The following is a 115,343-nucleotide window of genomic DNA, read 5'->3' as shown; positions in this document are numbered from 1 at the left end:
ATGTCAATTATAATAAGATCGTACTTATCTTTTGTTTTTAGAACAAATTCAAATGCATCATCAATAACAACTTCCAATTCCTTAATTTGGTAAAGATTAAAATACTTATTAGCAATTTGAATCATATCTGGATCGATTTCTACTCCAGTTATTCTTTCCTTGTATTCAATCTCATTTACTAATGTTTTAACGACACTTCCGCCAGCAACTCCCAATAAAAGAATGTGCTCCATTTCTTTAATTTTCTGATAACCAATATTCCTAAGTCCGTATCTTAATATACGTTGCAAACTTCCGTATGAATAATTTGTGTTTTCAGTGTCTAATACTAATTCTCCATTTGCCCACGTGACCTCGATCATTTTGCTTCTGGCCGATTTTTTCTTAAATATTTTTATTGGAATTATGTAACTGAAAAATTTTTGAATCATTTTTTATGCTTTTACTCAAATTTACCATTAAATCTTTTATTTTGCACCAAATATTAAACCTTTAATGAAAAAACTATTATACAAATTCATATTTTTTAAGCTAATGGGCTGGAAAATAGTAGGTATAGAAAATGCCGAAGTAAAAAAATGCATACTAATGGTAATGCCACATACAAGTAATCATGATTTTTATATCGGACTTTTCACTCGCGGAATTTCGGGACTACAGATGAATTGGGTAGGAAAGAAGGAGTTATTTAAATTTCCTTTTGGTTATTATTTTAGAAATGTTGGCGGAGAACCTTTAGATCGCTCTGGAGGATTAAATAAAGTAGATTCTATTGCAGCTATTTTTGACAGAAAAGAAATCTTTCGTTTGGCGGTTGCACCAGAAGGAACTAGAAAAGAAGTAAAAGAAATAAAAACGGGATTTTATTTTATAGCACTTAAAGCGAATGTGCCAATTGTTCCGGTAGCTTTTGATTGGGGTAAGAAAGAAGTAAATCTTGGAGCGCCATTTTATCCGACTGGAAATTATGAAGCCGATTTTGAAGTTTTGAAAAAACACTATATTGGTGTTTTAGGAAAAATTCCGCAAAATGGGATAAAACTATAATTTTTGAGATTTTTTTCAAACGCGTGAGAATCGCGTATTTGAAATTTTTTTGAACAGAGAGTCAAATATGCGCTAAATTTTGCATTATGGTGCATAAGCTTTAAAAGTGCCATTTTTGTAAAATAAAACTATTTTTTCAATTTCATCATCTTCTAAATCAAAGTTTGCATTTTTAGGATTTGGTATTTTTTTTGTTTCCGTTTTTTCTTCTGCATTCACTTTTATAGTAGAAAACAAATCTGTGCTTTGATGTTGATTTTGTAAAATAGGAGCGGAGGTTTGCTGAACTTCCTGAACAGTTTGCTCATTGCTTTTTGGAAAAACTCCTCTTCCAATTAAAATCCAATACAGATCAACATCAGGGAAAACCTCCAGAATTTTCATTACAAAATCTAAACTAGGTTTGTTTCTTCCAGACAAGAGATGAGACATACTAGAACGCTGTACACCAATTTTATCAGCAAAGGCTGATGCATTTAAACCGTAATAATCCAATACGGTTTCGAGTCTTTTAACAAAATCATCGATGTTTACCATTGTAAATTTAGATTTTAATTTTTCGTATTTACAAATGTAAACAAAAACAAGCATACTCCAATCTTGCTGTTGCAATTTTAAAAGTACTTTAGTTTTATGTTAAATATAAAATTTATATGATAACATATAAGTTATTGAAATTAATATAATTATGTCATAAAAAGCAAACTAATTAGCTCTATTGAAACCAGTTGAAGCTTTAACTAATAAAAACTTTATAAAACTGTTTACAAATCTAAATTATTAAACACTTCTTTAATTTACAATTGTAAAAATAAAGATATTTACTTTTGTAAACTAATCGAAACACAATGAATTTAGAACAGCTTTTTATACAATACAAAGAAAAGTCCATATCTGGAAGATATCTTACTCTAGACCATATTAAACCGCTTTTGGATAAGTTGAATACAAATGGTCAAGTACAGATTATTGGCACATCTGTTTTAGGCGAACCTATATATAGTTACCAAATCGGAACCGGAAAGACACGTGCTTATTTATGGTCGCAAATGCACGGAAATGAAAGTACGACGACCAAAGCTTTATTTGATTTCATTAATTTATTAAATGATGACACGGATTTTGCAAAGAAAATGCGAGATACTTTTACATTTTACTGTATTCCGATCCTTAATCCAGATGGCGCAAGACTTTACACTCGTGCAAATGCTAATGAAATAGACCTAAATCGTGATTCGCAAGACTTATCACAGCCAGAAAGCAAAGTATTGCGTGAAGTATTTGAGAAATTCAAACCTGATTTTTGTTTTAATCTTCATGACCAACGCACCATCTTTGGAGCAGGCACAACCGGAAAACCAGCAACAGTTTCTTTTTTAGCTCCATCATATAATGAGGAAAGAGAAGTAAACGATAATAGATTGAAAGCGATAAATATCATTGCTGGAATCAATGAAGAGCTTCAGAAATACATTCCAGGACAAGTTGGCCGTTTTGATGACTCGTTCAATATTAATTGTATAGGGGACACTTTTCAATTTTTAGGAGTTCCAACTATCTTATTTGAAGCAGGACACTTTCCAGGCGACTACGAGCGCGAAATTACTAGGAAATTCATCTTTTTCTCGTTAATTTTAAGCTTCAAACTGATTTTCGAAAACGATTTAGTTGACAATAGATTTGGTGAATATTTGAATATTTCACAAAATAATGTGGTTTTTTATGATTTTATGTATAAAAATGTCAAAATAAATTATGATGGTATCGAAATTATTACGAATTTTGTCGCACAATACAAAGAAGAATTAATCGAAAATAAGATTCATTTTAATGCTTACATAGTTGAAGTAGGCGAGTTGGAAAATTATTTTGGACATTACGAATACGATGCAAAAGGCGCAGAATATTCCGACGATTTCCAAAATCTTCCTAAAATGGGTCAAAAAGCAAATTTTTATTTAAATAAAAATGTTAAATTTGTTAACGGATTAATAAAAAGTTAATTTTTATGTGAATTTGTTGTTTTTTATATATAATTTTATACTTTGTAATAGCAATTAGTAATATTAATTAAACAATTATGAGTAAATTTCGTTTAGATGAAGTAGATCACCAGATTTTAGATATGTTAATAGACAATACGAGAGTTCCGTTTACTGACATTGCAAAAAAACTATTGATTTCTGCTGGTACAGTACACGTTAGAGTTAAAAAGATGGAGGATGCCGGTATTATCATGGGATCTTCATTAGCCTTGGATTACGATAAATTAGGTTATTCATTTATTGCTTATGTTGGGGTTTTCCTTAACAATACATCTCAAACTAAATTTGTATTGGAGAGAATCAATCAAATTCCATTCGTAACTGTAGCTTCTGTAACTACAGGAAAATTCAACATCTTTTGCAAAATTAGAGCAAAAGACACTAAACACGCGAAAGAAGTTATCTTCATGATCGACGATATTGATGGTGTTTACAGAACAGAAACTATGATTTCATTAGAGGAAAGTATTAACGATAAGAAGCGTTTGATGCATACTATTTTCAAAAATATGTAAGAATTTCTCTTGAATGCTATATTAAAATATAACCTCAAGTTTATTCTTGGGGTTTTTTTATGACTAATTAACCAACCAACTATAACACGATTATGTATACGTTGCCAAAAATTGAGCGTTTTAATCAAGACGTTCTCTCAAAATACCACATTTATAATAGTGTTTTTATAACATTACCCTTTGATTCTATCGATAACACAGGAGTTTTACTCCCTTTATTTACAGAAACTTGCGAAACGGGCTTTAAAAAACAGGAAACTCCAAAAGAAATTGTAGATTTCTTCTCTAATAAATTCTTAAGTAACGCTTCTGAAGCTGAAAAAATCGACCTTATGTTTCGATTTATTCAATATATAGAGCGCCAAATTGTATTATTTGATGCTATTGAAGATGCTGCTTTTCCTGAAGTAAATAATATGGAAGGGCGTGGGTCTCTTCGTGACATTAAAGAAAAATCAGATGCCAAAGAAAAAGATGACGAATTAATAGAATTCTTAGAAAACTTCAACGTTCGTACCGTTTTAACAGCGCATCCAACTCAGTTCTATCCTGGTCCTGTTTTAGGAATTATAAATGACTTGACAGAAGCAATTCGTAAAAATGATCTTTTGGAGATTAAACAATTGCTGGCTCAATTAGGAAAAACTCCTTTTATTCAGAAAGAAAAACCAAATCCTTACGATGAAGCGGTAAGTTTAATTTGGTACCTAGAAAATGTATTTTATGCTACAGCAGGAGAAATTGTACATTATCTGCAAAAAAATATTGCAGAAGGAAATCCGATTCAAAATCAGTTAATCAAACTTGGTTTCTGGCCAGGAGGTGACCGCGATGGAAATCCTTTTGTTACTACAGACATTACACTTAAAGTTGCAGATCGTTTGCGAACTTCAATTTTGAAGTGTTATTATGTAGAAATGAGAAATCTAAAACGTAAGCTAACTTTCTCAGGAGTAGATACTTTAGTATCAGAACTTGAACATAAACTTTACCGTTCTGTATTCTACTCTAAAGGGGATATTTTTATCACTTTAGAAGAATTATCTACGCAATTAGAGAAAATCCGAACTATAATTATTGAGAAACATCAGTCATTATATTTGGATGAATTAGAAGCGCTTTTAGTAAAAATCAATTTATTTGGTTTTCATTTTGCAACTTTAGATATTCGTCAAAACAGCAAAATTCATAATGCAGTTTTCAAAGATGTAGTAAATTACTATCTGAATTCTGGTTCAGATATTTTTCCTAAAAATTATTTCGAATTAACAGAAGATCAAAAAATTGATGTTTTATCGAAAGTTAAAGGGAATTTAAATCCAGCTGATTTTGAAAGTGAAATTACAAGATATACTTTGGAATCTGTTCAAGCTATTAAAACCATTCAGCAAAATAATGGCGAAGAAGGAGCAAATCGTTATATTATTAGTAATAACGAAAGTGCCTTGAATGTCATGGAAACTTTTGCTATGATTCGTTTGAATAATTGGGAAAAACCAACAGTAGATATTATTCCGCTTTTTGAATCTGTAGACGATTTACAAAATGCGCATTCTATAATGGAACAGTTGTATACTAATCCAGAATATGCTAAACATTTGAAATCTAGAGGAAACAAACAAACAATCATGCTTGGATTCTCTGACGGAACTAAAGATGGTGGTTATTTAATGGCTAACTGGAGTATTTATCAAGCTAAAATTTCATTGACAAAAATCTCTAGAGAATACGGAATTAAAGCTATTTTCTTTGATGGACGTGGTGGGCCTCCGGCTCGTGGCGGTGGAAAAACACATAAATTCTATGCGTCTCTAGGACCAAAAATCGAAAATAATGAAATTCAGATTACAGTTCAAGGTCAGACCATTAGCTCTAATTTTGGAACATTAGATTCTTGCCGTTATAATATTGAAAACTTGTTGAGTGCTGGTGTTACAAATCAAGTTTTCAGTAAAGAGAAAAATGAATTAACTGCAGATGAGACTCAAGTTCTTACTGATTTGGCTAATTTAGGTTATGAAAAATATTTAAGTTTTAAGAATCATCCAAAGTTTATTCCGTACTTAGAAAAAATGAGTACGTTAAAATATTACTCAAAAACTAATATTGGAAGCCGTCCTTCAAAAAGAAGCAAATCTGAATCATTAGATTTTGCTGATTTAAGAGCAATTCCGTTTGTGGGTTCATGGAGTCAGTTAAAACAAAACGTTCCAGGATTTTTTGGAGTAGGTTCAGCTTTAAAACATTTTGAAGAATCTGGGCAATGGGATAAAGTAAGTGATTTGTATCATAATTCATTATTTTTCAAAACATTGCTTGAAAATAGTATGATGTCGTTAGCAAAATCTTTCTTGCCATTGACAGCTTATATGAAAAATGATCCTGAATTTGGTGAATTCTGGCAGATCATTTATGACGAGTTCTCAGAAACAAAACGTCTTTTATTAAAAATTGCAGATCACAAAACTTTGATGGAAAATTATCCTGATGGTATTGCTTCAATTCAAATCAGAGAACGTATAGTTTTACCTTTATTGACAATTCAACAATATGCTTTATTGAGAATCAATGAGTTAAATAAAGAGCAAACTCCTGATGAAGAATTAATTAAAGTTTATGAGAAAATCGTAACAAGATCTTTATTTGGAAATACTAACGCAAGTAGAAATTCAGCTTAAAATATAAAAAATGAAAGCAGCAGAATTATTAGATAACGAATATTCAGGTCATTTTGGAACCTACGTCAAAGCAGCTGGAGATGGAATTTTGATTGAAGAATTAGAAATTTCGCTTCACGAGTTTATCCGATTTGTGCAAAATATTCCAATGGATAAATTTGATTATCGCTACGAAGAAGGGAAGTGGACAATCAAAGATATTATCCAGCATGTTATTGATACAGAAAGGATTTTTGCTTATCGTGCTTTGCGATTTTCAAGAAACGATAAAACGCCTTTACCAAGTTTTGAAGAAAGCGATTATGCAGACAATACAGATTCAAACAAGAGAAGCATTCAAGATTTGCTTACTGAATTTTCAGCTGTAAGACATTCAACTTTATTGTTTTACAAAAGTTTGTCAGAAGAACAGTTAAAGAGAATTGGTACAGCGTCTAATAATCCAATTTCTGTTCGTGCTTTAGGTTTTGTAATGATTGGACATCAGAAACATCATCAAAAAGTTTTTGAGGAAAGATATTTATAAAAAAGGAATATTTGAAAATTTAAAATCCCAAATTCCAATTTCGTTGGAGTTTGGGATTTTTTATTGATGTAAACCCGACAGGTTTTTAAAACCTGTCGGGTTTGGTGCTTAACTAATCTTTGTGGAATTTCTAGTGCGATCTTTCCTTCGTCAAGATGACAAAACTCATTTAAGTTTTCTCTCCAAAAAAGCCAAACCAAATCGAATCTTATCATAAGACATTTTTTCTTCGAAAAAATCGTAGTAAGGTCTTAATGCATTTGGATTCTCTAATTCTATCTGAGCTTTTTCAATTTTTAGAATTTCATCTTCAGATACAAATTGGCTTAAGTCGATATCATTTCCATCAATGTATAATTTAGCCAAATGAGAAATAATGGTAGTTTCTCCTAAATTTCGTTGTCCTGCGATCTCTTCAACAGAAAGTCCCCCTTGAAATAATTCTAATGTTTTTTTATAAGTGTTATCTTTTTTTTCTTTTTTAACAACCGATTTGTTTCGTTGAAATTCAATTATTGCTTTTATGAAATCGTCTCCATATTTTTCGAGTTTTACTTTACCAACACCTTCAACAGCAAGGAATTCTTCATCTGTTACAGGTTTTAGAATTTCCATTTGCCTTAACGCAGCATCACTAAAAATAACATAAGCAGGTACTTCTTCTTCTTTGGCAATTTCGTAGCGCAATTTTCTAAGTGTTTCAAAAAGCGAGTTTTTCTCAGTCTTGACTTTAGTTTCTTTTATTTGATTTTTGTCAATTACTTTTTTCACAACAGTTGTTAGTTTTACTTGTTCACCTTCAAACAAAACTTTTTTTGCAAAAGAAGTAAGCAGAATTTTATTATGTTGATGAAAGGCAATCTCGCAATATCCTAAATTGATGAGCTGAATAAGATATTGATTCCAATCGTACCAAGAAACGTCGTGGCCAATTCCGTACGTTTTCAGCTCTTGATAATTTTTTTCGTAAATATACGCGTTTCTCGAGCCTCTCAAGAAATCGACAATAACAGCAAGTGGTTCAGATTCTTTTAAACGCACAATAGCAGACAAGGCCTTTTGCGCGAGAATCGTCCCATCAAAAAAAGTTGGCGGATTTTTGCAAATATCGCAGTTTCCACAATTCTCCGTAACCAATTCACCAAAATAAGACAAAAGAATTTTTCTGCGACAGCTTACAGCATCCGCATATTGCTTCATACGATCTAACTTTGCAAGCTGAATATCGGAGTTCAATCCTTCGGAAGCAAATTTCTGCAATTGAATTACATCGGCGTAACTTTCAAATAAAACGGTTTCGGCTGGAAGACCGTCACGTCCAGCACGCCCGATTTCCTGATAATAACCTTCAATGTTTTTTGGTAAGTTATAATGAATCACCCAACGAACATTTGATTTGTCAATTCCCATTCCAAAAGCAATTGTAGCGCAAACTACTTGACAGTCATCATTTATAAATTGATCTTGAGTTTTAGCACGCGTTTCATTATCTAAACCAGCATGATAGGCTTTTGCTTCGATGCCATTCTTCTTTAATTTTTCAGCAAGTTCTTCTGTCGTTTTACGACTTAAGCAATAAATTATTCCAGACTCATTGGGTTTATTTTCAATAAAATCAATTATTTGTTTAACGCGATCCAAAGCTGGACGAACTTCTAAACTTAAATTTTTACGATCAAAAGACGCAATAAATGTCTTTGGATTCTTAAGATTTAATTGTTTAGATATATCTGTTCGCGTTGCTTTGTCAGCCGTGGCAGTCAAAGCTAAGATTGGAGTAGAAGGGAAGCGGCTTTTTAAATATCCTAAATTAGTATAAGCAGGTCTAAAATCATGTCCCCAAGACGAAATACAATGCGCTTCATCAATTGCTATTAAACTAATATTCAACTCATTGAAAGCCATATCTAAGTAAGAAAGACTTTCGGGAGCGATATAAACTAATTTAAAATGATTTGATTTTAAGTTGTCTATATAATATTGCTGTTCTTGCGATGATTGAGAACTATTAATGTAACAAGCTGATATTCCGTTGGTTTTCAAACTATCAACCTGATCTTTCATTAATGCAATCAAAGGCGATATTACAACTGTAATTCCTGGCAAAATTAGAGCCGGAAGCTGAAAACATATTGATTTTCCTCCTCCAGTTGGCATAATAGCCAAGGTATCTTGACCAGATAATATGGTATTAATTATAGTTTCTTGATTTGGTCTAAATTTTTCGAAACCAAAATTTTCTTTTAATGTGGTATGTAGAATTTCTGAAGTCATAGGCATATATTTTTATTCAAGATTTAAATGTAAAAATAATCCTATAAAAATAAAAATTTAAATTAGTTTTGTTATTATGCGTATCATAAAAAAAGGAACTCCAAATAGAGTTCCTTTTATTTATTAAAAAGAAAATGAATTAATCTTCATCATCTTCGTCTTCTTCATCATAATCAGTGTCTGCTTTATCGTCATCATCGTCATCATCGTCACCACCGTCAGTATCTGGTTTGTCATGATTATCATCATCGTCGTCATCGTCGTCGTTACTAATATCATCATCAAGATCCAAACCTTTAACTGGTGCAATTGCATCTACATCAACATCTAAATCGTCATCTTCATCGTAGTTTTCAATTCTGTCAGCCAGTTTAGTACTAATTTTTACTAAGTAAATAGTGTCTTCAGTACGAACTTCAACAGCTTCGACCAATTCGTTTTTAGCATTTCTAAAACGGATTACATCCGAATCATCATAACCATCAGGAAATTTTTCAACCAAAAGGTTTAAAATTTCGTTGGTAAGTTTAGCGTAGTCTACTATAACTCTTTTCATAAATTATCTTATAAATCTAATAAGTATGCAAAAATTAACGGAGCAACAATTGTAGCATCCGATTCAATAATAAATTTAGGGGTTTTGATGTCTAATTTACCCCAAGTGATTTTTTCATTTGGAACTGCCCCAGAGTAAGAACCATAACTAGTTGTTGAATCTGAGATTTGGCAGAAATAACTCCAAAATGGAACATCGTGCATTTCCATATCTTGATATAGCATTGGAACAACGCAGATAGGGAAGTCACCCGCGATACCACCACCGATTTGGAAGAATCCAATTCCGTTTGAACTGTTTTTAGAATACCAATCCGCAAGGAAAGTCATGTATTCAATTCCAGATTTCATGGTAGATGCTTTTAAATCTCCTTTAATTACGTATGAAGCAAAGATATTACCCATTGTACTATCTTCCCATCCTGGAACGATAATAGGTAAATTTTTCTCTGCAGCTGCATACATCCAGCTATCTTTTAGATCAATTTCGTAGTATTCTTCTAAAACGCCAGACAATAACATTTTGTACATAAATTCGTGTGGGAAGTAACGCTCACCTTTGTCGTCAGCATCTTTCCAAATTTTGTAAATATGTTTTTGTAAACGACGGAAAGCTTCATGCTCAGGAATACACGTATCTGTAACACGGTTTAGTCCTCTTTCTAATAAAGCCCATTCGTCTTCTGGTGTTAAATCACGGTAGTTAGGAACTCTCTCGTAGTGAGAATGAGCTACTAAATTCATGATATCTTCTTCTAAGTTTGCTCCAGTACATGAAATAATATGCACTTTGTCTTGTCTGATTACTTCGGCAAAAATTTTACCAATTTCTGCTGTACTCATTGCGCCAGCCATACTTACCAGCATCTTAGCACCATCAGCTAATTGCTGCTCGTATGCCTTTGCAGCATCTACTAATGAAGCAGAGTTAAAATGCAAATAGTGTTTTTCAATAAACTGACTGATTGGTCCTTTCATTTTTTTTGTTTTTTTTTGAATTAAAAAGTTTAACCTTTTTGGATGTTAATGCAAATTAAGAATTTTAAACAAATTTCTTTCACTTAATCTGCCGTTTTTTATAACTTTTTTTTGTAGCCTAAAATCTTTAAAACATCGTCTGAAGTCTGTTGTTCTGAGAAAACCTCGGTTGCCAGAATTCCATTTTCATCACGATCAATTAAGATGTGTTTTGGCTGCGGAATCAGACAGTGGTGTAAACCGCCGTATCCTCCAATTGTTTCTTGATAAGCGCCAGTATTAAAGAATCCGATGTATAATGGTTTCTCTTTGCTGTACTTAGGCAGGTAAATTGCATTCATGTTTTGCTCAGAGTTGTAATAGTCGTCACTATCACAAGTCAGACCTCCCAACAGTACCCGCTCGTAAGTATCATTCCAGCGATTAATAGCCAGCATGATAAAACGTTTATTTATAGCCCAAGTATCTGGTAAAGTGGTAATGAAAGATGAGTCGATCATATTCCATTTTTCTCTATCATTTTGTTGTTTTTGATACAAAATCTGATAGATTGCACCACCGCTTTCACCTACTGTAAATGATCCAAATTCCGTAAAAATATTTGGAACATCAACTTCAGCTTCATCACAAGCAATTTTAATTTGATTGATAATTTCATCAATCATATATTGATAATCATACTCAAAAGCAAGTGAGTTTTTGATAGGGAAACCACCGCCAATGTTTAGTCCGTCTAGTGTAGGACATTCTCTTTTAAGAGCAATGTAAACTTTAATACATTTTACAAGCTCATTCCAATAATATGATGTATCGTTTATTCCGGTATTGATAAAAAAGTGAAGCATTTTAAGCTCTAATTTATCATTCTCCTGAATTTGTTTTTTATAGAAAGAAACTATGTTTTTATAACCAATACCTAATCTAGAAGTATAGAACTCAAATTTAGGCTCTTCTTCAGCAGCAATACGGATTCCGATTTTGAATTTTCCTTTAATTTCTGCTTGAAGCAAATCTAACTCTTCGTAATTATCAATAATCGGAATAGTATTTTTATGTCCGTTATTAATTAATCTTGCGATGTTATTGATGTACTCGTCTCTTTTAAAACCATTGCAAATTACATATGTACTTTTGTTGATTTTACCATTTTCTAATAAATTCTCAACAATATTCACATCAAAAGCAGATGAAGTTTCGATATGGATGTTATTCTTGAAAGCTTCATTCATAATATATTCAAAATGAGAGCTTTTTGTGCAATAACAGTAATAGTATTTTGCGTCGTATTTATTCTTTTCCATCGACTTTCTGAACCAAGCTTTTGCTTTGTTGATGTTTTCAGAAATCTGAGGCAAATAAGTAAATTTTAATGGCGTACCATACTGTTCAACCAATTTCATTAAATCGATATTGTGAAACAATAGGTTGTCTTTGTTTAATTTAAATTCCTCTTGCGGAAAGTAATATGTTTGGTTTATTAGATCAGAATATTTTGTATTCATTTATTTATCAATATTTTAGAGATTGTAATTTTATTTAATTTTAGGTTTTTGGGGACTTAATCTTAAATTCAAACTCTAATATTGGCAAATATAATAGGCAGTTTTTCATGCTCCGCTTTTGTACATTGGAAAACATCAAAACAAAATGGGCTTTTACTATTATAAAAACGATTCAACATTCTTAATAAAGAAGTGTTGAGCCTGTTTCTGTAAGAGCTAAAGTGCCTTTGCTGATTGTTTGTTTTCATGGGGCAAATGTAAAAAATAATATATACCAAATGCAATGCTTTTGATTAAAAAAAGTTTAAGATTTATAATCGTCAAACGCTTCTAGAATCAATTTATTTTCAACGGATTGGTTAATTTTTATTTTTCCGATTCCTTCAATCAATGCAAATTGAATTAAACCGTATTCATTTTTTTTGTCGTGAATTAACAATTCTAAGATCGGATCGATGTCTTTTTCCTCAAAAATTACATCATCATAGATATCTTTAATAACTGCTTTAATTTCTCTATATTCTTCTTCAGAGATTAATCCTTTTTGTAGCGAAATATAACTTTCCAAAATCATTCCAACAGCAATAGCTTCTCCGTGCAGTAAAGTTGTTTTTTCTTCACTTTCTAGAAAGTATCCTTCAATAGCGTGACCTAGCGTATGTCCGAAGTTTAGAGCTTTACGGATATTTTTCTCTGTTGGATCCTGAATAACGATTTCATTTTTAATTTCAACAGAACGATAAATCAATTGGTCTAATTCATCAAAAACAATTGATTTTAAATCTGAAAATTGTCTCCAATATGGCGCATCGTATATTAAACCGTGCTTTAGCATTTCTGCCAAACCAGAACGCATTTCGCTTTGAGGTAAAGTTTCTAGATATTGCGTATCAATTAAAACCATTTGCGGCACATTGATAACTCCGATCTGATTTTTAAGATTTCCTAAGTCAACACCTGTTTTTCCTCCAACAGAAGCATCAACCATAGATAATAATGTAGTTGGGATATTAATAAAGTCTACGCCTCTTTTAAAAGTAGAAGCAACAAAACCGCCTAAGTCTGTAACAACACCACCTCCTAAATTAATAATAAGCGATTTTCTATCAGCTCCAAGTTCTGTCAAGATATTCCAGATCTCAATACAGGTTTCTATATTTTTGTTTGCTTCTCCAGCTTCAAATTCTATGATTTCTATTGCTAAATCAGTTTCTAAAAGCGGAATAAATTTAGATAAGCAATATTCATTAGTCTGATCATCAACAATTATAAATATATTAGAATATTTACTTTCTCTTAAATGTTTATTTAAAGCTTCGTAAGCATTCTCATTAAAATGCACGAGATAATTATTGGCTTGAATAGATTGCATAGTTCTTTTAGTTAATTTAAAGCGCAAAAATAAGGCATTTTTACCTTAATAATATTCAAACTTTAAGGCTAATTTGTGTAAAATGCGGGTTTGCTTCTTTAAAATTAAGATAAAATTCTTTTAAGTAGTAAACATTTACTTCATAAATTTATGCTTTTGACATTCTTATTAACAATATACAAAAATTTGATGCCGTTTGATAAAGAATATTCAAAACACTCTCTATATTTGCATAAAAAATAAAACTTAATGGAAAAGATATTCGACAACACTCAAGTTGCGTTTTCACTAAAAAGCGACACAGAGCTTGATAGAGCTTATTTCCTTTTCAAAATGATTGACAGCGAACCTCTTGTAAGAATTGGTACAGCTGTAACTAATTTTGCAATTAAAGCTCATTTACCAGTAGAAGGATTAATTCGTGCAACTGTTTTTGACCATTTTTGTGGTGGTGTAAACGAAAATGACTGTCTTACTGTTGTAGACAAAATGTTTACAAAAGGAGTTTCTTCAGTTTTAGATTATTCTGTTGAAGGAAAAGAAGAAGAAGAGCAGTTTGATGCCGCTTTAGAAATGACTTTAAGAACAATCGATTTTGCTAAAGAACGTTTGGCAATTCCATTTGCAGTTTTTAAACCAACTGGTTTAGGCCGTTTCGAATTATATGAGAAATTAGGAGAAAAACAAACTCTTAACCCTGCAGAACAAGCAGAATGGGATAGAGTAGTAGCTCGTTTTGATAAAGTTTGCAGTGAAGCGCATAAAAAAGATGTAGCTTTATTAATTGACGGTGAGGAAAGCTGGATGCAGGATGCTGCTGATGATTTGGTTACCGACATGATGCGTAAATACAATAAAGAAAAAGCAATTGTATTTAATACTTTACAAATGTACCGTTGGGATCGTTTAGATTATTTGAAAAAAATTCACGAAGTTGCAAAAACTGAAGGTTTCTATATCGGAATGAAATTGGTTCGTGGCGCTTATATGGAAAAAGAAAACAAAAGAGCAGAAGAAAAAGGCTATGTTTCTCCAATTTGCGTTTCTAAAGAAGCTACAGATGTAAATTATGATAATGCTGTACAATATATGTTAGAGCATATTGACAAAATGGCCATTTTTGCAGGAACTCATAATGAATTAAGTTCATACAAATTAATGGAAATGATGGCAGAAAAAGGAATCGCTAAAAATGATTCTAGAATCTGGTTTGGACAATTATATGGAATGAGTGATAATATTAGTTATAACTTAGCAGAAAATGGTTATAACGATGCTAAATACTTACCATTTGGACCTGTAAAAGATGTTATGCCGTACTTAATTCGTCGTGCAGAAGAAAACACTTCGGTTGCTGGGCAAACAAGTCGCGAATTATCTATGATTAAAGCAGAACGCAAGAGAAGAAAAGGAAAATAATTTTTAGTTTTCAATTTTCTGTCTCAGTTTAGAGATAAAAAAAACTCCAATCTTTTTTGATTGGAGTTTTTTTTATCAATTGAGCGGAGTCTAGATCCTTTTATGAATTACTAAACTGTAAATTACTCAAGTTTTTATAAATTCCGTTTTCCAAGCTTATTAATTCTTGGTGCGTTCCTTCTTCTGAAATTTTTCCGTTGTCAAGAACTAGAATTTTATCTGCATTTCTAATTGTCGAAAGACGGTGAGCAATAATAATACTTGTTCTTCCTTCCATTAACACTTCTAAAGCTTCTTGAACAAGTTTTTCGCTTTCGCTATCTAAAGACGATGTAGCTTCATCCAAAATCAAAATACTTGGATTTTTAAGCAATGCTCTCGCAATTGCAATACGCTGACGCTGACCTCCAGAAAGTTTAACGCCTCGTTCTCCAACCAAAGTTTCGAATTTCTCAGGAAAACCATCCACAAAATTATAAGCGTTGGCTTGTTTTGCGGCTGTGATAATCTCTTCTTCAGTAGCATTCGGATTTCCGTAAGCAATATTTTCTCTAATTGTTCCTCCAAATAAAATTACGTCTTGAGGAACGATACTCATATTTCCGCGAAGATCTTCTAAATCATAATCCTGAATATTTTTACCATCAACTAATATTTGTCCAGAAGTTATGTCGTAAAAACGCAATAAAAGAGAAGAAATAGTAGATTTTCCTGCACCACTTGGTCCTACGATTGCAATTTTTTGTCCAAATTCAGCAGTAAAATTAACATCTTTTAAAACCTGAACTTCTTTTCTTGAAGGATAACTAAAAGCAACATTATTGAAAGAAACGTTTCCTTTAATTTTTTCAACTGCCGAAAGTCTTGGTTTAGCATTAATTTCTTCAGGAGTTTCTTCTAATAATTCAAAAACACGTTCTGTTGCACCAACTGCTTTTTGGATCTGCGCATACATTTCTGCAATTCCGCCAAAAGAAGCTCCAATAAAAGTAGTATACAATACAAACGAAATTAAATCACCAACACCTTCAACTTCTCCTTTAATTGTTAGTGTAATTCCGTACCAAACAACAGCAACAACACATCCGAAAAGGCAAAGTATAATAAATGAAGCGAAGTAACCTCTGTATTGACCACCTTTAATGGCAATTTTTACAATTTCTCTAATCTTGTTTTTATAGCGTTGAATTTCGTACCATTCGTTAGCAAATGCTTTTACATTACTAATCCCTTGTAATGTTTCTTCAACAATAACTTGACTTTCAGCAACTTTATCTTGTGTTTTTTTTCCGTATTTACGAATGAATCTTCCAAAGATTACAGCAGCAACCGCCACAACAGGTACAATTGCTAACATCATTAAAGTTAATTTTGGACTAATGCTTCCTAAAATTATAAAACCTCCAATAATTAGAATAAACTGACGTAAAAACTCTGCAATGGTCGTACTAAATGTATCTTGCAATTGCGAAATATCTGCGCTTATTCTACTATTAAGTTCTCCAACGCGTTTTTGCGAATAAAATGACATTGGTAATTTTATCAAATTCTCATATAAAGCAAAACGAATGTTTGAAAGCGAGTTTTCTGTAAAATTTACAAACAATGAAATTCTAAAAAAAGAGAAAATAGCCTGAAGTCCTAGAATTGCCATTAAACCAAGAGCTATTTCATTTGCTTTTGAAAGGTCTTTATTGGTAACACAATCTACTAACATTCCCATTAATTTAGGAAAGGCTAGGGCAGTGGCACTTGTTAAAAATAAGAATATCAAACCAAGGAAGAATTTCCATTTATGGTTTTTAGCATATTTAAAAATTCGGAGAGCTTTTTGAAGGGAGTTAGAGTTTAATTTAGCTTTAGGTAAATCATTTTCTTGAAATCTTGCCATTTGAATATACAATTAAGGTACGCAAAGGTATAACTATAGCAAATGATTACAAAAAGAATATCTTCATTTAGTCTCAAGGCATTCAATTTTTAACTAAATTTTAAAAAATAGACATTTTTACTCATTTTTAATTCATTGATAAATAGAATTCTAAAAATTTTATTAGATCTTTTTTTTACTTTTTTCAAAAAAAGACTTGGAAATATAAAATCTAGCTGTATATTTGCACTCGCAATCACAAACGATAGCAACCTAGTAAAATAGGGCGATTAGCTCAGCTGGTTCAGAGCACCTCGTTTACACCGAGGGGGTCGGGGGTTCGAACCCCTCATCGCCCACAAAACTCCTTAACTAATTAAGGAGTTTTTTTTTGATTTTCTTGAATGTAATGGTTTATGCTTTACACTCAAATTTTGGGGAGATACTCAAGCGGCCAACGAGGGCAGACTGTAAATCTGCTGTGTGAACTTCGCAGGTTCGAATCCTGCTCTCCCCACAAAAACAAAAAAGCCTGTAAATCTAAGAATATACAGGCTTTTATTTTTTTTTTATAAGCTTATTTTATTGTTATACTTCCACATTTAATTTCTTTATCTCTTAATTTACAATAGAAATTAAAATACTGATTTTTAAAACGAGTAAATTATAGAATAGTTCCTATATTTAAACGAAAAAAAACTTATTTAAGTTTTCAACTTCAATCTGAAATCTAAATCTTGAACACAAAAATTGGCAAAACAGAAATCTAACCTAAACTGGTATTTTATATTTACAGGAATTTTAATATTGTATTTAAGTTTATCCTATAATCTGACATCTAAAAAACCAGAGTTACAAGAAATTAGAGTAGAACTAAAAAATGATATCGCCAGTGCAAAGGGCAGAGGTACTTCTGATTATAAATTTTGGACAAAAACCTTTGAGAATCGATTTAATATCTTGAATGCAAGTGTATCTAAAGAAAAACAGGATGTTGTATCAAATTTAAAACAAGGCCAAAAGGTCGATTTATTAATTAAATCATCAGATTTTAAAAAACTTTCTGAAGGCAAAGAAGATGTAACTGTAATCGGGCTTAGTTTAAATGGAAATTCATTAATGACGCAAGATGAATTTTATCATAATCGAGAATTATACAAAATTCGACAAAGAACAACAGCGTTTTTTTTAGCCTTTATGTTATTTTTAAACGGTTTGACAAAAATTCCTCAGAAAGTGAATTATATTATCATTGGAGTTTTTATTGCTGTGATAATTATTATGCGATTTTTTGAAATAGGTATTTATTAAAATTATAAATGTTTTAAAAATAGTATAGACTTTAATTACTGATTGCTTTTTTCCTTTTAAAAACAAAATCATATTGATTGATTGTAGTTTTAAATGTTTCGGTTTCAAATTCATATATCGGTTTTTTATATATAAATTCATTGGTCTGAAAATGATAGTGATAAAAAAAGCCGTTTTTTATCTGAACATTCGTTTCAAGAACGGTTATCAAAAAAGTTTCTTTTGTGTTATAATCCATTACAGTTGTTAAACAGATAAATTTGTAAAGTTCATCATTAAACGGCTCAATTTTCAGTTCTATTTTAGAACCAACTGGCATCCAATCAGTCATATTGTAATTAATTCTTAACTGACCTGTTTCTTTAAGCGAAATCCAATCGCCAAGCAATTCGTCTGCACTTACAATGCTAAGCTCATAAAAGGTTTCGAATTTTAATCCGTTTAAAATTGCATTAAAAATATCTGTTACATAAATCTTATTTTCAAGTTGCTCATAGATTATTCGTCCAATTTTCTTGCGATCTTGATTTAAGAACAATTTTGATTGTAATACTTGATTAAGATCATTAGACACTAAATTAAATCTGTTAGAATTAATTGACTCAAATATTTTTATGAATAAAGCTTTGTTCTCCTGATTCAGAACGCTGTTTAAATTTAATTCGTTAAAACTGCCATATCTGAGTTTTTCATTAAATTCAGATAATAATGTATTGTATTCTGAAGGCAGTAATTCTTCAAATTCAGGATGGTTTAGCAATTCGAATAGAATGAAAAATACAAATTTTCGTTCGGTAAATGTCTGGTCAAATATTCTTAATATGTTCATTTTTAGATTTTATGAAAGCAAATAGTACTTGTGAATTTCTTTATTAAAAAAATGCATCAAAGCTTTCTTTTTTCGCTTTTTGATACTTTTCGATATCAGTATTTAAAAATCCGCTGTCTTTTAAAAATTGCAATGGATCTTTTAAATTCAATATATCATCTATTGCCTTTTGCTTGTCTTTTTGTTTATTAAAATAAGATTCAATTATTTTATATCCAATCCAATATCCTAAATCATTTGGTCTGTCATCTTTTTTTGAAGTTCCATACAACCAATCTTGATAATCGGTATTTTTTAATCTTGTTACAAATTCTTGGCACAATTTATCTTGATTTTGCGCTCCATATTTATACGAAAACTGATTAATTGATTCTCCAGAAATAAGTTCGCCAATAAAATCTGCACCACCTTCCATTAAACACCATTTTAAGAGCATGTCTTTACCAGTTATGTTTTGCTGATAATGTATTAGTTCGTGCGCAATTAAGCCCGAAATTCCATCTAGATTTTGAAGCTTTTCAATTCCAATAATAACTCCTTCAGGAGCAGAGGTTCCACCCGAATTAAATCTTCCGTAAACAAAATAAATAGGAGGGAATTTTGCTTTTGGATACCAATATTTTAATGAGCTGTAAATAGCTTTCACTCGCTTTTCTTTAGAAGAAAGACCATCTAAAACATTTCTCGAAGACTCGTAACCTACTTTTCTTTTTTTTACAACTGTAAAAAGAGAGTCAGCATTAATAATTCTGTTTTCAGTAAAAGCTTTAACTCCAGGAGAACCTTTTTGAATGTACTCCACAAATGGATTGTCTTTTGATTTGTCCATTTTGTCAAAAGCTATCCAGAAATTATCTGAATCTTTAGTTTCAAATACTGCATCTAAAGGATTGTCTGAGAAATTACTTTGTCCAAAAACAGGAACTTGAATGTAAATTATGGCAAATAGAATAATAAATTTAAGCTTCATGGGATTTCTTTAAAGGAGTTATCTGTATTTTTCTAAAATTAAACACATTAGAAAAATATTCTTTTTCTTTATCTTCTAGAATTAGCAAACCGTTACAATACGTTATTTCAAATCGGGCACTTTCTAGAAATAAATGTTTTAATCTATAATTATAATCGAGTTCTTTCTCAATCGCGCTAATGATGTTTACAGATTCTTCTTGCTCAATTTTAAACCATTCACCAATTTCTATTGTTTTTTTGATACTAAAAGGCAGTTCTACATCATCATATTTCCTTTTAAATAAACTCAAGCAAAAATGATAAACCGTTTCCTCTGGCACTAAAAGCATTTTTTCATCAAAATGCAGATTATACGTAATTCTAAAATTCGTTTCATCTTCGAGCTGAATGCTAATTTTATTTACTTCATTCACAAAAATGGTTGAATTCGAGAAAGTATCAGATTCGTGATTGAAACACTCTGATAAAATTTTTAAATTTTCGATAATTGGTTTATCCATTACGCAGGAAGATTGATTTTTCGGAGCACTTATTACAGCAAATTTTGGTTTGCTTTGATCTTATTTGTTTTTATCAAAATCATCGGGCCACAATCCAAATTTAACCATGTTACCACGATATTTTTCTAACTCTTTCTCTTTAACCAACTTTTTCCATTCTTCATTTTCCATAGATTTTTGATAAAAAGAGGATACTTTTTGTGATTTTGAATAATTATTAATCTCAATCCTTTTATTGATTCTAACTTTTTGATCGGAAGTTAAATTAACAGCAATCTGTTTCCACAAATCGGATATTGGATTTTTTTCAACAAGTTGAGCCAATAATTCTATTTCCTGATCATTCAGGTTTTTTGGAAAATCGTCCGGACTAAAATCTTTCATAAAATATTTCGTTTAATTCTCTATCGTTCATCAAAATATTCATAACCAGGACTCCCTAAATATCTTTTTCTAACGTCGGGTAATTCAAATCTGGTTTTTAAATTTATAAAACGTTTCTTTGCGTGGTAAAAGACTTGTATTTTAAATTTTCATCCTTAAAAATTAACGCTTTTATAGAAGTATTCATTGTAAAATAAGTAATACTTATAAAATCTCCAGTTTCGATTTTCTGATAGTCTCTTTCATAAATAGAAACATTTCTGTATTTCTCTTCAATTGGAGAATAAATTGTTATTTCATGAGAAATTGTATCCGAATCATAACCTTCATGAGTTACAATCTCTTTTTTTAAAACTTTCACATTTCCCTCTATCTTTTTTTGAAAAAACAAACCTCGTTTTCTTTCTAAAACCGTTATCAATGCTTGGATGGTAATATAGATCCAGAAACCAAAAACTACCAATATCATCAAAATTGCAAATCCTTTGTCTTCATTATCCTGCTTTTGTACGGCTAGATAAATTAGATAAATTGGCAGAACTATAGAAAAGAGAGCTAAAAGAACTAATAAAATATATCCTTTCTTCAATTTTCGTTTAAGAAATTTTATATCCTCAGTATTTAATTCTTTAATTTCTAGAATTTCTTGCATTGAATAACTTACTATTTATATACGCTAATATAAGCGAAATCCTCTTACTAATATTTTAATATTTATAAAATAAAGCTTCATGCAACTATTGCAGATTATCATAAAAAGCAATATATTACATTCAATCAAAATTAAAATTATGGAACAACAAAAAGACTGGTCAATAGATGAAATTCAGAATGTTTGGAAACTGGTTTCGAAACTTCATGACGGACAAAAATATGGTGGATTTAATGAAGGCGATAGAGTAGAATATCTTAATCATATTGGAAGTGTTGTTTTTGAAGTTCTAAATGCTCTTCGATTTACAGAAAACATGAATGCTGATCTAGCCATTAAATGTGCGATGCTTCATGATACGATAGAAGATACAGAAATAAAATACGAAAAAGTAATGGAACTGTTTGGAAATGATGTAGCTTCTGGAGTACTTGCTTTAACAAAAAACGATAAAATCGAAGATTCATCTGAAAAAATGATGGACAGTTTAAGAAGAATCAAACAACAGCCTAAAGAAGTTTGGGCAGTAAAGATGGCTGACAGAATTTCAAATCTATACCAACCGCCTTTTTATTGGAATGATGACAAAAAACTATATTACATTACTGAAGCAGAAATCATTCATAATGAACTAAAAGAAGGAAACGAATATTTAGCAAACCGATTGAAACTTAAAATAAATGAATATCATCGGTTTTTGAGTTCTAATCAAGTAATATAATAAAAAAACTCCTCAATTTGCTTGAGGAGTTTTATCTTACATGTTTATTCTTTTCCCAATTTCTTCTGCTATTAATTTTGCTGCAACTGGTGACCAATGAGTGTCGCCAAAATAATATATATCTTTTTTATTTCTCATATTTTTTGACAATAGCTCTTTTGAATCTATATAAATATAATTCTTATTAACCTTTTTTAAATTTTCAAAGAAAAGAGGTTTTACAAAATTTGTCTTATCTTCAATGTACGAATAATACATGTCATATTTATCGGGTGCTGGCAGTACAATTAATTTTACATTTTTCTGTTCAAGTTTCTTTGCTAAAAAATTCAATTTATTATTAAGACTTTCAACCTTTGCCATTGTATTATTTCTTTCTAGTGCATAAAGATCTAGATTATAGAAAAGTAATTTATTTGAATTATTACTAAATAAAATATCGTGATTAAGCTCAAGATTAAATACTTTATTATTTGACAAATAATTTTTTTTAAAGAAAAACTTTGGAAATGTAAAAGGAAATCTCAAAGTTGTTTTGGAAAATAATTCATAACCATAGTTTTGATATTTTCCATGGTGATTCTTAATTAAACTATCAATCTCATTAACATATATTTTTTTCTCAAAATCAGTATTTTCTGCGTTATAAATAATATTTCGTTCTATATTTTGAAGTATCACATAATCAATTTTATAGCTTGAAAAAAAATCTCCATTAATCAATTTGACGATGGTTTGAAATTGATTCTCTGTCCTGAAAGTGTCAGCATTTAATACGCTGAAATGGTCTGCAAGCATATTGTTATATCCAATAGATCCTCTATTAGAAAATGAATCTCCAATAGTTAAAATTTTAAACTTTTTATTTTGGGTTTTAGACAACAATTCAAATTTCACTTCACGATTTGAATCAAGTGCTTCCATATACCCCTTGTCAATATTGGGTATATAACCTAGGCGTAATAGATCAGGATTCTCTGTTTCCGAATAAAATGAAAAGGTCACTATATATAGAACAAAAAATGGTAAAGTAAATAGCAATGTTTTTAGAATAAACTTTTTCATAACTTAAAATTGAAAATATATGAATTCTGATTCCGTTCCTCCAAACCAAAAAACTAAAATGATTATTACATAATAGAAAGCGTATCTAAAAACCGGTTTCCATTTTAAACCTAAAGAAGCAATTGCATATTCTTTTTCTCTACCCAACCATTCTATAAACATAAATAATATTAATAGAATGAATAATGATGTAGGTCTAATCGTTGGAATAGAGAACAACGAGCTCGAAAATATTTGTGATATGTAATGAAATGCATCGCTTAAGCTTTCTGCTCTAAAAAATATCCATGCAAATACAGTCAAGCCAAATGTAATTGCAATAGAAAGAAAATCTTTAAAACTTGGAAGTATTTTTCCTTTTGCCACAATATCTATATTATTTCTATTGGTATTGAACAATATTGAAGGCATAATATACAAGGCATTTAATAAACCCCAGAATATAAAGGTCCAATTTGCACCATGCCAAAATCCGCTTACTATAAAAATGATAAAGACATTTCTAACTTTCATAAATATACTTCCTTTACTTCCTCCTAGCGGAATATAAAGATAATCTCGAAACCAACTTGAAAGCGAAATATGCCAACGGCGCCAGAATTCAGCTATATCACTTGAAAAGTAAGGAAAAGCAAAGTTTTTTAAAAGATCTATTCCGAAAAGACGAGCAGTTCCTAAAGCAATATCTGAATAACCTGAAAAGTCTCCATAAATTTGAAATGCAAAAAAGATTGCTCCAAGCACATGATCGCTTCCAGAATGACTTATCGAATTATTGAAAATTTCATTTGCATGCTTTGCACATTGATCGGCAATTACTATTTTCTTAAACAGTCCCCATAAAATTTGTCTTAAACCGTCAACAGCATTATTATAATTAAAAAATCGCTCTTTTTTTATCTGAGGAAGAAGGTGAGTTGCGCGTTCAATTGGCCCTGCAACCAATAACGGAAAAAAGCTAACAAATAAAGAATAATCAATGAAATTTTTCTCTGCTTTGATGCGACCTTTATAAATATCTATAACATAAGATAGACCATGAAATGTATAAAAAGAAATTCCGACAGGAAGAATAATCTTGAGCGTCCATAGATTGGTTTGCAAACCTGTATTTTTTAAAGCATCAGCTAAAGATTCTACAAAGAAATTATAATATTTAAATACGCCTAGAAAACCTAAATTGATTGATATGCTTAACCAGAACCAAAACTTTTTCATGTTTTGATTTTCTGTATCAGCCATTTTAATTCCAGTGAAATAATCTAATAAAGTCGAAAAAATAAGAAGAAATAAAAATCTATAATCCCAACAAGCGTAAAAAAAATAACTCGAAACCAGTAATAGAATATTTTGAAGTTTCAAATTTTCCTTGGCTAAATACCAATATAAAAGGAAGACAACCGGTAAAAAAAGGGCAAAATTTATAGAGTTAAAAAGCATGTGCTATTCTAGGTGTTTAATACATTTCTAATCTTAAAATATTTATAAAATATTTTTTGGCGAATATAGAAAACTAACTTTTAAAATTGCTTCAATCAGACTCTATTTTCATTTAAGATTTAAATAAAGATTTAGTCTTGCTTAAATATTCTCTTTAGTCAACCTATCCAATTCTTTCAACAGAGTAGGAAATCGAAATTCTCCCGCCATACTCTCTACTTTTTTATATGCTTCATCCAAATCAATTCCGATAGAGGTGATGTATAGCGGTTTCTTGCTGTCACCTCTAAAAAGTGCTTTTTTATTCTTTTCTATAGAAGCAAAATTGGTTTTCGCAACACCAATAATTGGAATTTCTTTATTTAGTTTTTCATACAAATAGCCGCCTAAACCATATTTGTTTTCATCGTTTAAATAAACAAATCCGTCAACTACAATAACATCAATAGTCGACAAATCAATTTGTTTTAATAAGCTCAAAATACAAGGTAGCTCTCTTTTATAGAACTCTCCAGGAATGTATTCTTCTACATTGTTTATGGTTTCAGAATGAATTTTAAAGTTTTTGTCTTCATTCCATTCTGCGAATTCAAGACAAATTGTTTTTGCTTTTTGGTCAAAATAATAAGTATCAAAAGCTAGGATCATATATTGTTTCTATAAAATATTTAGAGTTTAAAAATAGAAAAAACTGACAGAAACACGCTTTTATATATTCTTTTTTATAAAAAACTTTTAAATTCTAATTCCTAACTTAGCGGTAATCAATAAAAACTTAAGCTTATGAAAACTAAAATGATATGGGCCAACTTGGTTTCGAGCGATATACAGAAAACAATTCAATTTTACACCGCTCTCGGTTTTAAGCAAAACGGACAAGAGACGAAAGAATTGGTAAGTTTTGTTTTTGGAGAAAATGATTTTGTAATTAACTTTTTCACACCAAAAAGATTAGAAAATGCCATAAGAGGAAAACTCTCTAACACAGCTGTAGACAATGAAATTATATTTTCTTTGTCTGCAAGTAGTGTAGAGGAAGTTGATCTTTGGTACAATAAAATAAAAGAAATCAACGGAACCATTTTCTCAGAACCTGAAAATTTTGAAGTTGGTTATACCTTTGGTTTTTTAGATCCAGACGGGCATAAATTTAATTTTCTGTATTGGCCGGGAATGTAGTTTTTTTTGCCATATGGCAAATTCTCAATAAAAACTTATGCCTAACTTTCGTGTATGAAAGAATTAGTAAATTATATATTGCAATTTGGCAATTTAAATCAGCAACAGATTGATTTGATTTTAACGAAGGCCAAAGAAAAAGAAATCAAAAAAGAAGAATATTTTTCTGAAGCTGGAAAAATAGCTGCTGAAGTTGGCTTCATCATAGAAGGGATAATGCGTGTTTGCTACTACAATAACAAAGGCGAGGAAATCACAAAATACTTTATTGACGAAAATAATCTAGTGGTAGATTTAGAAAGTTTTGACAATAATATTTGCTCGTCTGCTTATGTACAAGCAGTTACAGATTCTAAAATTATTGTGTTTTCTAAAGCCAATTGGCAAGAATTACTAGACACAATTGTTGGTTGGGACACGATTGTGCATAAAATCATTTCGAAAGCATTAATTCAGAAAGTGGCTAGAAGAAGTCCCTTGGTTTCAGAAGATGCTACAACTCGTTATTTATCTTTTATGGAAATGTTTCCAAAAGTAATTAATCGAGTTCCGCTTTCGTATTTGGCTTCCTATCTCGGAATAACACAATCCTCTTTAAGCAGAATCAGAAAAAATATTCGTTAAAAATCGCTTTTTGCCATATGGCAAATGTTTTTGTTTTTAATCGGTGGAACTTTGCTTCAGATAATTTAAAAATATAAAAAATGAAAACAGTATTAATTACAGGTGCAAATAGGAGCATTGGTTTAGAAACTACTAAACAGCTTTCAGAAAAAGGATTATTTGTTTATTTAGGAACGCGTGATCTTGCAAAAGGAGAAGAAGTAGTAAAAGAATTGAACAAAAAAGGATTCCAAAACATTAAAGCGATTCAAATTGATGTTACCAATGCAGAAAGTGTTTTAGAAGCAAAAAACATCGTTGAAAAAGAAAAAGGTAAATTGGATATTCTGATTAATAATGCCGGAATTTTAGGAGATATTCCGCAAAGTCCTTCAGCAACTTCTATAGAAAACATTCAAAAAGTTTTTGACACGAATTTCTTCGGAGTGATAACTGTAACGCAGGCTTTTCTTGATTTGCTAAAAAGATCTGAAAATCCAAGAATTAGCAATATTACATCAGGACTTGGTTCTCTCACTTTACACAGTGATCCAACTTGGAAATATTATTCGATAAAAGCAATTTCATATGTCTCTTCTAAAACTGCTTTAAATGCATTTACAGTGACTTTAGCTTACGAATTAAAAGATCTTCCATTCAAAGTAAACTCAATTGATCCAGGTTACACAGCAACCGATTTTAATCATCACAATGGCCCCGGAAGTGTTGAAAGTGCAGCGAGTTTCATTATAAAACATACTTTATTGGATGAAAATGGACCAACTGGAAAATTCTTCAGCAACGATATTGAAGACGAAAGCGAGGAAAGTCCTTGGTAAAAAGTTAAAAACCTTCCAAAGTCATTGATTTTGGAAGGTTTTTAGCATTTTAATAACGATTCATCTTGTAGAAAAGTGGTAAATTTAGACCGTTATTAATTTTAAGAAACAAAACAATGTCTATTACAACCGAAGCAGAATTAGCAGGAATGAAAAAAATAAGTGAAGCTGTAGCTTTTACTTTAAAAGAAATGAGAAAATTTGCCAAACCTGGAATATCGACAAAAGAATTAGACGATTACGGAGGACAAATTTTAAATGATTTAGGAGCGAAATCTGCGCCATATTTAACTTACGGTTTTCCTGGTTGGACTTGCATTAGTGTTGACAATGAATTTTGCCACGGAATTCCTTCTGAAAAAAGAATTTTGCAAGAAGGTGATTTAATTAATATTGATGTTTCTGCTGAATTGGATGGATTTTGGTCAGATAACGGAGGTTCTTTTGTAATTGGTAATGATATAAATGAGCATCAAAAGTTAGTGGAAGCTTCTAGAGATATTTTGCATAAAGCCATTCACAATATAAAAGGTGGCGTTCGTATTTCTGATATTGGTTTTCTGATTGAAACAGAAGCTAAAAAACGTGGTTACAAAGTAATCAAAAACCTAACAGGGCATGGAGTAGGAAGAAGTCTTCATGAAGCGCCGCATGAAATTGCCAATTATAGAGACCGTTTTAATCAAACAAGATTTAAGAAGAATTCTGTTGTAGCAATTGAAACTTTCATTTCTACCAGTTCTACATATGCCGAAACCTTAAAAGATGGTTGGACAATGGTTGGAAACAAAGGCGGTTTTATGGCGCAACACGAACATACTATTGTGGTAACAGAAGGAAAGCCAATTATTTTAACAGAAATGAATGAAATTTGGAATTAAAATTCTATTTAAACAAAAAGCCTCTATTATTTCTAATAGAGGCTTTTTGTTTTATTAAATAATGCCATTTTGTTTGTTAAACGCTGTAATCAAATTTTTATTGGCTTCTATCATTTTCTGAAAATGAATCATATTGGAGTTAAATATTAAATCATAGTTTTCGTCTTTTGGTTTAAATTTATTTACTCCAAAAGCTACACTATTTGGCGGAATGTCTTTTGTAATAATAGAACCCGCACCAATAACCGAATTTTCTCCAATTACGATTGGTCCTAAAATTTTGGCACCATCGGCTATAATAACATTTTTAGCAATAATCGGGTTGCCAATATTCTCCCATTCCTTACTAATTTTATTGTATTTTAAATTTGCTCCGATAGATACGTTTTGAAATATGACAACATTCTCACAAATTTTAGCTGCTACAATAGTGCATCCACGGCCGTGATGTGCAAACAAAACGCTTTTGTCCATTTCCACACAGTTTATTTCGCAACAATAAAGTTTCTCTAGCAAATTGCTCGCAATTAGTTTTAAGAATTTATTTTTTGAATGGCAATTGATTTTAACTAATGTATTAAACATATGATTTTAAGTATTTTTAGATATTTGACATTTTAAAAGAATGTCTAATTAAATCCCATCATTCGTTAACTCAACGAGATTCCCAAAGCTCGATTTTATTGCCTTCAGCGTCCATAATATGAACAAATTTACCATAATCGTAAGTTTCTATATTGTCTAAAATTGTCACGCCATTTTCTTTTAATTGTTCCACCAAACCTTCAATGTTCTGCACACGATAATTGATCATAAAATCCTTTTTTGAAGGTAAAAAGTAATCATCTCCTTTTGGAAACGGACTCCATTGCAGCGAATTTATTTGGTCTGGATTATCTAAATCTCTCGAATCAAAGCTTGAAGAGCCCCACGCATTTATATCAAATCCTAGATTTTTAGCGTACCAATCTTTTGTTTCTTTTGGATTATCCGAATAAAAGAAGATGCCGCCAATTCCGATTACTTTAGGTGTTTTAGTATCTTGATTTTCCATAGAAATAACTTTTAAAAATTCCTTGACTTTTTGAAACTCTAAGGTATTAAATATTGTTTGTATTTTTATTCTAACAGCTTTTGATTTATATTTACATAACTGCATTTCTAGCAAAATGATACTACAATGAAAACAGAAAGAATTTACAAAATACTATTTTCTAGCGTTTATCCTTTATACATTCAAAAAGTCGAAAAAAAAGGAAGAACAAAAGAAGAATTAGATATCGCAATCAAATGGCTTACAGGATATAGTGACGAGCAAATTAAAGCACAAATTGAAAAGAAAGTAGATTTTGAAACCTTCTTTGCCGAAGCTCCAGAAATCAATCCGAATGCATCCAAAATCACTGGAGTTATCTGCGGATATCGAGTAGAAGAGATTGAAGATCCTTTAATTCAAAAAATACGATATCTAGATAAATTAATTGATGAAATTGCTAAAGGCAAAAAAATGGAAAAAATTTTAAGAGAATAAAAAAAGTCCTTCAAATTACTTGAAGGACTTTAATTTTTAAACTCTTAACAAACCACGAAAACCTCTCGCGGCATAATAAGAATCGGCACCATTATGATATACAAAAACAGTATTATATCTGAAATCTGAAAAAATTGCTCCTCCCAATTTTCGTATTTCTGATGGAGTTAAAATCCAGCTTGAAGTTTTGGCATCAAATTTTCCTAGCTTTTGCAAATCTTTATATTGTTCTTCATTTAAAATTTCTATTCCCATTTCTTGCGCCATATTTATAGCGCTGTCTGCTGGTTTGTGTTCTTTTCTTTTTTCCAACGCTTCATGATCATAGCAAATGCTTCTGCGTCCTTTTGGACTCTCTGCAGAACAATCTACAAACAAATATTCATCCGTTTTTTGATCATAGCCAACAACATCTGGTTCGCCTTCCGTTCTTTCCATTTCATCAAGCGACCATAACTTTGACGGATTGGACTTCAATTTGATTTCTATTTTTGACCAATCTAGATTTTCATGTCTACTTTTATTTTTCTCAAAACGTTTTTCAAGAATGCTTAAAAGTTCTTCTTGTTGGTTTGCTGTCAGTTGTTTTTTCATGATTTTGACTTTTTAGTTAGAAGTGCATCTTCTGCTTTCTGGTCTAAAATACCAAGAAACTACAGTAAGAACAATTAATAATATTGGTCCGAAAAGTGTTGAAGCATCTTCTTTTACAGCCAAATGCGAGACAACAGCTCCAGACATCGCAAAAAAGAAGCCAGCATAAGCCCATTCTTTCAATAAACCAAATTTAGGAATCAAAATAGCAATTACACCCAAAAGTTTCCAAACCCCTAAAAGAGTCAAGAAATAAAGTGGATAACCCAAACGCTGTATCATTTCAGCTTCTTCTTTCATTGGTATAAGCTGTACGATTCCTGTAGAAGTCATTCCTAAAGCCAGCCAAAGTGTGGCAATCCAATAAATAATTTTATTACGTTTTGTCATGATTACTTTATTTAAGTTTAGTTACAATTTCTTCTAATCTATTATGCGCCATATTTAATCCTTGCGCAAATGGCATTTTTAATTGTGTGGCTCTATGCTCAATTGATTTGTAAATAATCTGCATCGTTAATCTACTGGTATCATCTGTTAGTTTTTCAAACTCTAAAAACTCCAATTGAGGTGCAAAATTGATATTTTCCATTTCAAACGTGCGTACTATTTTTTGATTTGGAACAAAATCATGAATCACGCCATTAGCTTTAAAAACTACATTACCGTTGGCATCACTAGTTTCAAACTCCCATCCGCCATATTTTTTATTTTCAAGCTTCAAAACTTTTGTTCCCATCCATTGCGCTACAATTTCAGGATCTTCATAAGCTTTAAATAATAATTCTACAGGCAAATCAAATTCTCTTGTAATTACAAGATCGTGTCGGTCGTCTTCAGCATGAATTTTGGTTTTCTTTTCCATGGTTTATTTTTTATAGTTTTTCATAATTGATTCTAACTTATTAAAACGATCATCCCACATTTTTCTAAATGGCTCGATGAATTTGTCAATTTCTTTCATTTTTTCTGGATTTAAATGATAATAAATTTCTCTACCGTTTTGTGTTTGATGCAATAATTCACATTCGCTTAGAATTTGAATATGCTTTGAAATCGTCTGTCTTGACGAATTAAAATTCTCGGCAATTGCCCCAGGAGTCATAGCCTGAATGGCAACCAAACTTAAAATAGCTCTTCGAGTAGGATCGGCTATTGCTTGAAAAACGTCTCTTCTAATTTCCATTACGCAGTTATTTGACTGCAAATATAATGAAGTCATTTGACTGCGCAATATTTTTTTTGATTTATTTTCAAAAAACAAATCCTTCAAACTTTTCAATTTGAAGGATTTAACTATATTTTTGATTAACTTTAATCAAATCCTGCAAACTGAAAAGGCTTTGTTTCCTTGAAATTTAGTAGTGAATCGCCTGCATAATTCTCATTATTGGCCAAACTTAACTTCTTGATTTTCCCTTTTTCACTAAAATCAATTTTACTGAATTCAACCCAAATCACATTTGGATTCAGAACATTATCAAAATAATAAACCAAGTTTTTTTGATCTGCAACTGTTCTCCAGCGAGTAGAGGAGATGTTCGGTTCGGTTTCAGACGAAATTCCTAGCGGAACAGAACAGTTTCTAATTACTCCAAAAACACTTGCCAAAGCTGTTCTAGTGTTATCTGTTTTCGGAATGGCATCGATATAATAAGAAGCTCTTACAAAGCGATCAGCCGCACGATTGGTTCCAGGAAGCATAATAGTGCCAGGAATTCCTTTCCAATACGCGTTAATTGCCAATTGCTGATCAAAAATTGGAGAATTAGTCATCGTTACATACTTCCTGTCATGATGAATAACCAGTTTGCCATTTATATATTCGAAAATAGCATTGTCTCCACTAGAATCAGAAATAGATAAATGTACAGTAGCAAAAATGTTAGTTCCTGGAATATGAGAAGAAGCAATCACAAAATCGTTCTTTTCTAATGCTGATACCGTTTCTTCAACTGTCGAAAAATTATCTAAAACATATTGGAGCCATAACGAAACCGCCAAACCTTTTACTTTTCCATTTTTTTCAAATGCAGGATATTGCGATTCTACAAGCCACAAAAGATTGCCTACAAGTCCTTTTTCGTTCATTCCATCAGAAGAGGCAATATCCCACGAACTTGTAATTACACTTCCATATTTAGATTTCCATTTGATAGAACTGGTTCCAACTTCTCCGGCTCTTTCAATTCCACGAGGAAAGATCCACAAATTGGCCGGAATTTCACCTTTCCAATCCATAGAACGTGCAGTAATAATTGTTCCGTTTAAGCCTTCATAAACGACTCTCGTACAAGGCAAGACAGTTTCAGTTATTAATAATGTAAAAGCAAGTAGGGCAGGAAGAATTCTGTTTTTTAGTTTCATAAATTTAGACATTTAATTAAACGTTAAGTTCTGATTTTCAAAAATATACTTATAGAATAAATAGCTAAAAGATAAGCTTCTCTGCAATTTACAGATTATTTCGTAAAAAATTGGCTATAAAATAATAGTTTTTTTCACCCTAAAAAAGTAGTTATTACTTGATCTCTAAAGAGTTTTATTTGATTTGAAATTAAAAAAGCGCCAGAATTATTCTGACGCTTTTTTTTGCTTTTAAAGCGAGATCGTTTTTTCAATATTAATCTGTTCCAAAAATGCTTGATCGTGCGAGATTACAATCAATGTTCCCTGATATTCATTAATTGCTGCGGTAAGAATTTCAATATTCTGTATGTCTAAATTATTTGTTGGTTCATCTAAAATTATAATTTCAGGCGATTCGTTGCTAATCGTTAAACAGCATAACATTAAGCGCATTCTTTCGCCACCGCTCAGCGCATTGCATGGTTTGTCCCAATCATTTCTAGAAAACAAAAAGCGATTCAATCTCATTTTGATTTCATGCTCTTCTAAACCGTAATCATTGAAAACCTGCGCTTGTTCGTAAATTTTAAGATTTTGGTTTAATAAAGAATAATCCTGGTCTATATAAATTGCTTTTTTATCCAAACAAGTTATTTGTCCTTTGGTTGGATTTAATTCTCTAAGAATAATTTTAATTAAAGTTGTTTTTCCAGAGCCATTTAATCCTTTTACAGCCAAACGATCTCCTGACAGAATTTCAAAATTTAGATTTTCATTCCAAAGATTCCTCTCACCATAATTGTAATTGATTTCTGAAGCCTTAAAAAGAATTTTTCCTTTAAGAAAAGAAGAATTATTAAAACCAAATTTCATTTGATCTATTGCAGGAAGTGATGATCGAAGTTGTCGCAAATCTTCAGAAATACCATTAATTTTCTCAGCATGAACATCTTTAATCTTAGAACTGCTATTTTCGGCTTTATTTCTGAGCGTATTCATCATAATTCTAGCAACACCCGATTTCTCTTGTTTCTTTTTTCCTCTCGAATCTAGTTTATTTTGACGTTCAATACTTTCTCGTTCTTTTTCTTTGGCTTTTTTCAATGCCTTTTCCTTGCTTTGAACATCTTGTTCTAAGGCATTATTTTCAACTTTTTTCTGTTCGCTATAAAAATCATAATTCCCTCCATAAACAGAAATTTCATTTTTGGTCATTTCCAGCGTCTTATTCAAAAGATTGAGCAATGTTCTGTCGTGACTGACAATAAGTAATGTACTAGAGGTAGATTTTATAAAATCATATAGTAACGTTCTGCTGGCAAAATCTAGATGATTACTAGGCTCATCTAATAAAACCAAGTCGGGTTGATGAATCATTATTCCGGCTAGAAAGACTTTTGTTTTTTGTCCGCCGCTTAAAGTTTCCATTTTCTGGTTCAAATCCAAATCATGCAATTGCCAATAAGACAGAGCTTCATTACAGCGTTCTTCAATCGTCCAGTCGTCATCTAACAATTGAAGATTTTCTTCAGTCACAGTGCCTTCAAGTATTTCTTTAAGTGAATTTATTTTTTCCTTTATGTGCAAAGCTTCAGCAACCGTAAAATCGTTAAACTGACCAAACAATTGTGGAACAAAATAGGGCTTAGAATTCTGAATTGTCTGTCCTGAAAAAGGCTGTAATTCACCAGCAATAATTTTTAAAAGTGTAGATTTTCCAACACCATTATTTCCAACCAAAGCGGTTTTATCGTGATCGTTTAGCGTAAAGCTAATGTTTTGAAACAGCATGTCTTTATTCTCATGCTGATATGAGATATTTTGAAGAATAAGCATAATTCCTTTCTTTTAAAGATAAATAATCTAGCAGCCACAAAGTTGTGGTCGCTTACTACATTTTCCTGAAAGAAATTATTTTTCACATATGCCAGTGCTTATTTTAAGAAGTGCAAAGATATTTATTTTAACTTTAAAAATCAAAAAACCATTCTTTACAATTGTAGCGAATGGTTTTTTGTACTGAATTACGTTGTAATTCTTATTTAAATTTTATCAAATGTTAGTTTGGCTTCTTTGGTGTCTAAAATTAACTTATCATCTGTTATAGTACTTTCACAAACGTAAGGCGTGCCAACTTCGTCTTTTATAACTAGTTTTTTACCTTTTTCTGTTAGCGCATAAGTTCCGTCTGTGATTTCACGAAGCAAATATCCTGTTACATGCCCATCTTCAGTAAAAGTAAGCATACCGTTGGTTAAAATTGCGTTTTTTGTAGAATCAGAAACAGTTTCTTTTGGTTCTACAGCAGTAACTTTCCATGAATTCACAAGCTTGTCTCTTTTACGATGGCATGAAACAATTAATACGACGACAGCAATGGCAATTACGAGGGTAAATAATTTAGAGTTTTTCATGATTTTGTGATTAAAAGTTAAACAGGAAAAAGTTACAAAAAAAAATAACATTAAAATATTCGGAATCAAATATTTATAAAGATTTTTTTTACTTCTTAAATCGAATAGCTTTTAATTTGAAAAGTCTTTGTTTTTGGGACTTTTACTGATAACCAACCACTTAAGTATTGACTATTGTAGCAATAAAAAATTAGAAAATAGACACTTTGAGACAGGTTAATTAAGAGTCAAAGCTCCCAAAATTTCCTCATACATAAAAGGGCCACCAGGATAAGTTGCAGTATAATCTAGATTCATCCAGACTTGTCCGCGTTCGTCTATGTGGTAGTGTAATTTTTTGCCGTAGCTTTCTTTTACAAAAAGAACATTTTTGATCAAATAATTGACTTTTTCGAGATCAATCATTGAACCAATTAAAATTTCGGGATAAATATGTCCTTTGGTATGAATAAGGCGAGGAGTTCCGCCAATTGCTCGTACAGCTGCCGCCATCAAAATAGAGTGATCATCGCAATCGCCTGAGAAATATTCAAGAGATTCGCTGGCAGTTGCGATGTAATCACCTTCTTTTGGATCGTTTACATAATTCCATCTGCTGTTTATTTCTTTAAAAACAGCAAAACACTGAATTATAGTTCGATAATCTGAATAGCCTCTAATCTTTTTAAAATGCTTTGTGGTTGCCATAATGGCAAAATTTCGCACTTTAGGATTTTGGTATTCTATAGCATTTATAATCTTTGATTTATTAGGAAACGGAAGCAGTTTTGCTACAATAATGTCCTGCGGATAAGGATTATCAGACATGGTGTAAATCATAGAATTGTAATCTTCTGAGATTTCGCTAAAACCATAATTTCCAATAACCGATCCGTAAAATAGAATTATCAAGTAAACGGCAACACATAAAATAATTATTGTTCTGAGATACATCAGAAGAAAAAATATGGCTGCAAAAACAAAAATAAAGATGAATACGCGATCGAGATTGAACGCCCATTCTAAATCTATTAAATTTTGATGCAGAATGATGAAAATCGGAATTGTAATTAAAAGACTTAAAATCGAAATAATAATCCTGTCCCACGGTGATTTCACCTGTAGCTTGGATTTTAAATACGGTAAGTCAATTTTAGGGAATTTCATCATACGAATCAAAAAGCAGTATTACAATGCTTTTACTGTTTCTACAAAAATACTTTTTTTATCAATAATTCCCAGATCAAATAATTGATTTTGAATTTTATTAAAAGATTTTTCTGTCAAATTTTTCTGTGACCACTGAGTCAATTTTAGCCATTCTTTAATATCTTCTGCTTTTTGATTAAAAAGCTTTGATAATTTCTTGTCGATTTCTGGAATCTCTTTAAAATCAACTGTTGTTTTGTTGATTATTTTGAGAATCATTTCTACTGTTTTGGCGTTCTTTTTTAAAAACTCATCACGGCCTACAATTATAAATGAAGGCCAAGGAGTAGGGCAGTCGTCAATTCTTCTAAAAACTCCTTTATCTACAAGAGGTTTTGTCATAAAACGCTCCCACATAAAATAATCAGCTTTCTTGCTCGTTAAAGCATCAACAGCGCCATCAATAGTGTTTACAATTTCAAACTCAAGATCATCCATTTCCCAGCCTTGTTCATTTGCATTTACATAAGCCATCAATTGTGATCCAGAACCAATTCTCGAAATTGCCACTTTTTTATTTTTAAGATCTTTTAAGGTCTGAAAATCAGATTTTGCATCAACGTGAATTCCCCAAATTAAAGGAGATTGCACATAAATCTGAACAATTTTACTCGGATTTCCAGCTGAAATATCTTTTAAAATTCCTTCGGTCAAAATAACAGCAAGATCTGTTTCTCCATCACGAAGCATTTGGCACATTTTACCCGTTCCTTCGGGCACATTCGTCCATTGTAAGTCGATGTTCTCTTCTTCAAATTCACCATTTTCAATGCATAGATGCCACGGCAAATTGAAGTGTTCTGGAACACCCGCAATTTTGACAGTTTTCATTTATTTTAAGTTTAAGTTAAGTTGACTGGTATGCGTAATCTTATCGTTATTAGTTTAGTTTTTTAATAAATCTGCCCTATGTTTTTCTGAAAGGCAAGGTTCTGCAAATTCAATAATATCTTGTGATTCGTATTCATTCAATAGGTTTCTTACCAAAGAATAATCTACATCTTTGGCTATTTCTGCTGCAAAAAAAGTTTCATTTAATCCTTCAGACAAACAATTTATTGCTTTTAATTTTTCGCGAATAATTTCTTTATCAAAACCTTTTTCTAAAACAGCAATCTGAACAATCGAATTTCCAGAGTTTTGAATCGTTTTTCTATGCATGAAACGTTCTTCTGTTTCGTCATATTCTGCATAAAAAATATCATCAGTAGCAATTAAAGGGCCGAAAAAAGGGATATTATCCAACTTAAAAAGTCCTTTTTCTAAATCTATAATTTCTGCCCACATCGTTTCAGAAACTACTTCGTCTAGATAATCACTGTAGTATTTAAATAATATTTTCTTGTGAGTTTCTTGTTCCATTATTCAATTTCGCTGATTACAGCTTTTAAAGGTGATATTACGATTCTATAGCCATCTGGATCCTGAATCATTTTTCCATTTTCATTCCAAAACGGATTCAGTGCATGTATAACTGCAACATTATACTTTGTTAATTTATTTACTAATTTATCGTAATCTGCAATAGTTTTAGGGTATAAAACCATTACATCATCTTCATCAAAAGTATGTTTGGCCGCTACTTCAGATTGTGTAAACTCAAAATGCCAGTCTAAGCCCGGTTTTCCTATGAAAACGCCATCATAATTATTATGATTCTCAAACCCACCCAATCGTTCAAAACCGAGTACATCTACATAAAAATTCTCAATTTTCTCTAAATCATTTGTATGTCGCGCAACCCGTAAAAACATAATTTTATGACTTTATCTGATTAATATGATGCTCTAAATGTTCTACATAATCGGTCATTATAAACCGTAAATCAGCTACAGATCCATCGCCAAAATCAATTTCATACTCTAAAGCTTTTGGATCAACTGTTTTCATCAGTCTTACAAGCTGTTTATTTATGACAAACCATAATTGCGTAAGCTCCTCAATATCCATTGTCTGATACTTATTTATATCTACTAAAACATCTGGATCGTAAGTTCTTCTTTGATAAGGTTTGTCAACATAATTAATTTCTGTAAAACGGACAAGATTATGAACGGCTGAATCTACCAAATGACCTATAATTTCTTTCTTAGACCATTTTTTAGGTTTTCTTTCCTCTAAAATTTTCTGGTCTATTATTGGAAAATAATGTACATTTTCGTTCAATAATTTTTCAAATTTGAGAATTACACTTTCCATCAATTTGTCAATTAATTAGTTTCCTGCCAATTTATTTAATGTGTAAGCAATCAATTCATCTACAGCTTTGTACGGATCCTCACTAAAAGTTCCGCTAGCACGATTTGCAATAATAGCGTTAAGTGATAATGCATTGTGTCCTAATAGCGCAGAAAGACCATAGATTGCTGCTGTTTCCATTTCTAAATTAGTGATTTTAGTTTCATTAAAACTAAAATTATCCATTTTATTATTCAATTCTTCGTCTTGAATATTTAAACGTAAAACCCTTCCTTGCGGACCGTAGAATCCACCGGCTGTTGCGGTAATGCCTTTGAAAATTCGATCTGATTCGATTAATTTTTCTAATTTCTCAGAACATTGCGTAACATAAGGTTTCCCTTTTTTAGGATCCCAATTGGTATGTTTTACAAATGCATCTTCAATATCTGTAATAGAAACATCATCAATTAAATAGGAGCGAAGCATATTGTCTAAGCCTAACCCGAACTTTGACATCACGAAACTGTCTACAGGAATATCTTCCTGCAAAGAACCTGACGTTCCTATTCTTATAATATTTAAAGAAGTTAATTTTTCTTTTGGCTGACGCGTTTTTAAATCAATATTTACTAAAGCGTCTAATTCGTTTAATACAATATCAATATTATCAGGTCCAATTCCTGTAGAAACTACAGAGATTCTTTTTCCCTTGTAAATACCGGTTTGAGTCTTAAATTCTCTTTTTTGAGCCGAATGTTCGATTGAATCGAAAAATTGAGTGATTTTTTCAACTCTGTTTTGATCACCAACAAAAATAATGTCGTGTGCTATATGTTCTGGACGAAGATTTAAGTGGTAAACACTTCCGTCTGGATTTAATATCAATTCTGAAGATTGTATCATTTTTTTTAAGTTGCTAAGGTTCTGAGATACTGAGGCTCTAAGTTTTTTTTCAATGTTTCAGGTTAGTCGAATAACTTGAAACCTAAAACTTTTTAGCCCCCAACTCGTTTCGTTTTGAATCCTTTTTCTTTAAGGATTGCCATTATTTTATCTCGGTAATCGCCTTGAATTATAATCGAATCGTCTTTAAAAGTTCCGCCAACACTTAATTTGGTTTTGATTTCTTTGGCTAAGATTTTAAAATCTTCATCTGAGCCTTCGTAACCTTCAATTATAGTTGTTGGTTTTCCTTTTCTTTTTTCAAATTTACAAATCATAGGTTCTTTCTGAACGTACAAAACATGATCTTGTTCTTCAACTTGCTCAGGTTCATTTGTTTCTACGTGATCTGGAAATAGATTCTTTAATTGATCTTTTAAGTCCATATTTTTTTTATTCTAAAAATAAATTCCAAGCATAAAGATATTTAAAAATTAAATTCCAAACCCCAAGAAAAGCTCGGAATTTGGAATTTTAATTTTAAAAATTATGTAAGTCTATTTTTTGATTAAACCTAGCTCTACTAAACGTTCGTATAAGAATTCGCCCGCAGTAATATCTTCGTATTTCTTTGGGTTTTCAGCATCAATACAATTTTCAAGACAATCTAAGCGCATATCGCTAACAGGGTGCATAAAAAATGGAATTGAATAACGTGAAGTTCCCCACAATTCTCTTGGTGGATTTACCACTTGGTGAATTGTAGATTTTAATTTATTGTTGGTGTGTCTAGACAACATATCACCAACATTGATTACTAATTCATCATCTTCAGCAATAGCATCAATCCAGTCGCCATTATGATTTTGAACTTGTAAACCTTTACCCTGAGCTCCCATCAACAAAGTAATTAAGTTGATATCGCCGTGAGCAGCTGCGCGAATCGCATTTTCTGGCTCAGAAGTAATTGGAGGATAGTGGATTGGTCTTAAAATTGAGTTTCCTTCTTTTGCATAATTATCAAAATAAAACTCATCTAGACCTAAATGTAAAGCCAAAGCTCTTAAAACATAAACACCTGTTTTCTCCAATTTTTGATACGCTTCTTTACCAACTACATTAAAACGTGGTAATTCGGTAACTTCAACATTGTCTGGGTATTCTGAAGCCCATCTTGAATCTTTGTCAACGTATTGGCCAAAGTGCCAAAATTCTTTTAAATCTCCTTCTTTACGTCCTTTAGCATGCTCTTTTCCAAAAGAAACATAACCTCTCTGTCCGCCGATTCCAGGAATTTCATATTTATGCTTAGTTTCTATTGGCAAGGCGAAAAAGTTTCTAATTTCACCATAAAGTTCGTTTACCAATTGATCATCAAGGAAATGACCTTTTAAGGCTACGAAGCCAATGTTTTCAAATGCACTGCCGATTTCATTTACAAATTTTTGTTTACGTTTCGGGTCGTCCGAAAGGAAATCACGTAAGTCTACACTAGGAATGTTTTGCATACTTTACATTTTTTATTTTAAAGAAAAAAGGTGTCATAAGCACCTTTCGCTAACAAAGGTAGATAATATTTTAGAAAATAATCTTAAGCTCAGGCATTAAAAGCTGATTTCTGATTAAAATTAATTTTAAAAAACCAATAAAATTGACGCAATTTGTTATATTTGAAACACTAAAAAACAAAAAATTACATGATTTTTTACCGACAAAACCTTTCTGACACTGAATTATTAGATTTATATAAAAAAATATTAAAGCCTAGATTGATTGAGGAAAAGATGCTAATCTTGATTCGTCAAGGAAAAGTTTCTAAATGGTTTTCTGGAATAGGGCAAGAAGCTATAGCTGTTGGTGTAACGGCTGTTTTAGATCAGTCAGAATACATACTTCCAATGCACCGAAACCTTGGTGTTTTTACAACTAGAGAAGTTCCGCTTCATCGTTTGTTTTCGCAATGGCAAGGAAAGGCAAATGGTTTCACAAAAGGACGGGACAGAAGTTTCCATTTTGGAACGCAAGAATACAACATTATAGGAATGATTTCGCACTTGGGTCCGCAATTAGGAATTGCTGACGGAATCGCACTTGCAAATAAACTTCAAGACAATAAAAAAATTACGGCTGTTTTTACGGGAGAAGGCGGAACAAGCGAAGGTGATTTTCATGAAGCATTGAATATTGCTGCTGTTTGGAAACTTCCGGTAATGTTTATTGTAGAAAATAACGGTTACGGACTTTCGACACCAACTAACGAACAATATGCTTGCGAAAACCTTGCTGATAAAGGAATTGGCTACGGAATTGAAAGCTGGATCGTTGACGGAAATAATATTGTTGAAGTCTACAATAAATTGTCTAAACTTAAAAAAGAAATGCAGGAAGATCCGCGTCCAATTTTGTTGGAGTTTAAGACTTTTAGAATGCGTGGACACGAAGAGGCAAGTGGCACAAAATATGTTCCTCAAGATTTAATGGACCAATGGGAACTTAGAGATCCTGTTACAAATTACAGAAAATATTTGACTGAAATTGGAATTCTAAATGCTGAACAAGACGAACAATTTCATGCTGAAATAAAACAAGAAATTGATGAAAATTGGGCATTGGCAAATGCTGAACCTGAAATCGAACCAACTTATAGTGGAGAATTAGATGATGTTTATAAACCATTTCAATATGAAGAATATACCCATAATTCTGATTCTACAAATATTCGTTTTATTGATGCTATCCGTAATGGTTTAGAGCAATCTATGTGGCGCCATAAAAACTTGGTTATTATGGGACAGGACATTGCTGAATACGGCGGAGCATTTAAAATTACAGAAGGTTTTGTTGATGCTTTTGGAAAAGACCGTGTACGGAACACGCCAATTTGCGAAAGTGCTGTAATTTCAACAGGAATGGGATTATCTATAAACGGATACAAAGCAATTATAGAAATGCAATTTGCCGATTTTGTTTCTACTGGATTTAACCCGATTGTGAATCTATTAGCAAAATCTCATTATCGCTGGGGCGAAAAAGCAGATGTTGTAGTTAGAATGCCTTGCGGAGGCGGAACTCAAGCTGGGCCATTCCATTCGCAAACCAATGAAGCTTGGTTTACTAAAACTCCAGGTTTAAAAGTAGTTTACCCAGCATTTCCATACGATGCAAAAGGCCTTTTAAATACTTCGATTAATGATCCAAATCCGGTTTTATTCTTCGAACATAAATTATTGTACAGAAGTATTTATCAAGATGTTCCAACTGACTATTATACTATTCCTTTAGGTAAAGCTGCTTTGGTTAAAGAAGGAAAATCGGTAACGATTATTTCATTTGGAGCCACAGTTCATTGGGCTTTAGACACATTAGCGAAACATCCAGAAATTGATGCCGATTTAATAGATTTAAGAACTTTACAGCCTTTAGACACAGAAACAATTTTCGCTTCAGTTAAAAAAACAGGAAAAGCTATAATTTTTCAAGAAGACACACTGTTTGGAGGAATCGCAAGTGATATTTCGGCTTTAATTATGGAAAATTGCTTCGAATATCTAGATGCTCCTGTAAAACGTGTAGCGAGTTTAGATTCTCCAATTCCATTTACAAAAGCATTAGAAGATCAGTTTTTACCTAAAAGTAGATTTGAGGAAGTTTTACTTGAGATTCTAAGATACTAAGTTGCTAAGACACTAAGGTTCTGAGTCTAAAAAAAACTTATCCCCGATAGCTATCGGGGTAGCAACTCAGAACCTTAGAACCTCTAAACAAGAACCACTAAACGTTTTCCGTCAGGAACTTCTGCATTCCACATTTTCTCAATATCTGCTAAACGAACGGTTTCAATATTTACTTTTAGTATATTTTTTGAAGCCAAGAGAAACATTTCGGGAAGTATTTCAGAAAATAACAATTTCACTTCTTCTTTTGTCCAGCTTCCCAAACCTGAACCAGACAATTGAAGATCTACACTTCGTAAAATCTGTGCAGACAATTGAATGGTATCTCCAGACATAGAACCAACAGAAACATATCTCGTTTTATGCGTAAAGTTTCCATTTCCTTTTAAAACAGAAAAAATAAGTTCTGCCGAATGTCCCCATAAATAATCAATTACAATATCTATTGGAGTATCTCTATGGATTTCTTTTAACTGAGAAACAAAAGATTCATCATCTTGTTTTAAAGAAACAATTTCATCGGCGCCTAATTCTAAAAGGCTTTCAAGCGCTTTTTCATTTCTTCCTGTAACAATTATCCTTTTAGCTCCGTAATGTTTTGCAATTTGAACAGCCATTTGTCCCGTAAAACCAGTGGCTCCATTTATTAAAACTGTTTCTCCAGGTTTTATTGCTGCTCTAAAACGAAGTGCCATTGCCGAACCTGCAACTGCATTTGGCATTGCCGCGGCTGTTGCATCATTGATTCCATCTGGTAAAACTACCATTCGGTTTTTCTCTACTAAAGCTTTTTCGGCGATTGTTCCTGAGATTCCGCGAGCATAAACTCTTGTTCCATTTTCGAGAACTCCAATTGCGTCACTTCCAACAATAAATCCATTTTGGTTTTCTTTTTCTGAAGAATAATGGTCTCCACTTGCAATTCCTTTATCCAAATTGGTGATGGCTACGGCTTTTACCGAAACTAAAACTTCATTTTCATTTGAAACAATTGGTTCTTCAAATTCTGCATATTTTGGCAATTCGCCTTTTTTACAAACTACTGCTGCTTTCATAATTATTATATTTTATGAAGCAAAATTACAGAGTCGTTTATGGGCAGACGATAACATTTGTTATCAAATTTTTCTTTAAACCATATAAGTTAAATAAGCTAGTTTAAGTTTGGCTTATATTAAAATGTCAATTATTTTTATTTACTAATTTACTTTTTAATCTACTCAAATGTACAGTTGTTATACCTAAATAAGAAGCGATATAGTGTTGCGGAACACGCAATATAATTTGAGGTCTTTGTTGAATTAAATTAACATAACGCTCTACAGGGGAATCTTTTATAAATGAAACAAAATATTTCATATAATCAAAAGTACGCTCAAAAAGCTTATTAATGAGACTATCTCTCAATGCTGGTATTTCTTTGATTTCTTCGAGAATTTTATCCAGATCATTTTTATGAATCCACCACAAAACCGAAGGCTCAATCGTTTCTATATTTGTCGGACTTGGAAGTTTCTTCATAAAACTTTCAATAGAAGCAACGCTCTCATTTTCAAAAAAGAATTGTGTAGTAAGATCTTTTCCGTTATTGTTAAACCAAACCCGAATACAGCCTTTTTCGATGATATAAAGTTTTTTTGAAACTTCACCTTCTTCTAAAAGAGTAGTTTTTGCAGGAACTTCAATTCGATTGAAATAACCGATGTATTCATTCCATTTTTCATCGGTTAAAGGGAATCTGTTTCGGAATTGGCTGAACATTTATTTTAAATATAAATTTATTGCATTAGAATTTATTTTCAAATCTCTTTAAAACATGTCTATCTGAAAAAACATCTTTCCACATTTCAATTCTATAATAATCCTTAGGTGCTTCAGAATATGCAGATTCTAAATTACCATAATAGACACGAACTCTATAATTCCCAGTTTCAATTTTTTCTTCTAAAATAAGGGTCGTTAACGGACAATCATTTATTTGTACGAAACCAGTTTTTATTTCTAAACTAGCTTCTACAACATGATCAAAATCACTGAAATCAGAAATTAAACTTTTAGAATCTAAAAACTCAAGTGTACATTTTACAATTCCGTCACTATTTTCAATAGAAATCCCTAAAATCCCTTTCTCTACAGCAAGTTTATCATTAAAAGCTTCATTAGACCAAAAACTTTCGCTTTCAGTATCTCCTTCATCATCTTTTTCATTTAAATAAAATTGACCATAATCTGTTGTAAAATCTAAACTAAATTTCATCTAAACTAAAATTGCATACTTTTTTATTATTAATTTGATTCCACTTCAAACAATTGCACCTGATTTTTCAATCGGTCAATCAGTAAATTCATCATTCGTTTATTCAAATCAGAAGAATTCTTAATATAGGTATTGTATTCATCAACTGTAAAAAGCGCCATTACAATTCCTTTTAAAGAATTTCTGAATTTAATGTCTTTCTGGATGGAATTTTCGATTGTTTGGAGTTTCTTCTCAACCGAGTAAGAATAAAAATCAGGTTTATTCTTGTTTACGTAATTCAAAAAAACGGCTATAAATAAATCGTTTTGAAGTTTTAAAATAGGCCTGATGGTCTGGTTTTGAAAGATCTCATCTGCTGAAGATTGAGCACTTACGGTTCCTAAAGTTTCGCCTCTGAATTCTTTTAAAAAAGTGTCTCTATCTTCCATGGTATTTCTTTTAAGTTTTTTTTAAAGTTAAAGAAATAATCTCACAGTAAAACCTATTTTTGTTTTTATAAAAAATAAATTATGCGATTATTTCTGTTTCTCTGCTTATTATTAGCTTCTTGCAATTCTAAAGAAGATAAAGAAAAATATAACCGTTCTTTTTATAGAGCTGTAAATAATAAAGACACTGCAATTCTAGATATTCATATGAATGACAAGCGTTTTTATGGACGTTACGAAATTTCGCATTATGGAACCGGAAAAGATTCTGGCGATGTACGAGGAGATTTAAGAGGTGATACGCTTCGAGGAGACTATCACTATATTTCTTTTGGCGGTGCATGGAAAAGAGTCCCTTTAGCACTTTTAAAGAAAGACAATAAACTTTATTTAGGAAAGGGAGTAATCGGGACTTATTTTAATCTTCCGTGTTATGTTCCAGAAGTTCCAATTGAATATAATAATCCTGAGTTTCTTTTTGAGAAGATAGAGGAGAAGTAAATATTATAAAATTCCAAATTTTAAATTCAAAACTTGAATTACTTTGTGTATTTTATAGCAAAGCACGCAAAGTTTTTTTATAAGTTAGACTTACTAAAAATGCAAAGTTCGCAAAGCTTTGTGTAAAAACTTTGCGAACCTTGCGTAATTCTTAGCGCTCTTTGCGGTTAAAAAAACTCTATTCTAATTTTCCAATTTTCGAAGGAAGTTCAAAAATTTCAAGATCAAAATATTGCACAGAAGCCATTACATGATCAAAAATGTCGGCCATGATATATTCATAATTTGCCCAGCGTTTGTCGCTTGAAAACACATAAATTTCTAACGGAACTCCATGAGCTGTCGATTGCAGCTGTCGACACATAATATGCATATTTTTGTTCAATCCCGGATGATCATGTAAATATTGCATAATATATTTTCTAAATAACCCTAAATTGGTCATGTTTCGACCATTTAGTGAAAGCGTTTTATCAATTCCTCTAAGATCATTGTACTTGTCAATTTCGGCTTGACGGCTGTCAATGTAAGAAGTAATCAGCTGCACTTTTCGCAATTGATGCAAATCTTCATCGTTTAAAAAACGAATTGTACTGCTTTTAATTAAAACATGTCTTTTAATGCGTCTTCCATCAGATTTTTGCATTCCGCGCCAATTCTGAAATGAATCTGAACTTAAAGCATAAGTCGGAATTGTGGTAATGGTATTATCGAAATTTCGAACTTTTACCGTTGTCAAGTTGATTTCGATAACATCTCCATCGGCACCAAATTTATCCATCGTAATCCAATCGCCAATGCGAACCATATCGTTTATAGCAACCTGAACACTCGAAACAAAACCAAGGATTGTATCTCTGAAAATTAAGATGATAATGGCCGAAAGTGTTCCTAAGATCGTTAGCAATTCGCCTTTTTTGATTCCGAATAAAGTCGAAATAATCATGGCAACTCCAAAAATCCAAAGCACAATCATAATAACCTGAACGAAGCTGTCAATTGGTTTGTCGCTGTATTCTGGTTTTTGTTTTAAATAATCTCGTAACGAATTAAAAACAGTTCTAACGATCCATAATCCTAATAATACAATATAAACTCCAACAATTTTTCCGAACATGGATTCCCAATATTCATATTTATCTAAAATAACCGGAACTGCTTTGTAGATAAAGAAAAACGGAATTAAATAAGCCGTATATCTAGTAGTTTTATTTTGAATTAAATAATCGTCAAATTTCGTCTTAGTTCGCTGAGCGAAAACGGCAGTCAAAGTGACTAAAATAAATTTGGCAACATAATATATAACGTATGCCAATACTATTAAAATAGCGATATTAAAGACTAGGCTTGTATAAGACGCAACATTGCGACTCATTCCCCAATCTCTGAAAACAGGGTATAAAAAATTAAATATTTTCTCCAAAAGCTTATGCATTTGCTTTAGTTTCTAAATATTTTTTCTCAATATAAAAAGTTCCGAACGGAATAAGAGAAGCGATTAGAATGATTGCAAATGTTTTTAAATCCCAATTCATTGATTTTTTTAATAAAAATGCCAAAACAATGTATCCGATAAATAAAACACCATGTGTCATTCCTAACGGACGCAATAATGTATGATATAGTTCAGGATTATTATTTTTGATAATCAACATATTAGCAAATAACACTAAATAAGAGATTCCCTCTAAAATGGCAGTAACTTTGAAAATCTTGAGCATGTATGTAATTTTTAAGTTTAATAGGCGCAAAATTAAGTATTATCGTTGGTTTTTGAGGTATTTATAAAGAAAGTAATTTACTTTTGTAATCTTAAGTTTTGAGAATGAGCAAAAGAGATTTAAAAAAATATTTAGGCGAATTAACCAAAGAGCAATTAGAAGAACAATTGATAGAATTGTATGAGAAATTTGCTCCTGTAAAAGTGTACTATGATTTTGTTTTTAATCCAAAAGAAGACAAATTACTTCAGGATGCAAAGATCAAAATCTCACACGAATACTTTCCAATTAAAAAACCTGGAGCAAAATGGCGTCCGAAAGCCAAGATGCGAAGATCGGTTGCGCAAAAATTGATTAAGCATTTTATGATGCTAGGTGTAGATTCATATGTTATTGCCGATATTATGCTTTATAATATTGAAATCGCGCAAACGTTTTCTTCTCAAAATTTCATCAAGCAGGAATTGTTTTACAAAAGCATCTTAAATTCTTTTGAGCAAGCAACAAATTTTATTGTTTCAAACGGAATTTTTAACGATTTTAAATTGCGAATTAACGCTATTCATAAAGAAACTGTAGAGCAAAAATGGAAAAATAAGTACGATTTTGAGGCAATTTTGGAAAAAATCGACTACTAAAACCGTTTCTCATAAAAAATCTTTATTTAAAAAAAACATTTATTTTAAGTTAAAAGAAGATGAATAACTGTTTTTTCGGTGTATTTTTGCAAAAATCCAAAAATAAACAATGTCTCAAAACACTTTAGAAATACAAAGAGAAGAGAAAAAAGAACTGTATGCATACCAAAAGGGCGATATTGACGCCATTTTTGACCGTTTAGACAATGCTCCTCCAAAACACCACTTACTGTATCAGCTTCCAACAGGAGGAGGAAAAACAGTAATATTTTCTGAAATCGTTCGCCGCTATTTATCTCATAACGATAAAAAAGTGGTTGTTTTAACGCACCGTATCGAACTTTGTAAACAAACTTCAAAAATGTTAACTGGTTTTGGTGTTACAAACAAAATAATTAACAGTAAAGTAAAAGAATTGCCTGATCAGAATGATTTTTCTTGTTTCGTGGCGATGGTTGAAACTTTGAAAAACCGTATTAATGATGAAAAACTTCATTTAGACAATATTGGTTTAGTTATTATTGATGAGGCACATTACAACTCATTTAGAAAGTTATTAAACTCATTTAAAAATGCTTTTATTCTTGGAGTAACTGCAACACCTTTGAGTTCTAATATAAAATTACCAATGCACCAAAGCTACAACGAACTTATCGTTGGTGATACTATTGGTTCATTGATTGAAAAAGGTTTCTTGGCAAAAGCTACAACTTATAGCTACGATGTTGGTTTGACTTCGTTAAAAGTTGGTATCAATGGAGATTATACAGTAAAATCTTCAGACGATTTATATACCAATACTTTAATGCAGGAAAAACTGCTTCATGCATATACAGAACGTTCTTTAGGAAAGAAAACGTTGATTTTCAATAATGGTATTCATACTTCTTTATATGTATATGAGACGTTTAGAGAAGCAGGTTACGACATCAGACACTTAGATAATACTAGTAGTTCTGAAGAACGTAAAGACATTTTACAATGGTTTAAAAAGACTCCTGACGCAATTTTAACTTCTGTCGGAATCTTGACAACTGGTTTTGATGAGCCAACCGTAGAAACAATTATTTTGAACAGAGCAACAAAATCGTTGACATTATATTTCCAAATGATTGGTCGTGGTTCTCGTAAATTACCTGGAAAAGATGAATTTACAGTTATCGATTTAGGAAACAATGCCGCACGTTTTGGTTTATGGAGCGATCCTGTTAATTGGCAGCATATTTTTAAATCACCAGAATTTTATCTTGAAAACTTGCGTGATGATCACGAAATTGAATTGTTCTTTAAATACAGCATGCCACCAGAATTACGAGCAAAATTTAGTAAAACTGCCGAAGTTAATTTTGATGTAGATGAAGAGCATAAATTAATCATTAAACAAAATCTTCGTTCTAAAGTTGTTTTAGACAAATCTCTAGATCAGCATGCTGCAATGTGTGTAGACAACACCGAAACGCTTCAAGAAGCAAAAATGTTAGCTAAAGAATTAGAAGATGATATTGAAGATCGTATCAAACGTTATTCAAAATGCTTAAGCCAATGCAGTAAAAATTACCGAGAATGGCTAGTTGACGATTATAAGCAGAGATTAACTTTATTAATTGGTAAAAAGTATCGTGAGAAAATCATGAATGAGCCTGATTGATCAATTTAGTCTGAAAGTCTAAAGTTTAAAAGTCATAAAGTTCTTGTGCTGAACTTTAAATAGAATAAACCATTAATATATTTAGAAACAACTCTAAATATATTAATGGTTCAATAATTTTAAGGAGAAATAAAATCTTTAAAAAGATTTTGGAAAATCTAAAATCTAAAATCTCCCGATAGCTATCGGGACTAAAATCTAAAATACTCATGTCTAAACTATTCTCAACATTAGGTCTTTCTGCTCCAATTTTAAAAGCTTTAAGCGAATTAAACATTGTTGAACCAACAGAAATTCAACAAAAAACAATTCCGTTATTTTTGAGCGAAACTCACGATATAGTTGGTTTAGCTAAAACAGGAACAGGAAAAACTGCTGCTTTTGGATTACCTTTATTACAATTAGTAAATTCAGAATCTACTGAAGTCCAAGCTGTAATCTTAGTTCCAACAAGAGAATTAGGACAGCAGATTTTTAGAAATTTAGAAAGTTTTTCAAAATATATTCCTAATATATCTATTGCCTCAATTTGTGGAGGAACTCCAATAAAACCTCAAATAGAGAGATTAAAAGAAGGCGCTCAGATTGTTGTCGCAACTCCAGGACGTTTAATAGATTTGATTCAGAGAAAAGCAATCGACATTAAAAAAGCTGAATATTTAGTTTTAGATGAAGCTGATGAAATGGTGACGATTCTAAAAGAAAGTTTAGATGAAATTATTGCTGAATTACCTAAAAAACATCGCACTTTATTGTTTTCAGCAACACTTCCTGGAACAATTAAACAATTGATTCAGAATTATTTGAACAAAAATATCGTTCAGATAAGTGCCAATATGGAAACTGTTGGAAATGAAGGAATAGACCATGAGTATATTGTGGTCGATCCAATTGAAAAGTTAGAAGTTTTAATGCATTTCTTGAATTCTAGAGATGGCGAAAGAGGAATTATTTTCTGTAAAACTAAAGCTGCTGTAAACAAATTAGCCAAAAACTTAGCTATCAATAAGTTTTCTTCTGGAGCACTTCATGGAAGCTTGTCGCAAGGAATTCGCGATAGAATTATGGAACAGTTTCGTGAAGGCCATATCAACATTTTAGTTGCAACCGATTTGGCAGCGAGAGGAATCGATGTAAAAGAAATCTCGTATGTGATTAATTATCACTTGCCTGACACTTACGAGAACTATGTTCACCGAAGCGGAAGAACTGCGAGGGCAGGAGCAAAAGGACTTTCTTTGACTGTTTTACAGCAAGAAGAAGTTTTTGAAATTGCTGATTTCGAAAGAGAATTAGGAATTAAATTTTCTGAGTTTAAAAAACCTTCAGCAGCAAGTCTGGAAGAAAATAATATGCTTTTATGGGCAAAACAAATCTTCAAGACAAAACCAAATCATGAGCTTTCTCAGGATCTAAAAACACGAGTAAAAACAGTTTTTCATCATCTTACAAAAGATGAATTAATCGAGAAATTAATGGCAAGTTATGTCTTACAGAACAAAATCGATATAGTTGAAAAACCTGTTAAAAAATTCAAAAACAAATAAGCATGACAATTGTCATTGCATATTAAAGTTGTATATTTATAAGGAATTATTTTATAATCCTACTTAATACAACATATATGAAAATAGTCATTATTGGAGGTGGGTTTGCAGGACTTAATCTAGCAAAAGAGCTTGTAAATCAGCCTCAAATACAAGTAACACTTGTAGACAAGAATAATTATAACTTTTTCCCTCCACTTATATATCAAGTTGCAACAGCATTTTTAGAGCCATCGAGCATTAGTTATCCGTTTAGAAAATTCTTTGCTGGCAAAAAAAATCTGCAATTTCGCTTAGGCGAATTATTATCTGTTTCTCCATCCGAAAAGAAAATCACTTTGAGCAACGGAGAATTAGATTACGATTATCTAGTTTTTGCAACTGGAGCAGAAACCAGCTATTTTGGCATGGAAAACGTTATGAAAAACGCCATTCCGATGAAAACTTTAAATGATGCCATCGAAATGCGTAACGCGCTTCTTAAAAATCTAGAAAAAGCTGCAATTTGTAAAGATATGCGTAAACGACGTAAATTATTGACAATTGTGGTGGCCGGAGGCGGACCAACTGGAGTGGAAGTTTCTGGAATGTTTGCAGAAATGCGAAAAAACATTCTCTTAAAAGAATATCCAGAATTAGACACTTCTGTAAGCAACGTTTATTTAGTTGATGGAGGAGACGCTCTTTTAGCTCCAATGAGTAAAGATTCACAAAAAGATACTTTAGAAGCTTTAACCAAATTAGGCGTTGTCGTAAAATTAAACAGTCGTGTAACCGATTATGTTGATGATACTGTTCATTTTGAAAATGGAGAAACTATTAAAACTAAAAACCTTATCTGGGCTGCCGGTGTAACTGCAAAGATTTTTGAAGGAATGCCAAAGGAAAGCTACGGACGTGGACGTAGAATGGCAACTGACGTTTATAACAAAGTAAATGCTGTAGATAATATTTATGCAATTGGTGATACTGCAATTTTGGCTGGTGACACAAATTTTCCTGACGGACATCCGCAAGTTGCACAAGTTGCAATTCAACAAGGATTAAATTTAGCTAAAAACTTTAAAGCAATGGTGGCCAATAAACCGTTAAAACCATTTGCTTACAAAGACAAAGGTTCTATGGCAATTATCGGAAAAAACAAGGCTGTGGTAGATTTACCAAGTCCGAAATGGCATTTTAAAGGATTTTTTGCTTGGTTTATCTGGCTATTTGTTCACTTAATTTCATTGATAACCTATCGCAACAGGTTAAATACCTTCTGGAATTGGATGGTTGCTTATTTTGCAAAAGATCAATCGCTTAGAATGATCATAAGACCTGAAAAAAGACAGCAAAGCTAAAATTCTGAAAATTCTAAAATTGGAAAATTTTTTAAATACTAAAAAGCCTAAATCAATGATTTAGGCTTTTTTATTAGAATTTGGAATTTCTTCTTTGGCATTTAAAAAATTAATGTCCAATCATAACATCATCACTATCTGATAATTCCACTTTTTCTTTAATAAAACGTTTTCCGATATTTAAAATAATAAAAGCTGTAATCGTAGTTGTTGTCATAATGGCAACCATAGGCGCTACAGAATCTTTTACAAAGACACCAATAGCAAATGATGCCAATGCACCAATTCCTAATTGAATAGCTCCCATTAATGCAGAAGCACTACCGGTATTTTTAGCGAAAGGAGCAAGCGTTAATCCTGCCGTATTTGGGTTTGAAATTCCTAAACAAGCAAGAAATAAAAACAACATTCCGATCGTTTGATACAATCCTAAAAGATCATTTAAGGCTAGAATTAAAAATATAATACTTATAATAGACTGCGAAATTAAAGCGCCATAGATCATTTGTTCGCTAGAAAATCGTTTTAACAGCATAGAATTCAACTGGCTAGAACCAATAAAACTAACAGACATAAGAGCAAAAATCCATCCATAAGTTTTAGCGTTAACATTATAAATATCCATAAAAACTAGAGGAGAAGCCGCTACATAAGAAAACAAGCCAGAAAATGCGACTGCTCCAGTAAATGCATAGGTATAAAATTGAGGTTCTTTTAAAACCAATACAAAATTTGATATGATTGGTTTTGGTTTTAGCGAAATTGAATTATCTGGTTTATAAGTATCTGGAAGTCCGAATTGTGAAGCTGCTAAAATTACGATTCCCATACACATAAGAATAAAAAACACAGCGTGCCAACCTAAATCTTCTGTAACATAACCACCAATAGTTGGCGCCAACATAGGAGAAAGTCCAACAACAAGCATTAAAAGCGAAAATACTTTTGGAATATCTTTTACAGGAAATAAATCACGAACCATTGCTACAGAGGCAACAGTTGCAGCACAACTTCCGATGGCTTGAATAAAACGAAGCAATATGAAAGCATCAATATCAGCAACATAAATACATCCTAAAGAAGCAAGAATATATACTAGAAGCCCAATAAATAACGGTTTTTTACGACCAAAACGGTCTAACAAAGGCCCATAAAGCAATTGTCCGGCAGAAATTCCGATGAAATAGCTGGATAAACTCATCGAAACTTTTGCTACAGAAGTATTTAAATCTTTTGCAATTCCTGAGAAACCAGGTAAATACATATCAATAGAAAAAGGACCAAGTGCAGTTAACGAACCTAAAATAAGGATGAGTTGGATATATTTTTTTGTTGTCATTATCTTAAAAAACGGCTTATAATTTTCTGCAAAGGTAAAGATTTCATATCTTGTTATATAACTTGAAGAAGTTTATAACAATAAATTAAAGTAATTGCCAACATTATTTAGTGTAACTATTTATTAATCTTTAAATTAGAAAAAAAATTATGAAAAAGTACCTTTTGTTATTAGCAGTTTTATGCACATCAATTACGTTTGCGCAAACCATTACATCTAAACAAGAAGAAGCCAGTGTTGCGCAGTACGAGCTTCTTAAAAAGGTTAACGAGTATTATCCAGATATTACATTAAGTAAATCGGTCACCAATTTTTATGCAGACGGAAACATTATCGATTCACAACAAGATTTCGATTTAAGAGGGACAAAATTTTCAAGTTACAAGCTAGGAATTGAACCAGGAAACAAAAAAGTGAAATTTGATTATGTTTCTACTGAAACTGGACACGTATACGGCGACGTTACGATTTTTAACGGAAACGCTTTGAGAACAACTTTTAACGAAAAAACGAATCAAATTGATGTGTCGTTAAATGGAAAATCAGTTTATTTGAAAAAATTATAGATTTAAGAAAACTTAAAAAAAGCATCGCAAATATGTGATGCTTTTTTGATTTATATTTGATTCAGATTTTAATACAACAAACTACAATGAAAAAATTTCTTTTACTGGCATTTTTAATTTCGTTACAATCATTTGCGCAGCAAAATAAATTCTCAGGAACTTGGGGAAACAAAAAATGTAAAGACTGCAAAAAAGAATACATTTTTACAATTACGATTGCTCAGTCAAATTATAAAATTTTTGGAACCGCTGAAGTTACTAGCGATCATAAAGAATTAAATTCTGGAGTTTTAGAAGTTACGGGACATGTGTATCCGCATGGCGATAAAGCTCAAATAAAATTTAAAGATCAAAACGGAAATACATCCAGCGCAGTTTTATTTGTAGAAGATTCAGTAATACAGTTTACTAAAAATGGTGGAAGCGATATTGTACCGAAAGAGATGATTTTGAATAAATTATATGAATAAACTCCTCTTCGGAGTTATTTCAATTTGAACTATAATTTATATTATGTAAAATAGAATATTTTAGAAACTGCCCTATAAATCTGTTATACGGCTTTTTGCGTAAAGTATTTTTATCCGCGATAAATTTACCATCCTTGCTTCTAATTTTTTTTGTTTGAGAATTTTAGTTTTATAAAACTACATCTCTCATAAATTTTTATTTTCGAAAAAACTCAAATATTCAAAATTTAGCTTACCGGATTATTACAGTTTATTTTCAAAAGCATTTTACTTAAATTCAAATCGCTTAAAATGCGCTGTATCATTTTTATTTTTGAAAATTTCCAAATATTCAAAATTTAGCTCGCTAGATTTACATACAGTTTGTTTTCTAATCAAAACAATTTCCTTAAATTCAAATATTCATAAATACGCTGTATGATTTTAGATTTAAAATATTTTCAAATATCGCAGTATTTTTTGCCAATGTTTTTTTGCAAACATAAATCGTCTCTGTGCCAATCGTAAATATTCATTTTTTTAAAACAGAAAAGTTTTTGCAAGTCTTATTGTCATTATCTTTTAACATTTCTTTAAAATAGTTAGATTCTACTAAAGAACTTTCATTGTAAGAGTTTATTTTACTATTTTTACATTCGATACTTTAAAAATAAATTATCACATATATGAATACAGTTGCTGAACATATTGCAGATTTTTTAAAAGAATACAAACCGTTTGATAATTTAACCTTTCAGGAATTATCAGATATTGCTACGAATATTCGTGTCATTAATCTAGAAAAACATGCGGTATTATTTCAAAATAACGATCCGCTTCATGAAAACTTTTATGTTGTAGCTTCTGGTGTCATTAATCTTACAACTATTGCCGATGCTGAGGAAACAATTATAAATAAGTGTCACGAAGGCGATATTTTTGGTTTACGTCCGTTTTTTGCCAAAAACAACTACATGATGACGGCAAAAGCACGTGAGGAAAGTATTGTATATGCTATTCCGATTGCTGTTTTCAGACCTTTTGTGGCAAATAATTCAGATGTATTAAACTTTTTATTAGAAAGTTTTGCTGTAAATTCTCGTCATACTAAAGACAGTATGAACTCTAACGGCAAATTAGTTTCAGATTCTGATTATATAGATCAGCAGACAGAAATGCAATACATTCAGTCCCTTAACTATAACAATTCTCCTTTAACAACACAGGCAAGTTCTATAATTAAAGACGTTGCAATTTTAATGACAGATTCTATGGTAGACAATATCATAATCTGTGGCGAAAAAAATCATCCAATTGGTATCGTTACCAATGCAGATTTATCATCAAAAATTGCAACAGGACGTTTTCCTATTAGTGAAACTATCGACAAAATTATGTCGTCTCCAGTTGTTACAGTTTTAGAAAATGTATCTTTGGCTGAAGCTCAACTATTGATGCTAAAACACAACGTAACTCACTTATGTGTTACAAAAGACGGTACAAGCAAATCTGTAGTAAAAGGAATTATTTCTGAACACGATCTTATTGTAGCACAAGCTAGTAACCCAGGTGTATTAATCAAAGAAATTAAGCGTTCTCAGCTTCCTAAAGACTTAAAACAAATACGCGATCGTCTATCAGATTTGATTCAGAATTCGATTCAAAAAAATATTCCAATTTCACATGTCAGCAATATTGCAAGTGAGATAAACTTGGCAATTATTAAAAGAGCGGTCGAATTATCGATTTTAGATTTAGGCTCCCCTCCTGCACGTTTTGCATGGTTAAGCATTGGTAGTCAAGGACGTAAAGAACAATTATTACTTACAGATCAAGATAGTATTTTAATTTTTGAAGATGTTACGCCTGAGAAATATAGAGAAGTAAAAGATTATTTCTTGAGATTGGCAAAACGTACAACTTCTATATTAGAAAAAGTGGGCTACGATTATTGTCCAAATGGACATATGGGAAGCAATATGCTTTGGTGTAAATCATTGAGTGACTGGACAAAACAATATAACAGCTGGATGAATACTCCAGGTGAAAACAGTAATGATTTGAGTAGTATTTTCTTTGATTATGAAATTGTTTTTGGAGAACCAAAAATTGAAGAAGCAATTGAAAATGTGATTTTCAAAAATGCCGTTAACAATACCTTATTCTTTGACTTTTTAGGAAACGATGCCTTAAAGAGAAACTCACCTTTAAGTTTCTTTAAAAAATTCATTGTTGAAGAAGATGGTCCGAATAAGGATAAATTTGATATTAAAACAAGAGCTTTAATGCCATTAATTGATGGAGCGCGTTTATTAATTTTAAATGCAAACATTAAAGGAATTCAAAATACCTATTTAAGATTCAAACAATTAGCAATCACAGATTCTAAAAATGCTGAAATTTATTTAAGTTGTGCGGAAGCTTTTTTAACGCTTTCTAAATTTAGAACTGTTGAAGGATTAAAAAACGACGACTCTGGCCAATATATTAACCTAAGAGAAATGTCAAAAACTGACAAAGAGAAATTAAAAAATGCATTGTCCCCAATGAAAGACCTGGAGGAACTGATAAAGAGTAAATTTCAATTGACACAATTCTCATAAAACATGCTAGACTGGTTAAAAAACATTAATAAAGACTATCCAGATTTCTGGAAAGACTATTTAACGAAATTCGAAACCAAACCTAATAAGTTTGTTGTTTTATCGACCGAAACTTCTGGTTTAAATCCGGACAAAGATGTTATTTTGTCTCTTGGAGCTTTTTCAGTTATTGATGACAGCATTGTTATTAAGGAAAGTTTCGAAACAGTTTTATTACAATACAAATATCTTCAAGATAACGGGCTTTCAAATGAATTTATCATTGAAAGTAAAATGATGAAAATGCCTGAACCAGATGCGCTTGAAGCTTTTGTAAATTTTATAGGAAACTCAATTCTAGTTGGGCATCACATTAATTTTGATATCGAAATGCTGAATGCTGCTCTAGAACGTTTAGATTGCGGCCGATTGAAAAATGAGGCTTTAGATGTAGATGTAATGTACAGAAAACTTACAGATATAAATGATAAGCAATTTTCGCTTGACGATTTATGCGGGATTTATAAAATTCCAAAAAGCGATAGAAATTCTTCTTCTGAAGATGCGTATAGAATTGGACTTTTATTCTTAAAATTAAAATCTAGATTAGGAATCAAATAAATTAAAAAAAAAAAAACAATTTTTAAAGTACCAAGTTCTAATCAGTATCATATTTAAAAAGCCTCTTAACTTTAAGAGGCTTTTTTTGTTATTCTATTTATGAATTAACAGAAAATTACTAATTCAATGGTTTTTCAAATTAAGTAAAATTGTAATTTTATATTAATTAAATGAAATTAGAGACAAACCCTTTCTAAAACTAAAATTCTATGAAAAAGCTACTATTTGTTCTGTCCTTTCTGTTTTTTGTTTCAGTGATTTTTGCACAAAATCAAGATCCTTCATCTAAACGTATTTTAGGAAATTGGTATTCTAAAACAAATACAAGTACAAAATGGGTCTTTACTCAGGATGGAAAAGCTTACAATTACAACAATAACCAAATGAAGGTAATGTACAAATATACTATTTCAAATAGTTGTCAGAACTTTTCAGATGATACGGCTGAGTTTGTAACTTTTCGAGATAAAGACGGAAATGAGTTTTGTTTTAGAATAAATGGAATTAATGAAAATAAAAATGGAATTCTGTCACTTACCAACTTAAGTAATATGCAACAGCTTATTTTTGTAAGTGATGCAGGTTTAAAAAACAACCAATAAATACCATAAAAAAAGCCTCTTGTTAAGAGGCTTTTTTAGAATTATATTTTTAATTAAGAAATTCTTTCTTTCATAATTTCTTCAACAACTTCTGGATTTAATAAAGTTGAAGTGTCTCCAAAATTAGAGAAATCTCCTTCAGCTATTTTACGTAGAATTCTACGCATAATTTTTCCAGAACGAGTTTTTGGCAAACCAGAAACAAATTGAATTTTATCTAACTTAGCGATTGGTCCAATGTGATCCGCAATATATTGGTTTATCTCTTTAGTCAGGTTTTCTTTATTTCTAACTTCTCCTGTTTCTTTAAGAATAACAAAACCGTATAAAGCATTTCCTTTAATATCGTGAGGGAATCCAACAATTGCAGATTCTGCTACAGCTGGATGTTCGTTGATCGCATCTTCAATAGGAGCCGTTCCTAAGTTATGTCCAGAAACAATAACAACATCATCTACTCGACCGGTAATTCTGTAGTATCCAACTTCGTCTCTTAAAGCACCGTCTCCTGTAAAGTATTTTCCAGGGAAAGCAGAGAAATAAGTTTCTTTGTAACGTTCGTGATTATTCCAGATAGTTCTAGCGATTCCCGGCCATGGAAATTTAATACATAAACTTCCAACTACTTGGTTTCCTTCAATTTCATTACGTTTTTCATCCATCAAAACAGGTTGGATTCCAGGTAATGGCAATGTTGCATAAGTAGGTTTTGTTGGTGTTACAAAAGCAATTGGCGAAATCATGATTCCTCCTGTTTCTGTCTGCCACCAAGTATCTACAACTGGACATCTCTTATCTCCTACGTGGTCATTAAACCAGTGCCAAGCCTCTTCGTTAATTGGTTCTCCAACAGATCCAATAACTTTAAGAGATTTTAAAGGATATTTTTGAATATAATCTAAACTTTCTTTTGCCAACGAACGAATTGCAGTTGGTGCCGTATAGAATTGTGTAATTTTATGTTTTTCGATGATATCCCAAAAACGGCTAAAATCTGGATAAGAAGGAACGCCTTCAAAAATTACAGTTGTAGCTCCGTTTAATAATGGACCATACAATATATAAGAGTGACCAGTGATCCATCCAATATCTGCTGTACACCAGAAAATATCATTGTCTTCGTAGTTGAATACATTTTTGAAAGTATACGCAGTGTATACCATATAACCAGCAGTAGTATGAACCATTCCTTTTGGTTTTCCTGTTGATCCTGAAGTATATAAGATAAACAAAGGATCTTCGGCATCCATAATTTCAGCAACACTATTATCTAAAGCTGCATCTAATAATGGTTGTAACCAAACATCACGACCATCTTTCATTTTTACATTAGTATTAGTTCTTTTTGCAACTAAAACTTTTGTAACAGAAGGGCAAGTTTCTAGAGCTTCGTCTACAATTCCTTTAAGATCAATTGTTTTGTTCCCTCTATATCCTCCATCAGATGTGATTACCATTTTGCATTCGCAATCGTTGATTCTTGCAGAAACTGCAGAAGCAGAAAATCCAGCGAAAATAACAGAATGAATTGCTCCAATTCTAGCACAAGCTAAAACAGAAACCGCCAATTCTGGAATCATTGGTAAATAAATACAAACTCTATCTCCTTTACGAACACCTTGCTCGCGAAGAACGTTTGCCATTTTTGAAACTCTCTCGTATAATTCATTATATGATATATGTAAAGCCTCTTCAGAAGGATCATTTGGCTCAAAAATAATTGCCGTCTTCTCTCCTCTTTTGCTTAAATGTCTATCGATACAGTTTTTTGTAATGTTAACTTTAGCGTCTGTAAACCATTTTACTTCTGCTTCAGCCATATTAAAATCAACAACTTTCTCCCATTGCTGGTACCATGTGAAATTCTCCTCAGCTATTTTTCCCCAAAATTTTCTTGGCTCCCTTATTGACTTATTGTAATGTTTAAAGTATTGTTCTAAATTTTCAATTTTGTAATAGCTCATCGTTTGTTGAATTTTTTTATAAATGTATTAAATCTGAACGTATTCTTGAAATAATTTAATTCATAAATTTTATCAAAAAAAAACTTTTATTTAATAAAATATGATAATTATTTGCAGTTGTCTTAAAATTTTATTTTTTAATGCAATTTAGAAAGGGCAAAAAAGGCATAATAAATAGATATTATGCCTTTTTTTAATTTAACAAATTTCAATAACAATTAATTTTGTAAATCGCACTGCGAGACTTTTCTCTATTTTGAAAATAGCAGCATCTTTATTAATTAAAACAGAAATTTCAACAAGCATATTTTTTTCAAAATACACCCCATTTTAGGGATCCGCTTCACTTAACTCTCTCACTGAAGTTAAGTGAATGCAATATGCATCTATATCTATTATCTTAATAAGTGCTTACTAATTCAAAATATTACAAATCATTGATACAGTGCAAATCCCGCAAAATCGAATTCTGCGGGAATTCCCAATTTTTTAATTATCCAATTTTTTTCATTGCTGTCATAGATTCTCTCAACCAAGCTCCTACTTCTTCAATAGGGTGTTGACGAATTTCTTTGTTTACAGCGATAAGTACCGCATTGTCTACTCCGTTTGAAGTTGAAAATGGTTTACCAATAATGTTAGTTTCCACTTTTTTCATGAATTCAGTCAATAATGGCTTACATGCATGATCAAATAAGTAGCATCCGTACTCAGCAGTATCAGAAATTACGCGGTTCATTTCGAATAATTTCTTTCTTGCGATTGTGTTTGCAATTAATGGCAATTCGTGTAATGACTCATAATAAGCAGACTCTTCAATGATTCCAGCTTCAGTCATTGTTTCGAAAGCTAATTCAACACCAGCTTTTACCATTGCAATCATTAATACTCCATTATCAAAATATTCTTGTTCTGAGATTGGAGCTTCTTGTGGAGCTGTTTTTTCGAAGTTAGTTTCTCCTGTTGCAGCTCTCCATTTCAATAAGTTAACATCGTCATTAGCCCAGTCGATCATCATAGTTCTAGAGAATTCTCCAGAAATGATATCGTCTTGATGTTTTTGGAATAAAGGACGCATAATGTCTTTCAATTCTTCAGCTAATTCGTAAGCCTCGATTTTTGAAGGATTGTTTAAACGATCCATCATATTTGTAATACCACCGTGTTTTAAAGCTTCAGTGATAGTTTCCCATCCGTATTGGATTAATTTAGAAGCGTAAGCTGCATCGATTCCTTTTTCAACCATTTTATCGAAACATAAAATAGATCCAGTTTGCAATAAACCACAAAGAATAGTTTGCTCACCCATTAAATCTGATTTTACTTCAGCTACGAAAGATGATCTTAAAACTCCAGCTCTGTGTCCTCCAGTTGCTACAGCGTAAGCTTTCGCTTGATCTAAACCAAATCCGTTTGGATCATTTTCTGGGTGAACTGCGATAAGAGTTGGAACTCCAAATCCTCTTTTATACTCTTCACGTACCTCAGAACCTGGACATTTAGGAGCACACATAATAACAGTGATGTCTTTACGAATCTGCATTCCCTCTTCTACGATGTTGAATCCGTGAGAGTAAGATAAAGTAGAACCTTGTTTCATTAATGGCATAATAGCAGTTACCACAGCTGTATGTTGTTTGTCTGGTGTAAGGTTACAAACTAAATCTGCAGTTGGAATCAATTCTTCATAAGTTCCTACTTTGAAACCATTTTCAGTTGCATTTTTATAAGAAGCTCTTTTTTCTGCAATTGCATCTGCACGCAATGCATAAGAAATGTCTAAACCAGAATCTCTCATGTTTAAACCTTGATTCAAACCTTGTGCTCCACAACCAACAATTACAACTTTTTTTCCAGCCAATGCTGCAATTCCGTCTGCAAATTCTGATTGCTCCATAAATTCGCAAACTCCTAATTGTTCTAATTGTAATCTAAGTGGTAATGTATTGAAATAATTTGCCATTTTTGTTTTAATATTTAATGAAATGAAATTTTAATATTGATATATATAACTAAGATTTTTATTATTTAAAGGATTCTAATAATGTAGAAATCTCCATTTTTTGTTTAGAAACCGATATTCTTCCCGAACGCACAAACTGCATAATTCCGTATGGTTTGAACTTTTGGTACAATTCCTCAATTTCAGAACGTCTTCCTGATTTTGAAATCACAAAGAAATCGCGAGAAACTGTCACAATTGTAGACTGGCTCTCTTTAATAATATTCTGAATTTGTTTCTCGTCAAACAACAAACTTGAAGCAATTTTAAACAAAGCATTTTCTAAGAAAATAGTCTCTTCATCTGTGTGATAAAATGCTTTTATAACTTCAATTTGTTTTTCAATTTGTCCAACAATGTTCTGAACCCATTTTTCTGTCGTATTTACTACGATGATAAATCTTGAAACATTCTCAATTTCTGATTCTGAAACATTTAGACTTAATATATTAATGTGACGCTTTAAGAATATTCCTGATATTCTATTTAATAAACCCACATTATTTTCTGAATATACCGATATGGTAAATGTTTTATCTTCCATTTGTTTTTTTAGTTTTATTTGTTTCAAGTTTCATGTTTCACGTTCTCAGCAGAACTTGAAACCTGAAACTTGAAACTGAAACTTTTTTCTTAACTTAATCTAATTTCTGATACACAAGCTCCTGTTGGAATCATTGGGAAAACGTTGTTCTCTTTTTCGACTACAACTTCTAAGAAATATGAATCTTTTGAAGCCAGCATCTCAGCGACCGCTGCATCAAGATCTTCACGCTGTGTAACTTTTTTAGATTTGATATGATATCCTTCTGCAATTGCAATGAAATTTGGATTAATCATTTTTGTAGAAGCATATCTATTATCAAAGAATAATTCTTGCCATTGGCGAACCATTCCTAAGAATTCATTATTTAAAATAACAATCTTCACTGGAACCTGAGTTTGGAAAATTGTTCCTAGTTCTTGAATTGTCATCTGGAAACCTCCATCACCAATAATCGCTACTACTTCACGCTCTGGTTTTCCCATTTTTGCTCCAATCGCAGCAGGCAATGCAAATCCCATAGTTCCTAAACCTCCAGAAGTAATATTACTTTTAGTTGAATTGAATTTAGCATAACGACAAGCAAACATTTGGTGCTGACCAACATCTGAAACAATGATTGCGTCTCCTTTTGAGTGTTTGTTAATCATTTCGATAGTTTCTCCCATCGAAATTCCTTTACCGTTTGTTGGATTTAATTCTTCTTTTATTACTGAATCGTATTCAACTTTGCTTAACTCTTTAAATTCATTGTGCCAAGCATCATGAGATTTTGCATCTAATAATGGCAATAAAGCAGCTAAAGATTCTTTCACATCCCCTAAAACAGCTACTTCTGTTTTTACGTTTTTATCAACCTCTGCAGGATCAATTTCGAAGTGAACTACTTTTGCCTGTTTTGCATAAGTACTTAATTTACCTGTTACACGGTCGTCAAAACGCATTCCGAAAGCAATTAAAACATCGCATTCGTTTGTTAGTAAATTTGGCGCATAATTTCCATGCATTCCAAGCATACCAACGTTTAGAGGATGATCTGTTGGTAAAGCTGATAATCCTAAAATTGTCCAAGCTGCTGGAATTCCAGATTTTTCAACAACTGCTTTAAATTCTGCTTCTGCCTGACCTAGAATAACTCCTTGTCCAAAAACAATAAAAGGTTTTTTAGCACTATTGATTAAAGCTGCAGCTTCGGCAACTTTATCTAAATTTAATTTTGGAACTGGAACATAACTTCTAATTCCTGTGCATTTTTCGTAGCTAAATTCGAACTCATCAAACTGAGCGTTTTTAGTAATATCAACCAACACTGGTCCTGGACGCCCAGAACGAGCAATGTAAAATGCTTTTGCAATAATTTCAGGAATTTGAGAAGCTTCAGTTACCTGAAAATTCCATTTTGTTACCGGAGTTGAAATTCCGATAATATCTGTTTCCTGAAATGCATCAGATCCTAATAAATGTCTTCCAACTTGCCCAGTAATGCATACTAATGGAGTTGAATCGATTTGAGCATCTGCGATACCAGTTACTAAGTTTGTAGCTCCTGGCCCAGAAGTAGCAATGGCTACTCCTACTTTTCCTGTAGCTCGTGCATAACCTTGAGCTGCATGCGTTGCACCTTGTTCGTGACGAACTAAAACGTGGTGTAACTGATCTTGAAATTTATATAATTCGTCGTAAACTGGCATTATAGCTCCACCTGGGTAACCATAAATTAAATCTACTCCTTCTGCTAATAAACATCTTATAACGGCTTCTGCCCCTGATATTTTCATAGTATATTTTTTTTATCAATTTCAATTTTGCTGAAATTGATTTTTGATTTTTTTATAATTAATTATCGGTTACACATCCTGTTGATGCACTCGAAACCGACTTAGCGTATTTAAGTAAAACCCCTCTGTCAACTTTCAATTTCGGCTGAACCCAAGCCGCTTTTCTTGCTGCAAATTCTTCGTCAGATATCTTCAGGTCGATTGTATTTTTCACAGCATCGATAGCAATTAAATCTCCATCTTTTACTAGTGCAATACCACCACCGTCATATGCTTCTGGTGTAACGTGACCTACCACGAAACCGTGCGAACCGCCCGAGAATCTACCGTCTGTGATTAGTGCACAACTGCTTCCTAATCCAGCACCAATAATAGCAGATGTAGGCTTCAGCATTTCAGGCATTCCCGGACCACCTTTTGGTCCACAACCCCTGATGACGACTACATTACCTGGTTTAATTTTTCCGGCTTGAAGACCTGGAATTACTTCAAATTCACCTTCAAATACAACAGCTGGTCCTTCAAAATATTCTCCTTCTTTACCGCTGATTTTTGCTACAGCACCTTCAGAAGCTAGATTTCCGTATAATACCTGAATATTTCCTGTTGGTTTTAATGCTTTTTGAATTTCATGAATTACTTCTTGTCCGTCTTGTAAATCTGGAGTTGAAGCTAAGTTTTCAGCCACCGTTTTTCCTGTTACAGTTAAACAGTCTCCGTGAATAAGTCCAACTTTCAATAAGTATTTCATAACTGCTGGAATACCTCCAACTTCGTGAATGTCTTCCATCATATACTTACCACTTGGCTTCATGTCTGCCAATACTGGTGTTCTATCATTAATTGCTTGAAAATCATCTAAAGTGATTGTAATTCCAACTGAGTGAGCCATTGCAATTAAGTGCATAACCGCATTTGTAGAACCACCTAAAACAGCTACAATTGTAATAGCATTTTCGAAAGCCTTACGAGTCATAATGTCTCTTGGCTTGATATCTTTTTCTAATAATATTTTGATTGCTTTTCCAGCTTCCAAACATTCATCTCTTTTTTCTTGGCTTAAAGCAGGATTAGAAGAACTATAAGGTAAGCTCATTCCTAATGCTTCAATTGCAGAAGACATTGTGTTTGCAGTATACATACCACCACAAGCACCAGCTCCTGGGCAAGCATTCTGAATAACACCTTTAAAATCTTCTGGAGTGATTTCGCCTTTTACTTTTTTTCCTAAAGCTTCAAAAGCAGAAACAATGTTTAAAGATTCTCCTTTCCATTTTCCAGAGTGAATAGAACCACCGTAAATCATCATAGAAGGACGGTTTAATCTTCCCATTGCGATTAATGCTCCAGGCATATTTTTATCGCAACCAGGAATTGCAATAATACTATCATACCATTGCGCTCCAGCAACAGTTTCAATAGAATCTGCGATTACGTCTCTAGAAACCAGTGAGTAACGCATTCCTTCTGTTCCATTAGAAATACCGTCACTGACACCAATGGTATTAAAAATAAGTCCGACAAGATCTGCATCCCAAACACCTTTTTTAACATCTTTTGCTAAATCATTAAGGTGCATATTGCAAGTGTTACCATCGTAACCCATGCTCACAATACCAACTTGTGCTTTCTTTAAATCTTCTTCAGTTAAACCAATTCCGTACAACATCGCTTGCGCCGCAGGCTGTGTTTGATCTTGTGTGATGGTCTTGCTGTACTTATTTAATTCCATTATTGCTTTTATTTATTTTAAAATTTTATTCAAAAAAAAACCTTCCAGTATTTGGAAGGTTTGTAATATAGTCTTTCAATTATATTTATAACATTCCCGATGCAGATGTGTGAATCACATTGACAACAACGACAGAAGTAATAATAATTGAGATTTGCATCATTCATTTTTTAGTGTCACAAAAGTAAGCAAACTTCTGGAAGTAAAAAAATAAAATCTCAACATTTCAAAGACTTCTTGTTATTATCTTCACATTTTAACAAAAAATATTAAACAATTGTAGATTGCCCAATACTTACATTATCATTATTGAAATACAGCAAATCATCTTTGCTGAAAATAAAATTAGAAACGAACTCTCCTACTTCGTTTGTTCCAAATTTTGAATCAGGTTTCAAATCAACTGTGACCACTTTGTATTCTATTGCTTTTTCTACCGCTTTATAGATTACATGAGCTTCTTTAGTTAATCCAAAATGTTCTAACAAAAGCGCCGCTGCTAAAATCGAAGCAATCGGATTAGCAATGTTTTTTCCTTTTGCCTGCGGATACGATCCGTGAATTGGCTCAAACAAAGCATTTTTTTCTCCTAAAGATACTGATGGCAATAAACCAATTGAGCCTGTAATTACACTAGCTTCATCAGATAAAATATCTCCAAACAAGTTTTCAGTCAAAATCACATCAAACTGTTTTGGATTTAAGATTAACTGCATTGCTGCATTATCTACAAATAAGAAATCAAGCTTAACATCCGAGTACTCTTCGCTCACTTTCTGAACTACTTTTCTCCACAATCTTGAAGTCTCCAAAACATTTGCTTTGTCTACCATTGTTAGCTTTTTGCGTCGTTTTTGAGCCGACTTAAAAGCTAAATGTGCAATTCTAGTAATTTCTTCTTCTGAATATTCGCATAAATCTGAAGCGTGTGTTCCTTCTTCATTCAGTGTTTTTGTTCCAAAATAAGCACCACCAGTTAATTCTCTAAAAATCGTAAAATCAGCTCCTTCGATAATTTCTCTCTTTAAAGGAGAAGCTTCAATTAAGGCTTTATAAGGTTTTATAGGACGAATATTAGCAAACAATCCTAATTCTTTTCGCAGTTTTAATAATCCTTGTTCAGGACGAACCTTTGCATTTGGGTTATTATCGTATTTTGGATCCCCAATTGCACCAAGCAAAACTGCATCTGTATTTAAACAAAGATTCAGAGTTTGTTCCGGTAAAGGACTTCCTGTTTTATCGATAGCAACCGCTCCCATCAGCGCTTCCTCAAAAACAAATTCATGATTATACACTTCGCCAATGGCGTACAAAGCTTTCTTAGCTTGTAAAATTACTTCAGGTCCAATTCCATCTCCTGGTAAAACTGCTATTTTTAAATTCATAATCTCTCGCTATTTATGTCTTTAAATCCTTATTGTTCCTTAAATTCTTATTTTGAAATATTAACTTCTAATTAATTCTCCTTCTATTTTAGAAGCTTCGATAATCTGATGAATATCTGCATCAACCACTTCTTTTTTAATATCAGCGAATTTCAAAAATTCGACATAAACGATATCTAATTGAGTTTTTGTTAATTCGTAACCTACTTTCTTAGCACGGTAAGCCAAAGCTGCTCTACCGCTTCTTGCTGTTAAAATGATTGAAGATTCATTCACACCCACATCTAGCGGATCCATAATCTCGTAAGTTGCTCTGTTTTTGATTACGCCGTCTTGGTGAATTCCAGAACTATGCGCAAAAGCATTTGCTCCAACAATCGCTTTATTAGGCTGTACAATCATTCCCATACTTTCAGAAACCAAACGACTCATTTCGTTCAATTCTCTTGTATTGATGTTTGTATCTAAGTTTAGGTAAGGATGTTGTTTGAAAATCATAACCACTTCTTCAAGTGCAGTATTTCCAGCTCTCTCTCCAATACCATTAATAGTACATTCTATTTGTCTTGCTCCATTTATAGCTCCTGCGATTGAGTTTGCAGTTGCCATTCCTAAATCATTATGACAGTGGCATGAAAGGATTACGTTTTCGATTCCTTTTACGTTTTCTTTTAAGTATTTAATTTTTGCTCCGTATTCTTCTGGAAGACAATATCCAGTAGTATCAGGAATATTCAATACAGTTGCTCCAGATTTAATCACTTCTTCACAAACTTTAGCTAAGAACGCATTGTCTGTTCTACCAGCGTCTTCTGCATAGAATTCAACATCTTCTACATAAGATTTAGCATGTGATACAGCAAATTTTGCTCTAGCAATAATATCTTCAGGCGTAGTTTGTAATTTGTGGAGTATATGAGATTCCGAAGTTCCGATTCCAGTATGGATTCTAGGTTTCTTAGCGTGCTTTAAAGCAGCTGCTGCAACATCAATGTCGTTTTTAACGGCTCTTGTAAGTCCGCAGACGGTTGCATTTTCTACAATTTTACAAATCTCAGAGACCGATAAAAAATCGCCCGGACTTGACACAGGAAAGCCTGCTTCGATAATGTCAACTCCCATTTTGTCTAGTCGTTCTGCAATAACTAATTTTTGCTTAGTATCTAACTTACATCCTGGAACTTGTTCACCATCTCGCAATGTGGTGTCAAAAATTTGAACTTTCTCTCTATTCATATTCATTTATTTAATGTAATTTCACATCTTGATAACAAATATATATTGTACTATTACAGTATGAAATTCATTTTAATGAAATTATACTGTTTATAAAACGATTTATCACATATTAACTAACTTACAATCAATAAGTTATATTATTATTTTTTACAATGGCTAACCATCAAAAAGATTTCTTATTTGTTCTAATCAAATCACTTTCGAAATCAGAAAAAAGGCAGTTTAAAATTTTTGCAAGCCGATTAGAAACGAGTTCAAATACAAAATTTATCGAATTATTCAACATTTTAGATAAATCTGAAGTTTATGATGAAAAACTCATTCTTAAAAGTGGTGTTATCCAAAAAGTACAGTTATCTAACTTAAAATCATACTTATACAAACAAATTCTAGTAAGTATAAGGCTAAACATTCCGAGCCAGAACATCCGTTATCAACTTCGCGAGCAAATGGATTTTGCTGTTATTCTTTATAATAAAGGATTATACAAGCAGAGTTTGAAAATTTTAGATAAAACAAAACAGCAAGCTCTTGAAAATGACGAAAAATATATGGCGTATGAAATTGTTGAGTTCGAAAAATTAATCGAATCACAATATATTACACGAAGTATTCAAGGTCGCGCCGACGAATTGGTTGTTCAAGCCAAAGAATTAAATTATAGAAACACGATTTCAAGTAAACTTTCGAACTTATCGCTTCAGCTGTACGGAATCATGTTAAAAACAGGATATGTAAAAAGTGATGCCGAATACAAATACATAGACGACTATTTTAATAGACATATTTCTAAACTTGATGAAAGTAAATTTGGCTTTCGCGAAAAATATTGGTTTTACAATGCTAATTTGTGGCGAAGCTTTCTAGTCCAAGATTTCTTGGCTAGTTATAAATTTGCTTATAAATGGGTGCAGCTTTTTTATGATAATCCAAATATGATTTATCTGAATCCTGTATTTTTCTTAAAAGGAAATCATTACTTCTTAGAATCGCTTTATATGCTTAAGTATAAGTCGAATTTCAAAAAGTACTTGAATCTTTTGGAAGAAACTATTGCAGATCCTAAATTCCCTTCAAATGATAATCTTGCTTCATTGTCTTTCTTATATGTATATAACAATAAATTGAATCTACACATACTAGAAGGTACTTTCGCAGAAAGCGAATATTTGATTCCTGAAATTTTAAATAAACTAAAATTACACAGCGAGCATCTTGATGAGCATCACGAAATGTTGTTTTTCTATAAAATTGCTTCTATTTATTTTGGTAACGAAAAATACAATGAATGCATTAATTACTTAGATAAAATCATCAATAACAAGAACTTGACCATGCGCGAAGATTTAATGTGCTTCGCGAGATTATTATCGCTGATTGCACATTACGAACTTGGAAAAGATTATTATTTAGAAAATCATCTAAAGAGTACCTATAAGTTCTTATTAAAGATGAACGATTTGCATGAAGTTCAAAAGGAGATTATCAAGTTTTTAAGAAACCTAAACAACTTCTACCCTGCTGATATTAAAAAGGAATTCAAGAAAATGCACGCTCGTTTCGTAGAACTTGAAAAGAACACTTACGAGAAAAGAGCTTTCTTATATCTCGATATTATTTCGTGGCTTGAAAGTAAAATTGAGAATCGAAAAATTGCGGATATAATTAAGGAAAAGGCAAAACTTAACAATCGTTAATTTAAATTCCAATCCCGAAGTCTCGGGATATAAAATTCCAAATTCCAAACTATTTGCGTTACTACCTTTGTCAAAGTTTAAAACTTTGATAAAGGTTTGCACGCACAATTGCAACGTACTATTTCTCATTTCGACGAAGGAGAAATGATATACTGAATGAAAAAATTAAAACCAATAAAAAAATCCCAAACTCCACTTAAAATTGGAATTTGGGATTTAAAAAATTGAAAATTGTCGAACTTTTATTCGACTATATTAGAAGTCGTAACATAGAAATCTTTATCAACTTCTAGTTTTCTATCTTCGTTTGTTGTTTTAACCGATTGCCATTCTGTAGTTGGTTTCAACCATGTTTCAACGCCGTTTAATTTCACTCTTACCGACATATCAAATTTCGCTACACAATTTGTCCAATGATATCCGAACGTTCCATTTTTAAACATATATTCAAAAACCGGAATTTGAGTTGTAGTTAAATATTGAGCAAAAACTCTATTGAAGTTAATTCCAGATTGCTCATTAATATAATCTTGAATTTGTTTTCCGGTAACCGTTTGGTGATAGAACGTTTTGTTCATGCCTCGTAAAATCGATTTCCATTTTGCATCATCATTGATAACTTGACGAATCATATGAAGCATTGAAGCTCCTTTTGGATACATATCTCCAGATCCTTCATTGTTTACATCATAATGTCCAATAATTGGTGTGTCATTTTTAATGTTTTTTCTACATCCAATTACATAGTCAGCACCGGCTTCTTTACCATAGTAATATTCTACAAAAAGACTTTCTGAATAATTGGTAAAACTCTCGTGAACCCACATATCTGCAATGTCTTTGTAAGTAATATTGTTAGCATACCATTCGTGACCTGATTCGTGAATAATGATAAAATCAAACTTTAATCCCCAACCTGTTCCGCTTAAATCACGTCCTAAATAACCATTTTTGTATTGATTTCCGTAAGTTACAGAACTTTGGTGCTCCATTCCTAAATACGGAACTTCAACCAATTTATAACTGTCTTCGTAAAAAGGATAAGGCCCGAACCAGTTTTCAAAAGCTTTAAGCATTCTTGGAGCATCTTTAAACTGCTCTTTTGCCAAAGCAAGATTGTCTTTCAAAACATAATAATTACAGTCTAAATTTCCTTTTTCTCCCTTGAAAACTTCAGAGAAATTAACGTAATCTCCAATGTTGATGTTTACACCATAATTATTGATCGGATTGGCAACATACCAATTGAAAGTTTTAGTTCCGTCTTTTTCTTTCTTTACGCTTTGTAATCTTCCGTTAGAAACCTCAGTTAAATCTCCAGGAACATTAACGCTTATTAGCATATTCTCCACTTCATCGTACATATGATCCTTGCAAGGCCACCAAACGCTCGCGCCTAAACCTTGGCAAGATGTAGCAATAAAATCTTTTCCGTTTTTATCTTTTTTCCAAGAGAAACCACCATCCCAAGGAGCTCTAACAGCTTCTTTCGGTTTTCCTTCAAAAAAAACCACGATTTCTTTTACTGCACCAACTTTTTGTTTTTCGTTTAAAGTGATGAAAAACGCGTTTCCATCTCTTTCAAATTTTAATTCTTTACCATTTTGCGTTACTTTGGTAATATTCATTGGTTCTTGCAAATCAATCTGCATGCGGTTGTTTTCTGTTAAAACAGTATAACGAACGGTGTTTGAACCTGAAATAAATTTTTCAGCAGGTTTAACCTTTACATCAAGGTGATAATATTTTAAATCCCACCAAGCTCTTTCTTTTGTGATGCTTCCGCGTAAAGTGTCTTGATGTGTAAAAACGGTTTCTGACTTGTTTAAAAGTCCCTGAGCATTGGCAGTAAAACCAATTAGAAAAGCACCTAAAATGCTTCCAAAGTAATTTTTCATTAGTTAGAATTATAAAATAAATAAAGTATTCGAACTTAATCTGTCACAAATGTAAACATTCGAATTAAGAATTCTAAAATTTTATGATTTCTTCATAAAAAACAAACCCAATAAATAAGAAATTTATTGGGTTTCAGTTTTTAAACTAATTACAAAGATTAATTTGTGATATTAGATTCAATAACATAAAAGTTTTTATCTACAGCTAAAGTTGTTTTTTCGCTATTTAAATCTTTGGCTTGCCAGTCTGTTGTTGGTTTTAGCCAAGTTTCTTCGCCGTTTAAAGTTACCTTTAAAGGAAGATTAAAGTTCTCCTGACAATTAATCCAATGATAAGCTAATTTTTTATTTTTAAAATAATATTCAAAAACAGGTACCTGAGACGTTCTCAAATACTGATTAAAAATGGGGCTAAAATCAATTCCAGATTCTTTACTAATATAGTCTTCAATTTGTTTTGTGGTAACGGTTTGATGATAAAACGTTTTGTTCAATCCACGAAGAATCGATTTAAACTTCGCATCATCATTAATCACCTGACGAATCGTATGAATCATGTTGGCGCCTTTTGGATACATATCGCCAGAACCTTCTCTGTTTACATCATAATACCCAATAATAGGCTCTTTATTAGCAATCATTTTTCTAATTCCTCTCGCGTATTCATTTGCGGCATCTTTTCCGTAATAATATTCTATAAAAAGAACTTCTGAATAAGTGGTGAAGCTTTCATGAATCCACATATCGGCAATGTCCTTATAAGTAATATTATTAGCAAACCATTCGTGACCCGATTCGTGAATAATGATATAATCAAACTTTAATCCCCAGCCGGTTCCGCTTATATCATGTCCATTGTGTCCATTTTGATAGTTGTTCCCATAAGTTACAGAACTTTGGTGCTCCATTCCCAAATACGGAACTTCGACCAATTTATAACTGTCTTCGTAAAACGGATAAGGCCCGAACCAGCTTTCAAAAGCCTTCAACATTTTTGGCGCATCTTTAAATTGCTCTTTTGCTTTAGTTAAATTGTCTCTCAAAACATAGTAATTACAATCTAAATCACCTTTTTCTCCTTTAAATTTTTCTGAGAAATTAACGTAATCTCCAATATTGATATTTACGCCGTAATTATTAATTGGATTAGCAACATACCAGTTAAAAGTTTTTGTTCCATCTTTTTGTTTTTTAACACTTTGAAGCCTTCCATTTGAAACATCAGTTAAATCGCCAGGAACATTTACACTAATTAGCATATTCTCCACTTCGTCGTACATATGATCTTTGCAAGGCCACCAAACGCTAGCTCCTAATCCCTGACAAGATGAAGCTATAAAATCTTTTCCGTTTTTATCTTTCTGCCAAGTTATTCCTCCATCCCAAGGCGGACGAACAGCTTCTTTTGGAACACCGCCAAACGATACTATAATTTCTTTTGTATCGCCCATTTTTTGATTTTCATTCAAAGTAATAAAAAAAGCATTTCCATCTCTTTCAAACTTTAATTCCTTTCCATTCTGTGTAACTTTTGTGATATTCATTGGTTGCTGAAGATCAATCTGCATACGATTGTAATCCGTTAAAACCGTATAACGAACAGTATTGGTTCCCGAAATGGTTCTGTCTGCCGGATTCACCTTAATATCAAGGTGATAATATTTCAAATCCCACCAAGTTCTTTCTTTGGTAATGCTTCCGCGTAAAGTATCCTGATGTGTAAAACCTGTTTCTGATTTACTTAAAAGGCCTTGAGCATTGGCAGTAAAACCTATTAGAAAAGCAACTACAACACTTTTAAAGTATCTTTTCATATCTATAAATTAAGTTTTGAATTAGTTACAACATTAGTATATATTTTCAATTTATGTTACAAAATTTATAATCATATATCATATTGTTTTTTATTTTAGCTAAAATTTTCCTGTTTTATGAAATTTAGCTCATTTGCATACCTTTTGATATTTCTATATTCAATAAATAACTATACGCAGACATTTCCTGTTTATAAAACATCTGAGAAAATAACAATTGATGGAAATTTAAAAGAGTGGAAAACTCCTTTTATTGGCCCTTTCGTAATTCATAATTCTGGAGAAAAAGCTTTGCAAAATACTTTTGTTTCACTTTCGTGGAATAACAAAAACTTATATTTAGCCTACAAATGCACTGATTCACAAATTATTGGATCAGCACAAAAAAAAGATTCTCAAATATTTAATACTGATGATTTAGTCGAAATATTTCTTGATCCAGATGGAGACGGTCAGAATTATATTGAAATTGGAGTGAATGCATTTTCTACAAATTATGATTTGATTTTAAAATGCATCTCTCCAGAATGTGGCGGATGGAATACAGCAATGGATTTTGATATAAAAGGTTTGGAATCTGTAAGCAAAATGACTCCAGAAGGCTATTCGGTTGAAATTAAAATTCCGTTTTCTAGTCTAGAAAATATTGAAAACAGCGGTTTTTCGAAACCTAAAGTTGGAACAAAATGGAAAGGAAATGCTTTTAGAATTGATTACGGTAATACAACTGAATATCTTGCTTTACAACCTTATAAGAGTTTAATTTTTGGTTTTCATCAGCCACAAGAGTTTGCAGTTTTTGAGTTTGTAGAATGATTTGTTTTTGCTTAACTGTTTATTTATATAATTGCTCAATTGTGTCATTTAGACCGAAGGGAGAAATCACACTCATAAATCGACAAAGATTGAAGATACTCTTTGCGGAATTTCTAGTGTGATTTCTCCCTTCGGTCGAAATGACAAGCTTTACTTCTGACGTTTCTTCAAAACTTCTACAACATCATTTAACTGATAACCTTTTGCCTGTAGTAAAATCAGATAATGAAAAAGTAAATCGGCGCTTTCGCTAAGAAACAAATCATCGTTATCATCTTTTGCTTCAATCACCACTTCTACTGCCTCTTCTCCAACTTTTTGAGCAATTTTATTGATTCCTTTTGCAAATAAAGAAGCTACATAACTCTGTTCAGAATCAGCATTTTCTCTGCGGGTTTTGATTGTATTTTCTAATTGCGAAATAAAACCGTAATTCACATCATTTGGTTCCTGCCAGCAAGTATCTGCGCCTGTGTGGCACGTTGGTCCAACTGGTTTCGCCTGAATTAATAGCGTATCGCCGTCACAGTCATTTTTAATGCTTACCAGATTTAAAAAATTACCGCTCTCCTCGCCTTTCGTCCAAAGTCTTTGTTTTGAACGGCTGAAAAAAGTTACTTTTTGTGTTTCTATTGTTTTTTGAAGCGATTCTTCGTTCATATAACCCAGCATCAAAACATTTTTTGTTTCTGAATCTTGGATTATAGCCGGAATTAATCCGTGTGCGCTTTTGATATCGATATCCATAATTTTAGTCTAAAGTTGTAAAGTCCAAAGTCTTAAAGTCAAAACTATAATCGAACTTCTATATTATTATTTCTTAATTCTTGTTTCAACGCTTTGATTTCGATTTCTTTAAAGTGAAAAACACTTGCTGCCAAAGCGGCATCTGCTTTTCCTTTTTTAAATGAATCTACAAAATGCTGTATATTTCCTGCTCCTCCCGAAGCAATAATTGGAATATTTACTAATTCTGACAATTTTGCCAAAGCTTCGTTTGCAAAACCGTTTTTAGTTCCGTCGTTGTCCATCGAAGTAAATAAAATTTCTCCTGCGCCTCGTTCTGCCACTTCAACTGCCCAATCGAATAAATTCAATTCGGTTGGTACTTTTCCTCCAACTAAATGTACAATCCATTGTCCGTCAATTTGTTTGGCATCGATTGCAACGACAACACATTGACTTCCAAATTTCTGTGCTAAATCATTAATTAACTGCGGATTTTTAACTGCCGATGAATTAATTGAAACTTTATCAGCTCCATTATTTAACAGAATATCTACATCTTCAACAGATGAAATCCCGCCGCCAACCGTAAACGGAATATTGATTTTTTCTGCCACACTTCGTACCATATTTACAAGTGTTTTGCGTCTTTCCTCAGTTGCCGAAATATCCAGAAAAACCAATTCATCTGCACCTTCTCTCGAGTAAATTTCAGCCAATTCTACAGGATTTCCTGCATCACGCAAGTCAACGAAATTAACGCCTTTAACTGTTCTTCCGTTTTTTATATCTAAGCAAGGTATTATTCTTTTTGCTAACATTTATCTAATGTGTTAATTAGAAAATTAGTCAATTAGATAATTACTTCACATACTGTGTAAATTATCTAATTATCAAATTTTCCCATTTTCTAATTTTTAATGTGTCAAATTGAGAATTAGTCAATTAGATAATTTTCTGCATTTGCTAAATCATTATCTAATTATCAAATTTTCTCATTTACTAATTATATAGTTTTCCAACTGTTTCAAGCTAATTCTTCCCTCGTAAATTGCTTTTCCGATAATAGTTCCTTCACAGCCTAATTCTGCAAGTTTTGGTAATTCGTCGAAAGTTGAAATTCCTCCAGAAGCAATTAGTTTTACACCTTTTGCTTCTGCCAAAATTTTACTGTACAAATCAAAACTTGGACCTTGAAGCATTCCATCTTTTGCAATATCGGTACAAATAACATACTGAATTCCTTTTGATTGATAATCCTGAATAAAAGGAACTAAATCTTCATTAGATTCTTCTAACCAGCCAGAAACTGCTATTTTTTCATCTTTTGCATCAGCTCCCAAAATAATTTTTTCTGAACCGTATTCTGAAATCCATTTTTCAAAAATTGCTCTGTTTTTTACAGCAATACTTCCGCCGGTAATTTGGTTTGCACCACTTTCAAAAGCAATTCTTAAATCATCATCGGATTTTAATCCGCCTCCAAAATCAATTTTTAAGCTCGTTTGCGTTGCAATTTGTTCTAATATCTTATAATTGACAATTTTGCTTGATTTTGCGCCGTCAAGATCTACTAAATGCAGGTATTCAATTCCGTGTGCTTCAAATGATTTTGCCACTTCAAGCGGATTTTCATTGTAAATTATCTTAGTATCATAATCACCTTTGGACAAACGAACGCATTTTCCTTCAATGATATCTATGGCTGGTATTATTCTCATTTTAATTTAGTCTTAAAGTTTGAAAGTCTAAAGTCATAAAGTCTTTTTGATTTTCAAAATTGATAATTTGATTGATATTTGAATTTTTACATTTTTAAAAAATTACCTAGAATCTTTTCTCCGACATCACCGCTCTTTTCTGGGTGAAATTGTGTACCGTAAAAATTATCTTTTTGTAATGCCGATGCATATTCTACATCATAATTGGTTGTAGCAACAGCATATTCGCAATTTGGTGCGTAAAAACTGTGAACCAAATACATGAATTCATTTTCAGAAATTCCTTTGAATAAATCGGTTTTTAAATCATAAATCTGATTCCAACCCATTTGTGGCACTTTTACGTTGTTTGAAAATTTTACAACATCAACATCAAAAATGCCTAATCCTTTGGTATTCCCTTCTTCTGTTTTGTTGCACATTAACTGCATTCCTAAGCAAATTCCTAAAACAGGCTGTTTTAATTCTGAAATCAAACTGTCTAAACCACTTTCACGAAGTTTTGCCATAGCCGAACTCGCTTCGCCCACACCAGGAAAAATCACTTTATCTGCCGATTTGATTTCATCTGGATTATTACTCAGAACAGCTTTAAAACCTAATCTTTCAATAGCAAACATTATGCTTTGTATATTTCCTGCTCCGTAATTTATAATTACTATTTTCATTTAATTTTAGTCTTAAAGTCTAAAGCCCAAAGTCTTAAAGTCGTTTTAAATATCCGTTATTTAGGAAACTTTCGACTTTATGACTTTCCACTTTTGACTCAATTAAAGCATTCCTTTCGTTGAAGGTAAAATCATTTTTTCGGTATCTCTTTTTACGGCTACTTTTATTGCTTTCGCGAAAGCTTTAAAAATTGCTTCAATTTTATGATGCTCGTTGATTCCTTCTGCTTTGATGTTTAAGTTAGCTTTTGCGCCGTCTGTGAATGATTTGAAGAAGTGATAAAACATCTCTGTTGGCATTTTACCTACCATTTCGCGTTTGAATTCCGTTTCCCAAATCAGCCAATTTCTTCCTCCAAAATCAATTGCTGCTTGCGCTAAACAATCATCCATTGGAAGACAGAATCCATAACGCTCGATTCCTAGTTTATTTCCTAACGCTTTTGCGAAAACTTCTCCTAAAGCAATTGCCGTATCTTCGATTGTATGATGTTCATCAACTTCTAAATCCCCTTTTACAAGAATCTCCAAGTCCATTTGACCGTGACGCGAGATTTGATCTAACATGTGGTCAAAAAATGCAATTCCGGTGTCGATTTTGCTTTTTCCTGTTCCGTCAAGATTTAAATTAATATAAATATCCGTTTCGTTCGTTTTTCTTGTAATAGAAGCCGAACGCGCCTCTAATTTTAAAAACTCATAGATTTTCTTCCAATCCATTGACTGCAAAACAATGGTATCGTTCAATTCTTCACGTTTAGATGAAATTTCAGTACTTCCTGCTCCATCTGTGTCATTCATGAAAATTGCTTTTGCACCAAGGTTTTTAGCCAATTCAACATCTGTTAAACGATCTCCTAAAACAAAAGAATTTTCAAGATCATATTGCGGATTGTTCAAATATTTGGTTAACATTCCAGTTCTTGGCTTACGTGTTGATGCATTTTCTTCTGGAAAAGTTCTGTCTACAAAAATTTCATCAAAAACAACTCCTTCGTTTTCAAAAGCTTTTAAAATGAAATTTTGCGTTGGCCAAAACGTATCTTCTGGAAAACTATCCGTTCCTAATCCGTCCTGATTGGTTACCATTGCTAATTCGTAATCTAATTCGTTGGCAATTTTAGCCAAATACTGAAATGCTTTTGGATAAAATTCTAGTTTATCTAAACTGTCTAATTGGTAGTTTTCAGGTTCTAAAACAATCGTTCCGTCACGATCGATAAAAAGTACTTTTTTCATATTTTATGTTTTTTGCCACAGATTAAAAGGATTAAAATGATTTTTCTTTTGCCACGAATTACACAAATTTCACTAATTCAATTCGTGTAAATTCGTGTAATTCGTGGCAAAAAAAAAATTCTACACAAACAGAATAAAAAAATCATTTTAATCTGTATAATCTGTGGCTAATATTTTTAGTTCAATAATTTTAATTCTTTAATTACAACCGCATTTTCTTCTTTTGTTCCAATTGTAAAACGAAGACAATTTTCACATAAAGGCTGTGTTGTTCTGTTACGGATAACAATTCCTTTTTCAATTAATTGATCGTATCTTTTGTTCGCATCATCCACTTTTGCTAAAATAAAATTAGCTTCTGTTGGATATACTTTTTCAACAAAACTCACTTCAAGTAAAACTTTAAGCAACTCTTCTCTTTGCTCAACAATAGAAGCTATTTCTTGTTTAATTTTATCAAAATCCTTCAAACGTTCGATTGCTCTTTGTTGCGTTAATTCGTTTACATTATAAGGCGGTTTGATCTTATTTAAAATTGAAATTACAGCTTCAGAAGCATAGCAAACTCCTAAACGAATTCCTGCTAAACCATAAGCTTTAGAAAGTGTTTGCGTAATCACTAAATTTGGATAGGCATCTATTTCTGCCAACCAGCTTTCCTTCTCCGAAAAATCAATATATGCTTCATCAATTACTACTAAACCTTTAAAGTTTTGCAATAATTTCACCACACTTTCATCTGAAAAAGAATTTCCTGTTGGGTTATTTGGTGAGCATAAAAAAATAATTTTCGTATTCTTATCAACAGCTTCTAGAATCTTTTCTACTTGTGGCTGAAAGTCTGTTGATAGCAGAATTTCTCTGTTTTCAACCGCATTAATATTAGCCAAAACACCATACATTCCGTATGTTGGTGGCAACGAAATGATATTGTCTTTATTTGGTTCGCAGAAAGCTCTAAAAAGCAGATCTAAAACTTCATCGCTTCCGTTTCCTAACAAAATCTGGCTTTGTTTTATTAAATTGTTTTTAGCCAAAATTGCTTTAACCGAATTCTGTTGTGGATCTGGATAGCGGTTTACACCATTTTGAAACGGATTTTCATTAGCATCTAGAAAAATCATTTCGGCTGTGTCAAAATCTTCAAACTCATCTCTTGCCGAAGAATATGGTTTTAAAGATTTTACGTTTTCACGTGTTATTGTATTTATATCGAAAGTGCTCATTGTTTTATTTTTTTAAGAAGCAAGAACCAAGATGAAAGACTTTAAAAAAAATCTTGCTTCTTTGCTCTTTCTTCTTCCTTTGTCTTTTATTATAAACTCTTCAATCTTAATGTTACAGCATTTTTGTGTGCTTGCAATCCTTCAGCTTCAGCCATTCTTTCAATAGCGTTTCCAATATTCTGAATCCCTTTTTCTGAGATTTTTTGGAATGTCATCGATTTCATAAAGCTGTCCAAATTTACACCGCTGTAATTCTTAGCGTAACCGTTGGTCGGCAAAGTATGATTGGTTCCAGATGCATAATCTCCAGCACTTTCTGGCGTATAATTCCCAATAAAAACAGAACCTGCATTTACGATTCCGTTACAATAGAAATCATCATATTCAGAACAAATAATGAAGTGCTCAGGGCCATATTCATTGATTAAATCTAAAGCAATCTGATCGTTTTCAACAAAAATTAGCTTTGAATTCTCAATGGCTTTTTCTGCAATTGCTTTTCGGGGAAGCTCTTGTAATTGAGTCTGAACTTCTTTTTCTACTTCGTCAATTAGTTTTTTTGAAGTCGAAACCAAAATTACCTGACTATCTGTTCCATGTTCTGCCTGAGATAGTAAATCTGAAGCTACAAAAGCAGGGACTGCGCTATCATCTGCGACAATTAACAATTCTGAAGGGCCAGCAGGCATATCGATTGCTACTCCAAACTGAGTTGCCAATTGTTTTGCAACCGTAACAAACTGATTTCCTGGTCCGAAAATTTTATACACTTTCGGAATAGATTGTGTGCCGAAAGTCATTCCTGCAATGGCTTGAATTCCGCCAACTTTCAAAATTTTAGTTACACCACATAAATTTGCAGCATACAAAATCGCTGGATTTATTTTTCCTTTTTTATCTGGTGGCGAACACAAAACAATCTCTTTACAACCCGCAATTTCAGCCGGAACAGCCAACATTAAGACTGTAGAAAACAAAGGTGCCGTTCCTCCTGGAATATATAAACCAATTTTCTGAATTGGTCTTTTTTCTTGCCAGCAGTTTACTCCTTCAATCGTTTCAATAGAAACGCGATCTGTTTTTTGAGCGTTGTGAAAATTATAAATATTGTTTTTTGCTAATTCGATCGCTTCCTTCAATTCAATCGGAATCAGACTAATTGCTTCTTCAATTTCTGCCTGAGAAACTTCATAATTATCTAGCGAAATTCCGTCAAAAATCGAAGTGTATTTTGCAACCGCTTCATCTCCTTTTCTCTGAACCTCTTTAAAAATCTCTTTTACTGTAACTTCAATATCATCAACAGTTTGTGTTGGTCTCTTTAATATTTCTGACCAGATTTCTGGTTTTGGACTGATTATTTTATTCATTTTTTTTAAGCTTTAAGCTTTAAGCTGTAGGCTTTAGGCTTTATTAACGTTGTGTTTGTTTTTTGCATAAGGAGCAAGCTTTTCAAAAGCTTAAAGCTTACTGCCTAAAGCGAGCGTAGCCCTAAAGAACCATTTTCTCAATTGGGCAAACTAGAATTCCTTCTGCTCCTACTTCTTTTAGTTGATCAATTACATCCCAGAAAGTATCTTTGTCGATTACGGAGTGAACACTGCTCCAACCTTCCTGTGCCAATGGCAAAACGGTTAAACTTCTTAAAACTGGAAGAATTTTTCCAACTGCATCAATTTTATCATTTGGAACGTTCATCAAGATATATTTTGAATTTCTAGCTCTTAAAACGGCTTGAATTCTAAATTTTAAAGTGTCAATATGTTTTTGAATTTCTGGAGAAACTTTTGGAGAAACAGCTAAAACTGCCTCACTTTTCAAAATAACTTCAACTTCTTTTAAATTGTTTTTAAATAAAGTGCTTCCGCTTGAAACAATGTCTACAATAGCGTCTGCAAGACCAATGTTTGGCGCAATTTCTACAGAACCAGAAATCTGGTGAATATCAACACTTAAACCAAATTTACTGAAATATTCGTTAACTGTATTTGGATAAGAAGTAGCAATACGAAGTCCAGCCAAATCCTGAACTGAATTGTATTCGAAAGTTTTAGGGACTGCTACTGAAACTTTACATTTTGAGAATCCAAGTTTTTGAACTACTTCAATTCCTTTTCCTTTTTCTACCAAAAGATTGTCGCCAACGATTGCTAAATCTACTACTCCGTCAATCAAGTATTGAGGAATATCTGAATTTCTAAGGTATAAAACTTCAAGAGGAAAATTTGAAGCTTCAGCTTTTAACTGGTCGATTCCGTTATTGATTGAAATACCGCAATCTTTAAGAATTTGGATACTGTCTTCGTTTAAACGACCTGATTTTTGAATTGCAATTTTTAAAGTACTCATTTTTTTAGTTGTTGTTTGATTAATAGTTTGAGTACAAAGAATTGGTATAAAAAAACCCGTTTGATGTACTCAAACGGGTTTTAAAATATGATGATTTACACACATACATTAACACATCGCTTGAGAGCAATAATGAAAATGATGATGATGTAATTGATTTGAAATCATTGTTTGGTTTGTTTTATAATTCTTTGATTCGGTTGCAAATATACTAGATAAAATAATTAAAAAACAATTTTTAATTTAACTTAACGATAGTTTATTGTTAAAAATCGTTTTAGACCACATTTTTTGCAATGATTTTAAAATTACTTTAACGAATTATCATATTCTTCAAAAACCAATAAAACGCTAGTTCCTTTTCCTATTTCACTTTCAATTTTAAACTTAACCTGAAGTAAATCTGTCATTCTTTTTACAATAAATAATCCAAGTCCTGTTCCTTTAATTTCTGAGTGATTGAGAGAATCTGATCTAAAAAACGGATTTAAGATAGATTCCAAATCCTTCTTAGCAATGCCAATTCCTTGATCTACAATAGTACAAATAACTTTATCATTTTGTCTAGACAATGAAATTCGAACTTCGCTATTACGTTTTGAATATTTAACAGCATTAGAAATGATATTTCGAAGAATCGTTACTGTTAAATAATTATCAGAATAAATATAAAACTCTTCTGAAGCATCTAAAACTACATTTATTTGTTGTGATTTAATCTTATCTGCATTCAATGTTAAAACATCTAAAACTACTGCATTTAGATAAATATTTTCTTTGTTTATATTTTGTTTTTGATTCTCAAAACGAGCCATCAAAAGAAGCTGATCTACAAGAGAATTTAAGTGATCTACTTCATTAATGCAATAGTTAATTTTTTCTTCGTATTCCTTACTATCTCTAGGTTTACGTATAAGCACTTCAAGTGTTCCTTTAATTACAGTAAGAGGTGTTCTTAACTCGTGTGAAGCGTCAGATGTGAACTGTTTTTCACGTTCTATGGCGTCTTCAATTCGATTCAATAAATTATTTATTGTTTTTGAAAGCGTAAACAATTCGTCTCTTGTTTTTGGCAACGGAATCCTTGCTTTTAGGTTGTCTTTTGTAATAATTTTAGAAGTCTGAATAATATTATTTATTGGCCTAATACTTCGTCCTGCAAAGAATCTTGCCAGAAAAAACAAAATAAAAAGAATAATTGGAAATGCAATCATTAAGGTATCTAACAGGTTTTGCAAGACTTTTGACGAATCTGAAAGCGACATTGCAATAATCAAATATCCAATTTTTTTTGTTCCAATATGAAGTGGAACTTGAATTTGACGAATTTTATTACCTAGCAGTTTAGTATCATAAAGCTCAAAATGATCTTTATTTTTATAAAAAATAAGCTTCTCATTTTTAAGATTGGGAGACTTTTCAATTATGTTTTTATTCAAATCTAAAAATTGGACAAAAACAGGATTTACATCAACAGAATTGTGTTCTCTTTCTTCCCATTCTTCACTATCCATAAAAACAACAACACCATTTTCAATTCTTAATTCTTTTAAATGATCTTGAACTTCTATGTTTAAGTTTTCATCAATATGATTGTAAACCGTCAGTTTTACAATAAAATAAATTGCAGAAAAAACCACTAAAACAAGAAGCCCTGTTCCTACAATATAGTTTAATGCAATTCTATTTTTAAAGGAGAGTGATGTCATTTTGCTAATCATTGGCAATATACCCAATACCACGAATGGTTTTTATATAATCTTCTTCAATTTTAAGATTTAGTTTTTTTCGAATTGCATTCATAAAAACATCAATAACACCAGTATCGTACTCAAAATTAATTTCCCACACATCTCTCAAAATTTGATTTCTAGTGCAGACTTTTCCTTTGTTTTGAATTAAATATGCCAACAATTCAAACTCTCGTTGTGTAAGCGAAATTTCTTCTTCTCCTTTCAAAACAATATGTCTGGATAAGTCCATTGTAATGTTTCCTAGGGTCAAAGTTTCAATTTGCTTTTTATTTCTAAAGTGAACTTTAATTCGTTCAACCAATTCCTCAAAACTGAAAGGTTTTTTGATATAATCGTTTGCGCCCGCTTTCAATCCTTCAATCGTTTCCTGCACAGTATCTTTTGCTGTTAAAAAAATAATTGGTGTCGTTTGATCTTTAATTCTAATGGCTTTACACAGATCAAGTCCATTGATTTTTGGCAACATCCAATCCAAAAGAATCAAATCAAATTTTTGTTCCTGAACAAGTTCAAAACCTTTTGAACCATCGGCAGCAGTAGTAATTTGATAACCTTCCTCTAGCAAGCCTTGTTTTAGAAATTGAACAATTCCTACTTCGTCTTCAACTATTAAAATATGCATTTATCGTATCTGATTAAAATTTGAATTTCTTTTTTGTAATCCAAAGATAAATAATTTAGCTCTCAGAAATGGCCTACACTACCAATTAATAAAGAAAACAAGAATCTTAAGCAAATATTAAGTTAATGTTAAGTAAGGTAAAAGTCGAACTTAATCTGACGTTAATGATTCGTAAGTAATTTTGTAAAAAAATAACTGATGAATTTTTTCAAAAAACTTTCGCCGTTTTACAATCTGGCACTGCTTTATTTTGTTGTAAGTTTCACACTTAGAATTGTTTTACTTTTTCACCCAATTACTCAAAGCTCTTTTTCATTTATCGAGAGCTTAAAGATTTTTTCGCTGGGTTTAGTTTCAGATTTTTTTGTTTTCTCGATAGCATTAGCCTTCTTATGGCTTTATCTTATTTTTATTTCAGATTCAAAATACAATAAACCTTACGGATATATTATACTGGCAGGTTTTTTGGCGCTTTTAATTTATATAGCGTCAGGAAAAAGCATTTTTGACGAGTATGGAGGTGCTTTGCCTAAAATCGTTTTGATTTTTGTTTCGCTAAAAACACTTTTGTTTGCGCTTTTTCTTTTCTTACCAAAGCACAGAAACAAAATTAGATACTGGCTTTTTGCATTTGTGATCTTTCTTTATGTTTTACTAATTCTTCAGAATGCAATTAGCGAATTTTTCTTCTGGAATGAATTTGGCGTAAAATACAATTTTATAGCTGTCAATTATCTGATTTACACAAATGAAGTTATTGGAAACATCATGCAGTCTTATCCTGTAATTCCAATATTCTCAACTTTGTTTGCCATTACAGGAATTATAACCTATTTTATTATCAAGAATTCTAGAAATTATATTGATGAAATTCCAAGTTTTAGCGAAAAAATAAAAATCACAGCACTTTATGCAGTGTTATTTATTACTGCTTTAGTAGCTGTTCCTGGATTAGCCAAAACAGAAAATTCTAAAAATGTTTTTGTAAATGAATTACAATCTAACGGAATCTACAAGTTTTATTTAGCCTTCCAAAATAACAAATTGGACTATTACAAATTCTACAAAACGATTCCTAATGAGAAAGCATTTGCTATTTTAAAACAAGAATTGCCTGCTATTTCTGGAAAAAATACACTTAGAGAAATAAAAGAAGATTCGTTAGAACAACGAAAAAATGTGGTTTTAATTACGGTTGAAAGTTTAAGTGCCGACTTCATGAAAATGTACGGAAACGAGCAAAATATTACTCCATTTTTAGACAGTCTTGCTCAAAAAAGTTTACTTTTTACAAATGTTTATGCTGCAGGAAACAGAACTGTACGTGGTCTTGAAGCTGTAACCTTGTGCCTTCCTCCTACAGCTGGCGAAAGTGTTGTAAAAAGAGAAGATAATAAAAATAAGTTCTCAACTGGATCTATTTTTCTTCAAAAAGGCTACAATGTAAAGTTTATGTATGGTGGAGATGCTTTTTTTGACAACATGCAGGACTTTTACTCAGGAAACGGATATCAAATTGTTGACAAATCAAACTTCGCTAAAAATGAAGTCACTTTTTCTAACGTATGGGGAGTTTGCGATGAAGATATGTACAATAAAGCTATTAAAATCATGAATGCTGAAGCAAAGGAAAACAAACCTTTCTTTAACCATATCATGACAGTTAGCAATCACAGGCCGTTTACTTATCCAGACAATAAAATTGATATTCCTGGAAATATTAAATCTCGTGATGGTGGCGTAAAATATACTGATTATGCACTTCGTCAATTTTTTAAGCAAGCTGAGAAACAACCTTGGTATAAAAATACTGTTTTTGTAATTGTAGCCGATCATTGTGCTTCAAGTGCAGGAAAAACAGAACTTCCATTAGACAAATATAGAATTCCAGCATTAATTTACACACCAGGTGCAAAACCTGAAAAGTTCAATAAATTAATGTCACAAATCGATGTTATGCCAACATTATTTGGACTTCTAAATTTTGATTATCATAGTAAATTTTTTGGTTGTGATGTTCTTAAAACAGACTATCAACCTCGAGCTTTTATAGCTACTTATCAGGATTTAGGTTTAATAAAAGATAATGTTTTAACTATACTTTCTCCTAAACAACAGATACAACAGTTTCAGTTAAAACTTAACGAGAAAACTGGAATTTCTCCTGAATTTCAAATTTATTACGATGAAATTCCATTAAAATCTAAGAATCAAAGTTTAATCGAGCAAACTATTTCTTATTACCAAGCTGCTTCCTATGTCTTGAAAGAAAAAGAATATCAGCTTAAAGAAATTGCAAATAAGAATAAAAAATTATACGCAAACGTTCGTGACTAATACAAAAAGAAACCCGGCATCTGCCGGTTTTTTTTTATAAATCTTTTTATTTGCAGCTGTTTTTTAATTGCAGAGAATGCTAAGATTTTTTAGAAACTATCTTTTCCTTGTGTGATTAGTGAAACCAAAGCTGTTTTTTTCGATATTTATATTATAAAAACAAACCCGACAGGTTTTTTAAACTTGTCGGGTTTAGTTTTATTTTAAGGATTTCATAGAAACTAGAAAACTTAAACTATGAAATTTGAAATCAACATTTAATCATTTTGATTTTTCATTCCAAACAAATCACCTTTTTGAAACAATTTCAAATCATCTTGTAAAGCTTGATAATTTCTTTGTGTAACCGCTGGAGCATCCAAATCGCTCAAATCTGGTTTTCCAGCATTTATCCATGCAGTATACCAAAAACTTGCAGTTGCAGCAATAGCTTTTTTCATTTGACTTTCAACCATTCCGTTTAATTGTTCGTGAAGCTTTTTAGCATAATCCTCAGAAAAAACAGCAGTATTGTATCTCGTTTTCATTACATTTCCTTCTGCATCCAATTTAAATACTTTGTCTTGAGGAGTTGCAGTTCTCAATTTTTTATCGATATCCAATAAAGGTTGCGCCAAGCTATGAGTATCGTTAATCAAGTCCCAAATTGCTTTGTGAACGTCTGGATAATACTGTGCTTCAGGAACATTTAATTTATAATTTTTAACAAACAACTCTGGTAATCTACTTTCCCAAAGTGAGTGAATTCCTTTTTGATCTGTTAATTGTCCGTCGTGATTTGCAGAAGTATGTAATGGCATGTGCGCATCACCAACATAATGTCCTAAATCTGCAGCAAGGAATAAGATTTCAGCTTTATTTTTATCTTTAAAAGCTTTTGTCAATTTTGCCATCATATCTTCCATATACCATGGTAAGATTCCGTTATCCGACAAGAATTTAGCATCGTATTTTTGTTTTGCTTCTTCTAATGTTTTCGGATAAGCGTCTGCAGGGCCAAAGTTCTCCATGTCAAAATAATGTCTTGGTCCTTCTTCTTTATAGTTTAAAGCATACTTACGGATATCTGGAACCGAAGCTTCTTGGGTAATAAAATCAATGTGATTGTAGAAAAATATCTGCAATTGTTTTGGTAAAGCCATTACAGCAGCTTTGTTAATACGTTCATGGCCTACAGTTCCCCATGATAACATAATAAAGCCAATAACTAATACACCGAAAGCGATTAATTTTGGTCTCATTTGGATTTTTTTCATTTGTTTTTTTATTAGAGGGAGCAAATTTAGTTTTAATTAAAGAATACGCAAAAAATACTATCAATAAGATTCTGTAATTTTAACTTTTTGAGATTTTACCTCGTAAAAACAGCATAAGTTCATATTAACAATAATTTTCTTTATACATTTGCTTTACCATCAAAATTCAATTTTATGCGCCAAATTACTTTAAATTTATTTCTATTAATTTCTGCCTTTTGCTTTGCACAAGAAACTGATTTGAAATTAAAAAACGTCAGTGACACCATATTAAATCAAAAAAGAGTCCTTAAAGTATCTGATCCTTTGAATGGTGAAAAAACAATGCAAAAATTGTTTCCAGGTAATTTATATCATCTTTCTGATAAAAATACTTTTATAAGCTGGAAATGCAAATCCTGCAAACCTTCGTCTTTTGTTGATGTAAATGGCGTAGAAGGAGATCAAATGTTTCCTTATAGCGAAGGTGTAGCCACAAGACTTTTGGCTAATATTGACTATAGCGATTCCAAAGGAAATCAGTTTAAAATTTTAGTTTTCAATCATTCTGTTCATGATGAAGACGGCTTGCAAACAGGACGTTTTTCTGGCGGATTATTAGGCGTGGCAAAATTCGAAAAGAACAGTAATGTTTGGGAAATGAAATCTTTTCAACCTGCAGTTGCTGCTTTTGGATCTTTTGCACAATGTCCAACTCCTAAACTAGTTGAAATTGGAGAAGATCAATTTGCTTTATCACTTGTTCATGCCAATGGTGGCGCAGGTGCTCCATATAACGGTTATTTATACCTAATCGTCGGATTTGATGGAAAATATCAGCCTCTAATGGAAATTGATTATTACTCTCTTTTCAATAGCATTAGCTCAGAATGGTCAAGCACTTATACTGTCGTTACAGATAATAATAAAAAATTCTTTAGAGATTTTAAAATCGTAACAAAAGGTTCATACAAAAAAGCAAAAGGTACAGAAGATGATTTCGAAGTTGATTTACCGGCTGAACTTGCAGAAATGGCAAAAACCAAAAAGCAATTTAATTTTGTAATTGAAAGACATTACTCATTCAAAGGAAAATTTTACAAAATGATTGACAAACCAATTGTAAAATTCTCCAATGTAAAATAAATGACATTATCCTAAATAAAGTATTGATAATAAAGCTAAAACAGCTATAAAAATCCATAAAAAAACACCTTGAAGCAAAGGCTTTACTCCTACTGCTTTTAAAGTGGCAAAGTTTAGCGTTGCACCAATTAGAAACAAAGTTATAGTCAAACCAATTTTAGCAATACCAACAAGATGTGCTGTAAAAATGGTTGTTGACGGAATATAGGTATTCACTAACATTGCAACAACAAACAAACCAATGAAATAAGGAATTTTAATTTTTGAGTTCTTGCTTTTAAATAAAAAAGCAGTCAAAATTGAAATTGGAATAATCCATAAAGCTCTGGCTAATTTTACTGTTGTTGCAACCTGAAGCGCTTCTGCACCATATTTATTTGCCGCACCTACAACAGAACTGGTGTCGTGAATGGCAATTGCACACCAAAGCCCAAAGTCTTTTTGAGACAAATCTAATTGATGTCCGATAAAAGGAAAGACAAACAGAGCGATTGAGTTTAGTATAAAAATAACTCCTAAAGCTATTGAAGTCTGATTTTCGTTCGATTTGATTACAGGAGAAATAGCGGCAATCGCGCTTCCTCCACAAATTGCTGTTCCGCAAGAAATTAAATGAGAAGTTTTTTTCTCTGTTTTAAGCCATTTCCCTAATAGAAATCCGAAAATCAAAGTGCTGAATATTGAAAACACAGTTAAAACAAATCCTTCTTTTCCCGCTGAAACTGCGCTATTTGCGTTCATTCCGAATCCTAAACCTACTACAGAGAATTGCAATAAAAATGTAATTGCTTTGTGATTGAATTCTACAAACGGATTTCCAAAAAGGTTCACAATTAAAACACCCAATAAAAGTGCTACTGGAGGAGAAATAATCGAAAATAAACATAATAGAATTACGGCAAGAAAAAGTACTTGCTGTACAGATTGATTAATTTCAAATAATTGTGCTGATGTTTGTTCTTTTGTTTTCAAAATAAATGGGTATTGATATTATGTTGCAAAGTTCCGCCGTTTATATTGAAAACGCCAATCGTAAATTACAATTGACTATAACTTCAAGTTATAATGATTTGCTAAATTTTGAATAAATAGTTCTGATAAAGAATCTGATTTTCCTTGCAAAGTGGCTATGTAAAAATATCTTTCTATAGATAATTTTTCAACATCTAAAACAATCAATTCTTTGTTTTTCAACTCCTTACTTACAGCATGAATAGACATAAAAGCAAAACATTCTGAATTTAGCAAATATGATTTTATACTTTCTGTACTTCCTAATTGCATCTCAATTTGCAAATCTGCTAGTTTTAAGTTGGCTTTTTTTAGTGCAAATTCTATAACTTCAAGTGTTCCAGAACCGCGTTCTCGAGTTATGAATTTCATTGATTTTAAATCAGTTATTGAAATTTCATTTTGTTGCACCAACGGATTTTTACTGCTGCAGACTAAAACCAATTCATCTTTTAAAAACGGAATGTATTTTATGGATTGATTTTTAGATTGTCCTTCAACAATTCCGATTTCGATTTCTTTATTGATTAAAACATTTTCAATTTGTTCTGTATTTCCATTCAACAAATTGACTTTTATGTCTTTTTGCTTTTGATGAAAACTAGCCAAAACTGGAGAAATAATATATTGCGAAATAGTTGTACTTGCTCCTAGTCTGAGCAAACCTTGACGTTCTGCATTAAAAGAACTCATTTCAAAGTCTATTTCGCGATAAATATCAAAAATACTTCTAGTATATTTTAGAAGAATTTTACCTGCTGGAGTTAAGGCGATTTTAGAACCGTTTCGCTCGAAGAGTTTGGTTTTATAGGTTTCTTCTAATTCTTGAATATGTTTAGAAACTGCTGGCTGCGTAATATATAATTCTGTTGCCGCTTTAGTAAAATTAAGGCGGAGCGCAACGGTGTAGAAAACTTTTAGCCTGAAGTCCATAACTATAGTTTGGTTTAGTTTGTTTCATGTTTAGAGTTTCAAGTTATGCAAAAACTTTGAACTTTTATCTCTCTGAACCTTTGTAGCTTTTAAAGCAATCCATTATACTTTCTAACAAACCATTCTGTTGTCAATAAAGCAGCAATCAAAATCAATAACCAAACCCAGTCAATAATCGGGGTTTTACTTGAGATATTTTTTTCAATTGATTTGTATTCTTTGTTTTCTAAAAGTGCATTAATCAATTGATCGGCCTGATCTTCGAAGAAAGCTTTTCCTCCTGTTTGCTGAGCCAATTGCTGTAATTTAACCACATCTGGATTTACAAATTGCTTTTCGATATCAAAATCTAAAATTTCAAAATGACTTGCGTATGAAGTATTCGAGTTTAATTCTTTTACTGTAAAGTTGTATTTTCCTGCCGGAAGTCCTTCTAAATTAGCAGAGAAAGAATTACTTCCTTTCAATAAATCATAATTCTTAGTTTGTTTCGTCGCAGCATTTACAACAGTAATGGTAAGTCTGGCTTTTTCATCAAACTCATAATTTTTATTGAAATATTGCGCGTTAATAATGATTTCTTCACCAGAGTTATAAAAACTTTCGTGAGATACTACTAACGATTTCTTTGAAGTTGATGATGCTAAGTATTGAATAATTTTATCCATAAAAACATCATATTTTTCAAATGACTGATTATCGACATGACTTTGCAAACGCCATTTCCAGCTGTTTTCTCCTAAAAGAAAAGCGGTTCTTTTTCCTTGATTTTCAGCGAAAGCTAATAAAGGTGCATTGGTAGAAACGTTTCTAATTTTTGAAGAAAGCAAAACAGAGACATTTCCGTTAGTGCTGATATTACCAAACGGATTTTGCAAAGGCGGGAAATTTTCAAAACCGATATTATCTATTGCAAACAGGTTGAAGGCTGATTGGAATTCACATAAAAAATCTTCTCGCTGATTACTCATTTTAAATATCAGATTGTTCTGCTGCTGATTTAGAAAATTAAAATCGGTATTGTTTCCTGTGATGATAAAGGTATTTATTCCTTTTAATTTATTATTGTCAAAAATAGCTTTAAAAGCTGTCGTTGGCTGATATAAAACCAAAACAGAAATATCGTCTAAATTGCTAATTTGATTTGGTTTAACTAATATTACTTTACGCTGTGCATTAACTTCAATTGAACGTTTTAAAGCGGCAATATCTGGGTGGTTTATAGCTGAAACAATTGCAATAGTAGACTTTTGATCGATAATTTCAACAGCAAAATTTTTGATGTTATTGTAACTGTTTTTCTCTTTTGCTGAGGATTGTATACTAGCCTTATAAATCTGTAATCCAACTTTATCTGCTGGCAATAATAGATTTAAAGAAGCTGTTTTTTTTGATGGCGAGAAAGAAAGTTTTTCTTTTGCTACAACAGTATTTCCTTGCGAAATAGTAAATTCTGCATTGGCAGTTTTGTCGCCAGCATATTGTAGAAAAACTTCGACAGGAAATTTATTTTTATGAAAAGCGTATTTATTTACGTTGAGCTGATTGATTTTTAAATCGAAAAAAGTGGTTGTATCTCCCACAACCAAAGGATAAACTTTATTGACAGGATCGAATCTATAAACATAGTCGTTTCCTGTAGTCTGATTTCCGTCTGTAATAATTACTGTTGGGAAAATCAGTTTTTTGTTGATGCTTTTTAAATTCTTTGCAACTTTGTTTAAATTGGTTTGATTTCCTTTGAAATCAAATTTGTCTGAAGTTTTAAAATCGTTGTCAAATTGATAGGTTTGAATATCGAATTTTTCTTTTAAAGCAGGATTTGAAACCAGTTTTTGGTATAATTCAACTGCTTTTTTATCTGATTTTAGTGCCACAATAGAACTCGAATTATCGACCACAACGGCTAAAGGCGTTTTGGTAATTTCGAGAGAATTTTTAGAAATAATCGGATTTATCAATAAGACTAACAACCCGAAGATGGCCAAAAAACGTAAAAAAGCCAAAAGTATTATCACATTGGATTTACTTTTGGCTTTAAAAAAATATTGAAAATACGATAAACCACCAGCAATTACTAAAGAAAGCAATAATAAAAGAATCGTGTTTGTCGTCATATTTATTTAGTATTCAGTAATCAGTTTGCAGTAAGCGGCTAAAAAATTGTGTTTTGTTCCTGAGTCAGCTTAAAAACTTAGTTGCTCAGAATCTTAGCAACTTAGAATCTTATGTAAGCATTCCTCCGCAAACATTAAGAACTTGTCCTGTAATGTAACCGCTCATGTCTGATGCAAGGAATAAACAAGCATTTGCTACATCTTCTGGAGTTCCTCCACGTTTCAACGGAATACCTTCTCTCCATCCTTTTACTACATCTTCTGATAATTTTGCAGTCATTTCTGTTTCAATAAAACCTGGAGCGATTGCGTTGCAACGAATGTTACGAGAACCTAACTCAAGAGCTACAGATTTTGTAAATCCGATTGCACCAGCTTTAGAAGCTGCATAGTTTGTCTGACCTGCGTTTCCAGAAACTCCAACAACAGAACTAATGTTGATGATCGATCCTGCTCTTTGTTTTAAGAAAGTTTTCTGAATCGCTTTTGTCATATTAAAAACCGATTTCAAATTCACATCAATTACTTGGTCAAAATCTGCCTCAGACATACGCATTAGCAAATTGTCTTTTGTAATTCCAGCATTATTGATTAAGATGTCAACAGTTCCAAAATCTGCTAAAACAGCATCAACAAAAGTCTGAGCTTCGTTAAAATCTGCTGCATTAGATTGGTATCCTTTAGCTTTTACTCCTAAACTATTTAATTCTGCTTCTAAAGCTTCTGCAGATGCAGCAGATGAGCTGTATGTAAAAGCAACGTTTGCTCCATGTTTAGCAAAAACTTCAGCAATTCCTTTTCCAATTCCACGGCTTGCACCAGTAATAATTGCAACTTTTCCTTCTAGTAATTTCATATTAAGGTATTCGTTTTTATTTTTTGAATTACAAATATAGATTATTTGAGCATTTAATAAAATTTGTAATCCAAAAATTGGCTTAAGAATTTTAGATGTTGCTAAAACAAAAAAAACAGCTCATAAAATGAGCTGTTTCCCCCAAAATAAAAAAACAAAACTAAAAGCTTAAATATGATTTTGTTTCGATTTAAGAAACATACTAAGTTTTAATGGTAATAGCTTAAAAATTGTTTCTTAATATATCTATTCTTCTTTATTCTTTTCAATCTTATCATAGACTATACAACCAAGCGCGATTATTATTGACAGATATAGATAAGGTCTTAAATATTCATAGTAGTATTGATTTATAATAAGTAAACCTATACCCCAAAACAATATCGCAATAGTTGCGGGTGTAAATATTTTTTTAATCATAATATCTAGAAATAAGAAGTTTATTATTTTGATTCAGAAATTATGTTTGGTAAAAGCAACTCACTTTTGTGAGTTGCTTTTTATATATTATTGAAGCTTCCAAGTTGTCATTCTAAACGGACTTGAAGCGCTTGTAAATGTATATACAGGATCTGAGTAGTACAATCTGAAGCTTTCAGCTTTTACGTAAAGTCCTTCAGGATCCATGAAATATTTATCTATACTCGCCAAGAAAGCTGGTGTTGCTACTGTAGTATTTCCGTTCCATGATGCATGTTTCAGAATTACTTTTTTACCATCTGCATCTTCTTCAGCAGTTACGTAATGAAATAAAGCACCTCTTCCCACGAAAGTGTAATAAATAAAAGTTCCGATAGAGTGATTCGCATATATCTGAATAGATGCTATACTTTGTCCAGCTGGTAACATTGCATTAACTTTTTCTAATTCAGCATATAACAATGGTGAGTTAGCAGGAGAATCTATTGTGTAATCATCTACAAAGAATCCAAACCATGAAAGAGGTTTGCCTGGAAGCAAGTATTTATAATCATCTGTAAGGACTAATGGCTTCGTTGTATATTTTATCACAGCAGATACGCCACCTGTTCCTGTTGCTGTAAAGCTTCCGTCAGCGTCATTATATGTAAAATTTGATAATTTTTGTCCGCCTACTTCAACCGCAGGACTTACTATTATTCCTGTTGGAGTATATCCAACTCCTAAATTGTAACTTACAGAATAACCGCTTTCAATAGAATTTGATGTTGCAAAACGAGTTGCAGCCGCAAATGAAAAATCAAATTTATGAGTGGTTGTTCCATCGTTAGTTTCAAGAAGTCTAAAAAGCGGTCTTTCTTCTCCTCCAATAACATTTTGCTCCATTACAAGGTTTTTAGGCAAATCTGCCCAATCTTCTGCAGTAGCTTTTACAAAACGCAATTCTTGATTGTTTCTATTGGTTCTAAAGATAATCTCGCCATTTTCTTCTCCGTAGTACAAAAATTGAAAATCTCCTAAATAACCTTTAGCTCTCAAAGCTGGAATAGGATAATTATTAGAATCTGATAAAAGGTGAATTCTATTTTTTGTAGTAAAAGTTAAACTTACTGTGCTTCCTACTTGAATAGCATATTCACTTTTATGCGCATCTGTATCCGAATCAAAATCTGATGCCATAACTACAGTTCCGTCTGCAGCAAATCTAAACAAGTGTGTATATCCTCCTAAAACAGTGTTATCAGTAAAATAAACCGCTTTCCATCCTTGTGGAGACGAAAGCAAAGCCTCACTTAATTCTGTTTTTTGATTATTTAGACGAGTTGTAGGCGTTTCATTAAAAAGTTGTTCTGCATCTGTATTATCATTACAGGCGATCAATTGCAGTATTAAAACAGCTGCAAATAAGTACTTATATAGTTGTTTCATTTTCATAATGCTTGTTTTAATTAATTACAGATGTTGTATTTTTTTCTGCTTCATCTCTTAAAGCATAAAAATCCATATTGAATGCTTCTTTAAAATATTTCACCACAATGGCTTCTTTTGCTTTTAAGGCTTGAAGCGCAAATGGACTTTGAATTCCTGCTAAAAAGTCAGCGTATTCGTCTTTTGAATAAATTAAAATCATAGAAGCCGTTTCTGCAAAATCTTCATTGATATTTGATCTTGCGTAACTTGTAATAAATCCAAGTTCATTTGATTCTGGAATTTCATAATTGTACCAATCTGCAGTATAACCTCCTGGCGTCAATGTTTTCCAAGTTTTTTCATCAAAAGGTTTGTTCTGATTTAGAATGTGAATGTACTCATGCTGAATTGTATGAATAAACTCTGATACGTTTGCACGATTTGTTTGATCGATATAATCTGTTTCAAACAAAGTAACTCTTTGTCCTCCTTCAGCCAAACCTAAAGTTCTCGTTCCTACACTATTTAAGTTAACTCCTCCAACCAAAACAATTTCTCTTGGCGCTATTTTCTTTACGAAATCTGGACCTCCAATTGCAGCATAACTTTTTAGCCATATTGTTTGAACTATTTCTAGTGCTGGTTTCACTTTATCAATTTCTGGCGGGAACAAATAACGGCTATTGTCTACTGTATTTTGGTTCCATTTATATTGCACATTAATATTGTATTGATCTAAGTAAATTCCATCAATCCAATTATCTAAAGCTGTTTTTTCAGGTTGTGTAAAATCTAATTGGCTTTCTCCTGGCAGGTCATCGCTTCCACATGAAAATAGAGTTATCGAAACTAGAGCTAAAACCGCAATTTTATTATATTTTAATAATTTCATAATTTTCATTTTTTAAGATTATCTAGGATTTAGTTCTAAACCAGTGTTTGAAGCGTGCAACGGAATCTGTAAAGCTCTTCTGTTGTCGTCTTTTACTAGTATATTAGCTGGTTTGTTTGATGTTTCATGTTTTACCACAATGTTAAAACGTTTAATATCAAACCATCTAAGTCCTTCGTGTATAAAATCTCTTCTTCTTGTTTCTGCAATAGCTTTAATATAAGAAGTTTGTACTGGCGTCATGCTGTAGAATGGAGTATATTCGTCTGGAACAACAGGAAACATTGCTACTACTCTTGCTTCAGTTAATTTATCTGTTGCTGGATTATAAGTTGGAGTTCTCGTTGCTAAAAAGTATTCTAATTCGTCATTAGCCAAATCAATTTGTCCTTTCATAACGTGAGCTTCCATTCTGTTTAAGAAAAACTCGTCGTTGCTTAACAAAACTTCTGCTACATAAGGATCTCCAATACCAGCTGTTACGTTAGAATATTTAAAGTATTCATAGAACTTTGGAAGAAATAAAGTTATACTTCCATTAGAAGAATAAAAGTTATAATAATACGCTTTTCCAAAAAGATTTGTACTTGTTCCAAAAATCTCTGGACGACGTAAGCCTGATAAATTGAAACGATTTGTAGAATATAATCTTCCGACAATAGTATTTGCTGAAACAATTAATAAATTGGTTTCTACATCGCTCGCGCCATATCTCAACATTTGATCTTCTACACCAAGAGGTTCATAAGTAGAGAAATCTCTCAATCCTGCTGGCTTATTGCCTAAATCATCAGATAATGAAATTACTTTATCCCAATTTCCTTTTACTAAATAAAATCTACTGGCAAAAGCTTTTGAAGCTGCTACAGTAAAGTGAAATCTTGGCTCTTTGTAATCGTTTGTCACTAATTTTAAACCTTCTTCAATGTCTTTTTCAAGAAAATCAAAAACTTCAGCAACCGTATTTCTTTTGTATTTAGTGATTAATTCCGTTTCTGGTTTTGTTACATACGGAATACCTAAATCTGACTCAGCTGTTGCTGGATTGTAACGTTTTGACCATAATGAAACCAACATAAAGTGTGAATACGCTCTCGCCATTAAAGCTTCACCTCTCTGAGGATTTAAGCTTGCTGGACTTCCTAATTGCTCAATTGCTTCTAGTGCTTTGTTTGCATGCGCAATTGCTTTATAGCAAGCATCCCAGTAATACGCTTGAGTATCAATATCAGTTGCTTCTGTATTGATTTCCCAATTGTAATTTTGCTCGTTTCTGATTAATGTTGTAGGTAATCCGGTGTCAAAAACATTATCAGACATCGTTTCTGCAATCTCAAAATAACTCATTTGAGGATAAGCTTCTACCAATAATTCTTTTATTTTTTCTGGTGTATCTATTTCTGTTCTATTGTCTGGTTTCTCCGATAAGAAATCATCACAGCTAGTAATACAAATAAGTATTAATAGGGATAATGCTATTTTTAAGTTTTTCATGATCTTGACTATTATAATGAAAGGTTTAAAGTAAATGTATATTGAGTTGTCACTGGGAAAGCAACTCCTCCAGTATTACGGAACTCAGGATCTTGTCCATTTAATCGTTTATCAGAATAAACTAACCAAGGATTTACTGCTGAACCTTTTAATGTAAAAGTGCTCACCCCGATTTTCTTCTTGAAATCTGCAGGAAATTCCCAGCTTAATGAGATATTCTTTAATCTAACAAAATCACCATCAGCAATACGAACATCAGAATAGTTATAAGTATTGTAAGCTCTTGCCAATGTACGATCTCCTCCATAATTAGCATTTAAACGTCTGTCTGCAATAACAGGAACATTTGTATAATTTTCATCTCCAGGATTAATCCAACGGTTTGTAAAGTCTTTTGTAAATACCGTTAAGTCATCATAAGTACTATCGTATACAGGATTTAAACGAACTTTATTTCCTCCTGAACCTACAAAGAATATATAAAGAGACAGATTTTTGTATGTAAATGTATTTGCAAAACCAAATGATTTATTAGGCTCAATTGACCCTTCGTATTTCAAATATTTTGTCACATTTAAGTTATCCTGAAAATTAGCCTCTGTAATATTGTTTTCTGCACCATCTTGTAAAATGAAGGTTGGAAGACCTTGATTATTCAAACCTGTAAATTGATATGAATACAATGAATTTCTTGGGTGTCCAACTGTATTTCCACCATTTGAATCAACTAAATCAAAAGCTGTTGGTGTATTTTGCAGTTTTGTAATTTCTTGATGGTAAACAGAAAAATTAAGATTTGTTGACCATTTAAAATCTTTAGTATCAATATTTTTAGTAGTAAAAGCAACCTCTAAACCTTTTGTTTCCATATCGGCATTGTTGCCTTGTCTAATTCTTTGACCTCCAATACCTGATGTAATTACATAATCAACAAGATCAAAAGCTTTACGACGGTAAACATCTGTTGTAAACTGAACTCTGTTATTAAACATTCCAAGATCAAGTCCGATATTAGTTTCAAACTGTTTTTCCCAAGTTAAATTTCCGTTTTGTAATTCTTCAATTCTAATGGCTGATTCTCTATCATCAAGTCCGAAACGGTCTGTAATAGCACTTTTGTAAATAGCCAAAGAGTTTGTTGCAGGTCCTGCAGTAGCTGTTAAACCGTACGATGCTCTTAATGCTAAAGTATTAACTGATTGAACATTTTTCATGAAGCTCTCTTCAGCAACATTCCATTTTCCACTAAAAGTATAAGTTGGCAACCATCTAGAAGAATCGCTATTTCCTTGTCTGTTAGACCCATCATAACGTCCTGTAACAGAACCCGTATAACGTCTATCATAAGTGTAACCTACTTTACCAAAGAAACCTACTGTTCTTTCTTTTTCTTCATTAAAACCATAATAAGAATCACCAGCGTTAATTATCTTTTCAATAATTCTTGGATCTGTAAAAGCAGTCAAACCTCTATCGTATTGTAAACCTGCAGCTGTAAATTGATCGCTAGTTCTATCTACAACTCTCATTTCAGTACCAAAAAATCCTTCTAATTCATGCTTCTCAGCAAATACATTTCTATAAGTAACACTATTTCTTAAGTTATAAGATGTCATGTCATTTGTAAACTTTCTCAAGAATCCACCATTTGGCAATACAGATTCTTTTGGCGCCGTTAAGTCATTTGGATCTTGATATAAAAAGATATTTTGATCTCTTACTAACGTATTTACTCCATCTTCACCAATTGCTGTTCCTGCTCTATATGCTCCAACAACGTTTGAACCTTCTAAAATTTTGTGCTCACGGCTTGTGTTTGCATAACGAGCTGAACCAGTTAAATTATAAGTTAAGTGAGGATTAATTTTATAATCTAAATCTAATTGAAAACGAATATCTTTTACTTCAATTTCCATGAAATTGTTAGCCAATTCGTTTATAATATTCATTTTAGCCCAGTTATTTCTATAGTATTCCAAGTTTCCATTATCGTCATAAGGACGTAAAGTTCTACTTGTATTTAATACATAATTAAAAGGGTTGATATCAAAATCACGTGTCACTTTACCAAAAACAACATCTTTCTCGCTTTCGTAAGTTCCAGGCGCACCTTGATCTCTAATAGATGCCAGTGTAGATAAAGTAACATTTAATTTATCATTGACATAAAAAGTCCCTTTAATATTACTAGAAATCTGTTTTACATCATCTGCAATAGTCCATCCTGGATCTGCATAATACCCCAATGAAGCATAAAATGTATTATTTTTACCCCCTCCAGAAAAACTTAAAGAGTGATTTTGCGTAATAGATGGTCTAAACAAAACATTGAACCAGTCTGTATTTGCCTGCTCATATTTTTTCAAAAAATTATTACGGCTTACAGGGTCATTATTAACCAAGTACGTTCCAGTTTCTGGATTATAAGTATTTATTGCTCTTCCTAAAATATTATAAGCTCCACCGTATCTTCCATTTACAGTACTTGGTAAATCTAAATAACCTTTAGCTTCCATTTCTTTAAAAATACTCATAGATTCCTGAGAATTTAGAATATCAAATTGGCTATAACTTGGAACTGTTCTTACAGTTTGCTCCAATCCGTATGTAATTTTTAGCGGAGAATCTCTGCGCCCTTGTTTTGTTGTTACAACTACAACTCCGTTTAATGATCTAGATCCATAAATTGACGTAGCCGATGCATCTTTAAGAATTTCAATACTTTGAATATCGTTTGCACTTAAACCAGCCACAGATGAACTTAATAATGTCTCTGAATTTCCAGATGCTAAATCAGCAAACGACATATTAATAATATCTTCTTGAACAACACCATCAATAACCCATAATGGTTTCGTATCTCCAAAAATTGAAGAAGATCCACGAACGGTTATCTTAGGAGCAGTACCAAAAGTACCTGTTACGTTTTGCACTGTAACCCCCGCCGCTTTTCCTTCGATCATTCGGCTTACGTCAACTACACCATCAATTTTTAATTCTGCGCCAGAAATTTTACTAATAGCTCCAGTAAATGTTCTTTTTGAAGTTTTTTCATATCCTGTCGTAACTACCACCTCTTTAAGGTTTTGACCAGCTTCAGTTAATACAATTGTTGGAGAAGTATTATCGATTCCAATTTCTTTAGACTCCATACCCACATAAGAAATAACCAAACGATCTACATTAGCCGGTACTTCAATAGTAAAGTTTCCATCAAAATCTGTTAAAACAGCAGTTTTTGTGCCTTTTGCCATAATTGTAGCGCCAGGTAACGGACTACCAGTTTGGTCAGTAACTTTTCCTTTAATGATTGGCCCAAAAGTTAGAACCTCAAATAAAGAATCGTGATTACTGGCATACGAAAAAGAATCAATAGTATTCTTTTGCAGCACAATCTGATTGCTTACTTCTGAAAAAGTAATATTAAAAGGAACCAATACTCTGCTAAGTACACTCGACAGAGTTTCTTGGTTTGCTTCTATACTAACCTTCTCTCCTAGTTGAGGAAGTCTTGAGTTATAAGAAAATTTTACATGAGCAGACTTTTCAATTTTTGATAAAGCATTGTCTAAAGTTAGGTTCTCAACTGTAATAGTTACTTTAGTATCTAATTTTTTCTGCCCATTTACATTATTTGCGAGAGTAACACTTGAAAACACAAGCGCTAACACAAACTGAAACAGCGTTATTTTCATGATTTGGTGAAGTAATCGTTGCTTGACAACAGGTTTTTTCATAATTTTGGTTTGTTTTGATTAATACTATTCGAGTGTATTTTAAGAAACATCATAAATTACCCTTTACAGAGAGTGATTTATTCAGATTTAAGTGTCGTTAATGTTACAGCATTCTCGGCACTTTTTTTATGCATTCGGTTTTTACATAGGCATTTACAAATTGTTTTTTTAGTTTTTTAATAGCTTCATTTTGGATTTTTAAATTTTTATTTTTTTGATCGAATTTCGAAGTCTAGTTACAGCCAGAAGTCGTAATTACAATCTGATTTCCATTCATTTCATAATTTGTATCGTTGCCAATGCTTTTACAAATTATTTTCAGCTTTTCTGCCAATGGCTGATCACTTAAAGAAGTCGTCAATCGGCAGTCTTTTAATTTTTCGTGAGGAAAATCAATATCAACTAAATAAGCCTGTTCTATAGTTTCAAGAATTTGAGCAACAGGAATATCAGTAAACTCAAAACTTAACTGCTCAATATTTCTAACACTATTTACTAAAATCGGATCTTCAGTAATATTGGTTATTTTATTAAACACTAATTCTTTACGAGCAAAACGCAATGCTTGATTAGGAAGCAAAACAATTTCTTTGTTTTCTGTAGTGCGAACCAAATCATTAGACTTTACCTTTACTTTACCGGTGCGAACAAGAACTTCAACATTTTGCTGATCTGGATAAGCCTTTATCCTAAAGCTTGTTCCAACAACTCTAGTGACAATCTCATTAGCATAAACAAAAAAAGGCTTTTTAGGATTTTTACTAATTTCAAAGAAACCTTCGCCGGATAAATACACCTTTCTTTCGTTCCCGGTAAAGATTTTAGGGTAACTTAATTTACTATTGGGCTGTAATAAAACAGAACTTCCATCAGATAAAGTAATTATCTGTGATTTTTCAGAATTATTGGTTTGTTCAACCAAACCTTCATTATTATCCTGAACTAGTTCGTTGTAAGTAACTACATTATCATTTGCAGTAATTTCACTTCTAAAAAACCATGTAGAAAAAATACCAATCAAAATAGCGGCAGCGACACCACTAATCCAATATCTTCGTATTTTAAGTTTTTTAATTTTTGAAGATTGTTGAGAAAGCTCTTCTCTATGTTCAATTTTTCGCCAAGTTTCCTGTAAAGCTTCATGAACTTCGTTTGAAGACAATTTAGATTCTGGAACCCGCATGGCCAAAAGTACAAGCCTTGCATCTTCAACAAGTTTGGCTCTTTGAAGATTCTCGAGAGTCCATTCTTCCCAGCCCTGTTCATCAACTTTAGATAAAATCCATAATTGAAAAGATTCATCAGCTAAGAAGTCTTCAATTTCTATATAATTGTTACGTTTTTGCATCTTATTATTAAGGTTACAAAAACATAGAGGACAGTTTTTTTATTATATACTCACCGATTTAAGATTTTTTTTTGATTTTTTCTTAAATTTTTAAAAAACCCCTGAAGATATAAGCACTAAAAGCGGAATACTGCCTGTCCATTCTTTTCTAAGACTCAGTAAACCGCGATGTAGAAGATTACTAGCCGACTGATAATTCACATCTAATAAATCTGCTATTTGATCTACGCTTAATCCTTGGTGATAACGCAAATACAAAGCTTCCTTCTGACGACCTGGAAGATCATTCAATAATTTATTCAAAAGAAGAACACGTTCAGCAGTAACTTCGTCTTCTACCAAACGATTTTCTATAGAAAAATCAAAAAGAAATTCTAAAACATCTGTAGTAGTAGTTTTTCTAAATACATGATCTCTCTCGTGCAAACGAGCAATTCTCTTTCTAACACTAGAAAGCAAATATGCCTTAACAATAACATTATCTTGAAGAGAGTCGCGATAAAGCCAAATATCAGCAAAAACATCTTGAATACAATCTTGTACTTTTTCTTCATACGAACAAAGCGAATTGCCGTAACTGATTAAGTCTCTATAGTATTTTTCAAAAAGTAACGAAAATGATTTCTCATTACCATTCTTCAAATTATTCCACAGAATAAAATCGTCTAAAACCTTGTTTTTTAAAATTTGGCTCATATAAAAAAGCTTTGGGGCGCAAAATCCGATTATCTAAGTTATTACTAAAACAATAGGATTACTACATAGATTAATATGAAATAAATTTGATTTCTTTTTAAGTTAAAACTGATAAACAAAACATCTAATTTAACAAAAATTAAACAAGTGTTTTACATTTAAATTAATTTTATAAGATACAAAAAGAATCGAATTTTAACATTATTTTTTGTTTTTGTGTGATAAATATAGAAAAGCAAATAATCAAAACCCAATTAATTACAAAAAAAATAAACTTTTTTCTAAATTCATCAGTATTGCGCCTTGTTTTTTGATTAAACTTAAATTTACCATAATTTAAATTTTAATTAACTAAATCGAACCTTACAGTTTTTTTGTTCATCATTGATTTACGACACCAGAAAAAAAGACATAAAAAAAAGCCTTATTTAAAATAAAGCTTTCTAAGTATAAAAAAATAGACCGTAAATAGATTTTTTTTTGCTATTTATATTTTTAAAAATTAAAACCTACATCTCACAAAAAAACCTTACCAATTAAATCAGTAAGGTTTTTTGATAATATTCAGATTGAAAGGAACTTAAAAAGCTACATTCCATCTTGGTAATTTACCATTTTCATCTAAGAAGTTTTGCAAAACTTGCCCTTCAACAGCAGTAGGAATTGCTTTTACATCGCCTGCAAACGTTTCGTACCAAACTACTTCTAATGCTTCGATGTTCTCTAATTTCATTTGTGCTGGCCAAGAATATTTTCTTCCCGTTTTAGCAAACTGATGTCCATTTACGATTTTATCGTAAAGCCCACCATTTTTACTTTTTAAAGTTCCGTCATTTTGAACAGTTCCTGTAGAACCAACCATGATCAATTCTTTTTCATCACCTTCAACAGCGTACACCACAAATATTCCCGCACTTCCTTCTGGAGCATTGCAAGTTTCTTCTAAACTATCATTTACAGTAAAAGTAAAACTGTTTGTTGCTTTAAATTTTTCTAATTCTTTGTACATATTTCTTCTTTAAGCTTCTAAGATACTGAGGTTCTAAGATGCTAAGTTTTTTTCATTTACGCCTCAGCCTTTAAAATGTAAAAAAGTCTCAACAGGATATTGAGACTTTTTTGGAATTTATAATTTTGAAACTTGAAAATTATCCAAGTACTTCTTTTACTTTTTTACCAATTTCTGCTGGTGAATCAACAACGTGAATTCCGTTGTCTCTCATAATTTGTTTCTTAGCAGCTGCTGTATCATCAGAACCACCAACAATAGCACCTGCGTGCCCCATTGTTCTACCAGCAGGAGCAGTTTCTCCAGCGATAAATCCAATAACTGGTTTACGGTTACCGTCAGCTTTTACCCATCTTGCAGCATCAGCTTCTAATTGACCACCGATTTCACCAATCATGATGATAGCTTCAGTTTCTGGATCGTTCATTAATAATTCAACAGCTTCTTTAGTTGTAGTTCCAATAATTGGATCTCCACCAATTCCGATAGCTGTAGTAATTCCTAAACCTTGTTTTACAACTTGGTCAGCAGCTTCGTAAGTTAAAGTTCCTGATTTAGAAACGATACCAACTGTACCTTTTTTGAAAACGAAACCTGGCATAATACCAACTTTAGCTTCACCTGGAGTGATAACACCTGGACAGTTTGGACCAATTAATCTTGAATTTCTTTCTTTAACATAATTATTTGCTTTAATCATGTCTGCTACAGGAATTCCTTCTGTAATGGCAATAATTACTTTAATTCCAGCATCAGCAGCTTCCATAATTGCGTCAGCAGCAAAAGCTGGCGGAACAAAAATGATAGAAGTATCAGCACCAGCTTGATCTACAGCATCTTTTACTGTATTAAAAACTGGACGATCTAAATGGCTTGTACCGCCTTTTCCTGGAGTAACACCTCCAACAACGTTAGTACCGTACTCAATCATTTGAGAAGCGTGGAAAGTTCCTTCACTTCCTGTAAATCCCTGAACAATTATTTTGGAATCTTTATTAACTAAAACACTCATGATATATATTTTATGTAGTTTTTAAATTTGTGTTGCAAAAATAAGGTTTTGTAATGTATTTTGCCTCTTTTATTGTCAAAAAAATATTAAGAAAATTGACTCATTTGATAACCTCTATGAAGTTTATCATCTTTTATCTGCCAAATGGTTGCAAAATGTGCTAAAAGCATTTCTTCTCTAGGATTCTCGATTGTTTTTACAAAATGAGAGTAACGTACTGATACTAAATCATCTTCGCTAATAATATGACTAATTCTAACCTTAGAACGTACATAAGCACGACTAAGCTCATTGGCCATTTCAATTATCGAATCATAATCCATTTGAATAAAACCTTTACTGCTGTTCCATTCAAGAATAACATCAGGATGCAGATATGTTTTTAAAATTTCGCTATCAATTAAGGCATCTGACTTATAAAATTTCTGAACAAATTCTTTAATAGACATATTACTTCAATTTACTTAAAATTTCAGGAATCTTCTTGATATTGGCTAATTGCTTCAATTTTTCTCTAGATTCTTCAATTGGAGTACCAAAATATGATTTTCCGCCTTCAACTGACTTAGTAACACCTGTCTGCCCCATTACAACAGCTTTTGCACCAATTGTAATACCGCTAGTAGTTCCTACTTGTCCCCATAAGGTTACTTCATCTTCTATAATCACACAACCTGCAATACCCGTTTGAGAAGCAATCAGACATTTTTTTCCAATCACTGTATCATGGCCAACATGCACTTGATTATCTAGTTTTGATCCTGCACCAATTGTTGTATCTCCAGTAACACCTTTATCGATCGTGCATAAAGCTCCAATGCCAACATTATCTTCAATAACAACTCGACCACCAGAAACCAACTGATCGAATCCTTCTGGACGTTTTTTATAATAAAAAGCATCCGCACCTAAAATAGTTCCAGCATGTATAATTACATTATCTCCTATTATAGTATGATCGTAAATAGATACATTAGAATGTATTAGACAGTTTTTACCAATTTTCACATTGTTTCCAACAAAACTATTAGGCTGAATAACAGTTCCTTCTCCAATTTCTGCCGATGGAGCTATAGCAACATTAGCAAATTGAAACGGTTTAAAATGTCTGGTTAAAATATTAAAATCTCTAAATGGATCATCAGAAATCAAAAGAGCTTTACCTTCTGGGCACTCAACTTCTTTGTTTATTAAAACAATAGTAGCCGCCGATTGCAAAGCTTTATCATAGTATTTTGGATGGTCAACAAAAACAATATCACCAGGCTCTACAACGTGTATCTCGTTCATGCCTAAAACTTGAAAGTCTTTGTCTCCGATAAATTTGCAATTAAGCAAATTAGCAATTTCTTGTAAAGAATGACTCTTTGGAAATTTCATATAGTATAATTAGAAAACTTGTAAATTAGAAAATGAGTCAATTAGAATGTGAATATACAAAATTATGTCGATTCACTTATTATCTAATTGACTCATTGTCAAATTATCTTAATTAAAATAACTACTCTTTTACACGCTCCATGTAAGAACCTGAAGCTGTATCGATTTTAATTTTATCGCCTTCGTTAATAAACAAAGGAACATTTATGTTCGCTCCTGTTTCTACTGTAGCATTTTTAGTAGCGTTTGTTGCTGTGTTTCCTTTTACACCTGGCTCAGCATAAGTAACTTCAAGAATTACAGATGCAGGCATGTCTACTGATAACGGCAAATCTGTTTCTGTATTAATCTGTACCATTACGTTTGTTCCTTCCTTTAACAAATCTGGAGCATCCAAAATGTTTTTGTTTAAAGAAATTTGCTCAAACGTTTCAGCATTCATAAAGTGAAATTCATCACCTTCTGGATATAAATATTGAAATGTATGTGTTTCAACACGAATAACGTCAATCTTGTGACCAGCAGAAAATGTATTATCTAATACTTTTCCAGAAGTCAAACTTTTCAATTTAGTTCTAACGAAAGCTGGACCTTTTCCAGGTTTTACGTGAAGAAATTCAATAATTTTATAGATATCGTGATTAAATTTAATACACAATCCGTTTCTAATATCTGATGTAGATGCCATTTGTATTTGTTTTATTTTTTTGTTTAATCGTTTAACCGTTTAACTGTTTTTTCGATTAAACGATTAAACAAATAAACAATTAAACTCAATTTTTAATAATTTCCTGAGTAACCTTTCATAATTCCTCGAGAAGAATTTCTAATAAAATCTAGAATTTCATCTCTTTCTGGAGTCGCTTCCATTTCAGCTTCAATAATGCTTAAAGCTTGCGTTGTATTGTAATTCTTTTGATACAATATTCTATAGATTTCCTGAATTTCCCTAATTTTTTCAGTACTAAAACCTCTTCTTCGTAAACCAACAGAATTAATTCCTACATAAGACAAAGGCTCTTTTGCTGCCTTTGTAAATGGCGGAACGTCTTTTCTAACCAAAGATCCTCCAGAAATCATAGCGTGATCTCCAATATGAATAAACTGGTGAATCGCCGCTAAACCTCCAATAACTGCATGATTTCCAACAACTACGTGACCTGCCAAAGCAACACCATTTACAATAATTGCATTGTTTCCGATCTCACAGTCGTGCGCGATGTGAGCATAAGCCATTACTAAACAATTGTTTCCAATTACAGTTTGGCCAGAAGCAATAGTCCCTCTATTAATAGTTACACATTCTCTAATTGTACAATTATCGCCAATAATAGCAAGAGAATCTTCACCTCCAAATTTTAAATCTTGTGGCACCGCAGAAATTACTGCTCCTGGGAAAATATTACAATTTTTTCCAATTCGAGCACCTTCCATAATGGTCACGTTTGAACCAATCCAAGTACCATCACCAATAACAACATTATTGTGAATTGTTGTAAATGGCTCTATTACAACGTTTTTAGCGATTTTCGCGCCTGGATGAACATATGCTAATGGTTGATTCATCTGTATGTTTTATATTTTTAATTAAAATATTCTAATTTGAAGCAACAAACCTAAACAATAAATTTGATAATTTATTATTGTTTTCTTGCTATTTGTGCCATTAATTCTGCCTCGGTTACTAATTTACCATTTGCATAAGCATTTGCCTGCATATGGCAAATCCCTCTTCTGATAGGAGAAATTAACTCACATTTAAAGATTAAAGTATCACCTGGCAATACTTTGTGTTTAAATTTAACATTATCAATTTTCATGAAATATGTCAAATAATTTTCAGGATCTGGAACAGTACTTAACACTAAAATTCCACCTGTTTGAGCCATTGCTTCAACAATTAATACACCTGGCATAACTGGAGCTTCTGGAAAGTGACCTACGAAGAAATTCTCGTTCATAGTAACATTTTTCAATCCTACTACGTGACGATCAGACATTTCGATAATTCTGTCAATTAACAAGAATGGAGGTCTGTGAGGGAGCATAGACATGATTTTATGAATGTCCATCAATGGTTCTTGATGCAAATCATAAGTAGGAACATGATTTCTCTGCTCTATCTTGATAATTTTTGCTAATTTTTTGGCAAACTGAGTGTTTACAAAGTGACCTGGTTTGTTTGCAATAATTTTTCCTTGGATACGAACTCCAATTAAAGATAAATCTCCAATTACATCTAGCAATTTATGTCTTGCTGCTTCGTTTGGATAATGTAAAGTTAAGTTATCTAAAACTCCGTTTGGTTTAACTGAAATCTCTTCTTTACCAAACGCTTTCTTTAAATTCTCCATTGTAGACTCAGAGATTTCTTTATCTACATATACAATTGCATTGTTTAAATCTCCACCTTTAATAAGTCCGTGCTCTAACAAAGACTCTAATTCGTGAAGGAAACTAAAAGTTCTAGAACTCGCAATTTCAGATTTAAAATCTGCTAAACTTTTTAAAGTAGCATTTTGAGTACCTAAAACTTTAGTACCAAAATCTACCATAGTTGTTACTTGATATTCGTCGCTAGGCATAACAAGAATTTCGCTTCCAGTAGCTTCATCTGTAAAAGAAATTACTTCTTTAACTACGTAAACATTTCTGCTTGCATCTTGTTCTTCAATTCCAGCTTTCTCTATCGCTTCAACAAAATATTTTGATGAACCATCCATAATTGGTAGTTCAGAGGCATTCAATTCAATAATAACATTATCCAAATCACAACCAACCACTGCAGCCAAAACGTGTTCTGGTGTTTGAATTTTCACACCAAGTTTCTCAAGATTTGTTCCTCTTTGAGTATTAACAACATAATTAGCATCAGCTTCAATTACTGGTTGACCTTGCAAATCTACTCTTACAAAAGTGAAACCATTATTAACGGGTGCAGGTTTAAAAGTCATTGTAACTTCTTTTCCAGTGTGTAAACCAACTCCTGTTAGCGAAATTTCATTTTTGATGGTCTTCTGTTTAACCATTATTTCCATTTTTTGGGTTTATTATTTGTTTTTTTAATTCTTCAACTTCAGCCACAATTTTAGGCAGATTCTTAAAATGAACATACGATTTATTAAAATCACTATATCCAAGTGATGGCGAACCTTGTAAAACCTCACCATCTTTAATGTTTCTTGAAACGCCAGACTGTGCCTGAACTCTAACATTATTGCCAATTGTTAAATGGCCTACTATACCAACTTGTCCTCCAATCATACAGTTCTCGCCAATTTTTGTAGAACCTGCTACACCACTTTGAGCAGCTATCACAGTATTTTTTCCAATTTCTACATTGTGAGCAATCTGAATTTGATTGTCTAATTTAACCCCTTTTCTAATTATTGTAGAACCAAGGGTTGCTCTGTCGATTGTAGTATTTGCACCAATATCTACGTTATCCTCAATAATAACATTACCAATTTGTGGTACTTTACTATATTCTCCATCTTCATTTGGAGCAAATCCAAAACCATCAGCACCGATAATAACACCAGAATGAACAGTACAATTGTTTCCTATTACAGTTTCTGAATAGATTTTTGCACCAGCAAAGATGAATACATTATCACCAATAGTAACATTGTCACCAATAAAACTATTTGGATATATTTTCACATTATTGCCCAAAACTACATTTTGTCCAATATAACTAAAACTTCCCAAATATAAATTTTCTCCATATTTAGTTCCTTCAGACATAAATGACTGAGGCTCGATACCTGTTTTATTTAATTTTACCTGATTATAAAAATGTAAAAGTTTAGAAAACGCTGCATAAGCATCTTCCACTTTAATAAGTGTAGTAGTAATTTCCTGTTCTGGAATAAAGCTATCATTAACAATTGTTACTGTCGCTTTTGTAGTATATATATAATTGATATACTTTGGATTAGCCAAAAAAGTAAGCGACCCTTCGTCCCCTTCTTCGATTTTAGAAAGCTTAGAAACTTCTGCATTGGGATTCCCAACAACTTCTCCTTCTAAAATTCCTGCTATTTGTTCTGCTGTAAATTTCATCGCGACAAAAATATAAAAAATAGGTTTTAAATGTTAATTTTATATAAGTTGTTTTGGGAAACAGATATAATATTTTGTCACCAATTTAGATAACGATTTCAAATTCAGTTGGTCAGAAGCTTCAACAACATCTTCAATTGTTTTATCTTTTTTCAAAATACGAATAGGTTCTGCTTCCTTACTATAGGCTTGGTTTTTAATTTTACCTCTAAAAATAAAATATCCTGCATCTAATTGCGAAATATGATGCTTATTAGCAAACTGCTCTTTTAAAGATTGAGATTCTTCCATAGAAACTTTCTCAGCGCTCATTTTAATTTTAAGCAAATCTCTATTAATTATCATTTTGCTTAAAGTGCTTAAAACGAAATCGTCCTGTCGCTGCCAAGCTTTTAAAGCACTAATAATATCAAAATCATCCAATTGAGAAAACAAGTCGAGCTTTTCGGCATCAAAATTTTCTAGAGTTATTTTATTATGCATAAAATAAGAAAGAGGTTCACTGCAAGGAAGATCTACTCCTTTCAAAACCAATTCTTTTGCTCTTTTTAAGACTTTCATTAAAATCAATTCGGCAACCAAACTTGTTTTATGCAAATAAGCTTGCCAGTACATTAATCTCCTAGAAAGCAGAAATTTCTCTACAGAATAAATTCCTTTTTCTTCAATTACTAAAACATCATTTTCAACATTCATCATCTGAATCAATCGTTCAGAGTTTACATTTCCTTCAGCAACACCTGTATAAAAACTATCTCGTTTCAAGTAATCCATTCGATCCATATCCAACTGACTTGAAATCAATTGTAACATGAATTTTCTATGGTATTCCCCTTTAAAAACCTGAATCGCCAAACTTAATCTTCCGTCAAATTCTTCATTTAACTGATTCATAAATAATAGTGAAATGGCTTCGTGGTGCACATCTTCAACAATACTTTTTTCCATCGCATGAGAAAACGGCCCATGCCCTATATCATGAAGCAAAATCGCTATTAAAAGCGCATTTTCTTCTTCTTCAGAAATCACAACCTCTTTAAAACGAAGCGTGTCAATAGCTTTTTTCATCAAATGCATACATCCTAATGCATGATGAAAACGAGTATGATTCGCTCCTGGATACACCAAATACGATAATCCCATCTGTGAAATACGGCGTAGACGCTGAAAATAAGGATGCTGAATTAGATCGTAAACCAGCTCATTCGGAATCGTAATGAAGCCATATATAGGATCGTTGAATATTTTTAATTTATTGATCTGAGTCACAGTCTCGTTATTTTTTTGGTCAACAAATATAAGTAAATAAGTATAAAGAGCTTGGTGTTTTTTATTTAAAAATCACACTCTAAAATATGATGATTATCAATAAAATACATTAAAAAATGTTAAATTTCAAAATAAAATCATGGTTTAACTTTGGTAATTTTATACTATTTTTAATACTTTTTAAGTTCTATAACTTTAAATTGCAGTAAAATTAAATTGATTTATGGATAAGATAAAGATACTTTGGGTCGACGATGAAATCGATCTTTTAAAGCCCCACATATTATTTCTAGAAAAAAAGAATTACGAAGTTACTACTTGCAATAACGGCCTTGATGCGATTGCGTTGTTTGAAGAAGATAATTTTGATATTGTTTTTCTAGATGAAAACATGCCCGGAATGAGCGGATTAGAAACGCTTTCTGAAATGAAAGAAAAAAAATCAGCGATTCCGATGATTATGATCACCAAAAGCGAGGAAGAATATATTATGGAAGAAGCCATTGGTTCTAAAATCGCCGATTATTTGATTAAACCCGTAAATCCGAACCAAATTCTATTGAGTTTGAAGAAAAATCTAGATG

The 115,343-nt window shown here is 32.0% G+C and carries 108 protein-coding genes and 2 tRNA genes (2 of these 110 only partly in view); 31 read left to right on the top strand and 79 right to left on the bottom strand.

Annotation, left to right across the window (positions count from 1 at the left end; translation table 11 throughout):
• A protein-coding gene (locus AC1Q5Z_RS06470; RefSeq protein ID WP_343586837.1) for a spermidine synthase crosses the window boundary here: on the bottom strand, positions 1-431 show its 5' portion. 235 nt of this gene lie to the left of the window's left edge; only the first 431 of its 666 coding nucleotides appear in the window; the start codon lies at positions 429-431; the stop codon falls past the left edge of the window.
• Positions 432-495: 64 nt separating this feature from the next.
• On the opposite strand from AC1Q5Z_RS06470, the gene AC1Q5Z_RS06465 reads away from it, so the two are divergent.
• Entirely contained in the window at positions 496-1,047 is a 552-nt protein-coding gene (locus AC1Q5Z_RS06465; protein ID WP_343586835.1) for a 1-acyl-sn-glycerol-3-phosphate acyltransferase, read from the top strand.
• Between the two features lie 84 nt (positions 1,048-1,131).
• Here AC1Q5Z_RS06465 and AC1Q5Z_RS06460 read toward each other — a convergent pair whose 3' ends face one another.
• Complete coding sequence (locus AC1Q5Z_RS06460) at positions 1,132-1,584, bottom strand: helix-turn-helix domain-containing protein (RefSeq protein WP_278021633.1); 453 nt, start codon at positions 1,582-1,584, stop codon at positions 1,132-1,134.
• A gap of 311 nt (positions 1,585-1,895) precedes the next feature.
• On the opposite strand from AC1Q5Z_RS06460, the gene AC1Q5Z_RS06455 reads away from it, so the two are divergent.
• From AC1Q5Z_RS06455 to AC1Q5Z_RS06440, 4 genes are all read left to right on the top strand, one after another.
• Complete coding sequence (locus AC1Q5Z_RS06455; RefSeq protein WP_492444081.1) at positions 1,896-3,050, top strand: M14 family metallopeptidase; 1,155 nt, start codon at positions 1,896-1,898, stop codon at positions 3,048-3,050.
• Positions 3,051-3,127: 77 nt separating this feature from the next.
• Positions 3,128-3,607 carry an Lrp/AsnC family transcriptional regulator gene (locus AC1Q5Z_RS06450; protein WP_008468989.1) on the top strand — a complete coding sequence of 160 codons (480 nt, stop codon included), beginning with the start codon at positions 3,128-3,130 and terminating at the stop codon, positions 3,605-3,607.
• A gap of 92 nt (positions 3,608-3,699) precedes the next feature.
• The gene (locus tag AC1Q5Z_RS06445; protein WP_492444080.1) at positions 3,700-6,285 is read left to right on the top strand and encodes a phosphoenolpyruvate carboxylase; all 2,586 of its coding nucleotides are present in this window, start codon (positions 3,700-3,702) and stop codon (positions 6,283-6,285) included.
• A 10-nt stretch (positions 6,286-6,295) separates the two neighbouring features.
• A complete protein-coding gene (locus AC1Q5Z_RS06440; protein ID WP_343586826.1) occupies positions 6,296-6,811 on the top strand; it encodes a DinB family protein in 516 nt (171 codons plus the stop codon).
• Between the two features lie 165 nt (positions 6,812-6,976).
• Here AC1Q5Z_RS06440 and recQ read toward each other — a convergent pair whose 3' ends face one another.
• The 5 genes from recQ to aroB all read right to left on the bottom strand — a co-directional run bounded on the left by recQ (position 6,977) and on the right by aroB (position 13,492).
• Positions 6,977-9,085: a DNA helicase RecQ gene (recQ, locus tag AC1Q5Z_RS06435; protein ID WP_343586823.1), complete on the bottom strand. Its 2,109-nt coding sequence runs from the start codon at positions 9,083-9,085 to the stop codon at positions 6,977-6,979.
• A 139-nt stretch (positions 9,086-9,224) separates the two neighbouring features.
• Positions 9,225-9,641, bottom strand: coding sequence for a DNA primase (locus AC1Q5Z_RS06430; RefSeq protein WP_198855618.1), 417 nt, complete (start codon positions 9,639-9,641; stop codon positions 9,225-9,227).
• 8 nt (positions 9,642-9,649) lie between these two features.
• Positions 9,650-10,618: a deoxyhypusine synthase family protein gene (locus AC1Q5Z_RS06425; RefSeq protein WP_057117936.1), complete on the bottom strand. Its 969-nt coding sequence runs from the start codon at positions 10,616-10,618 to the stop codon at positions 9,650-9,652.
• 98 nt (positions 10,619-10,716) lie between these two features.
• Positions 10,717-12,120, bottom strand: coding sequence for a type III PLP-dependent enzyme domain-containing protein (locus AC1Q5Z_RS06420; RefSeq protein WP_198855620.1), 1,404 nt, complete (start codon positions 12,118-12,120; stop codon positions 10,717-10,719).
• 304 nt (positions 12,121-12,424) lie between these two features.
• Positions 12,425-13,492 (bottom strand): 3-dehydroquinate synthase, encoded by a 1,068-nt coding sequence (gene aroB / locus AC1Q5Z_RS06415; RefSeq protein WP_198855621.1) that lies wholly within the window; start codon positions 13,490-13,492, stop codon positions 12,425-12,427.
• A 249-nt stretch (positions 13,493-13,741) separates the two neighbouring features.
• Here aroB and AC1Q5Z_RS06410 point away from each other — a divergent pair, with 249 nt between their 5' ends.
• Positions 13,742-14,911 (top strand): proline dehydrogenase family protein, encoded by a 1,170-nt coding sequence (locus tag AC1Q5Z_RS06410; RefSeq protein ID WP_198855622.1) that lies wholly within the window; start codon positions 13,742-13,744, stop codon positions 14,909-14,911.
• A gap of 100 nt (positions 14,912-15,011) precedes the next feature.
• On the opposite strand, the gene AC1Q5Z_RS06405 is transcribed toward AC1Q5Z_RS06410, so the two are convergent.
• Positions 15,012-16,802: an ABC transporter ATP-binding protein gene (locus AC1Q5Z_RS06405; protein ID WP_343586818.1), complete on the bottom strand. Its 1,791-nt coding sequence runs from the start codon at positions 16,800-16,802 to the stop codon at positions 15,012-15,014.
• A 263-nt stretch (positions 16,803-17,065) separates the two neighbouring features.
• Between AC1Q5Z_RS06405 and AC1Q5Z_RS06400 the strand changes: the two genes are divergently transcribed.
• The 3 genes from AC1Q5Z_RS06400 to AC1Q5Z_RS06390 all read left to right on the top strand — a co-directional run bounded on the left by AC1Q5Z_RS06400 (position 17,066) and on the right by AC1Q5Z_RS06390 (position 18,092).
• Positions 17,066-17,140, top strand: a tRNA-Val gene (locus AC1Q5Z_RS06400).
• A 77-nt stretch (positions 17,141-17,217) separates the two neighbouring features.
• Positions 17,218-17,298: transfer RNA gene (locus AC1Q5Z_RS06395), tRNA-Tyr, on the top strand.
• 233 nt (positions 17,299-17,531) lie between these two features.
• Positions 17,532-18,092: a hypothetical protein gene (locus AC1Q5Z_RS06390; protein ID WP_492444079.1), complete on the top strand. Its 561-nt coding sequence runs from the start codon at positions 17,532-17,534 to the stop codon at positions 18,090-18,092.
• A gap of 31 nt (positions 18,093-18,123) precedes the next feature.
• Here the strand turns inward: AC1Q5Z_RS06390 and AC1Q5Z_RS06385 are convergent, their stop codons facing one another.
• The 5 genes from AC1Q5Z_RS06385 to AC1Q5Z_RS06365 all read right to left on the bottom strand — a co-directional run bounded on the left by AC1Q5Z_RS06385 (position 18,124) and on the right by AC1Q5Z_RS06365 (position 21,429).
• A complete protein-coding gene (locus AC1Q5Z_RS06385) occupies positions 18,124-18,921 on the bottom strand; it encodes a hypothetical protein (protein WP_343586813.1) in 798 nt (265 codons plus the stop codon).
• Positions 18,922-18,964: 43 nt separating this feature from the next.
• Positions 18,965-19,891 (bottom strand): DUF2268 domain-containing putative Zn-dependent protease, encoded by a 927-nt coding sequence (locus AC1Q5Z_RS06380; RefSeq protein ID WP_492444078.1) that lies wholly within the window; start codon positions 19,889-19,891, stop codon positions 18,965-18,967.
• Positions 19,881-20,393, bottom strand: a complete 513-nt coding sequence (locus tag AC1Q5Z_RS06375) for a hypothetical protein (protein ID WP_492444077.1) — start codon at positions 20,391-20,393, stop codon at positions 19,881-19,883. Before AC1Q5Z_RS06375 ends, AC1Q5Z_RS06380 begins: the two co-directional genes overlap by 11 nt.
• Before the next feature lie 60 nt (positions 20,394-20,453).
• Complete coding sequence (locus AC1Q5Z_RS06370; protein WP_343586805.1) at positions 20,454-20,777, bottom strand: hypothetical protein; 324 nt, start codon at positions 20,775-20,777, stop codon at positions 20,454-20,456.
• 103 nt (positions 20,778-20,880) lie between these two features.
• Complete coding sequence (locus AC1Q5Z_RS06365) at positions 20,881-21,429, bottom strand: hypothetical protein (RefSeq protein WP_343586803.1); 549 nt, start codon at positions 21,427-21,429, stop codon at positions 20,881-20,883.
• 139 nt (positions 21,430-21,568) lie between these two features.
• On the opposite strand from AC1Q5Z_RS06365, the gene AC1Q5Z_RS06360 reads away from it, so the two are divergent.
• The gene (locus AC1Q5Z_RS06360) at positions 21,569-22,150 is read left to right on the top strand and encodes a bifunctional (p)ppGpp synthetase/guanosine-3',5'-bis(diphosphate) 3'-pyrophosphohydrolase (RefSeq protein WP_492444076.1); all 582 of its coding nucleotides are present in this window, start codon (positions 21,569-21,571) and stop codon (positions 22,148-22,150) included.
• A gap of 36 nt (positions 22,151-22,186) precedes the next feature.
• Here the strand turns inward: AC1Q5Z_RS06360 and AC1Q5Z_RS06355 are convergent, their stop codons facing one another.
• From AC1Q5Z_RS06355 to AC1Q5Z_RS06345, 3 genes are all read right to left on the bottom strand, one after another.
• Positions 22,187-23,074: an alginate O-acetyltransferase AlgX-related protein gene (locus AC1Q5Z_RS06355; protein WP_343586799.1), complete on the bottom strand. Its 888-nt coding sequence runs from the start codon at positions 23,072-23,074 to the stop codon at positions 22,187-22,189.
• A 144-nt stretch (positions 23,075-23,218) separates the two neighbouring features.
• Positions 23,219-24,655, bottom strand: a complete 1,437-nt coding sequence (locus AC1Q5Z_RS06350; RefSeq protein WP_492444075.1) for an MBOAT family O-acyltransferase — start codon at positions 24,653-24,655, stop codon at positions 23,219-23,221.
• A 141-nt stretch (positions 24,656-24,796) separates the two neighbouring features.
• On the bottom strand, positions 24,797-25,303 hold the full coding sequence (locus tag AC1Q5Z_RS06345; protein ID WP_343586795.1) for an endonuclease V: 507 nt from the start codon (positions 25,301-25,303) through the stop codon (positions 24,797-24,799).
• 135 nt (positions 25,304-25,438) lie between these two features.
• Here AC1Q5Z_RS06345 and AC1Q5Z_RS06340 point away from each other — a divergent pair, with 135 nt between their 5' ends.
• The 4 genes from AC1Q5Z_RS06340 to map all read left to right on the top strand — a co-directional run bounded on the left by AC1Q5Z_RS06340 (position 25,439) and on the right by map (position 28,157).
• Positions 25,439-25,834 (top strand): VOC family protein, encoded by a 396-nt coding sequence (locus AC1Q5Z_RS06340; protein WP_343586793.1) that lies wholly within the window; start codon positions 25,439-25,441, stop codon positions 25,832-25,834.
• A 54-nt stretch (positions 25,835-25,888) separates the two neighbouring features.
• Positions 25,889-26,458, top strand: coding sequence for a Crp/Fnr family transcriptional regulator (locus AC1Q5Z_RS06335; RefSeq protein WP_492444074.1), 570 nt, complete (start codon positions 25,889-25,891; stop codon positions 26,456-26,458).
• 80 nt (positions 26,459-26,538) lie between these two features.
• Positions 26,539-27,276, top strand: a complete 738-nt coding sequence (locus AC1Q5Z_RS06330; protein WP_343586789.1) for an SDR family oxidoreductase — start codon at positions 26,539-26,541, stop codon at positions 27,274-27,276.
• A 116-nt stretch (positions 27,277-27,392) separates the two neighbouring features.
• Positions 27,393-28,157 (top strand): type I methionyl aminopeptidase, encoded by a 765-nt coding sequence (map, locus tag AC1Q5Z_RS06325; RefSeq protein ID WP_198855639.1) that lies wholly within the window; start codon positions 27,393-27,395, stop codon positions 28,155-28,157.
• A gap of 54 nt (positions 28,158-28,211) precedes the next feature.
• Here the strand turns inward: map and AC1Q5Z_RS06320 are convergent, their stop codons facing one another.
• Positions 28,212-28,631, bottom strand: coding sequence for a serine O-acetyltransferase (locus AC1Q5Z_RS06320; protein WP_492444073.1), 420 nt, complete (start codon positions 28,629-28,631; stop codon positions 28,212-28,214).
• A 181-nt stretch (positions 28,632-28,812) separates the two neighbouring features.
• Positions 28,813-29,211 (bottom strand): VOC family protein, encoded by a 399-nt coding sequence (locus AC1Q5Z_RS06315; protein ID WP_343586782.1) that lies wholly within the window; start codon positions 29,209-29,211, stop codon positions 28,813-28,815.
• Between the two features lie 126 nt (positions 29,212-29,337).
• Here AC1Q5Z_RS06315 and AC1Q5Z_RS06310 point away from each other — a divergent pair, with 126 nt between their 5' ends.
• The gene (locus AC1Q5Z_RS06310) at positions 29,338-29,688 is read left to right on the top strand and encodes a DUF2200 domain-containing protein (RefSeq protein WP_343586779.1); all 351 of its coding nucleotides are present in this window, start codon (positions 29,338-29,340) and stop codon (positions 29,686-29,688) included.
• A 36-nt stretch (positions 29,689-29,724) separates the two neighbouring features.
• Here the strand turns inward: AC1Q5Z_RS06310 and AC1Q5Z_RS06305 are convergent, their stop codons facing one another.
• The 15 genes from AC1Q5Z_RS06305 to AC1Q5Z_RS06235 all read right to left on the bottom strand — a co-directional run bounded on the left by AC1Q5Z_RS06305 (position 29,725) and on the right by AC1Q5Z_RS06235 (position 40,804).
• Positions 29,725-30,282 (bottom strand): DUF4256 domain-containing protein, encoded by a 558-nt coding sequence (locus AC1Q5Z_RS06305; RefSeq protein WP_343586777.1) that lies wholly within the window; start codon positions 30,280-30,282, stop codon positions 29,725-29,727.
• A 12-nt stretch (positions 30,283-30,294) separates the two neighbouring features.
• A complete protein-coding gene (locus tag AC1Q5Z_RS06300; protein ID WP_198855644.1) occupies positions 30,295-30,672 on the bottom strand; it encodes a DoxX family protein in 378 nt (125 codons plus the stop codon).
• 7 nt (positions 30,673-30,679) lie between these two features.
• Complete coding sequence (locus AC1Q5Z_RS06295; RefSeq protein WP_278021657.1) at positions 30,680-31,147, bottom strand: SRPBCC domain-containing protein; 468 nt, start codon at positions 31,145-31,147, stop codon at positions 30,680-30,682.
• A gap of 3 nt (positions 31,148-31,150) precedes the next feature.
• Positions 31,151-31,468 carry an ArsR/SmtB family transcription factor gene (locus AC1Q5Z_RS06290; protein WP_198855646.1) on the bottom strand — a complete coding sequence of 106 codons (318 nt, stop codon included), beginning with the start codon at positions 31,466-31,468 and terminating at the stop codon, positions 31,151-31,153.
• A gap of 128 nt (positions 31,469-31,596) precedes the next feature.
• Positions 31,597-32,649 carry a linear amide C-N hydrolase gene (locus tag AC1Q5Z_RS06285; RefSeq protein ID WP_492444072.1) on the bottom strand — a complete coding sequence of 351 codons (1,053 nt, stop codon included), beginning with the start codon at positions 32,647-32,649 and terminating at the stop codon, positions 31,597-31,599.
• Positions 32,650-32,880: 231 nt separating this feature from the next.
• Positions 32,881-34,467 (bottom strand): ribosomal protection-like ABC-F family protein, encoded by a 1,587-nt coding sequence (abc-f, locus tag AC1Q5Z_RS06280; RefSeq protein ID WP_492444071.1) that lies wholly within the window; start codon positions 34,465-34,467, stop codon positions 32,881-32,883.
• Positions 34,468-34,673: 206 nt separating this feature from the next.
• Entirely contained in the window at positions 34,674-35,045 is a 372-nt protein-coding gene (locus tag AC1Q5Z_RS06275; protein ID WP_233074056.1) for a hypothetical protein, read from the bottom strand.
• Between the two features lie 216 nt (positions 35,046-35,261).
• Positions 35,262-36,194 carry a transglutaminase-like domain-containing protein gene (locus tag AC1Q5Z_RS06270; RefSeq protein ID WP_198855651.1) on the bottom strand — a complete coding sequence of 311 codons (933 nt, stop codon included), beginning with the start codon at positions 36,192-36,194 and terminating at the stop codon, positions 35,262-35,264.
• Positions 36,195-36,212: 18 nt separating this feature from the next.
• Entirely contained in the window at positions 36,213-37,064 is an 852-nt protein-coding gene (locus tag AC1Q5Z_RS06265; RefSeq protein ID WP_278021662.1) for a substrate-binding domain-containing protein, read from the bottom strand.
• Positions 37,065-37,118: 54 nt separating this feature from the next.
• Entirely contained in the window at positions 37,119-37,595 is a 477-nt protein-coding gene (locus tag AC1Q5Z_RS06260; protein ID WP_488755391.1) for a DUF4265 domain-containing protein, read from the bottom strand.
• Positions 37,595-37,987 (bottom strand): VOC family protein, encoded by a 393-nt coding sequence (locus AC1Q5Z_RS06255; RefSeq protein WP_492444070.1) that lies wholly within the window; start codon positions 37,985-37,987, stop codon positions 37,595-37,597. The genes AC1Q5Z_RS06260 and AC1Q5Z_RS06255 overlap by 1 nt, the downstream gene beginning before the upstream one ends.
• A gap of 4 nt (positions 37,988-37,991) precedes the next feature.
• Positions 37,992-38,432: a DinB family protein gene (locus tag AC1Q5Z_RS06250; protein ID WP_492444069.1), complete on the bottom strand. Its 441-nt coding sequence runs from the start codon at positions 38,430-38,432 to the stop codon at positions 37,992-37,994.
• A 15-nt stretch (positions 38,433-38,447) separates the two neighbouring features.
• Positions 38,448-39,317 carry a nucleoside phosphorylase gene (locus AC1Q5Z_RS06245; RefSeq protein ID WP_343586762.1) on the bottom strand — a complete coding sequence of 290 codons (870 nt, stop codon included), beginning with the start codon at positions 39,315-39,317 and terminating at the stop codon, positions 38,448-38,450.
• Positions 39,318-39,409: 92 nt separating this feature from the next.
• Complete coding sequence (locus tag AC1Q5Z_RS06240; RefSeq protein WP_198855657.1) at positions 39,410-39,742, bottom strand: translation initiation factor; 333 nt, start codon at positions 39,740-39,742, stop codon at positions 39,410-39,412.
• A gap of 111 nt (positions 39,743-39,853) precedes the next feature.
• Positions 39,854-40,804 (bottom strand): isopenicillin N synthase family dioxygenase, encoded by a 951-nt coding sequence (locus AC1Q5Z_RS06235; RefSeq protein ID WP_198855658.1) that lies wholly within the window; start codon positions 40,802-40,804, stop codon positions 39,854-39,856.
• A gap of 189 nt (positions 40,805-40,993) precedes the next feature.
• Between AC1Q5Z_RS06235 and AC1Q5Z_RS06230 the strand changes: the two genes are divergently transcribed.
• Positions 40,994-42,970 (top strand): alpha-ketoacid dehydrogenase subunit alpha/beta, encoded by a 1,977-nt coding sequence (locus AC1Q5Z_RS06230; RefSeq protein WP_343586758.1) that lies wholly within the window; start codon positions 40,994-40,996, stop codon positions 42,968-42,970.
• An 83-nt stretch (positions 42,971-43,053) separates the two neighbouring features.
• On the opposite strand, the gene AC1Q5Z_RS06225 is transcribed toward AC1Q5Z_RS06230, so the two are convergent.
• From AC1Q5Z_RS06225 to AC1Q5Z_RS06210, 4 genes are all read right to left on the bottom strand, one after another.
• Positions 43,054-44,025, bottom strand: coding sequence for a quinone oxidoreductase family protein (locus tag AC1Q5Z_RS06225; protein WP_492444068.1), 972 nt, complete (start codon positions 44,023-44,025; stop codon positions 43,054-43,056).
• A gap of 127 nt (positions 44,026-44,152) precedes the next feature.
• Complete coding sequence (locus AC1Q5Z_RS06220; RefSeq protein ID WP_343586754.1) at positions 44,153-44,731, bottom strand: Crp/Fnr family transcriptional regulator; 579 nt, start codon at positions 44,729-44,731, stop codon at positions 44,153-44,155.
• A 25-nt stretch (positions 44,732-44,756) separates the two neighbouring features.
• Positions 44,757-45,227, bottom strand: coding sequence for a hypothetical protein (locus AC1Q5Z_RS06215; protein ID WP_343586752.1), 471 nt, complete (start codon positions 45,225-45,227; stop codon positions 44,757-44,759).
• A 29-nt stretch (positions 45,228-45,256) separates the two neighbouring features.
• Positions 45,257-45,658 carry a glyoxalase gene (locus tag AC1Q5Z_RS06210; RefSeq protein ID WP_343586750.1) on the bottom strand — a complete coding sequence of 134 codons (402 nt, stop codon included), beginning with the start codon at positions 45,656-45,658 and terminating at the stop codon, positions 45,257-45,259.
• Positions 45,659-45,739: 81 nt separating this feature from the next.
• Here AC1Q5Z_RS06210 and AC1Q5Z_RS06205 point away from each other — a divergent pair, with 81 nt between their 5' ends.
• Entirely contained in the window at positions 45,740-46,159 is a 420-nt protein-coding gene (locus tag AC1Q5Z_RS06205) for a hypothetical protein (RefSeq protein WP_278021670.1), read from the top strand.
• 178 nt (positions 46,160-46,337) lie between these two features.
• Here AC1Q5Z_RS06205 and AC1Q5Z_RS06200 read toward each other — a convergent pair whose 3' ends face one another.
• Together AC1Q5Z_RS06200 and AC1Q5Z_RS06195 are read right to left on the bottom strand one after the other, a co-directional pair.
• Positions 46,338-47,594: a mechanosensitive ion channel family protein gene (locus tag AC1Q5Z_RS06200; protein WP_343586747.1), complete on the bottom strand. Its 1,257-nt coding sequence runs from the start codon at positions 47,592-47,594 to the stop codon at positions 46,338-46,340.
• The gene (locus AC1Q5Z_RS06195) at positions 47,587-47,880 is read right to left on the bottom strand and encodes a DUF3817 domain-containing protein (protein WP_198855666.1); all 294 of its coding nucleotides are present in this window, start codon (positions 47,878-47,880) and stop codon (positions 47,587-47,589) included. Before AC1Q5Z_RS06195 ends, AC1Q5Z_RS06200 begins: the two co-directional genes overlap by 8 nt.
• A gap of 104 nt (positions 47,881-47,984) precedes the next feature.
• Between AC1Q5Z_RS06195 and AC1Q5Z_RS06190 the strand changes: the two genes are divergently transcribed.
• The 4 genes from AC1Q5Z_RS06190 to AC1Q5Z_RS06175 all read left to right on the top strand — a co-directional run bounded on the left by AC1Q5Z_RS06190 (position 47,985) and on the right by AC1Q5Z_RS06175 (position 53,056).
• On the top strand, positions 47,985-48,518 hold the full coding sequence (locus AC1Q5Z_RS06190) for a DUF6155 family protein (protein ID WP_492444067.1): 534 nt from the start codon (positions 47,985-47,987) through the stop codon (positions 48,516-48,518).
• Between the two features lie 109 nt (positions 48,519-48,627).
• Positions 48,628-50,166, top strand: coding sequence for a DEAD/DEAH box helicase (locus AC1Q5Z_RS06185; protein WP_198855668.1), 1,539 nt, complete (start codon positions 48,628-48,630; stop codon positions 50,164-50,166).
• 209 nt (positions 50,167-50,375) lie between these two features.
• Positions 50,376-51,713, top strand: a complete 1,338-nt coding sequence (locus AC1Q5Z_RS06180) for a DEAD/DEAH box helicase (RefSeq protein ID WP_492444066.1) — start codon at positions 50,376-50,378, stop codon at positions 51,711-51,713.
• 77 nt (positions 51,714-51,790) lie between these two features.
• Entirely contained in the window at positions 51,791-53,056 is a 1,266-nt protein-coding gene (locus AC1Q5Z_RS06175) for an NAD(P)/FAD-dependent oxidoreductase (protein WP_492444065.1), read from the top strand.
• Between the two features lie 109 nt (positions 53,057-53,165).
• On the opposite strand, the gene AC1Q5Z_RS06170 is transcribed toward AC1Q5Z_RS06175, so the two are convergent.
• Positions 53,166-54,395, bottom strand: a complete 1,230-nt coding sequence (locus AC1Q5Z_RS06170; RefSeq protein WP_492444064.1) for a multidrug effflux MFS transporter — start codon at positions 54,393-54,395, stop codon at positions 53,166-53,168.
• Positions 54,396-54,544: 149 nt separating this feature from the next.
• On the opposite strand from AC1Q5Z_RS06170, the gene AC1Q5Z_RS06165 reads away from it, so the two are divergent.
• From AC1Q5Z_RS06165 to AC1Q5Z_RS06145, 5 genes are all read left to right on the top strand, one after another.
• On the top strand, positions 54,545-54,961 hold the full coding sequence (locus AC1Q5Z_RS06165; protein WP_198855672.1) for a hypothetical protein: 417 nt from the start codon (positions 54,545-54,547) through the stop codon (positions 54,959-54,961).
• Positions 54,962-55,047: 86 nt separating this feature from the next.
• Positions 55,048-55,431: a hypothetical protein gene (locus tag AC1Q5Z_RS06160; RefSeq protein ID WP_198855673.1), complete on the top strand. Its 384-nt coding sequence runs from the start codon at positions 55,048-55,050 to the stop codon at positions 55,429-55,431.
• A 665-nt stretch (positions 55,432-56,096) separates the two neighbouring features.
• Positions 56,097-58,013 (top strand): DUF294 nucleotidyltransferase-like domain-containing protein, encoded by a 1,917-nt coding sequence (locus AC1Q5Z_RS06155; protein WP_198855674.1) that lies wholly within the window; start codon positions 56,097-56,099, stop codon positions 58,011-58,013.
• Between the two features lie 3 nt (positions 58,014-58,016).
• Positions 58,017-58,613: a 3'-5' exonuclease gene (locus AC1Q5Z_RS06150; protein WP_198855675.1), complete on the top strand. Its 597-nt coding sequence runs from the start codon at positions 58,017-58,019 to the stop codon at positions 58,611-58,613.
• A gap of 209 nt (positions 58,614-58,822) precedes the next feature.
• Positions 58,823-59,215, top strand: a complete 393-nt coding sequence (locus AC1Q5Z_RS06145) for a hypothetical protein (RefSeq protein WP_492444063.1) — start codon at positions 58,823-58,825, stop codon at positions 59,213-59,215.
• 53 nt (positions 59,216-59,268) lie between these two features.
• Here the strand turns inward: AC1Q5Z_RS06145 and acs are convergent, their stop codons facing one another.
• The 7 genes from acs to AC1Q5Z_RS06110 all read right to left on the bottom strand — a co-directional run bounded on the left by acs (position 59,269) and on the right by AC1Q5Z_RS06110 (position 69,859).
• Positions 59,269-61,179: an acetate--CoA ligase gene (gene acs / locus AC1Q5Z_RS06140; RefSeq protein WP_278021677.1), complete on the bottom strand. Its 1,911-nt coding sequence runs from the start codon at positions 61,177-61,179 to the stop codon at positions 59,269-59,271.
• Between the two features lie 493 nt (positions 61,180-61,672).
• On the bottom strand, positions 61,673-63,142 hold the full coding sequence (gene ilvC / locus AC1Q5Z_RS06135) for a ketol-acid reductoisomerase (RefSeq protein WP_111291079.1): 1,470 nt from the start codon (positions 63,140-63,142) through the stop codon (positions 61,673-61,675).
• Positions 63,143-63,203: 61 nt separating this feature from the next.
• Complete coding sequence (ilvN, locus tag AC1Q5Z_RS06130; protein ID WP_095929307.1) at positions 63,204-63,725, bottom strand: acetolactate synthase small subunit; 522 nt, start codon at positions 63,723-63,725, stop codon at positions 63,204-63,206.
• Positions 63,726-63,814: 89 nt separating this feature from the next.
• Positions 63,815-65,503 (bottom strand): biosynthetic-type acetolactate synthase large subunit, encoded by a 1,689-nt coding sequence (gene ilvB, locus AC1Q5Z_RS06125; protein ID WP_198855678.1) that lies wholly within the window; start codon positions 65,501-65,503, stop codon positions 63,815-63,817.
• Positions 65,504-65,561: 58 nt separating this feature from the next.
• Positions 65,562-67,235 (bottom strand): dihydroxy-acid dehydratase, encoded by a 1,674-nt coding sequence (gene ilvD / locus AC1Q5Z_RS06120; protein WP_286968265.1) that lies wholly within the window; start codon positions 67,233-67,235, stop codon positions 65,562-65,564.
• A gap of 269 nt (positions 67,236-67,504) precedes the next feature.
• On the bottom strand, positions 67,505-68,623 hold the full coding sequence (gene leuB / locus AC1Q5Z_RS06115) for a 3-isopropylmalate dehydrogenase (RefSeq protein ID WP_492444062.1): 1,119 nt from the start codon (positions 68,621-68,623) through the stop codon (positions 67,505-67,507).
• Between the two features lie 60 nt (positions 68,624-68,683).
• A complete protein-coding gene (locus tag AC1Q5Z_RS06110; protein ID WP_343586717.1) occupies positions 68,684-69,859 on the bottom strand; it encodes a 2-isopropylmalate synthase in 1,176 nt (391 codons plus the stop codon).
• 155 nt (positions 69,860-70,014) lie between these two features.
• Here AC1Q5Z_RS06110 and AC1Q5Z_RS06105 point away from each other — a divergent pair, with 155 nt between their 5' ends.
• A complete protein-coding gene (locus tag AC1Q5Z_RS06105; RefSeq protein WP_198855682.1) occupies positions 70,015-71,559 on the top strand; it encodes a hypothetical protein in 1,545 nt (514 codons plus the stop codon).
• A 242-nt stretch (positions 71,560-71,801) separates the two neighbouring features.
• Here the strand turns inward: AC1Q5Z_RS06105 and AC1Q5Z_RS06100 are convergent, their stop codons facing one another.
• Positions 71,802-73,457, bottom strand: a complete 1,656-nt coding sequence (locus AC1Q5Z_RS06100; RefSeq protein ID WP_492444061.1) for a M1 family metallopeptidase — start codon at positions 73,455-73,457, stop codon at positions 71,802-71,804.
• A 158-nt stretch (positions 73,458-73,615) separates the two neighbouring features.
• Positions 73,616-75,271, bottom strand: a complete 1,656-nt coding sequence (locus tag AC1Q5Z_RS06095) for a M1 family metallopeptidase (RefSeq protein ID WP_492444060.1) — start codon at positions 75,269-75,271, stop codon at positions 73,616-73,618.
• A gap of 117 nt (positions 75,272-75,388) precedes the next feature.
• On the opposite strand from AC1Q5Z_RS06095, the gene AC1Q5Z_RS06090 reads away from it, so the two are divergent.
• The gene (locus AC1Q5Z_RS06090; RefSeq protein ID WP_343586708.1) at positions 75,389-76,087 is read left to right on the top strand and encodes a carbohydrate-binding family 9-like protein; all 699 of its coding nucleotides are present in this window, start codon (positions 75,389-75,391) and stop codon (positions 76,085-76,087) included.
• A gap of 150 nt (positions 76,088-76,237) precedes the next feature.
• Here the strand turns inward: AC1Q5Z_RS06090 and hisIE are convergent, their stop codons facing one another.
• The 10 genes from hisIE to AC1Q5Z_RS06040 form a co-directional block, all read right to left on the bottom strand.
• Positions 76,238-76,834, bottom strand: coding sequence for a bifunctional phosphoribosyl-AMP cyclohydrolase/phosphoribosyl-ATP diphosphatase HisIE (gene hisIE, locus AC1Q5Z_RS06085; RefSeq protein ID WP_343586705.1), 597 nt, complete (start codon positions 76,832-76,834; stop codon positions 76,238-76,240).
• A 44-nt stretch (positions 76,835-76,878) separates the two neighbouring features.
• On the bottom strand, positions 76,879-77,634 hold the full coding sequence (hisF, locus tag AC1Q5Z_RS06080) for an imidazole glycerol phosphate synthase subunit HisF (protein ID WP_492444059.1): 756 nt from the start codon (positions 77,632-77,634) through the stop codon (positions 76,879-76,881).
• Positions 77,635-77,808: 174 nt separating this feature from the next.
• Positions 77,809-78,534 carry a 1-(5-phosphoribosyl)-5-[(5-phosphoribosylamino)methylideneamino]imidazole-4-carboxamide isomerase gene (hisA, locus tag AC1Q5Z_RS06075; protein ID WP_343586700.1) on the bottom strand — a complete coding sequence of 242 codons (726 nt, stop codon included), beginning with the start codon at positions 78,532-78,534 and terminating at the stop codon, positions 77,809-77,811.
• Between the two features lie 86 nt (positions 78,535-78,620).
• Positions 78,621-79,202 carry an imidazole glycerol phosphate synthase subunit HisH gene (gene hisH / locus AC1Q5Z_RS06070; protein ID WP_198855689.1) on the bottom strand — a complete coding sequence of 194 codons (582 nt, stop codon included), beginning with the start codon at positions 79,200-79,202 and terminating at the stop codon, positions 78,621-78,623.
• A 102-nt stretch (positions 79,203-79,304) separates the two neighbouring features.
• A complete protein-coding gene (hisB, locus tag AC1Q5Z_RS06065; RefSeq protein ID WP_343586696.1) occupies positions 79,305-80,441 on the bottom strand; it encodes a bifunctional histidinol-phosphatase/imidazoleglycerol-phosphate dehydratase HisB in 1,137 nt (378 codons plus the stop codon).
• A gap of 176 nt (positions 80,442-80,617) precedes the next feature.
• Positions 80,618-81,667 carry a histidinol-phosphate transaminase gene (hisC, locus tag AC1Q5Z_RS06060; RefSeq protein WP_343586694.1) on the bottom strand — a complete coding sequence of 350 codons (1,050 nt, stop codon included), beginning with the start codon at positions 81,665-81,667 and terminating at the stop codon, positions 80,618-80,620.
• A gap of 89 nt (positions 81,668-81,756) precedes the next feature.
• Positions 81,757-83,037, bottom strand: coding sequence for a histidinol dehydrogenase (gene hisD, locus AC1Q5Z_RS06055; RefSeq protein ID WP_492444058.1), 1,281 nt, complete (start codon positions 83,035-83,037; stop codon positions 81,757-81,759).
• Positions 83,038-83,158: 121 nt separating this feature from the next.
• A complete protein-coding gene (gene hisG, locus AC1Q5Z_RS06050; RefSeq protein ID WP_198855693.1) occupies positions 83,159-84,016 on the bottom strand; it encodes an ATP phosphoribosyltransferase in 858 nt (285 codons plus the stop codon).
• Positions 84,017-84,324: 308 nt separating this feature from the next.
• Positions 84,325-85,725, bottom strand: a complete 1,401-nt coding sequence (locus AC1Q5Z_RS06045) for a sensor histidine kinase (RefSeq protein ID WP_492444057.1) — start codon at positions 85,723-85,725, stop codon at positions 84,325-84,327.
• A 4-nt stretch (positions 85,726-85,729) separates the two neighbouring features.
• Positions 85,730-86,392 (bottom strand): response regulator transcription factor, encoded by a 663-nt coding sequence (locus AC1Q5Z_RS06040; protein WP_198855695.1) that lies wholly within the window; start codon positions 86,390-86,392, stop codon positions 85,730-85,732.
• Positions 86,393-86,590: 198 nt separating this feature from the next.
• On the opposite strand from AC1Q5Z_RS06040, the gene AC1Q5Z_RS06035 reads away from it, so the two are divergent.
• Positions 86,591-88,729, top strand: coding sequence for an LTA synthase family protein (locus AC1Q5Z_RS06035; RefSeq protein ID WP_343586686.1), 2,139 nt, complete (start codon positions 86,591-86,593; stop codon positions 88,727-88,729).
• 257 nt (positions 88,730-88,986) lie between these two features.
• Here AC1Q5Z_RS06035 and AC1Q5Z_RS06030 read toward each other — a convergent pair whose 3' ends face one another.
• Positions 88,987-89,985, bottom strand: coding sequence for a zinc dependent phospholipase C family protein (locus AC1Q5Z_RS06030; protein ID WP_343586684.1), 999 nt, complete (start codon positions 89,983-89,985; stop codon positions 88,987-88,989).
• Between the two features lie 174 nt (positions 89,986-90,159).
• On the opposite strand from AC1Q5Z_RS06030, the gene AC1Q5Z_RS06025 reads away from it, so the two are divergent.
• The gene (locus AC1Q5Z_RS06025; RefSeq protein ID WP_492444056.1) at positions 90,160-91,110 is read left to right on the top strand and encodes a hypothetical protein; all 951 of its coding nucleotides are present in this window, start codon (positions 90,160-90,162) and stop codon (positions 91,108-91,110) included.
• A 6-nt stretch (positions 91,111-91,116) separates the two neighbouring features.
• Here AC1Q5Z_RS06025 and AC1Q5Z_RS06020 read toward each other — a convergent pair whose 3' ends face one another.
• From AC1Q5Z_RS06020 to AC1Q5Z_RS05930, 19 genes are all read right to left on the bottom strand, one after another.
• Positions 91,117-92,082, bottom strand: coding sequence for a YeiH family protein (locus AC1Q5Z_RS06020; protein WP_289057703.1), 966 nt, complete (start codon positions 92,080-92,082; stop codon positions 91,117-91,119).
• A gap of 75 nt (positions 92,083-92,157) precedes the next feature.
• Positions 92,158-93,054, bottom strand: coding sequence for a LysR family transcriptional regulator (locus AC1Q5Z_RS06015; RefSeq protein ID WP_492444055.1), 897 nt, complete (start codon positions 93,052-93,054; stop codon positions 92,158-92,160).
• 89 nt (positions 93,055-93,143) lie between these two features.
• On the bottom strand, positions 93,144-95,171 hold the full coding sequence (locus tag AC1Q5Z_RS06010) for a hypothetical protein (RefSeq protein WP_492444054.1): 2,028 nt from the start codon (positions 95,169-95,171) through the stop codon (positions 93,144-93,146).
• Between the two features lie 109 nt (positions 95,172-95,280).
• Positions 95,281-96,027, bottom strand: coding sequence for a 3-oxoacyl-[acyl-carrier-protein] reductase (fabG, locus tag AC1Q5Z_RS06005; protein ID WP_111369193.1), 747 nt, complete (start codon positions 96,025-96,027; stop codon positions 95,281-95,283).
• A gap of 507 nt (positions 96,028-96,534) precedes the next feature.
• Complete coding sequence (locus AC1Q5Z_RS06000) at positions 96,535-97,875, bottom strand: DUF4302 domain-containing protein (protein ID WP_492444053.1); 1,341 nt, start codon at positions 97,873-97,875, stop codon at positions 96,535-96,537.
• Positions 97,876-97,891: 16 nt separating this feature from the next.
• A complete protein-coding gene (locus AC1Q5Z_RS05995) occupies positions 97,892-98,749 on the bottom strand; it encodes a substrate import-associated zinc metallohydrolase lipoprotein (protein WP_198855704.1) in 858 nt (285 codons plus the stop codon).
• 18 nt (positions 98,750-98,767) lie between these two features.
• Positions 98,768-100,243 (bottom strand): RagB/SusD family nutrient uptake outer membrane protein, encoded by a 1,476-nt coding sequence (locus AC1Q5Z_RS05990; RefSeq protein WP_289057702.1) that lies wholly within the window; start codon positions 100,241-100,243, stop codon positions 98,768-98,770.
• Between the two features lie 11 nt (positions 100,244-100,254).
• Positions 100,255-103,980 (bottom strand): SusC/RagA family TonB-linked outer membrane protein, encoded by a 3,726-nt coding sequence (locus AC1Q5Z_RS05985; protein ID WP_345158816.1) that lies wholly within the window; start codon positions 103,978-103,980, stop codon positions 100,255-100,257.
• A gap of 232 nt (positions 103,981-104,212) precedes the next feature.
• Positions 104,213-105,328: a FecR family protein gene (locus AC1Q5Z_RS05980; protein ID WP_286964850.1), complete on the bottom strand. Its 1,116-nt coding sequence runs from the start codon at positions 105,326-105,328 to the stop codon at positions 104,213-104,215.
• 90 nt (positions 105,329-105,418) lie between these two features.
• Complete coding sequence (locus AC1Q5Z_RS05975; RefSeq protein WP_198855708.1) at positions 105,419-106,024, bottom strand: RNA polymerase sigma factor; 606 nt, start codon at positions 106,022-106,024, stop codon at positions 105,419-105,421.
• A 580-nt stretch (positions 106,025-106,604) separates the two neighbouring features.
• Positions 106,605-107,033, bottom strand: a complete 429-nt coding sequence (locus AC1Q5Z_RS05970) for a hypothetical protein (protein WP_198855709.1) — start codon at positions 107,031-107,033, stop codon at positions 106,605-106,607.
• Positions 107,034-107,172: 139 nt separating this feature from the next.
• On the bottom strand, positions 107,173-108,045 hold the full coding sequence (sucD, locus tag AC1Q5Z_RS05965) for a succinate--CoA ligase subunit alpha (protein ID WP_057118027.1): 873 nt from the start codon (positions 108,043-108,045) through the stop codon (positions 107,173-107,175).
• Positions 108,046-108,131: 86 nt separating this feature from the next.
• Positions 108,132-108,494: a nuclear transport factor 2 family protein gene (locus AC1Q5Z_RS05960; protein WP_492444052.1), complete on the bottom strand. Its 363-nt coding sequence runs from the start codon at positions 108,492-108,494 to the stop codon at positions 108,132-108,134.
• A 1-nt stretch (position 108,495) separates the two neighbouring features.
• The gene (locus AC1Q5Z_RS05955; RefSeq protein ID WP_198855711.1) at positions 108,496-109,425 is read right to left on the bottom strand and encodes a UDP-3-O-(3-hydroxymyristoyl)glucosamine N-acyltransferase; all 930 of its coding nucleotides are present in this window, start codon (positions 109,423-109,425) and stop codon (positions 108,496-108,498) included.
• Between the two features lie 121 nt (positions 109,426-109,546).
• Complete coding sequence (efp, locus tag AC1Q5Z_RS05950) at positions 109,547-110,113, bottom strand: elongation factor P (protein ID WP_095929274.1); 567 nt, start codon at positions 110,111-110,113, stop codon at positions 109,547-109,549.
• Between the two features lie 92 nt (positions 110,114-110,205).
• On the bottom strand, positions 110,206-110,991 hold the full coding sequence (lpxA, locus tag AC1Q5Z_RS05945; RefSeq protein WP_095951251.1) for an acyl-ACP--UDP-N-acetylglucosamine O-acyltransferase: 786 nt from the start codon (positions 110,989-110,991) through the stop codon (positions 110,206-110,208).
• A gap of 74 nt (positions 110,992-111,065) precedes the next feature.
• Entirely contained in the window at positions 111,066-112,454 is a 1,389-nt protein-coding gene (locus tag AC1Q5Z_RS05940) for a bifunctional UDP-3-O-[3-hydroxymyristoyl] N-acetylglucosamine deacetylase/3-hydroxyacyl-ACP dehydratase (RefSeq protein ID WP_198855712.1), read from the bottom strand.
• The gene (gene lpxD, locus AC1Q5Z_RS05935; RefSeq protein ID WP_198855713.1) at positions 112,447-113,490 is read right to left on the bottom strand and encodes a UDP-3-O-(3-hydroxymyristoyl)glucosamine N-acyltransferase; all 1,044 of its coding nucleotides are present in this window, start codon (positions 113,488-113,490) and stop codon (positions 112,447-112,449) included. Before lpxD ends, AC1Q5Z_RS05940 begins: the two co-directional genes overlap by 8 nt.
• A 39-nt stretch (positions 113,491-113,529) precedes the next feature.
• A complete protein-coding gene (locus tag AC1Q5Z_RS05930) occupies positions 113,530-114,759 on the bottom strand; it encodes an HD domain-containing protein (protein WP_343588314.1) in 1,230 nt (409 codons plus the stop codon).
• A 223-nt stretch (positions 114,760-114,982) separates the two neighbouring features.
• Between AC1Q5Z_RS05930 and porX the strand changes: the two genes are divergently transcribed.
• On the top strand, positions 114,983-115,343 hold the 5' portion of the coding sequence (porX, locus tag AC1Q5Z_RS05925) for a T9SS response regulator signal transducer PorX (protein WP_111369214.1). Its footprint extends 1,193 nt past the window's final position; the window shows 361 of its 1,554 coding nt (coding positions 1-361); the start codon lies at positions 114,983-114,985; its stop codon lies beyond the right edge, outside the window.

The sequence above is a fragment of the Flavobacterium sp. GW823-FHT06G12 genome (assembly GCF_058794775.1).
This window is presented reverse-complemented; position numbering and strand designations above follow the sequence as displayed.

Bases quoted from the DNA above. Each gene is read 5' to 3' on its own strand.
- AC1Q5Z_RS06465 (WP_343586835.1), top strand. From the start codon at position 496: ATGAAAAAACTATTATACAAATTCATATTTTTTAAGCTAATGGGCTGG.
- AC1Q5Z_RS06460 (WP_278021633.1), bottom strand. From the start codon at position 1,584: ATGGTAAACATCGATGATTTTGTTAAAAGACTCGAAACCGTATTGGAT.
- AC1Q5Z_RS06455 (WP_492444081.1), top strand. From the start codon at position 1,896: ATGAATTTAGAACAGCTTTTTATACAATACAAAGAAAAGTCCATATCT.
- AC1Q5Z_RS06450 (WP_008468989.1), top strand. From the start codon at position 3,128: ATGAGTAAATTTCGTTTAGATGAAGTAGATCACCAGATTTTAGATATG.
- AC1Q5Z_RS06445 (WP_492444080.1), top strand. From the start codon at position 3,700: ATGTATACGTTGCCAAAAATTGAGCGTTTTAATCAAGACGTTCTCTCA.
- AC1Q5Z_RS06440 (WP_343586826.1), top strand. From the start codon at position 6,296: ATGAAAGCAGCAGAATTATTAGATAACGAATATTCAGGTCATTTTGGA.
- recQ (WP_343586823.1), bottom strand. From the start codon at position 9,085: ATGACTTCAGAAATTCTACATACCACATTAAAAGAAAATTTTGGTTTC.
- AC1Q5Z_RS06430 (WP_198855618.1), bottom strand. From the start codon at position 9,641: ATGAAAAGAGTTATAGTAGACTACGCTAAACTTACCAACGAAATTTTA.
- AC1Q5Z_RS06425 (WP_057117936.1), bottom strand. From the start codon at position 10,618: ATGAAAGGACCAATCAGTCAGTTTATTGAAAAACACTATTTGCATTTT.
- AC1Q5Z_RS06420 (WP_198855620.1), bottom strand. From the start codon at position 12,120: ATGAATACAAAATATTCTGATCTAATAAACCAAACATATTACTTTCCG.
- aroB (WP_198855621.1), bottom strand. From the start codon at position 13,492: ATGCAATCTATTCAAGCCAATAATTATCTCGTGCATTTTAATGAGAAT.
- AC1Q5Z_RS06410 (WP_198855622.1), top strand. From the start codon at position 13,742: ATGGAAAAGATATTCGACAACACTCAAGTTGCGTTTTCACTAAAAAGC.
- AC1Q5Z_RS06405 (WP_343586818.1), bottom strand. From the start codon at position 16,802: ATGGCAAGATTTCAAGAAAATGATTTACCTAAAGCTAAATTAAACTCT.
- AC1Q5Z_RS06385 (WP_343586813.1), bottom strand. From the start codon at position 18,921: ATGAACATATTAAGAATATTTGACCAGACATTTACCGAACGAAAATTT.
- AC1Q5Z_RS06380 (WP_492444078.1), bottom strand. From the start codon at position 19,891: ATGAAGCTTAAATTTATTATTCTATTTGCCATAATTTACATTCAAGTT.
- AC1Q5Z_RS06375 (WP_492444077.1), bottom strand. From the start codon at position 20,393: ATGGATAAACCAATTATCGAAAATTTAAAAATTTTATCAGAGTGTTTC.
- AC1Q5Z_RS06370 (WP_343586805.1), bottom strand. From the start codon at position 20,777: ATGAAAGATTTTAGTCCGGACGATTTTCCAAAAAACCTGAATGATCAG.
- AC1Q5Z_RS06365 (WP_343586803.1), bottom strand. From the start codon at position 21,429: ATGCAAGAAATTCTAGAAATTAAAGAATTAAATACTGAGGATATAAAA.
- AC1Q5Z_RS06360 (WP_492444076.1), top strand. From the start codon at position 21,569: ATGGAACAACAAAAAGACTGGTCAATAGATGAAATTCAGAATGTTTGG.
- AC1Q5Z_RS06355 (WP_343586799.1), bottom strand. From the start codon at position 23,074: ATGGAAGCACTTGATTCAAATCGTGAAGTGAAATTTGAATTGTTGTCT.
- AC1Q5Z_RS06350 (WP_492444075.1), bottom strand. From the start codon at position 24,655: ATGCTTTTTAACTCTATAAATTTTGCCCTTTTTTTACCGGTTGTCTTC.
- AC1Q5Z_RS06345 (WP_343586795.1), bottom strand. From the start codon at position 25,303: ATGATCCTAGCTTTTGATACTTATTATTTTGACCAAAAAGCAAAAACA.
- AC1Q5Z_RS06340 (WP_343586793.1), top strand. From the start codon at position 25,439: ATGAAAACTAAAATGATATGGGCCAACTTGGTTTCGAGCGATATACAG.
- AC1Q5Z_RS06335 (WP_492444074.1), top strand. From the start codon at position 25,889: ATGAAAGAATTAGTAAATTATATATTGCAATTTGGCAATTTAAATCAG.
- AC1Q5Z_RS06330 (WP_343586789.1), top strand. From the start codon at position 26,539: ATGAAAACAGTATTAATTACAGGTGCAAATAGGAGCATTGGTTTAGAA.
- map (WP_198855639.1), top strand. From the start codon at position 27,393: ATGTCTATTACAACCGAAGCAGAATTAGCAGGAATGAAAAAAATAAGT.
- AC1Q5Z_RS06320 (WP_492444073.1), bottom strand. From the start codon at position 28,631: ATGGACAAAAGCGTTTTGTTTGCACATCACGGCCGTGGATGCACTATT.
- AC1Q5Z_RS06315 (WP_343586782.1), bottom strand. From the start codon at position 29,211: ATGGAAAATCAAGATACTAAAACACCTAAAGTAATCGGAATTGGCGGC.
- AC1Q5Z_RS06310 (WP_343586779.1), top strand. From the start codon at position 29,338: ATGAAAACAGAAAGAATTTACAAAATACTATTTTCTAGCGTTTATCCT.
- AC1Q5Z_RS06305 (WP_343586777.1), bottom strand. From the start codon at position 30,282: ATGAAAAAACAACTGACAGCAAACCAACAAGAAGAACTTTTAAGCATT.
- AC1Q5Z_RS06300 (WP_198855644.1), bottom strand. From the start codon at position 30,672: ATGACAAAACGTAATAAAATTATTTATTGGATTGCCACACTTTGGCTG.
- AC1Q5Z_RS06295 (WP_278021657.1), bottom strand. From the start codon at position 31,147: ATGGAAAAGAAAACCAAAATTCATGCTGAAGACGACCGACACGATCTT.
- AC1Q5Z_RS06290 (WP_198855646.1), bottom strand. From the start codon at position 31,468: ATGGAAATTAGAAGAGACGTTTTTCAAGCAATAGCCGATCCTACTCGA.
- AC1Q5Z_RS06285 (WP_492444072.1), bottom strand. From the start codon at position 32,649: ATGAAACTAAAAAACAGAATTCTTCCTGCCCTACTTGCTTTTACATTA.
- abc-f (WP_492444071.1), bottom strand. From the start codon at position 34,467: ATGCTTATTCTTCAAAATATCTCATATCAGCATGAGAATAAAGACATG.
- AC1Q5Z_RS06275 (WP_233074056.1), bottom strand. From the start codon at position 35,045: ATGAAAAACTCTAAATTATTTACCCTCGTAATTGCCATTGCTGTCGTC.
- AC1Q5Z_RS06270 (WP_198855651.1), bottom strand. From the start codon at position 36,194: ATGATGAAATTCCCTAAAATTGACTTACCGTATTTAAAATCCAAGCTA.
- AC1Q5Z_RS06265 (WP_278021662.1), bottom strand. From the start codon at position 37,064: ATGAAAACTGTCAAAATTGCGGGTGTTCCAGAACACTTCAATTTGCCG.
- AC1Q5Z_RS06260 (WP_488755391.1), bottom strand. From the start codon at position 37,595: ATGGAACAAGAAACTCACAAGAAAATATTATTTAAATACTACAGTGAT.
- AC1Q5Z_RS06255 (WP_492444070.1), bottom strand. From the start codon at position 37,987: ATGTTTTTACGGGTTGCGCGACATACAAATGATTTAGAGAAAATTGAG.
- AC1Q5Z_RS06250 (WP_492444069.1), bottom strand. From the start codon at position 38,432: ATGGAAAGTGTAATTCTCAAATTTGAAAAATTATTGAACGAAAATGTA.
- AC1Q5Z_RS06245 (WP_343586762.1), bottom strand. From the start codon at position 39,317: ATGATACAATCTTCAGAATTGATATTAAATCCAGACGGAAGTGTTTAC.
- AC1Q5Z_RS06240 (WP_198855657.1), bottom strand. From the start codon at position 39,742: ATGGACTTAAAAGATCAATTAAAGAATCTATTTCCAGATCACGTAGAA.
- AC1Q5Z_RS06235 (WP_198855658.1), bottom strand. From the start codon at position 40,804: ATGCAAAACATTCCTAGTGTAGACTTACGTGATTTCCTTTCGGACGAC.
- AC1Q5Z_RS06230 (WP_343586758.1), top strand. From the start codon at position 40,994: ATGATTTTTTACCGACAAAACCTTTCTGACACTGAATTATTAGATTTA.
- AC1Q5Z_RS06225 (WP_492444068.1), bottom strand. From the start codon at position 44,025: ATGAAAGCAGCAGTAGTTTGTAAAAAAGGCGAATTGCCAAAATATGCA.
- AC1Q5Z_RS06220 (WP_343586754.1), bottom strand. From the start codon at position 44,731: ATGTTCAGCCAATTCCGAAACAGATTCCCTTTAACCGATGAAAAATGG.
- AC1Q5Z_RS06215 (WP_343586752.1), bottom strand. From the start codon at position 45,227: ATGAAATTTAGTTTAGATTTTACAACAGATTATGGTCAATTTTATTTA.
- AC1Q5Z_RS06210 (WP_343586750.1), bottom strand. From the start codon at position 45,658: ATGGAAGATAGAGACACTTTTTTAAAAGAATTCAGAGGCGAAACTTTA.
- AC1Q5Z_RS06205 (WP_278021670.1), top strand. From the start codon at position 45,740: ATGCGATTATTTCTGTTTCTCTGCTTATTATTAGCTTCTTGCAATTCT.
- AC1Q5Z_RS06200 (WP_343586747.1), bottom strand. From the start codon at position 47,594: ATGCATAAGCTTTTGGAGAAAATATTTAATTTTTTATACCCTGTTTTC.
- AC1Q5Z_RS06195 (WP_198855666.1), bottom strand. From the start codon at position 47,880: ATGCTCAAGATTTTCAAAGTTACTGCCATTTTAGAGGGAATCTCTTAT.
- AC1Q5Z_RS06190 (WP_492444067.1), top strand. From the start codon at position 47,985: ATGAGCAAAAGAGATTTAAAAAAATATTTAGGCGAATTAACCAAAGAG.
- AC1Q5Z_RS06185 (WP_198855668.1), top strand. From the start codon at position 48,628: ATGTCTCAAAACACTTTAGAAATACAAAGAGAAGAGAAAAAAGAACTG.
- AC1Q5Z_RS06180 (WP_492444066.1), top strand. From the start codon at position 50,376: ATGTCTAAACTATTCTCAACATTAGGTCTTTCTGCTCCAATTTTAAAA.
- AC1Q5Z_RS06175 (WP_492444065.1), top strand. From the start codon at position 51,791: ATGAAAATAGTCATTATTGGAGGTGGGTTTGCAGGACTTAATCTAGCA.
- AC1Q5Z_RS06170 (WP_492444064.1), bottom strand. From the start codon at position 54,395: ATGACAACAAAAAAATATATCCAACTCATCCTTATTTTAGGTTCGTTA.
- AC1Q5Z_RS06165 (WP_198855672.1), top strand. From the start codon at position 54,545: ATGAAAAAGTACCTTTTGTTATTAGCAGTTTTATGCACATCAATTACG.
- AC1Q5Z_RS06160 (WP_198855673.1), top strand. From the start codon at position 55,048: ATGAAAAAATTTCTTTTACTGGCATTTTTAATTTCGTTACAATCATTT.
- AC1Q5Z_RS06155 (WP_198855674.1), top strand. From the start codon at position 56,097: ATGAATACAGTTGCTGAACATATTGCAGATTTTTTAAAAGAATACAAA.
- AC1Q5Z_RS06150 (WP_198855675.1), top strand. From the start codon at position 58,017: ATGCTAGACTGGTTAAAAAACATTAATAAAGACTATCCAGATTTCTGG.
- AC1Q5Z_RS06145 (WP_492444063.1), top strand. From the start codon at position 58,823: ATGAAAAAGCTACTATTTGTTCTGTCCTTTCTGTTTTTTGTTTCAGTG.
- acs (WP_278021677.1), bottom strand. From the start codon at position 61,179: ATGAGCTATTACAAAATTGAAAATTTAGAACAATACTTTAAACATTAC.
- ilvC (WP_111291079.1), bottom strand. From the start codon at position 63,142: ATGGCAAATTATTTCAATACATTACCACTTAGATTACAATTAGAACAA.
- ilvN (WP_095929307.1), bottom strand. From the start codon at position 63,725: ATGGAAGATAAAACATTTACCATATCGGTATATTCAGAAAATAATGTG.
- ilvB (WP_198855678.1), bottom strand. From the start codon at position 65,503: ATGAAAATATCAGGGGCAGAAGCCGTTATAAGATGTTTATTAGCAGAA.
- ilvD (WP_286968265.1), bottom strand. From the start codon at position 67,235: ATGGAATTAAATAAGTACAGCAAGACCATCACACAAGATCAAACACAG.
- leuB (WP_492444062.1), bottom strand. From the start codon at position 68,623: ATGAATTTAAAAATAGCAGTTTTACCAGGAGATGGAATTGGACCTGAA.
- AC1Q5Z_RS06110 (WP_343586717.1), bottom strand. From the start codon at position 69,859: ATGAATAGAGAGAAAGTTCAAATTTTTGACACCACATTGCGAGATGGT.
- AC1Q5Z_RS06105 (WP_198855682.1), top strand. From the start codon at position 70,015: ATGGCTAACCATCAAAAAGATTTCTTATTTGTTCTAATCAAATCACTT.
- AC1Q5Z_RS06100 (WP_492444061.1), bottom strand. From the start codon at position 73,457: ATGAAAAATTACTTTGGAAGCATTTTAGGTGCTTTTCTAATTGGTTTT.
- AC1Q5Z_RS06095 (WP_492444060.1), bottom strand. From the start codon at position 75,271: ATGAAAAGATACTTTAAAAGTGTTGTAGTTGCTTTTCTAATAGGTTTT.
- AC1Q5Z_RS06090 (WP_343586708.1), top strand. From the start codon at position 75,389: ATGAAATTTAGCTCATTTGCATACCTTTTGATATTTCTATATTCAATA.
- hisIE (WP_343586705.1), bottom strand. From the start codon at position 76,834: ATGGATATCGATATCAAAAGCGCACACGGATTAATTCCGGCTATAATC.
- hisF (WP_492444059.1), bottom strand. From the start codon at position 77,634: ATGTTAGCAAAAAGAATAATACCTTGCTTAGATATAAAAAACGGAAGA.
- hisA (WP_343586700.1), bottom strand. From the start codon at position 78,534: ATGAGAATAATACCAGCCATAGATATCATTGAAGGAAAATGCGTTCGT.
- hisH (WP_198855689.1), bottom strand. From the start codon at position 79,202: ATGAAAATAGTAATTATAAATTACGGAGCAGGAAATATACAAAGCATA.
- hisB (WP_343586696.1), bottom strand. From the start codon at position 80,441: ATGAAAAAAGTACTTTTTATCGATCGTGACGGAACGATTGTTTTAGAA.
- hisC (WP_343586694.1), bottom strand. From the start codon at position 81,667: ATGAGCACTTTCGATATAAATACAATAACACGTGAAAACGTAAAATCT.
- hisD (WP_492444058.1), bottom strand. From the start codon at position 83,037: ATGAATAAAATAATCAGTCCAAAACCAGAAATCTGGTCAGAAATATTA.
- hisG (WP_198855693.1), bottom strand. From the start codon at position 84,016: ATGAGTACTTTAAAAATTGCAATTCAAAAATCAGGTCGTTTAAACGAA.
- AC1Q5Z_RS06045 (WP_492444057.1), bottom strand. From the start codon at position 85,725: ATGACATCACTCTCCTTTAAAAATAGAATTGCATTAAACTATATTGTA.
- AC1Q5Z_RS06040 (WP_198855695.1), bottom strand. From the start codon at position 86,392: ATGCATATTTTAATAGTTGAAGACGAAGTAGGAATTGTTCAATTTCTA.
- AC1Q5Z_RS06035 (WP_343586686.1), top strand. From the start codon at position 86,591: ATGAATTTTTTCAAAAAACTTTCGCCGTTTTACAATCTGGCACTGCTT.
- AC1Q5Z_RS06030 (WP_343586684.1), bottom strand. From the start codon at position 89,985: ATGAAAAAAATCCAAATGAGACCAAAATTAATCGCTTTCGGTGTATTA.
- AC1Q5Z_RS06025 (WP_492444056.1), top strand. From the start codon at position 90,160: ATGCGCCAAATTACTTTAAATTTATTTCTATTAATTTCTGCCTTTTGC.
- AC1Q5Z_RS06015 (WP_492444055.1), bottom strand. From the start codon at position 93,054: ATGGACTTCAGGCTAAAAGTTTTCTACACCGTTGCGCTCCGCCTTAAT.
- AC1Q5Z_RS06010 (WP_492444054.1), bottom strand. From the start codon at position 95,171: ATGACGACAAACACGATTCTTTTATTATTGCTTTCTTTAGTAATTGCT.
- fabG (WP_111369193.1), bottom strand. From the start codon at position 96,027: ATGAAATTACTAGAAGGAAAAGTTGCAATTATTACTGGTGCAAGCCGT.
- AC1Q5Z_RS06000 (WP_492444053.1), bottom strand. From the start codon at position 97,875: ATGAAACAACTATATAAGTACTTATTTGCAGCTGTTTTAATACTGCAA.
- AC1Q5Z_RS05995 (WP_198855704.1), bottom strand. From the start codon at position 98,749: ATGAAATTATTAAAATATAATAAAATTGCGGTTTTAGCTCTAGTTTCG.
- AC1Q5Z_RS05990 (WP_289057702.1), bottom strand. From the start codon at position 100,243: ATGAAAAACTTAAAAATAGCATTATCCCTATTAATACTTATTTGTATT.
- AC1Q5Z_RS05985 (WP_345158816.1), bottom strand. From the start codon at position 103,980: ATGAAAAAACCTGTTGTCAAGCAACGATTACTTCACCAAATCATGAAA.
- AC1Q5Z_RS05980 (WP_286964850.1), bottom strand. From the start codon at position 105,328: ATGCAAAAACGTAACAATTATATAGAAATTGAAGACTTCTTAGCTGAT.
- AC1Q5Z_RS05975 (WP_198855708.1), bottom strand. From the start codon at position 106,024: ATGAGCCAAATTTTAAAAAACAAGGTTTTAGACGATTTTATTCTGTGG.
- AC1Q5Z_RS05970 (WP_198855709.1), bottom strand. From the start codon at position 107,033: ATGTACAAAGAATTAGAAAAATTTAAAGCAACAAACAGTTTTACTTTT.
- sucD (WP_057118027.1), bottom strand. From the start codon at position 108,045: ATGAGTGTTTTAGTTAATAAAGATTCCAAAATAATTGTTCAGGGATTT.
- AC1Q5Z_RS05960 (WP_492444052.1), bottom strand. From the start codon at position 108,494: ATGTCTATTAAAGAATTTGTTCAGAAATTTTATAAGTCAGATGCCTTA.
- AC1Q5Z_RS05955 (WP_198855711.1), bottom strand. From the start codon at position 109,425: ATGAAATTTCCAAAGAGTCATTCTTTACAAGAAATTGCTAATTTGCTT.
- efp (WP_095929274.1), bottom strand. From the start codon at position 110,113: ATGGCATCTACATCAGATATTAGAAACGGATTGTGTATTAAATTTAAT.
- lpxA (WP_095951251.1), bottom strand. From the start codon at position 110,991: ATGAATCAACCATTAGCATATGTTCATCCAGGCGCGAAAATCGCTAAA.
- AC1Q5Z_RS05940 (WP_198855712.1), bottom strand. From the start codon at position 112,454: ATGGTTAAACAGAAGACCATCAAAAATGAAATTTCGCTAACAGGAGTT.
- lpxD (WP_198855713.1), bottom strand. From the start codon at position 113,490: ATGAAATTTACAGCAGAACAAATAGCAGGAATTTTAGAAGGAGAAGTT.